The organism is Pseudomonas cremoricolorata, from assembly GCF_000759535.1.
GTDB lineage: Bacteria > Pseudomonadota > Gammaproteobacteria > Pseudomonadales > Pseudomonadaceae > Aquipseudomonas > Aquipseudomonas cremoricolorata_A.
In genome coordinates this window covers 3,202,918-3,308,187 of record NZ_CP009455.1, presented here as the reverse complement: position 1 = coordinate 3,308,187, position 105,270 = coordinate 3,202,918, and the positions used below count along the sequence as shown (strand labels likewise).

144 protein-coding genes, 3 tRNA genes and 1 pseudogene (2 of these 148 cut by a window edge) are annotated in these 105,270 nt (G+C 61.8%); 74 read left to right on the top strand and 74 right to left on the bottom strand.

What is annotated here, in order from left to right; genetic code table 11:
• The 8 genes from LK03_RS15075 to LK03_RS15040 all read right to left on the bottom strand — a co-directional run.
• Window positions 1-95: the beginning of a hypothetical protein gene (locus LK03_RS15075; protein WP_038413155.1), read on the bottom strand. The gene continues 154 nt to the left of window position 1, outside the view; only the first 95 of its 249 coding nucleotides appear in the window; its start codon is at window positions 93-95; its stop codon lies off the left edge, out of view.
• Complete coding sequence (locus LK03_RS15070; RefSeq protein ID WP_038413154.1) at window positions 92-1,390, bottom strand: tyrosine-type recombinase/integrase; 1,299 nt, start codon at window positions 1,388-1,390, stop codon at window positions 92-94. The genes LK03_RS15075 and LK03_RS15070 overlap by 4 nt, the downstream gene beginning before the upstream one ends.
• Window positions 1,387-1,812 (bottom strand): VRR-NUC domain-containing protein, encoded by a 426-nt coding sequence (locus LK03_RS15065; RefSeq protein ID WP_038413153.1) that lies wholly within the window; start codon window positions 1,810-1,812, stop codon window positions 1,387-1,389. Before LK03_RS15065 ends, LK03_RS15070 begins: the two co-directional genes overlap by 4 nt.
• Window positions 1,809-2,105: a DUF1364 domain-containing protein gene (locus LK03_RS15060; RefSeq protein WP_038413152.1), complete on the bottom strand. Its 297-nt coding sequence runs from the start codon at window positions 2,103-2,105 to the stop codon at window positions 1,809-1,811. The genes LK03_RS15065 and LK03_RS15060 overlap by 4 nt, the downstream gene beginning before the upstream one ends.
• A complete protein-coding gene (locus tag LK03_RS15055) occupies window positions 2,102-2,821 on the bottom strand; it encodes a hypothetical protein (protein WP_240478619.1) in 720 nt (239 codons plus the stop codon). Before LK03_RS15055 ends, LK03_RS15060 begins: the two co-directional genes overlap by 4 nt.
• Window positions 2,822-2,867: 46 nt before the next feature.
• Window positions 2,868-3,839, bottom strand: coding sequence for a hypothetical protein (locus LK03_RS15050; protein WP_038413150.1), 972 nt, complete (start codon window positions 3,837-3,839; stop codon window positions 2,868-2,870).
• 1 nt (window position 3,840) lies between these two features.
• On the bottom strand, window positions 3,841-4,521 hold the full coding sequence (locus tag LK03_RS15045; protein ID WP_038414744.1) for a phage antirepressor KilAC domain-containing protein: 681 nt from the start codon (window positions 4,519-4,521) through the stop codon (window positions 3,841-3,843).
• A 207-nt stretch (window positions 4,522-4,728) separates the two neighbouring features.
• Window positions 4,729-4,959, bottom strand: a complete 231-nt coding sequence (locus LK03_RS15040; protein ID WP_038413149.1) for a transcriptional regulator — start codon at window positions 4,957-4,959, stop codon at window positions 4,729-4,731.
• A gap of 30 nt (window positions 4,960-4,989) precedes the next feature.
• On the opposite strand from LK03_RS15040, the gene LK03_RS15035 reads away from it, so the two are divergent.
• The 13 genes from LK03_RS15035 to LK03_RS14975 all read left to right on the top strand — a co-directional run bounded on the left by LK03_RS15035 (window position 4,990) and on the right by LK03_RS14975 (window position 11,921).
• A complete protein-coding gene (locus LK03_RS15035; RefSeq protein WP_081951607.1) occupies window positions 4,990-5,721 on the top strand; it encodes a LexA family protein in 732 nt (243 codons plus the stop codon).
• Window positions 5,722-5,888: 167 nt separating this feature from the next.
• The gene (locus tag LK03_RS15030; protein WP_038413148.1) at window positions 5,889-6,140 is read left to right on the top strand and encodes a DUF1654 domain-containing protein; all 252 of its coding nucleotides are present in this window, start codon (window positions 5,889-5,891) and stop codon (window positions 6,138-6,140) included.
• A gap of 611 nt (window positions 6,141-6,751) precedes the next feature.
• A complete protein-coding gene (locus LK03_RS22325) occupies window positions 6,752-6,928 on the top strand; it encodes a hypothetical protein (protein WP_167334499.1) in 177 nt (58 codons plus the stop codon).
• 59 nt (window positions 6,929-6,987) lie between these two features.
• Window positions 6,988-7,167, top strand: a complete 180-nt coding sequence (csrA, locus tag LK03_RS15025) for a carbon storage regulator CsrA (protein ID WP_038413147.1) — start codon at window positions 6,988-6,990, stop codon at window positions 7,165-7,167.
• A gap of 67 nt (window positions 7,168-7,234) precedes the next feature.
• Window positions 7,235-7,456 (top strand): hypothetical protein, encoded by a 222-nt coding sequence (locus LK03_RS15020; RefSeq protein ID WP_038413146.1) that lies wholly within the window; start codon window positions 7,235-7,237, stop codon window positions 7,454-7,456.
• A gap of 63 nt (window positions 7,457-7,519) precedes the next feature.
• Window positions 7,520-7,831 carry a hypothetical protein gene (locus LK03_RS15015; RefSeq protein ID WP_038413145.1) on the top strand — a complete coding sequence of 104 codons (312 nt, stop codon included), beginning with the start codon at window positions 7,520-7,522 and terminating at the stop codon, window positions 7,829-7,831.
• Window positions 7,832-8,106: 275 nt separating this feature from the next.
• Entirely contained in the window at window positions 8,107-8,490 is a 384-nt protein-coding gene (locus tag LK03_RS15010) for a response regulator transcription factor (RefSeq protein ID WP_038413144.1), read from the top strand.
• A gap of 17 nt (window positions 8,491-8,507) precedes the next feature.
• Window positions 8,508-8,768, top strand: a complete 261-nt coding sequence (locus LK03_RS15005) for a hypothetical protein (RefSeq protein ID WP_038413143.1) — start codon at window positions 8,508-8,510, stop codon at window positions 8,766-8,768.
• Window positions 8,765-9,223: a hypothetical protein gene (locus tag LK03_RS15000; RefSeq protein WP_038413142.1), complete on the top strand. Its 459-nt coding sequence runs from the start codon at window positions 8,765-8,767 to the stop codon at window positions 9,221-9,223. Before LK03_RS15005 ends, LK03_RS15000 begins: the two co-directional genes overlap by 4 nt.
• A gap of 88 nt (window positions 9,224-9,311) precedes the next feature.
• Window positions 9,312-9,659, top strand: a complete 348-nt coding sequence (locus LK03_RS14995) for a hypothetical protein (protein ID WP_038413141.1) — start codon at window positions 9,312-9,314, stop codon at window positions 9,657-9,659.
• Window positions 9,660-9,689: 30 nt separating this feature from the next.
• Entirely contained in the window at window positions 9,690-10,505 is an 816-nt protein-coding gene (locus tag LK03_RS14990; RefSeq protein WP_038413140.1) for a DUF2303 family protein, read from the top strand.
• Window positions 10,506-10,802: 297 nt separating this feature from the next.
• Window positions 10,803-11,222, top strand: a complete 420-nt coding sequence (locus LK03_RS14985; RefSeq protein WP_038413139.1) for a hypothetical protein — start codon at window positions 10,803-10,805, stop codon at window positions 11,220-11,222.
• A 315-nt stretch (window positions 11,223-11,537) separates the two neighbouring features.
• A complete protein-coding gene (locus LK03_RS14975; protein WP_038413137.1) occupies window positions 11,538-11,921 on the top strand; it encodes a hypothetical protein in 384 nt (127 codons plus the stop codon).
• A 21-nt stretch (window positions 11,922-11,942) separates the two neighbouring features.
• Here LK03_RS14975 and LK03_RS22545 read toward each other — a convergent pair whose 3' ends face one another.
• Both LK03_RS22545 and LK03_RS22205 read right to left on the bottom strand, forming a co-directional pair.
• Window positions 11,943-12,140, bottom strand: a complete 198-nt coding sequence (locus LK03_RS22545; RefSeq protein ID WP_038413136.1) for a hypothetical protein — start codon at window positions 12,138-12,140, stop codon at window positions 11,943-11,945.
• Between the two features lie 293 nt (window positions 12,141-12,433).
• A complete protein-coding gene (locus tag LK03_RS22205) occupies window positions 12,434-13,306 on the bottom strand; it encodes a hypothetical protein (protein ID WP_167334498.1) in 873 nt (290 codons plus the stop codon).
• Window positions 13,307-13,383: 77 nt separating this feature from the next.
• Here LK03_RS22205 and LK03_RS14965 point away from each other — a divergent pair, with 77 nt between their 5' ends.
• The 9 genes from LK03_RS14965 to LK03_RS14915 all read left to right on the top strand — a co-directional run bounded on the left by LK03_RS14965 (window position 13,384) and on the right by LK03_RS14915 (window position 19,925).
• Window positions 13,384-14,871 carry a DNA cytosine methyltransferase gene (locus LK03_RS14965; protein WP_038413135.1) on the top strand — a complete coding sequence of 496 codons (1,488 nt, stop codon included), beginning with the start codon at window positions 13,384-13,386 and terminating at the stop codon, window positions 14,869-14,871.
• Between the two features lie 8 nt (window positions 14,872-14,879).
• Window positions 14,880-15,956 (top strand): DUF4406 domain-containing protein, encoded by a 1,077-nt coding sequence (locus tag LK03_RS22540; protein ID WP_240478618.1) that lies wholly within the window; start codon window positions 14,880-14,882, stop codon window positions 15,954-15,956.
• A 65-nt stretch (window positions 15,957-16,021) separates the two neighbouring features.
• Entirely contained in the window at window positions 16,022-16,669 is a 648-nt protein-coding gene (locus tag LK03_RS14950; protein WP_038412807.1) for a hypothetical protein, read from the top strand.
• A complete protein-coding gene (locus LK03_RS14945) occupies window positions 16,666-16,962 on the top strand; it encodes a hypothetical protein (RefSeq protein WP_038412806.1) in 297 nt (98 codons plus the stop codon). The genes LK03_RS14950 and LK03_RS14945 overlap by 4 nt, the downstream gene beginning before the upstream one ends.
• A 496-nt stretch (window positions 16,963-17,458) precedes the next feature.
• Window positions 17,459-17,857: a phage protein NinX family protein gene (locus LK03_RS14935; protein WP_038412804.1), complete on the top strand. Its 399-nt coding sequence runs from the start codon at window positions 17,459-17,461 to the stop codon at window positions 17,855-17,857.
• The gene (locus tag LK03_RS14930) at window positions 17,854-18,054 is read left to right on the top strand and encodes a hypothetical protein (RefSeq protein ID WP_038413134.1); all 201 of its coding nucleotides are present in this window, start codon (window positions 17,854-17,856) and stop codon (window positions 18,052-18,054) included. Before LK03_RS14935 ends, LK03_RS14930 begins: the two co-directional genes overlap by 4 nt.
• 51 nt (window positions 18,055-18,105) lie before the next feature.
• Window positions 18,106-18,603 carry a hypothetical protein gene (locus LK03_RS14925; RefSeq protein WP_038413133.1) on the top strand — a complete coding sequence of 166 codons (498 nt, stop codon included), beginning with the start codon at window positions 18,106-18,108 and terminating at the stop codon, window positions 18,601-18,603.
• A gap of 25 nt (window positions 18,604-18,628) precedes the next feature.
• Window positions 18,629-18,874, top strand: coding sequence for a DUF4224 domain-containing protein (locus tag LK03_RS14920; RefSeq protein ID WP_038413131.1), 246 nt, complete (start codon window positions 18,629-18,631; stop codon window positions 18,872-18,874).
• A gap of 1 nt (window position 18,875) precedes the next feature.
• Entirely contained in the window at window positions 18,876-19,925 is a 1,050-nt protein-coding gene (locus tag LK03_RS14915; protein ID WP_038413130.1) for a tyrosine-type recombinase/integrase, read from the top strand.
• A 399-nt stretch (window positions 19,926-20,324) separates the two neighbouring features.
• Here the strand turns inward: LK03_RS14915 and LK03_RS22535 are convergent, their stop codons facing one another.
• From LK03_RS22535 to LK03_RS14865, 10 genes are all read right to left on the bottom strand, one after another.
• Window positions 20,325-20,672: a hypothetical protein gene (locus LK03_RS22535; protein WP_240478617.1), complete on the bottom strand. Its 348-nt coding sequence runs from the start codon at window positions 20,670-20,672 to the stop codon at window positions 20,325-20,327.
• Window positions 20,669-20,965 carry a hypothetical protein gene (locus LK03_RS14905; protein ID WP_038413129.1) on the bottom strand — a complete coding sequence of 99 codons (297 nt, stop codon included), beginning with the start codon at window positions 20,963-20,965 and terminating at the stop codon, window positions 20,669-20,671. The genes LK03_RS22535 and LK03_RS14905 overlap by 4 nt, the downstream gene beginning before the upstream one ends.
• Window positions 20,966-21,025: 60 nt before the next feature.
• On the bottom strand, window positions 21,026-21,559 hold the full coding sequence (locus LK03_RS14900) for a DUF2514 family protein (RefSeq protein WP_240478609.1): 534 nt from the start codon (window positions 21,557-21,559) through the stop codon (window positions 21,026-21,028).
• A complete protein-coding gene (locus LK03_RS14895; protein WP_038413128.1) occupies window positions 21,556-22,095 on the bottom strand; it encodes a glycoside hydrolase family 24 protein in 540 nt (179 codons plus the stop codon). The genes LK03_RS14900 and LK03_RS14895 overlap by 4 nt, the downstream gene beginning before the upstream one ends.
• Window positions 22,096-22,199: 104 nt before the next feature.
• Window positions 22,200-22,940 (bottom strand): hypothetical protein, encoded by a 741-nt coding sequence (locus LK03_RS14890; RefSeq protein ID WP_038413127.1) that lies wholly within the window; start codon window positions 22,938-22,940, stop codon window positions 22,200-22,202.
• A gap of 10 nt (window positions 22,941-22,950) precedes the next feature.
• The gene (locus tag LK03_RS14885) at window positions 22,951-24,792 is read right to left on the bottom strand and encodes an SGNH/GDSL hydrolase family protein (RefSeq protein WP_038413126.1); all 1,842 of its coding nucleotides are present in this window, start codon (window positions 24,790-24,792) and stop codon (window positions 22,951-22,953) included.
• Between the two features lie 57 nt (window positions 24,793-24,849).
• Window positions 24,850-27,912 carry a host specificity factor TipJ family phage tail protein gene (locus LK03_RS14880; protein WP_038413125.1) on the bottom strand — a complete coding sequence of 1,021 codons (3,063 nt, stop codon included), beginning with the start codon at window positions 27,910-27,912 and terminating at the stop codon, window positions 24,850-24,852.
• Entirely contained in the window at window positions 27,887-28,285 is a 399-nt protein-coding gene (locus LK03_RS14875) for a hypothetical protein (RefSeq protein WP_038413124.1), read from the bottom strand. Before LK03_RS14875 ends, LK03_RS14880 begins: the two co-directional genes overlap by 26 nt.
• Before the next feature lie 2 nt (window positions 28,286-28,287).
• A complete protein-coding gene (locus LK03_RS14870) occupies window positions 28,288-28,782 on the bottom strand; it encodes a DUF1833 family protein (RefSeq protein WP_038413123.1) in 495 nt (164 codons plus the stop codon).
• The gene (locus LK03_RS14865; RefSeq protein WP_038413122.1) at window positions 28,779-29,249 is read right to left on the bottom strand and encodes a hypothetical protein; all 471 of its coding nucleotides are present in this window, start codon (window positions 29,247-29,249) and stop codon (window positions 28,779-28,781) included. The genes LK03_RS14870 and LK03_RS14865 overlap by 4 nt, the downstream gene beginning before the upstream one ends.
• Before the next feature lie 105 nt (window positions 29,250-29,354).
• Here LK03_RS14865 and LK03_RS14860 point away from each other — a divergent pair, with 105 nt between their 5' ends.
• A complete protein-coding gene (locus tag LK03_RS14860) occupies window positions 29,355-29,612 on the top strand; it encodes a hypothetical protein (protein WP_038413121.1) in 258 nt (85 codons plus the stop codon).
• Here LK03_RS14860 and LK03_RS14855 read toward each other — a convergent pair.
• From LK03_RS14855 to LK03_RS14700, 32 genes are all read right to left on the bottom strand, one after another.
• Complete coding sequence (locus tag LK03_RS14855) at window positions 29,609-29,788, bottom strand: hypothetical protein (RefSeq protein ID WP_038413120.1); 180 nt, start codon at window positions 29,786-29,788, stop codon at window positions 29,609-29,611. The genes LK03_RS14860 and LK03_RS14855 overlap by 4 nt on opposite strands.
• 96 nt (window positions 29,789-29,884) lie before the next feature.
• Complete coding sequence (locus tag LK03_RS14850; RefSeq protein WP_240478616.1) at window positions 29,885-33,073, bottom strand: phage tail length tape measure family protein; 3,189 nt, start codon at window positions 33,071-33,073, stop codon at window positions 29,885-29,887.
• 56 nt (window positions 33,074-33,129) lie between these two features.
• Window positions 33,130-33,450: a superinfection immunity protein gene (locus LK03_RS14845; protein ID WP_038413119.1), complete on the bottom strand. Its 321-nt coding sequence runs from the start codon at window positions 33,448-33,450 to the stop codon at window positions 33,130-33,132.
• 51 nt (window positions 33,451-33,501) lie between these two features.
• Window positions 33,502-33,789, bottom strand: a complete 288-nt coding sequence (locus LK03_RS14840; RefSeq protein ID WP_240478615.1) for a hypothetical protein — start codon at window positions 33,787-33,789, stop codon at window positions 33,502-33,504.
• Between the two features lie 77 nt (window positions 33,790-33,866).
• Window positions 33,867-34,310, bottom strand: a complete 444-nt coding sequence (locus tag LK03_RS14835) for a hypothetical protein (RefSeq protein WP_038413118.1) — start codon at window positions 34,308-34,310, stop codon at window positions 33,867-33,869.
• Window positions 34,311-34,368: 58 nt separating this feature from the next.
• Window positions 34,369-35,538 carry a phage tail tube protein gene (locus LK03_RS14830; protein ID WP_038413117.1) on the bottom strand — a complete coding sequence of 390 codons (1,170 nt, stop codon included), beginning with the start codon at window positions 35,536-35,538 and terminating at the stop codon, window positions 34,369-34,371.
• A 62-nt stretch (window positions 35,539-35,600) separates the two neighbouring features.
• A complete protein-coding gene (locus LK03_RS14825; RefSeq protein WP_038413116.1) occupies window positions 35,601-36,008 on the bottom strand; it encodes a phage tail terminator-like protein in 408 nt (135 codons plus the stop codon).
• Entirely contained in the window at window positions 36,005-36,565 is a 561-nt protein-coding gene (locus LK03_RS14820) for a hypothetical protein (protein ID WP_038413115.1), read from the bottom strand. The genes LK03_RS14825 and LK03_RS14820 overlap by 4 nt, the downstream gene beginning before the upstream one ends.
• A gap of 2 nt (window positions 36,566-36,567) precedes the next feature.
• Window positions 36,568-36,948, bottom strand: a complete 381-nt coding sequence (locus LK03_RS14815; protein ID WP_038413114.1) for a hypothetical protein — start codon at window positions 36,946-36,948, stop codon at window positions 36,568-36,570.
• A gap of 3 nt (window positions 36,949-36,951) precedes the next feature.
• On the bottom strand, window positions 36,952-37,344 hold the full coding sequence (locus LK03_RS14810; RefSeq protein ID WP_038413113.1) for a DnaT-like ssDNA-binding protein: 393 nt from the start codon (window positions 37,342-37,344) through the stop codon (window positions 36,952-36,954).
• A gap of 39 nt (window positions 37,345-37,383) precedes the next feature.
• Complete coding sequence (locus LK03_RS21595) at window positions 37,384-37,809, bottom strand: hypothetical protein (protein ID WP_049870497.1); 426 nt, start codon at window positions 37,807-37,809, stop codon at window positions 37,384-37,386.
• 24 nt (window positions 37,810-37,833) lie between these two features.
• On the bottom strand, window positions 37,834-38,865 hold the full coding sequence (locus LK03_RS14800) for a hypothetical protein (RefSeq protein ID WP_038413112.1): 1,032 nt from the start codon (window positions 38,863-38,865) through the stop codon (window positions 37,834-37,836).
• A 3-nt stretch (window positions 38,866-38,868) separates the two neighbouring features.
• Window positions 38,869-39,576 (bottom strand): hypothetical protein, encoded by a 708-nt coding sequence (locus LK03_RS14795; protein ID WP_038413111.1) that lies wholly within the window; start codon window positions 39,574-39,576, stop codon window positions 38,869-38,871.
• Window positions 39,577-39,644: 68 nt separating this feature from the next.
• On the bottom strand, window positions 39,645-40,688 hold the full coding sequence (locus tag LK03_RS14790) for a phage minor head protein (RefSeq protein ID WP_038413110.1): 1,044 nt from the start codon (window positions 40,686-40,688) through the stop codon (window positions 39,645-39,647).
• Window positions 40,678-42,129: a DUF4055 domain-containing protein gene (locus LK03_RS14785; protein ID WP_038413109.1), complete on the bottom strand. Its 1,452-nt coding sequence runs from the start codon at window positions 42,127-42,129 to the stop codon at window positions 40,678-40,680. Before LK03_RS14785 ends, LK03_RS14790 begins: the two co-directional genes overlap by 11 nt.
• A gap of 7 nt (window positions 42,130-42,136) precedes the next feature.
• The gene (locus tag LK03_RS14780) at window positions 42,137-43,624 is read right to left on the bottom strand and encodes a terminase (protein ID WP_038413108.1); all 1,488 of its coding nucleotides are present in this window, start codon (window positions 43,622-43,624) and stop codon (window positions 42,137-42,139) included.
• Window positions 43,625-43,626: 2 nt separating this feature from the next.
• A complete protein-coding gene (locus LK03_RS14775; RefSeq protein WP_038413107.1) occupies window positions 43,627-44,151 on the bottom strand; it encodes a hypothetical protein in 525 nt (174 codons plus the stop codon).
• Between the two features lie 46 nt (window positions 44,152-44,197).
• Complete coding sequence (locus tag LK03_RS14770) at window positions 44,198-44,569, bottom strand: phage holin family protein (protein WP_038413106.1); 372 nt, start codon at window positions 44,567-44,569, stop codon at window positions 44,198-44,200.
• A complete protein-coding gene (locus LK03_RS14765) occupies window positions 44,562-44,975 on the bottom strand; it encodes a putative holin (RefSeq protein WP_038413105.1) in 414 nt (137 codons plus the stop codon). The genes LK03_RS14770 and LK03_RS14765 overlap by 8 nt, the downstream gene beginning before the upstream one ends.
• A gap of 37 nt (window positions 44,976-45,012) precedes the next feature.
• Window positions 45,013-45,270: a hypothetical protein gene (locus tag LK03_RS14760; RefSeq protein ID WP_156109540.1), complete on the bottom strand. Its 258-nt coding sequence runs from the start codon at window positions 45,268-45,270 to the stop codon at window positions 45,013-45,015.
• A 131-nt stretch (window positions 45,271-45,401) separates the two neighbouring features.
• Window positions 45,402-45,992, bottom strand: a complete 591-nt coding sequence (locus LK03_RS14755) for a hypothetical protein (protein ID WP_038413103.1) — start codon at window positions 45,990-45,992, stop codon at window positions 45,402-45,404.
• The gene (locus LK03_RS14750; RefSeq protein ID WP_038413102.1) at window positions 45,989-46,588 is read right to left on the bottom strand and encodes a recombination protein NinG; all 600 of its coding nucleotides are present in this window, start codon (window positions 46,586-46,588) and stop codon (window positions 45,989-45,991) included. The genes LK03_RS14755 and LK03_RS14750 overlap by 4 nt, the downstream gene beginning before the upstream one ends.
• Before the next feature lie 202 nt (window positions 46,589-46,790).
• Window positions 46,791-47,090, bottom strand: coding sequence for a helix-turn-helix transcriptional regulator (locus LK03_RS14740; RefSeq protein ID WP_038413101.1), 300 nt, complete (start codon window positions 47,088-47,090; stop codon window positions 46,791-46,793).
• Window positions 47,087-47,557 (bottom strand): hypothetical protein, encoded by a 471-nt coding sequence (locus LK03_RS14735; RefSeq protein ID WP_038413100.1) that lies wholly within the window; start codon window positions 47,555-47,557, stop codon window positions 47,087-47,089. Before LK03_RS14735 ends, LK03_RS14740 begins: the two co-directional genes overlap by 4 nt.
• A complete protein-coding gene (locus LK03_RS14730) occupies window positions 47,550-47,837 on the bottom strand; it encodes an SIMPL domain-containing protein (RefSeq protein ID WP_038413099.1) in 288 nt (95 codons plus the stop codon). The genes LK03_RS14735 and LK03_RS14730 overlap by 8 nt, the downstream gene beginning before the upstream one ends.
• Window positions 47,834-47,965, bottom strand: a complete 132-nt coding sequence (locus tag LK03_RS22665) for a hypothetical protein (RefSeq protein WP_276203304.1) — start codon at window positions 47,963-47,965, stop codon at window positions 47,834-47,836. Before LK03_RS22665 ends, LK03_RS14730 begins: the two co-directional genes overlap by 4 nt.
• Complete coding sequence (locus LK03_RS14725) at window positions 47,962-48,219, bottom strand: hypothetical protein (protein ID WP_038413098.1); 258 nt, start codon at window positions 48,217-48,219, stop codon at window positions 47,962-47,964. The genes LK03_RS22665 and LK03_RS14725 overlap by 4 nt, the downstream gene beginning before the upstream one ends.
• On the bottom strand, window positions 48,219-48,413 hold the full coding sequence (locus tag LK03_RS14720) for a hypothetical protein (RefSeq protein WP_038413097.1): 195 nt from the start codon (window positions 48,411-48,413) through the stop codon (window positions 48,219-48,221). Before LK03_RS14720 ends, LK03_RS14725 begins: the two co-directional genes overlap by 1 nt.
• The gene (locus LK03_RS14715) at window positions 48,413-49,150 is read right to left on the bottom strand and encodes a replication protein P (RefSeq protein ID WP_038413096.1); all 738 of its coding nucleotides are present in this window, start codon (window positions 49,148-49,150) and stop codon (window positions 48,413-48,415) included. Before LK03_RS14715 ends, LK03_RS14720 begins: the two co-directional genes overlap by 1 nt.
• Window positions 49,147-49,878, bottom strand: a complete 732-nt coding sequence (locus LK03_RS14710) for a helix-turn-helix domain-containing protein (RefSeq protein ID WP_038413095.1) — start codon at window positions 49,876-49,878, stop codon at window positions 49,147-49,149. Before LK03_RS14710 ends, LK03_RS14715 begins: the two co-directional genes overlap by 4 nt.
• Window positions 49,875-50,054: a hypothetical protein gene (locus LK03_RS14705; RefSeq protein WP_038413094.1), complete on the bottom strand. Its 180-nt coding sequence runs from the start codon at window positions 50,052-50,054 to the stop codon at window positions 49,875-49,877. Before LK03_RS14705 ends, LK03_RS14710 begins: the two co-directional genes overlap by 4 nt.
• Window positions 50,051-50,866, bottom strand: coding sequence for a Rha family transcriptional regulator (locus LK03_RS14700; RefSeq protein ID WP_049870495.1), 816 nt, complete (start codon window positions 50,864-50,866; stop codon window positions 50,051-50,053). Before LK03_RS14700 ends, LK03_RS14705 begins: the two co-directional genes overlap by 4 nt.
• Window positions 50,867-51,023: 157 nt before the next feature.
• Between LK03_RS14700 and LK03_RS14695 the strand changes: the two genes are divergently transcribed.
• Window positions 51,024-51,221, top strand: a complete 198-nt coding sequence (locus LK03_RS14695) for a hypothetical protein (protein ID WP_038413093.1) — start codon at window positions 51,024-51,026, stop codon at window positions 51,219-51,221.
• Here LK03_RS14695 and LK03_RS22200 read toward each other — a convergent pair.
• The 3 genes from LK03_RS22200 to LK03_RS14680 form a co-directional block, all read right to left on the bottom strand.
• Entirely contained in the window at window positions 51,214-51,375 is a 162-nt protein-coding gene (locus LK03_RS22200) for a hypothetical protein (RefSeq protein WP_156109539.1), read from the bottom strand. The genes LK03_RS14695 and LK03_RS22200 overlap by 8 nt on opposite strands.
• A 232-nt stretch (window positions 51,376-51,607) precedes the next feature.
• Entirely contained in the window at window positions 51,608-51,811 is a 204-nt protein-coding gene (locus tag LK03_RS14685; protein ID WP_038413091.1) for a hypothetical protein, read from the bottom strand.
• Window positions 51,812-51,841: 30 nt separating this feature from the next.
• Window positions 51,842-52,039 (bottom strand): Cro/CI family transcriptional regulator, encoded by a 198-nt coding sequence (locus tag LK03_RS14680; protein WP_038413090.1) that lies wholly within the window; start codon window positions 52,037-52,039, stop codon window positions 51,842-51,844.
• Between the two features lie 114 nt (window positions 52,040-52,153).
• Between LK03_RS14680 and LK03_RS14675 the strand changes: the two genes are divergently transcribed.
• The 27 genes and pseudogenes from LK03_RS14675 to LK03_RS14555 all read left to right on the top strand — a co-directional run bounded on the left by LK03_RS14675 (window position 52,154) and on the right by LK03_RS14555 (window position 64,810).
• Window positions 52,154-52,957: a LexA family transcriptional regulator gene (locus LK03_RS14675; RefSeq protein ID WP_038413089.1), complete on the top strand. Its 804-nt coding sequence runs from the start codon at window positions 52,154-52,156 to the stop codon at window positions 52,955-52,957.
• 35 nt (window positions 52,958-52,992) lie between these two features.
• On the top strand, window positions 52,993-53,337 hold the full coding sequence (locus tag LK03_RS14670; protein ID WP_038413088.1) for a hypothetical protein: 345 nt from the start codon (window positions 52,993-52,995) through the stop codon (window positions 53,335-53,337).
• Window positions 53,312-53,866, top strand: coding sequence for a hypothetical protein (locus LK03_RS14665; RefSeq protein ID WP_156109538.1), 555 nt, complete (start codon window positions 53,312-53,314; stop codon window positions 53,864-53,866). Before LK03_RS14670 ends, LK03_RS14665 begins: the two co-directional genes overlap by 26 nt.
• Window positions 53,867-54,228: 362 nt before the next feature.
• A complete protein-coding gene (locus tag LK03_RS14660; protein WP_038413086.1) occupies window positions 54,229-54,420 on the top strand; it encodes a hypothetical protein in 192 nt (63 codons plus the stop codon).
• A 58-nt stretch (window positions 54,421-54,478) separates the two neighbouring features.
• Entirely contained in the window at window positions 54,479-54,712 is a 234-nt protein-coding gene (locus LK03_RS14655) for a hypothetical protein (RefSeq protein ID WP_038413085.1), read from the top strand.
• 568 nt (window positions 54,713-55,280) lie between these two features.
• The gene (locus LK03_RS14650) at window positions 55,281-55,541 is read left to right on the top strand and encodes a hypothetical protein (protein WP_156109537.1); all 261 of its coding nucleotides are present in this window, start codon (window positions 55,281-55,283) and stop codon (window positions 55,539-55,541) included.
• A complete protein-coding gene (locus LK03_RS14645) occupies window positions 55,538-55,759 on the top strand; it encodes a DUF551 domain-containing protein (protein WP_038413083.1) in 222 nt (73 codons plus the stop codon). Before LK03_RS14650 ends, LK03_RS14645 begins: the two co-directional genes overlap by 4 nt.
• Window positions 55,760-55,779: 20 nt before the next feature.
• Window positions 55,780-56,199, top strand: a complete 420-nt coding sequence (locus tag LK03_RS14640; RefSeq protein ID WP_038413082.1) for a hypothetical protein — start codon at window positions 55,780-55,782, stop codon at window positions 56,197-56,199.
• Window positions 56,196-56,390: a hypothetical protein gene (locus LK03_RS14635; RefSeq protein WP_038413081.1), complete on the top strand. Its 195-nt coding sequence runs from the start codon at window positions 56,196-56,198 to the stop codon at window positions 56,388-56,390. The genes LK03_RS14640 and LK03_RS14635 overlap by 4 nt, the downstream gene beginning before the upstream one ends.
• Window positions 56,387-56,755, top strand: a complete 369-nt coding sequence (locus LK03_RS14630) for a hypothetical protein (RefSeq protein ID WP_038413080.1) — start codon at window positions 56,387-56,389, stop codon at window positions 56,753-56,755. The genes LK03_RS14635 and LK03_RS14630 overlap by 4 nt, the downstream gene beginning before the upstream one ends.
• Window positions 56,752-56,928: a hypothetical protein gene (locus LK03_RS22320; RefSeq protein ID WP_038413079.1), complete on the top strand. Its 177-nt coding sequence runs from the start codon at window positions 56,752-56,754 to the stop codon at window positions 56,926-56,928. The genes LK03_RS14630 and LK03_RS22320 overlap by 4 nt, the downstream gene beginning before the upstream one ends.
• A gap of 159 nt (window positions 56,929-57,087) precedes the next feature.
• Window positions 57,088-57,819, top strand: coding sequence for a hypothetical protein (locus LK03_RS14620; RefSeq protein ID WP_038413078.1), 732 nt, complete (start codon window positions 57,088-57,090; stop codon window positions 57,817-57,819).
• Window positions 57,816-58,379, top strand: a complete 564-nt coding sequence (locus LK03_RS14615) for a siphovirus Gp157 family protein (RefSeq protein ID WP_038413077.1) — start codon at window positions 57,816-57,818, stop codon at window positions 58,377-58,379. The genes LK03_RS14620 and LK03_RS14615 overlap by 4 nt, the downstream gene beginning before the upstream one ends.
• Before the next feature lie 9 nt (window positions 58,380-58,388).
• Window positions 58,389-58,883, top strand: a complete 495-nt coding sequence (locus tag LK03_RS14610; RefSeq protein WP_038413076.1) for a single-stranded DNA-binding protein — start codon at window positions 58,389-58,391, stop codon at window positions 58,881-58,883.
• Window positions 58,884-58,891: 8 nt separating this feature from the next.
• Window positions 58,892-59,080, top strand: a complete 189-nt coding sequence (locus tag LK03_RS14605) for a hypothetical protein (RefSeq protein WP_038413075.1) — start codon at window positions 58,892-58,894, stop codon at window positions 59,078-59,080.
• Window positions 59,081-59,161: 81 nt separating this feature from the next.
• Complete coding sequence (locus LK03_RS14600) at window positions 59,162-59,527, top strand: hypothetical protein (protein WP_038413074.1); 366 nt, start codon at window positions 59,162-59,164, stop codon at window positions 59,525-59,527.
• Window positions 59,502-59,861, top strand: coding sequence for a hypothetical protein (locus tag LK03_RS14595; protein WP_038413073.1), 360 nt, complete (start codon window positions 59,502-59,504; stop codon window positions 59,859-59,861). The genes LK03_RS14600 and LK03_RS14595 overlap by 26 nt, the downstream gene beginning before the upstream one ends.
• Before the next feature lie 58 nt (window positions 59,862-59,919).
• Window positions 59,920-60,633: a hypothetical protein gene (locus tag LK03_RS14590; RefSeq protein ID WP_038413072.1), complete on the top strand. Its 714-nt coding sequence runs from the start codon at window positions 59,920-59,922 to the stop codon at window positions 60,631-60,633.
• A 187-nt stretch (window positions 60,634-60,820) separates the two neighbouring features.
• A pseudogene (locus LK03_RS21990) lies at window positions 60,821-61,300 on the top strand (DNA cytosine methyltransferase); the annotation flags it as partial.
• Window positions 61,301-61,308: 8 nt separating this feature from the next.
• Window positions 61,309-62,094 (top strand): hypothetical protein, encoded by a 786-nt coding sequence (locus LK03_RS14585; protein WP_038413071.1) that lies wholly within the window; start codon window positions 61,309-61,311, stop codon window positions 62,092-62,094.
• Between the two features lie 48 nt (window positions 62,095-62,142).
• On the top strand, window positions 62,143-62,943 hold the full coding sequence (locus tag LK03_RS14580) for a hypothetical protein (protein ID WP_038414734.1): 801 nt from the start codon (window positions 62,143-62,145) through the stop codon (window positions 62,941-62,943).
• Window positions 62,940-63,167: a hypothetical protein gene (locus LK03_RS14575; RefSeq protein ID WP_038413069.1), complete on the top strand. Its 228-nt coding sequence runs from the start codon at window positions 62,940-62,942 to the stop codon at window positions 63,165-63,167. The genes LK03_RS14580 and LK03_RS14575 overlap by 4 nt, the downstream gene beginning before the upstream one ends.
• Window positions 63,168-63,531: 364 nt before the next feature.
• Window positions 63,532-63,660, top strand: coding sequence for a hypothetical protein (locus LK03_RS22660; RefSeq protein ID WP_276203303.1), 129 nt, complete (start codon window positions 63,532-63,534; stop codon window positions 63,658-63,660).
• Window positions 63,657-64,049: a phage protein NinX family protein gene (locus LK03_RS14570; protein ID WP_038413067.1), complete on the top strand. Its 393-nt coding sequence runs from the start codon at window positions 63,657-63,659 to the stop codon at window positions 64,047-64,049. Before LK03_RS22660 ends, LK03_RS14570 begins: the two co-directional genes overlap by 4 nt.
• A complete protein-coding gene (locus tag LK03_RS14565; RefSeq protein ID WP_038413066.1) occupies window positions 64,046-64,246 on the top strand; it encodes a hypothetical protein in 201 nt (66 codons plus the stop codon). The genes LK03_RS14570 and LK03_RS14565 overlap by 4 nt, the downstream gene beginning before the upstream one ends.
• Before the next feature lie 51 nt (window positions 64,247-64,297).
• Window positions 64,298-64,525 carry a hypothetical protein gene (locus LK03_RS14560; RefSeq protein ID WP_038412802.1) on the top strand — a complete coding sequence of 76 codons (228 nt, stop codon included), beginning with the start codon at window positions 64,298-64,300 and terminating at the stop codon, window positions 64,523-64,525.
• Between the two features lie 39 nt (window positions 64,526-64,564).
• A complete protein-coding gene (locus tag LK03_RS14555; RefSeq protein WP_038413065.1) occupies window positions 64,565-64,810 on the top strand; it encodes a helix-turn-helix transcriptional regulator in 246 nt (81 codons plus the stop codon).
• Here the strand turns inward: LK03_RS14555 and LK03_RS14550 are convergent.
• From LK03_RS14550 to sohB, 3 genes are all read right to left on the bottom strand, one after another.
• A complete protein-coding gene (locus LK03_RS14550) occupies window positions 64,807-65,784 on the bottom strand; it encodes a tyrosine-type recombinase/integrase (RefSeq protein ID WP_038413064.1) in 978 nt (325 codons plus the stop codon). The two genes, LK03_RS14555 and LK03_RS14550, sit on opposite strands and share 4 nt — an antisense overlap.
• 137 nt (window positions 65,785-65,921) lie before the next feature.
• Window positions 65,922-65,995 (bottom strand) — tRNA-Cys (locus LK03_RS14545).
• 152 nt (window positions 65,996-66,147) lie between these two features.
• The gene (sohB, locus tag LK03_RS14540) at window positions 66,148-67,167 is read right to left on the bottom strand and encodes a protease SohB (protein WP_038413063.1); all 1,020 of its coding nucleotides are present in this window, start codon (window positions 67,165-67,167) and stop codon (window positions 66,148-66,150) included.
• Window positions 67,168-67,502: 335 nt separating this feature from the next.
• Here sohB and LK03_RS14535 point away from each other — a divergent pair, with 335 nt between their 5' ends.
• Window positions 67,503-69,128: a methyl-accepting chemotaxis protein gene (locus LK03_RS14535; RefSeq protein ID WP_038413062.1), complete on the top strand. Its 1,626-nt coding sequence runs from the start codon at window positions 67,503-67,505 to the stop codon at window positions 69,126-69,128.
• Window positions 69,129-69,197: 69 nt separating this feature from the next.
• Here LK03_RS14535 and LK03_RS14530 read toward each other — a convergent pair whose 3' ends face one another.
• Window positions 69,198-70,610: a purine-cytosine permease family protein gene (locus LK03_RS14530; RefSeq protein ID WP_038413061.1), complete on the bottom strand. Its 1,413-nt coding sequence runs from the start codon at window positions 70,608-70,610 to the stop codon at window positions 69,198-69,200.
• A 316-nt stretch (window positions 70,611-70,926) separates the two neighbouring features.
• Here LK03_RS14530 and LK03_RS14525 point away from each other — a divergent pair, with 316 nt between their 5' ends.
• From LK03_RS14525 to LK03_RS14480, 10 genes are all read left to right on the top strand, one after another.
• Window positions 70,927-71,412, top strand: a complete 486-nt coding sequence (locus LK03_RS14525; protein WP_038413060.1) for a flavin reductase family protein — start codon at window positions 70,927-70,929, stop codon at window positions 71,410-71,412.
• Between the two features lie 99 nt (window positions 71,413-71,511).
• The gene (locus tag LK03_RS14520) at window positions 71,512-72,555 is read left to right on the top strand and encodes an LLM class flavin-dependent oxidoreductase (RefSeq protein WP_038413059.1); all 1,044 of its coding nucleotides are present in this window, start codon (window positions 71,512-71,514) and stop codon (window positions 72,553-72,555) included.
• Window positions 72,556-72,792: 237 nt separating this feature from the next.
• On the top strand, window positions 72,793-73,389 hold the full coding sequence (locus LK03_RS14515) for an amino acid synthesis family protein (RefSeq protein WP_038413058.1): 597 nt from the start codon (window positions 72,793-72,795) through the stop codon (window positions 73,387-73,389).
• 57 nt (window positions 73,390-73,446) lie between these two features.
• Window positions 73,447-74,280: an alpha/beta fold hydrolase gene (locus tag LK03_RS14510; RefSeq protein ID WP_038413057.1), complete on the top strand. Its 834-nt coding sequence runs from the start codon at window positions 73,447-73,449 to the stop codon at window positions 74,278-74,280.
• Window positions 74,277-75,758, top strand: coding sequence for an aldehyde dehydrogenase (locus tag LK03_RS14505; RefSeq protein ID WP_038413055.1), 1,482 nt, complete (start codon window positions 74,277-74,279; stop codon window positions 75,756-75,758). The genes LK03_RS14510 and LK03_RS14505 overlap by 4 nt, the downstream gene beginning before the upstream one ends.
• 15 nt (window positions 75,759-75,773) lie before the next feature.
• Window positions 75,774-76,259 (top strand): flavin reductase family protein, encoded by a 486-nt coding sequence (locus LK03_RS14500; protein WP_038413054.1) that lies wholly within the window; start codon window positions 75,774-75,776, stop codon window positions 76,257-76,259.
• A gap of 106 nt (window positions 76,260-76,365) precedes the next feature.
• Window positions 76,366-76,755 (top strand): carboxymuconolactone decarboxylase family protein, encoded by a 390-nt coding sequence (locus LK03_RS14495; RefSeq protein ID WP_028696081.1) that lies wholly within the window; start codon window positions 76,366-76,368, stop codon window positions 76,753-76,755.
• A gap of 88 nt (window positions 76,756-76,843) precedes the next feature.
• Window positions 76,844-77,596 carry a GntR family transcriptional regulator gene (locus LK03_RS14490; protein WP_028696082.1) on the top strand — a complete coding sequence of 251 codons (753 nt, stop codon included), beginning with the start codon at window positions 76,844-76,846 and terminating at the stop codon, window positions 77,594-77,596.
• A 2-nt stretch (window positions 77,597-77,598) separates the two neighbouring features.
• Window positions 77,599-78,159 carry an NUDIX hydrolase gene (locus LK03_RS14485; protein WP_038413053.1) on the top strand — a complete coding sequence of 187 codons (561 nt, stop codon included), beginning with the start codon at window positions 77,599-77,601 and terminating at the stop codon, window positions 78,157-78,159.
• A 67-nt stretch (window positions 78,160-78,226) separates the two neighbouring features.
• Window positions 78,227-78,469: a DUF1654 domain-containing protein gene (locus LK03_RS14480; RefSeq protein ID WP_038413052.1), complete on the top strand. Its 243-nt coding sequence runs from the start codon at window positions 78,227-78,229 to the stop codon at window positions 78,467-78,469.
• Between the two features lie 10 nt (window positions 78,470-78,479).
• Here the strand turns inward: LK03_RS14480 and LK03_RS14475 are convergent, their stop codons facing one another.
• From LK03_RS14475 to LK03_RS14460, 4 genes are all read right to left on the bottom strand, one after another.
• On the bottom strand, window positions 78,480-78,905 hold the full coding sequence (locus tag LK03_RS14475; RefSeq protein WP_038413051.1) for an HD domain-containing protein: 426 nt from the start codon (window positions 78,903-78,905) through the stop codon (window positions 78,480-78,482).
• 113 nt (window positions 78,906-79,018) lie between these two features.
• On the bottom strand, window positions 79,019-79,588 hold the full coding sequence (locus LK03_RS14470) for an SPOR domain-containing protein (protein WP_038413050.1): 570 nt from the start codon (window positions 79,586-79,588) through the stop codon (window positions 79,019-79,021).
• A 236-nt stretch (window positions 79,589-79,824) separates the two neighbouring features.
• Window positions 79,825-79,901, bottom strand: a tRNA-Val gene (locus LK03_RS14465).
• A 171-nt stretch (window positions 79,902-80,072) separates the two neighbouring features.
• Window positions 80,073-80,149, bottom strand: a tRNA-Val gene (locus LK03_RS14460).
• Between the two features lie 204 nt (window positions 80,150-80,353).
• Between LK03_RS14460 and LK03_RS14455 the strand changes: the two genes are divergently transcribed.
• Window positions 80,354-81,637 (top strand): NAD(P)/FAD-dependent oxidoreductase, encoded by a 1,284-nt coding sequence (locus LK03_RS14455; protein WP_038413049.1) that lies wholly within the window; start codon window positions 80,354-80,356, stop codon window positions 81,635-81,637.
• 42 nt (window positions 81,638-81,679) lie between these two features.
• On the opposite strand, the gene LK03_RS14450 is transcribed toward LK03_RS14455, so the two are convergent.
• The gene (locus tag LK03_RS14450; RefSeq protein ID WP_038413048.1) at window positions 81,680-82,360 is read right to left on the bottom strand and encodes a peptidase C39 family protein; all 681 of its coding nucleotides are present in this window, start codon (window positions 82,358-82,360) and stop codon (window positions 81,680-81,682) included.
• A gap of 208 nt (window positions 82,361-82,568) precedes the next feature.
• Here LK03_RS14450 and LK03_RS22195 point away from each other — a divergent pair, with 208 nt between their 5' ends.
• On the top strand, window positions 82,569-82,730 hold the full coding sequence (locus LK03_RS22195) for a hypothetical protein (RefSeq protein ID WP_156109536.1): 162 nt from the start codon (window positions 82,569-82,571) through the stop codon (window positions 82,728-82,730).
• 93 nt (window positions 82,731-82,823) lie between these two features.
• Here the strand turns inward: LK03_RS22195 and LK03_RS14445 are convergent, their stop codons facing one another.
• Window positions 82,824-83,576: a TerC family protein gene (locus tag LK03_RS14445; RefSeq protein WP_038413047.1), complete on the bottom strand. Its 753-nt coding sequence runs from the start codon at window positions 83,574-83,576 to the stop codon at window positions 82,824-82,826.
• Window positions 83,577-83,711: 135 nt separating this feature from the next.
• Between LK03_RS14445 and nhaR the strand changes: the two genes are divergently transcribed.
• From nhaR to LK03_RS14430, 3 genes are all read left to right on the top strand, one after another.
• Complete coding sequence (nhaR, locus tag LK03_RS14440; protein WP_038413046.1) at window positions 83,712-84,605, top strand: transcriptional activator NhaR; 894 nt, start codon at window positions 83,712-83,714, stop codon at window positions 84,603-84,605.
• 77 nt (window positions 84,606-84,682) lie between these two features.
• Complete coding sequence (gene sstT / locus LK03_RS14435) at window positions 84,683-85,894, top strand: serine/threonine transporter SstT (protein WP_038413045.1); 1,212 nt, start codon at window positions 84,683-84,685, stop codon at window positions 85,892-85,894.
• An 82-nt stretch (window positions 85,895-85,976) separates the two neighbouring features.
• Window positions 85,977-86,624 carry a YceH family protein gene (locus tag LK03_RS14430; protein WP_038413044.1) on the top strand — a complete coding sequence of 216 codons (648 nt, stop codon included), beginning with the start codon at window positions 85,977-85,979 and terminating at the stop codon, window positions 86,622-86,624.
• Window positions 86,625-86,632: 8 nt separating this feature from the next.
• On the opposite strand, the gene LK03_RS14425 is transcribed toward LK03_RS14430, so the two are convergent.
• The 4 genes from LK03_RS14425 to LK03_RS14410 form a co-directional block, all read right to left on the bottom strand.
• The gene (locus tag LK03_RS14425) at window positions 86,633-88,429 is read right to left on the bottom strand and encodes a glycoside hydrolase family 15 protein (protein WP_038413043.1); all 1,797 of its coding nucleotides are present in this window, start codon (window positions 88,427-88,429) and stop codon (window positions 86,633-86,635) included.
• 190 nt (window positions 88,430-88,619) lie between these two features.
• Window positions 88,620-90,113 (bottom strand): glucose-6-phosphate dehydrogenase, encoded by a 1,494-nt coding sequence (gene zwf / locus LK03_RS14420; RefSeq protein ID WP_038413042.1) that lies wholly within the window; start codon window positions 90,111-90,113, stop codon window positions 88,620-88,622.
• Complete coding sequence (gnd, locus tag LK03_RS14415) at window positions 90,113-91,132, bottom strand: phosphogluconate dehydrogenase (NAD(+)-dependent, decarboxylating) (protein ID WP_430962047.1); 1,020 nt, start codon at window positions 91,130-91,132, stop codon at window positions 90,113-90,115. Before gnd ends, zwf begins: the two co-directional genes overlap by 1 nt.
• A gap of 85 nt (window positions 91,133-91,217) precedes the next feature.
• The gene (locus LK03_RS14410) at window positions 91,218-92,564 is read right to left on the bottom strand and encodes a PLP-dependent aminotransferase family protein (protein ID WP_038413040.1); all 1,347 of its coding nucleotides are present in this window, start codon (window positions 92,562-92,564) and stop codon (window positions 91,218-91,220) included.
• A 170-nt stretch (window positions 92,565-92,734) separates the two neighbouring features.
• On the opposite strand from LK03_RS14410, the gene LK03_RS14405 reads away from it, so the two are divergent.
• From LK03_RS14405 to LK03_RS22190, 7 genes are all read left to right on the top strand, one after another.
• Entirely contained in the window at window positions 92,735-93,445 is a 711-nt protein-coding gene (locus tag LK03_RS14405; RefSeq protein ID WP_038413039.1) for a serine O-acetyltransferase, read from the top strand.
• A complete protein-coding gene (locus LK03_RS14400; RefSeq protein ID WP_038413038.1) occupies window positions 93,442-94,233 on the top strand; it encodes an alanyl-tRNA editing protein in 792 nt (263 codons plus the stop codon). The genes LK03_RS14405 and LK03_RS14400 overlap by 4 nt, the downstream gene beginning before the upstream one ends.
• Window positions 94,230-95,441: an MFS transporter gene (locus LK03_RS14395; RefSeq protein ID WP_049870494.1), complete on the top strand. Its 1,212-nt coding sequence runs from the start codon at window positions 94,230-94,232 to the stop codon at window positions 95,439-95,441. The genes LK03_RS14400 and LK03_RS14395 overlap by 4 nt, the downstream gene beginning before the upstream one ends.
• Window positions 95,438-96,361 carry a pyridoxal-phosphate dependent enzyme gene (locus LK03_RS14390; protein WP_038413037.1) on the top strand — a complete coding sequence of 308 codons (924 nt, stop codon included), beginning with the start codon at window positions 95,438-95,440 and terminating at the stop codon, window positions 96,359-96,361. Before LK03_RS14395 ends, LK03_RS14390 begins: the two co-directional genes overlap by 4 nt.
• Before the next feature lie 397 nt (window positions 96,362-96,758).
• A complete protein-coding gene (locus LK03_RS14385; protein ID WP_167334519.1) occupies window positions 96,759-97,931 on the top strand; it encodes an acyl-CoA dehydrogenase family protein in 1,173 nt (390 codons plus the stop codon).
• Between the two features lie 9 nt (window positions 97,932-97,940).
• On the top strand, window positions 97,941-99,041 hold the full coding sequence (locus LK03_RS14380; RefSeq protein ID WP_038413035.1) for a sigma-54 interaction domain-containing protein: 1,101 nt from the start codon (window positions 97,941-97,943) through the stop codon (window positions 99,039-99,041).
• 182 nt (window positions 99,042-99,223) lie between these two features.
• Complete coding sequence (locus LK03_RS22190) at window positions 99,224-99,376, top strand: hypothetical protein (protein ID WP_156109535.1); 153 nt, start codon at window positions 99,224-99,226, stop codon at window positions 99,374-99,376.
• Between the two features lie 49 nt (window positions 99,377-99,425).
• On the opposite strand, the gene LK03_RS14375 is transcribed toward LK03_RS22190, so the two are convergent.
• From LK03_RS14375 to LK03_RS14355, 5 genes are all read right to left on the bottom strand, one after another.
• Window positions 99,426-100,637, bottom strand: a complete 1,212-nt coding sequence (locus LK03_RS14375; protein WP_038413034.1) for an acyl-CoA dehydrogenase family protein — start codon at window positions 100,635-100,637, stop codon at window positions 99,426-99,428.
• Between the two features lie 70 nt (window positions 100,638-100,707).
• Window positions 100,708-102,420 (bottom strand): dipeptide ABC transporter ATP-binding protein, encoded by a 1,713-nt coding sequence (locus LK03_RS14370; RefSeq protein WP_038413033.1) that lies wholly within the window; start codon window positions 102,418-102,420, stop codon window positions 100,708-100,710.
• Window positions 102,417-103,280, bottom strand: coding sequence for an ABC transporter permease (locus tag LK03_RS14365; RefSeq protein ID WP_038413032.1), 864 nt, complete (start codon window positions 103,278-103,280; stop codon window positions 102,417-102,419). The genes LK03_RS14370 and LK03_RS14365 overlap by 4 nt, the downstream gene beginning before the upstream one ends.
• The gene (locus LK03_RS14360; RefSeq protein ID WP_038413031.1) at window positions 103,277-104,263 is read right to left on the bottom strand and encodes an ABC transporter permease; all 987 of its coding nucleotides are present in this window, start codon (window positions 104,261-104,263) and stop codon (window positions 103,277-103,279) included. Before LK03_RS14360 ends, LK03_RS14365 begins: the two co-directional genes overlap by 4 nt.
• Window positions 104,260-105,270 carry the 3' portion of an ABC transporter substrate-binding protein gene (locus tag LK03_RS14355; RefSeq protein WP_156109534.1) on the bottom strand. The gene runs 624 nt beyond the window's last position, so only the last 1,011 of its 1,635 coding nucleotides appear in the window; its start codon lies beyond the right edge, outside the window; the stop codon is at window positions 104,260-104,262. The genes LK03_RS14360 and LK03_RS14355 overlap by 4 nt, the downstream gene beginning before the upstream one ends.

The following is a 105,270-nucleotide window of genomic DNA, read 5'->3' as shown; positions in this document are numbered from 1 at the left end:
TCTACGCCGAACCACTCATCAATGATCAACTGGCCGGTGATCCGACCCTCCAGTCCATAGAGAAAGGCGACGGCCCCGTGCTCGGAAATATTCATTTCGAATCCTCGCTAATTACAAATTCGCTAAGGCCATCGCAGCCCACGTATTCCGCTGGCTGCGCCGGATTCTGCGAAATCTCGGATAAGGTCTCTGTAAGGCCGTGAATCGCCGAAAAGCCGATCCCGTCTAACCAGCCGTGCCACTTCTCCAGCGCTGCGCGGCGCTGCTCCATGGCCTGGGTGTGGATGTAGGTGCTGGCGATCTTGCCCAGCGTGTGGTTCAACAGCATCTCGCCGATGTGCCCGTCGATGCCGAGGTCGGTCCAGGTGGTGCGTGACACCTTGCGCAGGTCGTGGCTGGTCCAGGCGCCCTGCCCCAGTCGCGTGAACACCATGCTGGCCTGGCTCTCGCTCAAGCACAGGCCGCGGCGGTTGGGGAACAGGTACACGCCTTGGTAGCCCTCGGCCTGCTGGCCGGCCCGGTAGCGGATCAGCAACGCCTTGATCTGCTCGGTCAGCGGCAAGCGGTGCTCGGTGCGGGTCTTTGTGTTGGCTGCGGGGATGAACCACTCGGCGGCGGCTAGCGAGATGTCGTCCCAGCGCGCCATGCGTGTCTCACCGATGCGCGTGCCGTGGGCCAGCATCATCACCGCCAGCGTGACGTCGCCCGGGGCGGCCTCGAAGGCCTGGGCCAGCTGCTGCACCAGGTCGGCCAGTTGCACGCCGCGCAGGCGCGCTGCCTTGGGCAGGATCTTGGCCTTGGTGAAGTCACTGAAGCGCATGCCGGCCATGGGGTTGCTGTCGATCAGCCCCAGCTTGAGCGCCTGGCGCATGGCGGTCAGCAGCAGCGCGAACATCTGGCGCAGGTAGGACACCGACACCTTCGCCTGGCACGGCCACATCAGGTGCTTGTCGAGCGCGTCGGCGCTGACCTCGGCCAGCGGCAGGTCACGCAGGCACGGCAGCAGGTGCTGGGTGATCGCCGACCGGGCGCCGGCCTTGCGCTTGGCCGACAGCGATCGGTCGCGCGCCATGCGGTCGCCGTACCACTCCAGCAGCTGGCCCACGGTGGCCATGCCCGAGGCGATCGGCGCCGTCGCCGGGTCGCGCATCAGCCGCTGGCGGATCGCGGGCAGCTCGGCCAGCACCGCCGACACGCCGAGCTCCGGCCAGCGGGCGACCGGAACCCAGCGCTTGCCCCGCACCAAGTGCCAGGTGGCGCGGCCTCGATCGGACCAGAAGCGCAGGTACAGGCCGGGGTGGCGCGGGTCGCGTAGGTCACGCACGGAACGGTCGGCCGACTGACGGCGCACCTCGGCCTCGGTGAACCTGACTTCGCGGGTCGCGCTCATGCGGCCACCGTGGCGGGAAGCAGCAGGTAGGCCCGCAGCTGCTCCATGGCGTCGAAGTGCCCGCGGCACACAATGGCCAGATAGCCCTGCTCGTTCAGCCGCTTGAGGCAGGCGCGCTGGCTGGACGAGACAGGTGCAGGCTCGACGGTCGCCTTGAATTCGACGTACAGCCCGAAGAAGCCACCGCGAGCCATGGGTAGTACCAGATCAGGAATACCTGCCTTCACCCCCTGGGCCTTGAGCTTCGCAGCAACGGCCTTTACTCGGTGGCCGCCATTTGGCACGTGATACATCAGCTCGAACACATCGGGGTAGCGCAGCTCGATCTCGCGCATCAGCGCGGCCTGCTCTTGGCCTTCACGATCCACGGGCTTGGCGCGAGGCTGGCGCGGCTTGAAGGGGCGAATTGTGAGCGTGGTCATGGGCGCAGCGCCCCCTCACTGATCAGCTGGGCCTGGGTGCGCATCACGCCCTCGGCGTGGTACTGCCGAGCGGTGGCCCGATCAAGTGTCTTGCTGCGCCCATCGCAGGCATCGTGACAAGCGCTGCACGCCCAGGCGCCCTGCAGGTCGTTCGGCTTGTTGCCCACGCCGCAGGTGCCGGCCATGCGGTAATGCGCCAGCACGGTGGTCTCTGGATTGCCGTTGCACACGCCCGGAATCCTTACCTGGCATTCACGGCCCCGTGCGGCTTTGGTCAGTTTCGACTGTCTCAAGGCATCATCCTCAGTTGAGCAATGGCGGCGCGGGCACGGCGCTTGCGCAGGTAGGTGTCGACACGCTTGCGCTGCAGCTCTTTCGCGCGCTGGCGCTCTTTGCGCAAATTCGAAGCGACCAAGCTTGCGCGAACCTCGTCTAACTTTTCGCGGACATGGGCGCTGACGTGGGTTCGCTTTGTCCCGGTGAGCAGCCCGGCGATGGCCTGGCCGTCTTCGGTAACGGGCGTAATTCGAAGGTCGGCCAGGTACTTGGTGCCACGCTCATGGCTGATCAGCTGTGCGCGAACGGCCGACTCAATGGCGGTAACGCGGCGTGCAGCATCAAAGCCCAGGGACACTTCCCACGCCGCTGGCCGATCCTCGGCTCGTGCGAAGCTGACCAGCCGCTCGTAGGCGCTCATGAACGCCATGCGCGCACCGACCTTGTCGTTCGCCTCCAGGATGGGCGTCGAGGCAATCATGGCTTGGCGTATCTCTGTAGTGAGCACGACCGTCTCATGCTCATCGCTGGCGGCCAGGGCGATCGACCAGGCCTCGTCCTTGCCTGGGCGTCCATCGGCAGCGTGAATGTGCTTGAGCACCATCCCCAGCGACAGGCGCCCGGCAGGCTCGCGGCGGCAGGCACGCAGCGCGCCGATGATCACGGCCGGCTCATGAGCCGACAGATCCTCGGCAATCAGCTTTGCACCTGCGGCGCTGATGGTTTGGCCCATCGCCTCCGCAGTCGCGCACACGGCGGTGGCCAGCTCGGCAATCTGCTCACAGGAAAGCATTGCGCTTGCCCTCCTGACCGTTTCGAATGGAGTCAGCAGCCTCATGCGCGGCGTTGATGTTCGCTTGGGTTTGCTCCTGCTGGCGCGCCGTGGTGGCGTTCATTTGGCGATTGGTCGCCCACTGGGTGTGATACGCCTCGCACTTGGCCAGCAGGTCCCCGAGGTTGTGGCAGCCGTTGATGATCCTGGCGTCGTTGATCCTCAGGAAGTAGGCCGCGACGTGGTGAGCGCTGTCGGCGCCGAGACGATCGACAAGCTGCCCCAGCAGACCGCCAGCCTTGGCGTTCCAAACGGGCCAGGTCTTGTAGCGATTCCGATAGGCCATCGCGTAGTTCGCCCAGGCCTTGAACGTTTTGCACTCAGGGTCTTTGGGGCCGGGCATGTCTTCGGGAATTTCACACCGCGGTCCACCGGCCTGAACCAGCGCCAGCACAGCGGGTTGCGACGGCGCAGCCGGGGCGTCCTGCGAACTGTGACTGGTGTCCTGATTGGTATCTTGATTACTGGTATCTTGATTTGTCGGAGATTTTTCCGACCCTAGATCGGATTTTTCTCCGACCATGCTCGGATTTTTTTCCGAGGTAGATCGGATTTTTTTCCGACCATCCTTACCCGCTTTTAGGGTCGGATATTTTTCCGACCCGTCCTCTTTCTTGTTCCACTGCGCGGCCTTGTCGGTAAGGCGGAAAAGCGTGACATTGGACGTACTCGACAGCTCGATCAGGCCCACGTCCTGCAGCGCTTTCAACATGCGATAAGCCGTATCCGGCTTGTCGGTCAGCAGCGGCAGTTCCTCGATGATCTTGGCCTTGCTCAGCACGAAGAAGACGCCATTTTCTGTTGTGGTCGCTTTGGCCCAGCTCGGGCAGCCGTAGACGAACGCGAACAGCAGCGCCTGTTGTGAGTTGAGCCCCCACTCCAAGGCCTTGACCTGGTTGATGGTCAGGGTGAATTGCATGTCAGGTGCGCTCCAGTGGGCCTTGGCCCCCGATGTGCTTCTCGGCCAAGTAGGTAAGGCCTTTGGTAGTCACCAGCACGCTGAACGCCGCGCGGTCGCTGCCTGACTCGCGGTCTGGGTCCAATGAGGTCACCTTGTGCCCGAGCAGGCCTGCGGTGATTCGCGGCTGGAAGGCAATCCAGCGCTTCGAGCCGTGCCGGCGGTAGATCCATCGGTTCTGCTCTAACCAGGCGAACAGCTTCGCCGGTGGCAGTTGCAGCTGCTTGGCCGCGTCGGTGATACAAATCGCTCCGCCGGCGCCGGCCAATCGGTTGATGGCCGCGACCTTTGGGGCCTGCCGGGCCAAAGCATCCTGCAAGCGCTGATTTTCCTCGGCCTTGTCGGCAGCCAGGCGCAGAGCCTCGGCAAAGTTCGTCGGGATCTGCACCTGCCCAACCACCCGCGCTTCCAGGTCCTGCCAGCGATCGATGATCTTGGCGCGCAGCTCGACGCTGTAGCCCGACACCACCACCAGGGTGTCCCGGTAGGTGAGCAGGAACTCGCTGTATTGCTGGCCGTTCTGCTGATGGATGTAAGGGGTCTCGTTTGATGAAACGACACCTCTCTTGACCAGTTGGCGCACCGTCTTCAGGACGTTATCGTGCGTGCTGCCAGTGAGCTGCGCGATCTCGCGCGAAGACATCACCTGGTCGACGGCATGCGAGGGAAAACCAACCGCGCCGGGCTGGGTGTTGCGTGCATCGATTGCTCTGGGCATAATCGACCTCGAAAGTTGTTGAAGAGACCGCCCGGCCAGGCGGTTTTTTTTCGTCTGCGATTTGGGCACTGGATGGAATGCCAGTTGTGTTAGGCATCTGGCGGCAGTGGTTTCAATGCCCGAGAATGGGCGTCAAGACGCAGCCTTCTCCTCGGGTGGGTAGAGGTCCGGCCTCAATTGATGTCGGGTGACTTGACCCTCGACGGCCTTTTCCAGCGGGATCACAAGGTCTGCGGGAACCTTCTGGTTGCGATGGACGCATTGCCAGATTCGAGGCTGACTCGTATTGCAACGCCTCGCGAGCTCGGCCTGGCCTCCGGCTAAGCGCACCACCTCGTCGATAGGTCTTTCAGTATTCGGCATGTCTGCGTGCCTCAATGGATCGTGCCAGGAATGATAACTCAAGTTATAGGCGAGTCAAACACATGTTATTTGAAGGGCGATAACGCGTGTTTTACCCTTCAGCACATGACGAAAACCACGGAAGCACTGAAGGACCGAGTCCTTTCCAAGCGGATTGAACTGGGACTCAGCCAGCAACAGCTCGCAGACCGGGCCCGCGTTAGCCAGGTGACCATTCAGCATCTGGAGAGCGGTCGAAATTCGTCCTCCAAGAAGCTGTACGAGATCGCGAGTGCACTGGGCGTGACTGCCGAATGGCTTGCATCCGGCAAAACCGATAACAGGCAGCCCGCCAATGTCTCGGCGTCTCGCCAGCCTGATATGTCATTCCGCTACCCCGTTATCAGCTGGGTAGCTGCCGGAGCTTGGGCAGAGGCAGTGGAGCCTTTCCCTCCGGGGTTCTCAGACCGATATGAGATGTCCGAGTACGACTCCAAGGGGCCTGCGTTCTGGCTCGAGGTCAAAGGCGATTCGATGACTTCTGCTAGCGGGCAGAGCATTGCCGAGGGCACGCTGATCCTCGTTGACACCGAGGCCGACGTTCAGCACGGGAAGCTCGTTATCGCGAAGCTTGCAGACAGCAATGAGGCGACTTTCAAGAAGCTGGTAGAGGACGGGGGGCGTAGATTCTTAAAACCGCTGAATCCTGCCTACCCCGTGGAGGTATGCGCGGGCGACTGCAGAATTGTCGGTGTTGTGGTCAGGGCGCTGATGAAGCTGTGACCCCAGCAGGCCACGATCCATGCCCGCCTAGCGCGGGCTTTCTTTTGCATATGACTCTCAAAAGGTAGCGCCTAGCCCCTCAGCAGCAGTGACTTTCCTACAAGGGAGTTGCGAAAATCCTAGCACCTGAATACTGTACACACATACAGTAATAAGGAGGATTTACGATGTCAGATTCCGCTGAATCCGGGCAAGGTCGCCTGCGCAGTTACGAGCAGATCGGCTATCGCATACAACGCCTAGTCAACGAACCCAACGCCCAGAAGACTCGCGCACTAACTGTCTCCCGGCTGCCCGATGAAGACCCAGTCCAATGGCGACACATCATTGATGATATGGCGGGCACCGTAGGCGTCAGAGTGATTGAGGTCGAAGACGGCACTGTGCGAATTGGATGGGGCGAATACATAGATAGCTGAGATAGGCCCGCCAAGCGCGGGCATTTTTTTGCCCATATTCATAACAAAGGTTATTGACAGCCTAAAAACTTTGGTTATTATTTTGAGCATAACTTGGGTTATCGCCCCGGTACCGCTCTTTACACAACCAGACGTGACCACCTCGACGCACCCAGGCCATCACCTGGGTCGGGACAAGCTAAGTCGTCGACCACGCAGCCTCTGGACAGCTGCCGTGCCTGCCCATGCAAGCACGCGATACCGCGCAAAACTGGCAATGCATCGAACACGAAATGTGCGGCGCCGGTGAGAGACGACTCGCCCCATGCGTGGTTGAGAACAAACACCCACAGGAGGAAACAACCGATGAAGTAGCAAGCCCAGCCGGAACCCGGACCGGCAACCCACGACGAGCTGCCCTACCCAGTAGGCCGCCGAGCTGCAGCTGGCAGTCGTGTAGCGAACATCTGACCCCATGACCACCGTGCCGAGGCCGATCGACGCGCAGTGACCAGGGAAGCTCAAGGCCAATGACAGGACAAGCGGAGCCATCGGTGGCGAAGCGAGCAATCGGTTTCACTGGCTGGCCTGCTCACGCGGGCCAGACAGGAAACCAACCACGGAGCACCACAATGACCCGAAACGAATACGACGACACCGAAGCGATCGCCATCGCGGCAATGATCGGCCTGCTTTCCGGTACCGGCTGCAACCCGCCGGACGAGATCGCCAAGCAATCGTTCGACTACGCCGAGGCAATGATGCGTGAGCGTGATGTGCGCCTGGGCGCCAAGCCTGGCTTCGATTGATTTCACCGGTTGGCCTTCCCACCGAAGGCCAGACGGGAAACCAACCAAGGAGTAGGACCATGCTCATTCTGACCCGCAAGGCAGGCGAAACCATCGTGATCAACGACAACATCCGCGTGACGGTGCTGCAGACGAAGTGCGGCCAGGTGCGGATCGGCGTCGAGGCGCCGGGCGACGTGCCTGTGCACCGCAGCGAGATTCACGAACGGATCAAGGCCCAGGCCGAGACCGCAGCCTGACCCGATTTCACTGGTTGGCCTTGGAGACAGGGCCAGACAGGAAATCAACCGCCCGGAGGGCAACGCGATGTTCAACATGGCAATCATGGCGGCTGATGAATGCCGCGCGGACGCTGAAGAGCGCACCTACTATCGCTGGATCGACAAAGCATCCCGACTGCTCGGCCACCAGGTCGCACTAGGCTCGCAGGAAGAAAGCGACCTGCATGATTTCTACGCCGATGGCTGCACGCCGGCCGAAGCTGTCACCGAGCTGCTGGCGCAGGCTCAACTTGCTAGAGCTGCCTGACAGACGATTACTTGGTGCGCCTCAAGCGGGGCGCATCAGAGGGAATCCACTGGAGACGACACCGTGAACAAAGAAGAGATTTACGACGAGCAGATCAGCCCGCTGATGCAGCAGGTCATCACCATCTGCAGGGAAAAGGGCATAGCAATGCAAGCCAGCTTCGATATCGCTCACGACGGCGAAGGCCCGAACGGCGAGGACTGCTCGTCGCTCACCTGCACTACTCATCTGCCCGACGGTGAAGGCAAGTTCAACGAGCGGTTCACCCGGGCAAATCAAATCATTCGCCAAGGACATCGCTCGCACAGCGCTCCAGTGGTGCACCTCACCACTTTGAACGCCGATGGCTCAAAGACCCTGACCGCGATTATTTGAACAACCAGCGCCACGACAGCCTGTCGTTAACTGCCCGATGCCCTGCTCACCCATCGCAGGCCGCATCGGTGGACCAACTGGTCGAGGACCACCCGGCCGCTCATGCCCATGGCGAAGCCGGTCGAGCTATGAAGCCAGTTGCTCCACCGATGCGGCCCTCTGCATCACCCTCCCCACTAACTCCAGACTGCATTGGCAGGCGCCAGGCCACCTTTCACGGTGGGTCTGGTCACCCGCGCCTGGCGCCTGACCAATGCGGTCCCCCGAGATACTTCATGGAAAAGATCACCTGCGGTACATGGACAGGCCAGCTCGGCAAGCTGCTGGCGCCACGCGAACTGGAGGCCCTGCTGTGGGTCGCCCAGGGCCTCACCACCAAAGAAATCGCCCGGCGCATGGGCATCAGCCCAGGCACTGCGGCAAACCGTATCGAGACGGTGCTCTACAAGCTCGAAGTCGGGCGCCGCATCGAGGCCGTCACCAAGGCCATGAGCCGCCAGATCATCAGCCCGCTCTGCGTGTTCTTCATCTGCCTGCTCACCGCGCAGGCCGCGCTCAACGATGGCGACCCGATGCGCCGCGACCGGCGCGTGCCTGAACGCCGCACTGCTCAACTTCGAATCGTTCGCAAGGCCGAGGCCTTCGAGCACCACGCCTGACCCTTCGAGGATCACCCATGCAAACCATCATGCATCCTGCTTTCCGGGAGAAGCTGGCCGTGCTCGAAGCCCTGCTCGAGCGCAGTCGTACGCTGCGGGCCGAGACCCGCGCCAAGATCGGCGCGCCTCGCTACCAGGTGTTCGGCCACGGCCAGGCCTGGGATGTGGTCGACCTGACCACTGATGCAGTGCAAGGCTTCGCGTTCAGCTACCGAGCCGCGATGGTCTTCGCCTCGGCCATGGAAGCTGGGGCCGCCACCAAGTGCCTGACGCAATGAGCAAGCGCAAGCCGCATAACATGCGGGCACGCCTGGAGCGAACCAGCCGGGCGCTGGTCTCGGCCAATCATGCAGCGGTGGTGAACATCGATCCCAGCGGGCAGCAGGTGCTCATCAACCGCAGCAACCTCAAGCAGATCTGCATTCGCCAGATCGTCGACGCGGTGTGCGATATCCCCCATAGCTGGACCATCTACCTCAGCGTTCTTTGCCGGAATGAGTTCGGCGAGCGGTACCACAAGTCGATCGAGGTAGTACCGCAGGGCAGCTATCGCGCCGAGCACCTGACCGACGTGATCGAGGCGACTTACACCGACCTGCGGTCCACGGCCAACCCGAATCACCTAGTGGCATCCGGCTGGATCGCCATCCCTACCGACACAACGCTCGACGAAGCAGAGGCCGCCAAGATCTTTGCGATGGTCGGCGCCTGGAATCAGCAGAAGGCAGCGTGAAACGAATCCACAACCGCGCCCGGCACGGCCGGCGCCAGCAGCACATCAACTTGCCGCCCAGCGGCATCGTCCATCAGGAGACGCAGCAATGTCCAAGCCCACCGACACAACCGAGTTCCTGCAAGAGCTCAACGGCGGCGCCTTCGCCAGCCAGATCGGCCACGCCCTCTCGGAAGTAGCCGCCGGCGTGGTCGATCACGGCAAGGCCGGCAGGATCACCATCACCCTGGACTTCACCCAGATCGGCGATTCCCACCAAGTGAAGATCAAGCACAAGCTCGCCTACAAGGTGCCGACCAAGCGCGGGGACCGCAGCGAAAATACCTGCCTCGACACCCCGATGTACGTAGGCACCGGCGGCAACATCTCGCTGTTCCCCGAAAAGCACGACCAGCTCTTCACCCGCGACGAAGCGCCGGTCCATCCCCGCAAGTAACACCATTCCATCCGCACAAGGAACCACCGCATGTCCCTCACCAAAGAAGCGCTCGAGCTCATCCAAGAAACGACGATTGCCGCCGCCGGGCGCGACCTGCCCGCCCTGGGTCCGGTTGTTGTAGTACCGCAGCATTTCAACGTGGTTGATCTGGAGCGATACCAAGAAGGCCGTAATCGTTTCCGGGGCACCTACTCCACGCACTCACTGGCCGACTTCGGCGCCTATGTGGTCGAGCGCGCAGCGCCAGACGCCCGCGGCTTCATCGATCAGGACGTCATGAGCTGTGTGGTGCTGTTCAACCTGGGCACGCCAAACCATCCTGGCCACGCTGATGACCGTGCTGTGCTGCGCCTGAAGGCTTCCGCTGCATTCGCGGCTGTCCAGGCTGTGTGTGGCCAGGCCCTTGCGCAGAAGGCCATGAGCGACTGGATCGAAGACTGGCACCAGCACCTGACCGCCACTGACGAAAACGGCGCCGGAATGTCGATCGCCAAGGCCATCGCCGCCGTACGCACCATCACCGTCAAAGCGTCGTCCGAGAGCGATCACGCCGTCAGCGAGACACGCGCCAGCCGCAGCGCCATGGACTCGATCGAGGCCAGCAGCAAGGAAACCCTGCCAGCCTGGCTCGACTTTAAAGTCATCCCGTTCGAAGGCCTGAGCGAGCAAGTCATCCGCTTGCGCGTGTCCGTCATCACCAGCGGATCGCAACCGGTGCTGAAGCTGCGCTGGCTGGGCGAAGAAGCGCAGCGCGAGGCGATCGCTCAGGAGTTCAAGCAGGTGCTGGAGAGTAAGGTAGGCAACGCGGCCAAGCTGGTGCTGGGTAGCTTCGACTCGAAGTGAACTGTAGTCGGGGTGTCGGCAACGGCACCTCGGCGCGAACACATTACCGGCATGATCGTTGGCGCCAAGTTGCACCAGATACATGAGAGCTGCATCGCAAGCAAGACGACAATCTGAATTCGCTTCATCTCGATTCTCCTGGGAGTGTTTGGTGTCCCCCAAGCTACTGAGCCTCCGAACTTCACCGATACAACATGCTGCGGTTCATCGGTTATCCACAGCATGACTTCACCAGCGCCTTCCGATCTTCAACGATAACGCCTGCCCGGCGAGGGCGGCGCCTGCATGGAGAAAGCCATGAACCACATTCCACCGCGTCCAACTGCCACCAGGGAAATGATCCTTGAATGCTGCAAGCCCATCGCCGACAAGCTTGAGGCCGACGCCGAGACCGTGGCGCAGCACTACAGTCGCCACATGGATGGCTTCGATCTCTGCATGGAGCTGGCGAAGTGGGCTGGTTGGGATATGCAGCGCGACGACATCGACACCCTCGACGAACTTGGCCACCTGGTGGACGAGGCGGAGCGCAAGGCAGTGAAGACCTGGTTTGAAGAGAGCAACCCCCAACCTCCGTTCGCCATCGGTGACAGCATCAAGCAAGGCCTGATCACCGGTCTCAGCTCCTACTCGCTGGCCTGCTTCGAAGTAAAGGTTGAGGGCCAGCCAGAAACCTCTCGGCTGATCGTCAAGTTCGAAGACGCGAAAGCCGTCTGACCCCGCGCTGCCCTCCAGCGCCTCAACGCCTACCGCCGATAAATGGCGGCAATGACGTGACAAACCAGTAGATGCCCGCTCCAAGCAATAAGCCCCACCGGCTTCCCGGATTGAGAAACATAGCGGCCACCGCCATGGCGATCAGCGTCAAGCCAGCCCACCGCCTGCGCTTCGGGTTGAACCACAGTCGGAACGCCTGAAGCCTCCTACCGAAATGCATCGTCGCTCTCCCTTTGGCAAGCGTCGAAGCATATCACCCCTATTCAACGATAACGCCTGCCTGGCGAGGGCGGCGCCGAACGCATGGAGAAAGCCATGAGCAACTACAACTGCGACCACGTACGCCGCAACTACGACGTGCCGGCCGAAATAGGCCGCCGGGTGATCGCCAACGGCGCACCCGGCGTCATCATGGCCGACCGCGGCCACTACATCGGAGTCATCCTCGACAGCGACCCGAAGAAGCGCATCCGTAACTACCACCCTACCTGGGAAATGCAGTACGGCGAGATGGTTGAGAAGCTGCCCCTTAAGCGCTACCAGGTGCTGGTCGCTGGCTGGGACTGGTGGGACATCACCAATCGAACCATCGTCGATGTGTTCGCCAGCACGCCGTCGCAGGCCAAGTACAAGGCCTACGAGCGCTGCGAATACCACGACATCGAGTGCATGTTCGGCTTCAAGGTTCGCCGGGCCTGACTCGCACTGCCCTCCAGCGTGTCAGCCTTTCCGGTGCACTTCTGGTGACCAGGCGCTGGTGAAGACGATGATCCCGAAGATCAGCAGGTACAGCCAGTAATGGCTCGGGTACGAGAAAGAGCCTACCTGGGCGACCACAAAAGCGGCGCCACCCACAACCAGGCGCTGCCGGCGGGTGAACTTCTGCCTCAACGCTACCAGCTTTCTCTTCCATCCCATTACCACTCTCCTTGTTTGGTAAACGCAGAAGCGTATCACTCGGCGCTTCCCTCCAGCGCCTTCCCCTATTCAACGATAACGCCTCCCCGGCGAGGGCGGCGCCTGTGCGCATGCAGGAGCACTGAGAAATCCAGAAGCCGCCAGCCTGTCAGAATGTAACCAATGACTGTTGAGTCGTTGGCGGACTTTGTTGTCCGCCTTCACTGCCATCGTAACGGTTGGGATGTTGACTGGCGCCGCAGTGCATTTTGTTAACTCATCGTCCAACTGAGGTCAACAGGCTCCGGCTATCCTCATGAGTATCGAGATCTTTTCACCACACCTAAATCAGCACCGAAAGCTACAGATATGGCCTCCAAACTCTCCGCACTAATACGCTCTAAGGAGTCAATCCTAAGAATTCTCGTGCCTTCACCTACCTCGAAGACAGCCTTAATAACACCAGGCATGGCGTTAACCCAATCCAAAATTGCCTTATAGTATGACTTGTCAACCGTGATCTCCACCCATGTTCGATATGGAACACTATTCCTTGATCTATCATTAAGAGCTTCCCGAGACTTTATTTCGCTAATGAACGACTCAATGTAGTCAAGTTTCTTTATTAGAAAAGACTGTGCATCGTCGGGCTCAGTAGATTCTCGGAGGACTCTACTCTGTGTCACACGGTATACTGGGTTATCTGGCTCCTCTAGCGCCATCGCTGCAGAAATAGCAGTCTCAAGTCTGGGTATCAAATCAACCACACCAGTCATATCATTTTGAAAGAAAACAGTCCTTTCGTCAGATATATCGAAAGGCAGCCTGGTGCCATTTTCGGCAAGCACAACTATAGGCAAACCCACGCAGTGCCTTATGGCAAGCTCGTACATTACGTTTGGATTAAGCTCACTTAGGTTTGCTACAACTAATTCGTCGTATAAAACATGTTCTACGACCTGGCGAGTGATTGATCCCGGACTCGCTATCTCATGCGCAACGTAGGTTTCGAACCCCAACTTGCCTAGTGCCGGCCTAAGTACAGCATTAATAAGCCCGTCAGCAGCACGTCGCGTAGCACTATTGTCCGCCCCTATGGGCGTAACTATAAATGCTCTCTTAGTATTACCGCTCGACTGGCCGCTGACCGAATCAAGGGTAGCATCCTGCACCTTTTGCTTGCTCATTCAAACATCCCTAGCTAGTCGTCTTTCTTTAGCCATCGATGATGATTCAACGACCCATTACATATCAAGAGGCCAGCATGAATCTTACATACGGAAGTGTCTGCAGCGGCATCGAGGCTGCGACCGTGGCGTGGCACCCGCTTGGCTGGCACGCCGACTGGTATGCGGAGATCGAACCGTATCCCTGCGCGGTGCTGGCCTATCGGTACCCGAAGACGCCGAACCACGGTGACATGACCCGGCTGGCAGCCATGGTGCTGTCCGGCAAGATCCAGGCGCCCGATGTCTTGGTCGGCGGCACACCCTGCCAAGCCTTCAGCGTGGCCGGCATGCGCGAAGGCCTGGCCGATCCCCGAGGTGCACTCACCATCAAATACGTGGAGCTGCTAGATGCAATTGACCATGTTCGAACCCTCAACGGCCAGGCCGAGGCCGTCTGCACCTGGGAAAATGTCCCCGGCGTCCTCTCCGACAAAGGTAACGCGTTCGGCTGCTTCCTCGGGGCCCTGGTGGGCGAATCCGAAGAACTCCAGCCGCCAGGGGGCAAATGGAAGGACGCTGGTTGTGTGTATGGACCCAGGCGAACAGTCGCATGGCGGGTTCTGGATGCCCAATATTTCGGCCTGGCCCAACGACGCCGCCGTGTGTTCGTTGTCGCAAGTGCTCGAGCAGGGTTTGATCCACTCGAAGTACTTTTTGAGCGCGAAGGCCTGCGCCGGGATACTCCGCCGCGCCGAGGCCAGGGGCAAGACGTTGCCGGAACAGTTACAGCAAGCACTGGAGGCGTCGACGAAAACGACGCAGTAGATGGGCGGCTGGCGGTGTACGGCGGGAACAACACTGCTGGTCCCATTGATATAGCGCCAGCACGGAATGCTTGCGCAAGCGCCAGCGGCAGGATGGATTTCGAGAGCGAGGCTTTCGTCGTGCACGGCACGCAAGACCCTTGCATCCTTACCGACCAGGCATTCGCACTCGGGAGGAACAGCGGCCAGGAGAATGCAGTGCTCGCATTCGCCGAGAACAGCCGTAGCGAGGTCCGCTTGGAGGGCGGTGATGGCCAAGTAGTGGGCACGCTTTCAACAGGTGGCGGCAAGCCTGGCCAGGGCCTCCCCTGCATTGCCTTCAGCTGCAAGGACCACTGCGCCGACGCCGGAGAACTGGCGCCCACTCTTCGCGCCATGGGCCACGGCGCGAGCCATCCCAACGCAGGCGGGCAGATAGCTGTTTGCCTGCCGCACGCAATCCAGGCCGGAGCGCTGCGCGAGAATCCAAACAGCGGGCCGGATGGAATCGGGGTGCAGCTTGATCATGCCTACACGCTCGAGGCCAGAGCAGAAGTGCAAGCGGTTCACTCTGGCTCGCAGGTGCGCCGCCTCACACCGCGCGAGTGCGAGCGCCTGCAAGGTTTCCCTGACTACTACACGCTGATTCCCTATCGCGGACGAGTAGCAGGCCTCTGCCCTGACGGTCCGCGCTACAAGGCTATCGGCAACAGCAAGGCCGTACCCGTCGTCCGCTGGATCGGTCAACGCCTCCAACAACAACTCGAACGCTCAGCTTGAGGTATCCCATGCCCACAGAAAACCGATCCAGCGCAGAAGCGCGCGCCATACAGCTCACCCAAGACCGCGAGTTGCGCGTCTACATCGCCGGGCCCATGACCGGCTTGCCCGACTTCAACTTCCCCGCCTTCAACGCTGCCGCTGATCTAATGCGCTCTGCTGGCTGGCATGTTGAGAACCCCGCCGAGCACGGGGTGGTGCCAGGGGCTGAGTGGGCCGACTACCTGAGATACGACATTGCCAGGCTGGCGACCTGCGAGATGATCATGCTTCTTCCAGGCTGGTCAAAGTCGAAGGGAGCTAACCTCGAAGTGGCGATCGCCCAGCAACTGGGGATGCCGATCAAGCTGGCAGAAGGTGCTGAGACAATCCAGCAACACCAGGGTGAGCCGGTCGAGTATTACACCGCCACGCGTCTCAAGCGCCCAGGTGTCGACGCCATCAGCAGCGTCAGTGCGCCTTGGACTGTTGTTCTGGCATCGCAGTATGACGACCATATTAATCGACTCCAGGCTCTGCTCACTCGTTTGAGCGCGGCGCTCCAGTTTTATGCCGACCGCGAGCACTTCCACTTCGAAAGCAGCAATTGGGACACGGTGAGCGGTGAGCCGCTGAACATTCTCTGGTGCGGCGACGAGCCAGATTTCATCGAGGATGGCACTGTCGCGCGAAACGCCCTATCCGCCAGCGCAGAGCCGAGCTCGGCGGTCTGGTTCCAGTCCCGCGTCCAGCCCTGGCTCATGGAATGCTTCGGCGAGATGATCGCCGGCGACCGGGAAGAGCGAAATCACCGATTCCTTGAGGAAGCGCTGGAACTGGTCCAGGCGCTAGGCGCCACCGCTGACGAGGCTCATCAGCTGGTCGACTACGTGTTCGGGCGCGCGGTCGGCGAGCCGGCCCAGGAGGTTGGTGGCGTGATGGTCACGCTGGCTGCTCTCTGCCTGGCGAATGGCTTGGACATGCATCAGCTCGCCGAAACTGAACTGGCACGCATTTGGACGAAGGTAGAACAGATCAGGGCCAAGCAGACCAGCAAGCCGCAGTTCGGGCCGCTGCCAGGCGTGTATCCAGATCGCAAGCCGTAACCCCACCCCGCTGTAACCCCTCTCCCCTCTATTCACTGCCGCGATATGGCGGCAAAGGCGAAGCTATGTCTCAAGCAAAGGAACGCCCGATCCTGTTCAGCGCGCCGATGGTGCGTGCCATCCTGGACGGCCGCAAAACGGTAACACGACGTCCGGCGAGGATTCAGCCCCGCTCAAAGGGCGACATCGGCAGCTATGGCGTCGGCCAGCCATTCATACGCCACCCCGACCCGGCCAAGCGCAACCCCGAATGCCCATATGGCCGACCTGGCGACCGCCTGTGGGTGCGTGAGGCGTGGGCGGCCGATGCTCAGGTCGACTCGATCACGCCGCGCGATCTGAGCCACGGCGAGCCGATCGCCTACCCAGCAGATGGCAGCGTACGACAGACCGGCTGCGCCATGATCTCTCAAGGTCGCGGCCGTCCATCGATCCACATGCCGCGCTGGGCCAGCCGTATCCTGCTGGAGATCACCGACGTGCGTGTCGAGCGATTGCAGCACATCACCGAAGATCAGGCCAAGGCCGAGGGAGTTCGCCTTTACACCGATCATGCCGAGCTTGGCGACTGGTGGCACGTCGAGGGCATCGAGACCTACAGCTCAGATCCCCGCAAGTCGTTCGAGCTGCTTTGGACCGGCATCAACGGCGCCGAATCATGGGAAGTGAACCCTTGGGTCTGGGTCGTCGAGTTCAAGAGGATCCAGCCATGACCCGCCTCGCCCTCTGCCTCCTGCTACTGGCCACCGGCGCCTGCGCAACCGAGAACGTCATCGATGTGCAGCACGACAGCCAGCGCGGTGTCACCTGCTACATCCTCAACCACGTCGGCATCAGCTGCATCCCCGACAGCCAGCTCAAGGCGCCCACCTGTGGCCGAGGCACCGACTGGCCTTGCGATGGCAGTGCGCATGACGAGCGCCAGCTCTCCCCGCACGAACAACAACCCGAACCTACACCCGCACTGGCGCCTGGGCGCTGGATTGATGAGAGGTATGAGCTGTGAGTCGAACATCGACTGCACTGGTACCAGACGCCGGCGCCGGAATGCTGGGACCTCATGAGAAATGGCGCAGGGCATGGGAGATATATCCCTGCCCTGATCACCGCCAAGGTGACTGCGGAATGTGCGGCGGCAGCGGGTTTCGCAAGGCTTGCAACCTGACAACCTGCCATGAGCATGGCTGCCAGGGTATCGCCTGCGAAGCCAATGCCGACGAGTACGCGCGGCAACAGAAACTTCACCGAGAGGTATGAGCTGTGAGCGAGCTTACATACAAAGTCAGCGAGAGACTCCCGGCCCTGGCTGTTGGCGATGAGGTCGAGTGCCTGGATCGAAACTTCAATAGCATGGGCATCCAGAAAATCAGCAAGGTCGCTAAACGCTACGTGCAGACCGAGTGCGGCCGGCAGTGGACCCCCGATTATGGCGAGTGGATCGCTTGCTTCCACGGAAACAAACCCGAGTCATACCCCTTCCCATCGATCCGCAAGGTGCAGCCATGACCGACACAATCAGCGTCAGGGCATCCAACCTCACCGGTGCAGCGCTGGATTGGGCGGTGGCCATGGCCGAGGGCTACACCCAGGACAGCGAGGATCACACCTGCATCATCAGCCCCCAGGGTGAGCCGAGCAGTTGCACCGCCCGCGGCGCCGCCTTGGGCTATGGCTACCGGCCCTCTACCAGCTGGGTACATGGCGGACCACTGATCGACAAGCACCGCGGCGGCTGCCAGTGGAACGCCTACATGGGCGGCACCGACACCTGCTACTGGGCCGGGCCTGGCAACACGGTGCGCTGGCACTATGGGCCGACGGCGCTGGTCGCGTTCTGCCGTTCGCTGGTGGAGAGCAAGCTGGGCAGCCATGTCCAGGTGCCGAAGGAGCTGATGCCGTGAGCAACCACCAGTACCAACCGTTCTCTGCTCGGGGCTTCGGTAGCTGGCACACCTGCAGCGTCTGCGGAGCATCGAAGCACAGCGGCCACTACTGGCTCGGTGGCTACAAAAGCAGGATCGAGCCGCCCTGTATCGCCTGGAAGATCGACCAAGAGTGGAAGGCCCAGGCCATCCCCGCGCCAATCACCGAAGCTTAACCCCTTCCCCTACTACTCAAGCCCGCCGATGCGCGCGGGCGAGGATTTCCTATGTCCGCAATAAACCGATTCCATGAAGTCGCCAACGATGCGCTGGTGACAATCAGCGAGCACCTCCCGCAGACGGCGAAGCTGTCGCTGATCATCTACGTGCCTGACGAGCCAGAGCAGGACATCCTGCTGAAAGGCCCGGGCGTCGAAGCTGACGAGGTCGTGAACACGCTGCGGCGGCGCGGCGGTCTCAGCCTGGATGGCGACAACAGCTACAAGCGCGGGGTCTGCGATGTGGCTGTCGGCGCGATGGTGGGCGGCAAGCAGAACGGCACCCCGCCGCCCGAAGGCCATTGGTGCCAGCGCTTCTGGGACATTGGCCGGGCTGAGGGCGAGCTGCAGGAGGAACTGGTGCAGGCGCTGCGCCTGGCACGCAAAGAGCTTGATGCCTGCCAGCGCGTCATCCACTACGCCGGTGGCTTCGACCCGGCCTATGTCGACTGTGCCCAGGCAGTGCTCAGGGTTGCAGATGCAGCACTTGCAAAAATCCCAGCCTGACCACTAGCCACATGGAGAATTACCCATGGAAACCGAAACCCTATCGGATGACGAGCTGGTTGAGATCACCGGCTACAAGCCCCGTGCTTATCAGCGCCGCTGGTTGAGCTCTCACGGTTGGCATTTCGTTGAGAGCCGCGGTGGTCGACCTCTTGTAGGCCGGCAGTACGCACGCCTCAAGCTGAGCGGCGCCGTCGTCGAGCTGATGACTGTGACCCCGCACTCACCGCCCAAGCCCACCTGGACACCAGACTTCTCACGAGTGAAGTGAAATGCGCCCCAGAAGTACAGAGAACCGCGATCTGCCGCCGGGTATGTACCGGCGAAAGCGAGTCAGAAAAAGCGGCAAAGTGTGGGTCGGGTATTACTACCGCGACCAAGTGGGCAAGGAAATCCCTCTCGGCACCGACCTGCCCAAAGCCAAGCTCAAGTGGGCTGAATTGGAAGCAAAGTCTGCTCCGGTCGAGCTGACGACCATGAAAGGAATTTTCGACCAGTACGAAAAGCACATCATCCCGAAGAAGGCCCCCAGAACCCAGAAAGACAACGTCTACGAGCTCAAGCAGCTTCGGACGGTGTTCGACCTTGCGCCCATCGATGCAATCACCCCATCGATGATCGCTCACTACCGCGACTCCCGCTCAGCCAAGACCCGTGCGAATCGGGAAATAGCCCTGCTCTCGCACGTGTTCAACACGGCCAGGGAATGGGGACTGACGGTGAAAGAAAATCCTTGCCTAGGCATCAAAAAGAACAAAGAGAAGCCGCGCGACTTTTATGCCAATGAGACCGTTTGGCTCGCAGTGTATGAGGAGGCTCCGGAGGAGCTGAGGGATGCGATGGACTTGGCGTATCTGACTGGCCAGCGGCCCTCGGACGTACTGTCAATGCGCAAGGATGATGTGGAAGGAAGCTATCTGCTGGTAAGCCAAGGCAAGACTGGCAAACGGCTCAGGATCATCCTGGAATTGAACGGTGTGAACAACAGCCTCGGCACGCTGCTGGAACGCATCAAGCTGCGCACGCAGCAGCATGCTTCGTCATTCTTCATCCTGAACGAACACGGGAAACGGATGAGCTGGGGCATGCTGCGAAATCGATGGAGCGAGGCACGAGAGGCCGCACGGCTAAAAGCTATCGGCTCAAAGAACTCTGAGCTGGCAGCGCGCATAGCCCAGTTCCAATTCAGGGACATCCGCCCCAAAGCCGCTTCTGAAATCAACGATGTGGCCGAGGCCAGCCTGCTGCTGGGTCATTCCAAGGAAGGAATCACAGAGCGGGTCTACCGCCGCGTGGGGGCGATCGCCAGCCCCACAAAGTGACGGAGTTTCGGAACTCCCGCCCAAAAGTTTCGGAACTGCTGGTTTTTTCTACGCAAAAGAAAAACCCCGCAGACCTGAATCTGCGGGGCTTTCAAATATGGAGGCCGAGGTCGGAATCGAACCGGCGTAGACGGATTTGCAATCCGGTCTGGGCCTCAATGTTTTCGGGGTTATTTGCCGCAAGCCCCCGAATTGACTGGATTTTGCCTAAAAATGCTGACTCTTGATTCACCGATGTTTGGGACATTCGGTGTCCCAGTTTTGTCCCAGCGCCTTAATCCTTCGCATGATCCCTCACGCTATACCTGACCACACCCCAGACTTCGAAGTCGTCGCATTCGGCCAGGTGCCGGACTCGGTATTCTGGATTGTGCGCATAGCGAGCGTGACAAAGAGCGATCACCCTATGTCGAAGACATTGCCCACCACTGGAATATCCAAGTCTCGCCACCCGCCCGAGACTCGTACAGGCTCGCCGCGCTCCGTCCTGGAAAGCGGTACACCCCACCCGTCTTGTTGCTCAGCACCAGCAGGCATCGGAAAAACTGTTTCCAAGTCCTCCATCGCCCATAGCCTGCCCGCCTCTGCCAGCTCCAGCATGTCGGCAAGAACGCAGGCATCGATGCGGCCGGCCCGGTGCGCCGCAAGCGCCATTTCGCTGAGCACTGCTTCGCGGCCCTCAGGGTCGATCAGGAAGGCACCTTCGTCATCCAGTTCGTGCATCCACGCCGTAGGGATTCGGTTCATGAGTCCACCCTGCACCACCACGACTGGGCGTACAGCACCCCGTCGATTTCCTCAACGCCGCTGATGTTCATGCCCTGCTGGGCCATGCCGGTGATCTTCGCATCGTGCAGCCGAGGTATCACGTCGGCGCCAGGCGCTGGACTGAAGACCCAGGCCTGTGTCGACACGCGGCCCAGCAGTTCGCTCTGATGCTCTCCGATGTGGACGTCAGCGCGAATGGGGGTTTGCTGGCGCAATTGCTCAGAGGACAGTGCCGCGCCGTGAGAGCGACGGCGCACGACAAAGAAATACATAGGGCACCAAATACTGTATATGCGAACAGTATCCTAGCCAGTATTTCGGCCACCCGACAATTACCGCTCAGCGGCAGGCCGAATTCCATCGATCACACGTTCACAGGCCATGCCTGCTACTCGGCTTCGCTCAAGCGCTGCCGCGAGGCTTCCCGCCATTCGGTCAGCTTCTTCAAGCAGTCCCCCGAGCACCACGACGGCAGAGGTTTCTGCCTGGCGCTGCTGGGCAGCGATGGCACCGCAGGTTGCGCTTCGCCCGGCGCGCAGTCGGGCGATTTCCCCGCGCAGGCCGTCAGCAGCAGACTCAGCAGTAGCGGCGCGGCCGGCAACCGCCTCCAGTTTCTGACGTGCATTCTCACCCTCCCGATCAGCCACCTGCTGGCGGCGCTGCTCTTCTGTTCTGGCCTGGGCCGCGGCGTGCTGATCGCGCTCGGCAACCAGCAGTCGGTAGTCGGCCAAGTCGGCACGCGCCGCGCCGGCGTCACGCTGCGCCAGCACCAGCCGGTATTGCTGCCCGCCGGCGACCAGCAGCAGGACGGCCAGCCACCAGACCCAGGCAGGAACAGCCCTTGGAATCAGCGGCGCGCCGATCACGCTACGGCCTCGCCACCGCACGCGGCGTACATCGACAGAAGGTCACCAGCCGGCTTGGCATCGGCGGCACGCTCGCTTTCGTAGATCCCCAGCAGCGCCGCCAGCTTGTGCTCGCGCTGGCCGTATCCGGCGCCAGGCAGGCTGGCCCAGATCGGCGCAGCCCTGGCGATCGCGTCACTGATCCGCCCGGCCTTGATCAGCGGCAGCGCGCCACATTCGGTCAGCAGCTTGATCGCGGCCAGGTCTTGGGCTTCTGGGATGAAGCGGCCCTTGAAACCGTAGTTCTTGACGATGGCATCCCAGGTGGGGGCCAGGAACTGGTAGCGACCGGCAGCCGTCGACTTGATGCCGTAGCGCGGCAGCGGTACCAGCACGCGCGGGTGCTGGCTGTAGTCGGTGAACAGCGTGCCGCCCACCAGGACGTTGTAGCCGTCGTCGCTGGCCTTGATGGTTGAGGTGCCTTCCGACCAGGCGAGCATGTCGAGGAAAGCGAGCACGTTGATGCCGCCGGCGTCGGCAGCAGAGATTCGTGGCATGGGTTTCTCCAGGCGTGAAAAAGCCCGCGCTGGGCGGGCTATTCGGATTGCAGGCACAAAAAAACCGCTCGAGGCGGCCGGGAACTTGCGCGTTCAGCGTCGACTTAGACGATCACGCCAAGCCGCGCCATCCTTTTACGCATGGCGGCAGCAACGACCGTGATCTCATCGTCGCTCAGTGCCACGGAATATACCGCCACGTGACTTACGTCCGACTCTCCGCCGAATGTCGAGGCATAGGTGCCGCCGATCCGCAAAGGGACTGAGGCAAGGAGTCGCTTCGTGGCCAGTTGCTGATTACCCCTCACGCCTGTGGTCAGGTTCCAGGTCTGGTTGCCCCCTGACCCCGAAGATCGAAGACAACGAATCCCCCAGTTAGCGGCCACATCCGAGATTTGCGATTGCGCGCTGGTCGAACCATCACCCGTTGAATTGAGACGGTTCGCCTGCCCAGTGAGCGTCGTGTCGCTGATGTGGTAGAGCTGCAATCCGCCCGCCAATCCAGGCGATGCCCCTGCATAGTTGCCCACGTAAGGTACCGCCGTGGCGGTACCTGTACCACCGAGAGGCCCGGCTGACTTGCCGACTACGATCACCGTGAATTCTTCAGTTTCCGCGATAGCCGTTTCAAGGAAGTTGACCCCACCCTTGAACCTGGCATGCGTGCTGAATACTGATGGAACCCCCACCAGCCTCGCATTGGCCTTGCCAGAAGCACGGTTGTAGCCGATTCGATCCAGAGAAGTGTCGAAGCAGAACCAACCCTCAAGGCCCCGGGATACTGGTGGAATTACCTTCGTGTACCAAGGCGCCAGTGCGCCCGGTGAAACCAACTTGATGCCCATGCGATTTTCCTTAAATTAATCCCAAGTTTGACGCGCTGATGTAAGGGGCGATGCTGTTAAAGAGTCTCTGTCGGTTGGCTTGGCCAGGATGTGTGTAGTCAGAAAGCTGGACAACAGCGAATCCGGTTACTGGATCTACAGTGCCTGCTGCGGTTTGGTAGCCGACTTCTGGATCTGAGAAAGCCCATGAAGGCACGATGACGGTATTGGGGTTAGCCAGTCCCTTGTGAAGCGCCATGATTGATCGGATCAGCGGGATGTACTTGTTCGTCCAGTCTGCGTTACGAACAGTTTGATAGGGCAGGCCTGGTAGAAAGCGAATGATTTTTGCGTTTGGCCAGGCAGCTCTCATGCGGGCAAACATCAACCCCTCATTGTCATTCACATAGTTCTGGATTGCGCTGGTTCCGGACAACTTGCCAAAGTCGTTCATGCCAAGACCGTAGACAATCACATCAGGCGGTTGAAGGTTGAACCTGGACTGGTAAAAAGCGAAGTCAAGAACATAGCCATTGCGCACAATGGCAGGGTCGTCGTTCGATGTTGCTGGACGGATGAAGGGATTCCGGTTGCGTCTTTCTATTTTTGAGAGAGCCAAATACTCGGATTCCCCGCCAGCGGGCACTGGAATTGTTATTTCGGTAATGGAGGCGTAGGTGAAGTTGGCAGTCTCGTAAGCTTCACGGGCTTCGCCAAGGGGACCAGACTCGTTGTAGGCCTGGTTTTCGACCCCTGACCCGCCTATGGTGCCTATCCAGTTCGAGTCCCGGCCATTGCGCTGGATGGCAGCCTTCATGATCTGGGCGCCCTGTCGATTACTGATACTGTCGCCGATCAGCAGCACATTGGGCACTTTTCCAGCACTTGAAGCCACTGGCAAATCAATCATCTGAAGATCCAGCAAGTGCTCGTATGTCCCGTTCATGGGGTCGCGCAGCTTGAGCCTTGCAGCTGCTCCATAATCAGAACATTGGATAACCAGATCCGAATTGGACGTCGTCGAAGCGGCTGTGGTGGTGCTCCAGATTGAGGCCACCAACCCAGCTGCGAGATCACGATTTGATATCAGGCTTGGGACATTGATATGCAATGGCGATCCTGCAGCAGTCACCAACTTCGGAGCGAAATACGCACCATCAGCCAGAGGAAATCCTGGCGTTGCTTGAGATACTGGAGCTTCCCCCGGATAGGTCAGATCCTGAAGAATGCTCCCTTCGGCGTCGACGACATAGATTCCAGGCAGCGAAGTCAGGCCGATCGTCAGCGGACCAATGGAAATTTCTTCAGCGCCGGCGTGAAGAACCGCGCCACCTTCAGCGTCATAAATCCCCGACTCGACTGCGTGACTGACCGCATCCAGCGCCGGAGTCCGCGTACGCTTTGCCGTAATGGAAAGAAACTCTCCCCCTTCTTGATCGACAGCCACTATCGCTGCTTCGTCATCAGCAATTGGGATAGATGACGGGTCTTGAACAACCTCTGCGATTTGGCCGATGGCGGCAGTCGCTGAGTCGACTTGCTGCTTCACCGCCTTCACCGCCTTGGAATTTGGGTAGGTATCGACGAGAGCAGCGCTGCCATTGTTGTTCCGGTACAGGTCGATGTAGTCAGCGTCCGATGCCGACACCACGCTGAAATATCCATCCGCCCGCGTGGCCTGGAGGCCCAGCGCTACGGTGGTGTAGATCTGCGCCCCAGCCATCTGCGTGGCCAGGTCAGCGATGATCTTGGCGTTGGTTGGCTTTTGCGATCCGCTCGGCAAAGTGACCATCTTTGCCTCTGGCGAAAGCGCCAGCTCATTGAACGCAGCAACGGTCTGGTCGAGCTGATTGAGGGTGTCTTGGCCGCTCATTCCGGTTTCCTTAAATGAAAAAGCCCGCACATGGCGGGCTCTTGAACGGGCGCCGAATCACTCCGGCGGGAACTGGTCGTCGTAGGTGTAGACGCGGTCGTCGTAGGGCATGGCTTTAAGCGCGACGTTGCCGTTGGCGGGGTCGGAGCTGGTGATCAGCACCGGATATGCCCAGCGGGTCGCCGGCCCGAACAGCAGGTGCGGCGGCTCGTACGGCGTGTCCACGTCCGGTGTGAAGTCGATCGCGTCGACGCGGGCCACGTAGTCGCCCTGGCGGGTGGCCGTGTAAGGGCCAGACAGCGTGCCGTCAGGCCGACGAATGCCGATCCTGTGCTCGCCGCCGGCGCCCCAGTCCAGCGGCGCCGACGAGGTCAGCAGCACACCAGATGGGGTGGCCTGGAAATCCAGAAGAATCGCGCTCTGGCATCCCTTCGGCAGATCGTCCGCTACCGCCGCGAAGGTCAGGTAGCCGCTGTTCCTGCCATCCAGCTCGGTTTCCCAGCTATAGGTGTCGGTGCGGAACTTCTGGTGACCTCGGCGGCGCATGCCGAAGCGCCAGGCCCGGGCCTTGTCGCCCACACCAGGCAGCTTGATCTTCTCGACCTTCAACCCTTGATCGCCTGGCCACCGACACTTGACCGTCTCCCACGCCCAGGTCTTCGTCGAGAAGTACTCAACGTCGACGCCGTCGAAGTCATTGATCGACGGCATCGGGCCGGTGATCTTGAGCATCCGCGTCATGTTCTGCGGGGAGTAGGTCTGCGTCTTCGGGCCGTACTCGACGGTGAAGACTTCGCGCTTCTCGTCCCGCACCGGCCTGAGCAGGCCGCGATACGTGACCAGTTCGCCGAAACTGCACGCCAGCGCATTGTTGACCATGTCCTTGACGGTCATTGGCGAGTCAATGGTCTCGTCGTAGGTGTCGCCTCTGGCCACCGCCTTGGCGTGGAAGGCGGACCACTCTGGAAGATCCAACTGATCGACCGTGTAGCCCCGACCCAAGAGCTTGGCCAAGCACCACGGCACGATATCCCGTGTAGGCCCTTTGGGCAGGAACTGACCGTTCTCGAAGCGCGGCAGGATGCTGACCGACTCAAAGCTGATGCGGCTCTCGGATTGGGCGGACAGCCGGTCGCCGCCGCGAATGTCCACGGTGATGACGGTCAGGCCCGGGTAGCTGGTGGGCGAGTTTTGCAACTGGCCGCGCAAGTCGGTCCAGGTGACGTCGTCGCGCGCCTCATCGTTCACCCTTCCGCCGCGATCTACGAACAGCTTGCGGATGCGCGCCTCGGCCCGCATTGGGTAAGGGCTGTCCTGCTGGAACGAGAACCCCTGTGCATCCAGAGATCCACCCACGCACTCCTTCTCGATCACCGTCCAGTCGCCTGCGATGTCCATGTCGCGGTATTCCAGCGCGTGATACGCCGGGATCTCGTAGAACTGGCCCTCCCGGCCAATGCCGAGAAGGCCGTTCTGGTAGGTGACCGACCACTCGATCTTGGTGATCTTCTCGCCTTCCGGGCACAGGGCAAAAGGCCCACGGTAGCCGCCCTGCAGGTTCGATGGGTCCAGCGTGAGCGAGGCGTTCACCGACTCCATGTTGTTGAAGCCAGGCCAGTTTCCGTCCGTGCTGCCCGATGAGGTCAGTCGCTCGAGCTGTAACAGCGAAGTGCTGGCCGCCGTGATGCGATAGCGCAGACCCTTCGGGCCGATGGATGCCTGGCCCTGGCCGAGCGTCAGGCCGGTGACCGGCGCACCGCCCTCGTAGTCCAGCGTAATCTGTGCTGGCTGCTCAGGAACTGCGTCGGTAGTGGCCGTGCCGGTGGTGGCCACCGGTGCCGCGCCAAGGATGACATCAGCATTGCTCGAGCCGATTGCCTGCCCGGAGAATGGCGCCTGCTCAATGAAGCGCAGACGACCGCCAGCCTGATCAGCCCGAACTGGTGTGCTGCCGAGCTGGTTGTTCAGCTCAGTGACCAGGCCGGCCAGGTCGTTGGTCTGGGTGTTGAGGGTGACCGAATAGCTCGACGCGCCCCGCGAGAGCGTGAACGTCAGCGGGCTGGTGCTGAAGTCGTAGCGGCTTGGTGCTGACGAACCGGTGAGCGTCGAGGCGGTGCCGGCGTTGGCCGGCGTTCCAGGCGAGTATGGCGTCCAACTGTGGATGACGTAGTACCCGGCGTTCGCACCAGCCACCTCGATGGACATCCCGACGTAGGGGTTCAGCATCTCCAGCGGCCCGCGCACGATATCTCGGCCGTCGCCACCATCAACCACGGTGTAGGTGTACGGCGCCACGACCCGCACGATGATGCTGTCGGTCCAGTCCTCCGGGAACTGGCCGGCGTTGGCCGGCACGCCGATGGTGTTGCCGTTGAACTGGTAGGCAGATGCCTGGGCGGATCGAGTCAGGTCGACCGCGACAGTCAGGTCAAGGCCGCCCGCGCCGCTTGAACTTGCGCCCACTTCCGGCGCGTTGTACCAGAGCAGGTGGGCCGGGTCGGCGGACAGGTCTTCGCCTGGCTGATAGATTTTGTAGACGACGTCGCTGCCCAGGGAGAGCAGGAAGGTCTCGCCCACACGGCCATTGGAGAGCTGGTGCTCACCCTCGGCCAGATAGAGCAGCATCTGCACACGCTGGTCGCGTGGGCTGACATACCGGCGCCGAGGCTGAGCCAGGTAGGACGGGTAGGTGCGCTGGTATCCGGCGATCTGCCGGACTGTCTCGCCCAGCTTGACCTTGTTGCCCTTGGCGCTGGCTTCATTGATTGGGTCGCCCTGCTCTGACCCTGCATTGCTCGGCAGGCCTGGCATGGGCGGCATGAGTGCCTTGAGCGCCAGCTTGGCGGCGCCGAACAGCGCCAGATTGAGCGAGAACGGGTCTGTGCCTTTAGGCTCCCGGTATATCTGCACTAGGTCGGAGGGCTTGAAGCTGACCTTGTGCCAGTCGGCGTGATCGATGATTTCGTCGTTAAGGATGACGCTGTGCGGCGGGCTTTCGCGGCGTTCGTAAGACGGCGCCTGACTTTTCAGCCAGTCCTCGATCGTCATGCGCCGGTCGGTCTTCCACACACCTATCGGTGCGGTGTCGCTGATCTTATTCGGGAAGAATTCGACGGTCACGGTAGTACACCACCTTCGGGTGAGCGGCTTCGAATTCGCCGGTTGTCCGCAGGCAGGCGCCTCCGGGGTTTGTGTCGAGCACCTTCAGACGCCCATCGCTCTCGACGACCACACCGACGTGCAGGCAGAGCTCGCCCCGGAAAACCGCCGCAATCGCGGCAGGCTCCGGCGCGCACTCTTCCATCCCGCCGCGCAGGTCGTGATAGGCCTCGGTATTGGCCTTGATTCTGTTCTTGCCCACGGCGCCGAGGCTGGGCATCGGCGCCAAGCCGAACACCTGGTGGCGAACAGCGATGCACAGACCCCAGCAATCGAAGGCAATAGGCCCCCGTGCACCCTCGCGATACGGGGCGCGCATGAATTTCTCGATCATGGTTAGGTGTACCTGAGGCCTGGGGCGTCTTCGGCGGTGAGAATGCGGCGGTTGCCAGTGGTGTTGAGCAGGTCGAAGAATCCGAAGGTGAGCTTGGCGACCTGGCTGTCAGGCTCGTAGTCGCGGCTCAGCAACTGCATGCGGAAGCGCTCTTGCGGAAACGACAGATCGCCAGCCAGGTAACGGCGCAGAGTGCCCCACACCTTGTTTCCTGACCGCCTGGCTGCCTCAACGGCCAGTTGCGGCTCGCCGGTGGTGTTGTCCAGGCCGATGATGATGCTTTGGAAGCCGCTGTTGTCGTTCTTCGGCCAGCCCAGCTCCATGGCCAGCGCAGTGAACGTCAGCGTCCTGCCGTCTTCGGTGGTGCACACCCTGTCGCTGTATCCAGAGGCATAAAGGTGCCGGAAGCTGCTGCCCTCCTCCCACACCTCAATGGTGTCCACCAGCATCATGTCCGGTCCGCCACTAGAGGCGTAGCACACTTCGATTGGATTCATCCGAAGTACCCCGTATGCCATTTCTCCAGGATGTTCTGGAACTCAGTGGTGAATTGGTCGAGCGGCATGTCGATGATTGCGCCCAGGTATTCTTCCTCGGTATAGATCGGGCGCTCGCGCAGCTCGATCACAGCCGAATATCGCCAGCGGGTGATCTGTGTCAGCTCACCGCCTTGAGGAATGCCCTTGAAGTGCGCCCTGCATTTCTTCATGCCCAACGGCGTCTGCAGGTCCATCTCGAACCATTCGATGCCGTTTTTCAGCTCGTAGACATACCATCCCTCGAAGAGCGCCGCCTCCTTCTGGCTGAAGTTGAAGTTGAATCGCGCCTCGGTCGGGACATAGTCGTGAACAACACGATACCGGGTCCGTCCGGTTACCAATCGCGTTGCCATCATAGGATCAACAGTGCTGAGCCCATATCCCTCCTGAAGTGGGAGTGGCAATTGCGCCGGGTACTGAATCATTGCCGCTCCTGTGTGATGGCTGATCGTCACTGCTCTGTCTATCCTCCTGAATCCCCAAGGTGTAGGAGCCGGCGGGGATTCAAACCAAACCAACAGGGATAGACGATGAGCTACGACAACCCATCAGATTTCGAAATTGATGCCCGAAAGATGCTCGAGCGGATGGACAAAGAGATCGCCTCGCTCACATGCCTGGTGTCCGGGCTTTGCCAACAAGTCAGGGCGGCGGGAGGTGAGGAAGCGGTAGCAGTCGCTGTTGAGGCGGCGATAACCGAAGCCAGATCGATGATACTGACCGGAGGAATCGAGTCGGACATAGCCTTGATAAAGGCAGTGGCCGAGGGAAAATCAATCAAGCGCTAGGTCAGCGGCTTCAGCCCTATCTGATCTTCGATGCGGGCAAGCCTGCGCTCCAGCAGCTCGGCTTGCCTTACATGTTCTTGCCGCGACTGCTCAATTTTTTCCCAGTCAATAGGCCTCAGCCTCGTCTTAGGAGCGGAACCTTGATGCGAACCCAGCTCTTCGTGATGCTTTTCCATGTGAATCCCTCTTGAGGCTGATGATCTCTAGTTATGAGCCAGGGCGTTTCAGGTTGTGGCCGCTTCAAGCGCCTGAGCCCGCTCGCCCGCTTCTCGTTATTCGCCAGGACGGCGCCACTTGTATGCACCTACGCCGGCATCAACTACCGGCCCATATCCGTTGGATAGCTGGCCGGCAACTTCATCCACCGACCGCTTCACGGCCTCTTGGATGATCACCTCAACATCGCCATTCGGCATCCTGCGCGCCTCAACTTGAGCGCCGGTGTGCTGATTGATGATGTTGATGTTTTGATTGATGCCGTAAGCGCTAGGGCCGCCAGATGCCTGGGCCGAGCTTGTCGTTCTCGACATGCCAGCCGGTGAGATGCGCTCGTTTGAGTTGATGGCCTCCAAGAGCGCTCGATTCCTTTTGGTAGCCGATGCGTTCACCACAAACTCACCATCACTTAGGCGGGCCATGATGCTGTCCGAAGTGCCAGTTCCCGCCCCAGACACAAGGCCGCCCGTGGCGAATCCAGGTATCACAGCCAGCGTGCTTGCAAGTGCAGTCGTTGAGGTCAGCGCGGCGGCGGCAGGCACGGAGTTGGTGCCAAGGGTTGCCAGGGAGGCCATTGCAGCAGCTGGCGCCCAGGCAGCCGCTGTGGTGCCTGCAAGAACAATGTTCTCGCCTGCCGCAGCCGCGCCAAGAGTCGCGTTCAGGGCAGCGTTCACCGCCATCTGAACTCCGATTTTTACAAACCCGGAGATGATGTCCCGCGCCACGTTTCGAGCGATGTTGCCGAGGGTGCTGAACGAAAGCTGCCCGTTCATGATCGCGTCGGTCACATCGGTCGAAATCGTATTGAACGCGCTCGAGAAGATTGACTGGGTTTGCCCTGCGATATCACGAGCCTGGTTGCCGAAGTTTTGGACTGCCGCAGTCCACCCGTTGATAGGGTTGAGCATGGCCTGATCCATCTGCGCCCAGCCGGCCTGCATTGCTGCAACTTGCTGGGGCAGGAACTCGTTGATCGCATTGATCTGGCCCTGCAGCGCCTGCCTCTGCTTTTCGTCAGAAGCAGTTGCCAGCTCCGTCTGTAGTTGCAGCAGACGGTCATTCGTCTGCATCTCCAGATTGAGGCGTTGCTGCATGCGCGAGGCTTGCAAGTCGCCCATCCCAACACTTGCGGCATCCAACTGGTACTGGGTCTGCTCGTTGACCAGCTGACGCTGCAGTTGGGCGCGGTATTGCTCGACTGCTGTCAAGCCTTGGGCGCCCTTGATCGCGGCGGCATAGTTGGTCGAGGCCTGCGCCAGCGCCTTGCCATACTCCTCCTGCGTGATCCTGCCTTTGCTCAAAGCCAGATCGAGCTGACCCTGCTCTTTGGCGAGATCTCTTGCCGCTTGAGCAGCCGGATCATACTGGCCATAGAGACGGGAGAAGGTGTTTTCTGCTTCGGATACGCCGCGGTTGTCTTCCCGTGGCGTCTTGGGTTTTTTAGGCTTTCGCTTGTCAGCGTACTTTTCTTCGATAGCAGAAATGCGCTTGGCTATTTCTTCTTCGCTTCGGCCGGCCTTGAGCCCCAACTCTCTAGCATCGGCAATCTCCTTTCTTTTCTTAGACTGCTTGTCCAGATATTCGAGCTGTGAGCTTTCCCAGCGACCCTCTGCATCTATTCTTTCCTGGTTTGCTCTTGTTTCTGCTGCCGCTTCTTGTGCTGCCTTTGCATACTGCTCCCTGCCTTCAGTGAGAAGCTTAACCTTAGATTTTAGGGCCTGATTTGTATTGTCTCCAAAGCTGAATAGATTGGATAGAGCACCTATGAACCCACCGTTTTTCCGTCTATCAAGAATTCGCTGAGCGATTTCTATTTCTTTGTTCTGGTCAGGAAATAGCTCTGCCTTTACTTTCGTATAGGCATTGCTTATGGCTGTACCTATGGAATTCCAATCCTTCTCAACCTCAGAAAGAGATTGTCGGTACTGACGTAGCCTTGCCTGTGCATTAGAGTTTAGAGACTCGCTGAGCTTATCATTTGCCTCCTCAGTCCTGCCCTGCTCCTCAAGCGACCGGATTAATTCATATTGTTCGGCGGCTATCAGACCGTATTGCTGACTAATCTTCTGAGCAGCCTTAGTCGCGCTATCTCCTAATGAGCCGAATGATTTTGCAACTTCAGCCGCGCTTTGTCCGGTGAATTGGCCTACAGCTGCAGCTGCCTGGGCTAGATTCTTGAATTGAATCTCTCCTGATTTACCTGAGGCGGCAAGCGCCATAACAGCATCTCTGGCTTCAGAAATGCTGCCAGTAAGCTCTGCCACAGAGAGGGCGATCCTGGCCATCCCCTCAACCGTCTGGCCAGAGTTTGCCGCCCCAGAATACAAAGATTTGTTGAAGGCGCCGATGGTTTTTTCGGCGTCATAGAAGACTATCGCTAACGTCGCTGCGGCTGCCGCAGCCAATGTGAATGGATTTATTAAGCCGAGTATGTATCCGCCCATGGCGCGCGCTGCGGGACCGATGCCTCCGAACATATCCTTGAGCTGCCCACCCTGCTGAAGGAAAACTGTCAGTGGCGCTTGCCCGGCTTGAAGGCTTACTGCTATGTCTGTGAACTGCGCCGGCAGTCCGCGCAGTGCGGCGTTATAAGCTCGCGCGGACATTCCTGCTCTGTTCATCCCTTCGGCAGTTTCACCCACGGCCTCGCGCATGGTTTCAATGCGCTGAGTGTACTCACGATAGGTGTCCCTATCGATCAGCCCGGTATCTCGATACCGTCGCAAGCGATCCTGCATGGTATCCAGGCGGTCGAGCGCGGCAACTGTTGGGTTGATCTGGCCTATAAGCCGCGCCAGTTCTTGACGTTGCTGATCGACGGACTGCTCCGCTGCGCGAGAGCTGCGCGCCAGTCCGTCCATGGACGTTTCTGCCTGCCGAGACCCGCTGGCGCATTGCTCAAGCGAAGATGCGAGCCTTGTCAGTTGGGCATTGATTGAAGACTGGGTTGCAGAGAACGCCCCGAACCCACTCGACAGCCGTCCCACCTGCGTAGTCAGTGCGGCAATCTGCTGATCAGTCGAGGCCGAGGATTTTTCAATCTGGCTGAGTGCGCGGCTAGCTGCCGAGGCCATCTTCCCTAGGCTAGACCCAAGGGTGACAGATACTTGGCTGAGGTGCTGAGCAGAAGATGCCGCATCGTCACCGGTCTGCTCTACCCTTTCCAGTGCCTGGCTGAGATCGTCAGCATTCTTCTTGGCGGGCCTCGAGTCGATGGTTATCGATAGGCGTGATTCCTGCGACATCGCTTTTCTCCGGGCATTAAAAAACCCGCTTGAAGCGGGTTTGATTTTTTGTTCCTTTAGCCCCCTAGGAGCTTCTTTTTCTCTATTTCGAACTCATCATCTGTGATATGTCCGCGCTCTTTCATAGATACCAGCCTATCTAGATCCTTATATTTACTCGATCCAGGCATTTGCTTCACATCTTTGTTTATTGATGAGGCGGACCAGACTACAGCTGCAACCCATCCGATAAGGGTCCAGCCGAGAAACAGATTGAGGGCAAAGATGCTTCCTCGATTTGGATGCTTCCTGCTTTTCGCATTGATAGTTGGCAAAAAGTAGATAACAAAACCCATAATCCCGAGCATCAAAGCGCCGGCTGTACCGGTATCAAGCATTGGCTAATCTCCGTGTTAGGAATCCCAATTTATCATTGGATGCCTAGGGAGTCATCGCCTGCCGGCTATTGATCGCGAAATCCCGTCGCCCTTTCTTTCCTTCTCCTGCTGCTCATCCCACTGCCTACGGAACTCGTCATCGATGGCGAAGATCCCTGCCTCGAACTCCTCGCGGCATATCGCTGAAGGGTAGCGGTCCAGATAGTCGCCAATCGACATCGGAGATATTGGCGCCGGAGCACCTGCCATGCCCACGTACTGACGTGTTCGACTGATCCAGCCATAGGCTTCCAGTATCTGGGCGACCACGCCGTCTATCTCTGGCGCTTCTGGCACCATGCCTACCAGTCGCTCATGCTGATGGCGTTTCTTCTCGGCGCCAGGACCAGTCCACTCCCGCCCCCAGCGATATGCCGCTAGGGCTTTTCCGCGGTGGCCACCGCCTGCTGCTCTACCCGCTTGGCGATGTCCACAGCAGTGCGCAGAGCCAGGAAGTAAACTTCAGGCATCTGCTCGATCAGTGCACGGCAACGTTCGGGGGTGTACGGCGCGGGGACGCCCGGGTTGGCCTCCTCGTCGATGCCCTTCCAGTCCTTGATCAGGTGGCGCGAGGCCAGATCGATGAACAGATCGTCGTCGGTCTCGCTGGCGGCTTCAGGCAGCGCGGCGATTGTGAACTCGTCGGTGCCGATGCCCGCCTGCTGGTTGATCGCGGCCAAGTGCCGGCGCACCAGCGCCTGGTGCGACTTGTAGATGGGGTTGGCGATCGAGCCGACCAGAATCTCGGCGCCCGGTGCGATCTGCACCCAACGCTCGCCGTTCACGTCAAGCTCGGGTTTCTTGGCAATGGTAATGCCCATGGTATTCCTCTGCGGTAAATGGCCCAGCACGCACCGCAGGGCGCGCCAGGCGAAGGGGTTAGGCGGTGACGGTCACTGCACTGGTGTCGGTCTTGGTGCCGTCGGCAACACTGGTGGCGGTGATGGTTGCAGTGCCGACCTTCACGCCAGTGACCAGGCCGGTTTCGCTCACCGTGGCAACCGTTGCGTCGGAGGTAGTCCAGCGCACGGCTTGGCTGGCGCCCGTCGGGGTCACGACCACTTCCAGGTCCGCGGTAGCGCCCACCTTGACCGACAACGTCTCTGGGGTGATGGTCACGGTGCCAATGGCTACCGGCGCCGGCAGACGAGTGATGGTCGGCGGTACGCGGCGGGCGGTGAAGTTGAGCTCGACCTGGATGATGTCGGTCGCGCCACCGTCCGGCCAGTCGCCGGTCACTTCCAGTTCAGGGATCACGAAGTCATAGCCGCCATCGGCGTTGGCAACGGTGAACTCGAGCCTGATCGCATCGCCGTTTTGCTGGGCCCGCCAGAGGTTGTAAGCCATCTTCGACCAGGCAATCGTGATCGAGCCGGACGGCGTGAACCGGGTTGGGATGATGTTGCCGGGGTAAGGGCTGCCGTTGCCGATGCAGCGCTGGGTCTGCACCTCGTTGTCGAACTGCAGGTTGAAGCTGTCGACGCAGGCGTTGTCTTCGCCCACCTGTACTCCGTTGATCTTCAGGCCGCTGATGTCCTTGAAGGTGTAGCGGCGCTGGCTCTGCTCGGTCTGGGCATTGACGATATAAGACGTGTTGTCGCCCTTGTCATCCCATCCTCGCGCCGCCAGGGTCGTGGTGACGGTGATCTCATTGTCACCGGGGAAATCGAAAGCCATGGTTGAGACTTGCGCGCCGCGAGCAACGCCGGCAACGCCGATATCTGTCGCGTAGGACGCCACAGAGAACGTGATGCGCTTGTCGCCCATGGTCAGGGTGTCGTTGACCCATTCGCTACCGAAGCAGGATGCCAGCAGATCGTCGAGGACGCCGTAGCGCCATTTGGTCTCAACATCGCCGCCTACGTCGACGGTGGTCTGGGTGGTGCCCTGCGCCATGCGCGTGAAGCCGATTTCGTTGTTCTCTTCGGTGTTGTAGGTGGGCATCAACCCGAAGCTGATACGGGTGAGCACGCTCCATGGGCCTGGCGGGGTGACGCCCGGCGTGATCTCACGGATGAATGCTGTTTGGACCTTGGCGCCGCTGCTCATCGGGCGTTTCTCCTATCGACAGGCGAAAAAAAACCGCCAGGCGGCGGTGAATGTTGCGAGCCTCAATAGGCTCGGTAGGGGATCGAAACGTTGACCTGCCACCAGCCATTGCCCTCGTTACCGATCACGGCTGCCGAGGCCTCGAAGCACTCGAATTGGGCGTCAGGCGCGGTGTAGAACTGGAAGTGGCTGACCAGTGTGTCAGCGGCTCGGGTGATGGCGAGGTCGCCAGTGTCGAGCGGCACAAAAAGCTGGACGATTATCAGGCCGGTGCGCCGTACAACTGGCCCCGCGCCGATCTCAGGCGAGCTCGGAAGGCCTGGCACATGATTAAATCTGGCCCAGAGTGCGCGGCCCTTCGCATCGAATGGTCCATCTCGGTCGTTGGGGTAGGTTATGTCTTTCCGGGGCAGGCCAATCCATTCGCTCATCCTGACGATGATGATGTCCCGAATCTGTTCGAGGGTCATGTGCTGTAGGCCTGTGCAACGCCATTGAATGAGACCGCGTAGATGCCGCCTGGCGCCTGGGTTGAGTGGCCATCCTCCAGTTTCTCTGCGTATGGCAGATTGTTCTGGATGTAGACCAGGGTGTAAGCCTGAAGCCCTTGCAGTGCAGCCTCGCCATTCGCGATGGTTGCGCTGCCGACCTTGTCGATGACGTCGAGCTGGGCGTCACTCGGTGCGCCAACCGTGACGAAGTTGTTGCCCCGGAAGCGGCCGCCGATGTAGCCCTTACCGGCTGCCAAATCGTTGACGAAATAGTTCTGGTCCCGCTCCTTCTTGGTCAGCTTTTTACGTCCAGCAGCAAGCGCGCGGGCGTCGTAGGCATCGGCCAAGGCCAGGTTCTTCGACTTCTGGGCGCGGTTCGCCTGCCACAGATCAGGATTGCCGACCGGTGAGCGAGTCACGATCTCGCGGAGAAGGGCCATTGCGATGACGCGCGATCGAGTGGCGACCGCTTCGTCTACCTCCTCGCGGAATAGCGTCGGCGGCGTAGTCCATCCCCTGCCCTTGGGCTTGGCCATGACTACCTCCTCAGCTGGATCTCATAGTGGGCTTTGGCCGGGTCAATTCCGGGTTTGACCACCTCGTAGGTGACTGGCTCGCCTGTGATCAGGTCGGCAGCGGTGATCCGGTGCCCTATGGCCGGGAGGTCGGTCACCTCGTTGGCCAGGCAGATCAGCAGCACATCGCCGGACATGATGTTGATGCCGTCGATGCGCCGGCTGTCGTACTCGTCGAGCACGCCGCGCCCGGTGTAGGTGACCTGCTGGCGCGTGCTGATCTCGGTCAGCGGGTCGGTCTCGCCTGGGCCGAGGTAATGTCCAGTGAACGCTACGACAGCGTCTGCCAGGTCTTCGTCGAAGGCAGCAGCCAGATCGACCTGGATGTCATTGCGCAGGCCCACGGCTCACCCCCTGTTCACGGCGAAGCTGAATGCATTGCCGCGCCAGGGCGTCAGGAGGACCAAGGCGAACTGGATCGCCTCGGGCTGCGCGCTGGCGCTGGTGCGGTCGAGTGATGCGTAGGTGCGACTGGTCGATACCGATCCAGCCTTGACGGTCTTGGCCTCCAGCGAGCCTTCGGTGTGCTGCTGGTAGAGCGTGCCGGCGGCAGCGGCCTGGGCAAGCTGCGCGCCGGCCATCTTCACCTCTTCCGGAATGGCATCCATGTCGATGCCCACCAGACTGAGCGAGGTGAGGTATGCGTTGGCCTGCATGACCGCCAGCGCCTTCTTTTCCTCGGGCGACCAGGCGCTGCCAAGGAGGGCGTCAACGTCCGCCACGGTGATGTACGTAGCCATCAGGCCTCCGCTTGAATGAGTGGGGCCGAAGCCCCGGCGTTACTTCGGCAGGTCGTCTACCAGCTTCTGCAGCGACTCTTTCGACGCGTTGGCGCGGTAGCTGACGTTGGCGGCGTCGAGCTTGGCCTTCAGCTCGTCGATTTCCTTCTCGGCCGCCAGCCGGTCCTGCTCTTCCTTGTCGCGTGCCTGCCGCTCTTGGTCTGCTTGCTGGAGGGACTGCAGCTGCTTCTGCAGATCTTCCCTCTCGGCCGCCAGCTGGGCATTGGCGCGCTGGAGCTGTTCAACCTGCTCTGCGCCGCCGCCGTTCCCATGAGCCCCTGGGTTGTCCGGTTCGGTGCGGACATGGTCTACACCGCCTGTTTCACCAACGGTTTCTGGGCCCACGATGATTTTTCCAGCCGTACCACCGAAGCCCCAGCGAGCTTTACTTTCCGGGTCGATGTAGTTGTCCTTTGCAAGTGCCATGGTGATCTCCTCGAAAGGGCTCTGTTACGAGCCCAGGGTGGAAGTGATGAACGCCAGCGGCACCTGCTTACGCGCCCACTTGCGCTGCCAGTTGGTAGCCAGGGCCAGGTCGGACCAGTTGGCCGATACCGGACGGGTGGTGCCTGGGGTTCCGGTGATGGTCGCCGACAGGAACGAGTAGCCCAGCGGGTGCACAACGAAGTTGCGACGGGTCCACAGGGTTTCAGCACCGCCACCGTTGCCGCGGGCCTCTTCGCGGTCGTAGGCGATGTCGTTCTCGTCCTGCTCTTCCGCGTAACCGATGGCGCCTGGCCCGAAGATGATCGACAGGTACTTGGCGTCTGCACCAGTGCCAATGACCGGCATGCCATCGTCAATCACCACCAGCATGTTCTGGTAGCGGCCGAACTCAGGAACCTGGTCGGCGATAGGGGTGAAGTCGATCAGGTTCAGGATCGACAGTTCTGCATAGACCGCCGAATGCATCACGATCGAACTAAGTGCCTTGGTACCGTTCGGGGTGACGATCTGCGGGGTGTAGTCGCCCATGGTTGCCCGAGCACGGATCACCGAAGCTGCTGTGATCGGGCCGCCAGCGTCCACCACCATGTCACCGTCGTTGCCGGCAACGTTGCCGTTGTAGATACCGACAACCGTGGCAATGGTCCGGCGCTGGGCTACGCGCTGCCAGTAGCTGGTCAGGCGGCTGGCCACGAAGTCCAGCGGATCTTGGTTGGTGATGTTCTTCACCAGGTTCATCGCAGCCCAGCCTTCGTTCAGGTAGGCGGCGCGGGCCTGCATTTCGGCGCTGGTCACCGCCAGCGGAACCGCGATGTCGGTGTAAACGTCGTTCGAGTAGTTCGACTCGATGGACGCATCCAGGTCGACCCACCACGGGATGGTGAAGGTGTTGGACGGGCTGGCCAGCAGCTGCGACATATCGCTGTTGCTTACCAGGATGCCGGACTGGAAGAACGCGGTCTTCTCGACGGTGTTGACGCGCATGTAGTCGCGCAGCTCGTCGCGGAATACCACGTCCGATAGGATGGTTGGCATTGGTTACTTTCCTTTTTTCGAGGCCTTTTCATGCGCTTCCTTCAGGCGCGCATGCTCGGCAGGGTTATTTCGGCGGAGCTCTACACGCTCCATGCCGCTCAGTTCTTCCCACTTCGGGGCGGCCCCGCCACCCGGCGAACCAGCGGCCCCGCCGCCACCCGCCTGAGATCCGCGCACCAGGGATGCGTAGCGCGGCTCTTCCTGAAACTCTTTGCCCAACTGCTCCAGCGTCGAAACCGTGAGGTTGCCGCTGGAGTCGGTGACACGTACCTGGCCATCGACAATGCGCAGCCGGCGCTCGAGGAACTCGGCCAGGATCTCGGCGTTCGGTCCGTCAGCGATCTGGGCCGCGACCTTGGAGGCCGCACCGCTCAGGTCGCGCTTCTCGATGCCGGCCTGCAGGTCTGCCAGCTTCTGGCGCTCGGCGGCCAGGGCTTGCTCGCTGCTGGCGTAGAGCGACTCGTAATCGCCCTTTGCCTTCGCAGCCTCCACGGCTTGCTGCTCTCGCTGCTGCTCAGCATCCCGGGCGCGCTGTTTGGCCGCCTTCGCTTCGTCGAGCAGGGTCTGGTTCTGGCGCTTGAGGCCTTCCAAGTCCTCGTTCTGCGGCAAGCCCTCTACCGTCAGCACGTAGTTATCGCCTTGGGCCTTGTACAGCGCTTGCAGGGCTGGCTCGAGTGCATCGAATGCTGCTTTGTCGATCAGGTATTTCATGTCATCCCCCGGATGATTTGCCGTTGGCTCAGCCGCGGGCGTAAAAAAACCGGCTCATGGCCGGCTGTTCAAATTCCTGCACGCTCGAAGGCGCGCGGTTCAAGCTGCCTTAGCTCGTCCAGCGTGATCTGGTGGCCGCTGTCGTCGACGAACCGGTCCAGGGTGAGCTGGCCCTTGCTGAACAGCTTGTAGCGGGCCGGGCCCAGGACATCGATCTGGAACGCGGCAGGCTGGCGGGCGAGCCATTGCTGGTAGGTGGTCTTGCTCGACACCTGCTCAGCACCATCCGGGCCTACTGCCGGCCTGCCCGAGCCGGGAATCTCCCGCTCGAACAAAGGTTTGAGGACTGGTATCTCTGAAGTCCGGCAGTTCCAGTGGAAAGGCGGCGATGGCGCGCTGAACGGCACCACCGTGTTGTCGATCGAGCGGCAGAACGGCGATGTGCGACCGTCCAGCGTGGCGATGCGGCGCTTGCCGGCCAGGATGTCGTCGTTGGCCTTGAACGTCTCAGCCCTTGCCGTGCTTGCCACATGGTTCGTCATGGTGCGCACCAATGCTGACGCCTGGTCCCGCTGGAGCTGGTGCACGCTGGTTAAGCGCTGACTGATCTGCTGCGTTGTTTCGCCGAGCGCCGACCCGATCTGGATCTCTCCCACGATCTGCGCGGACTTAGCTGTGCCGAATTGGTCCAGCGCGCCGGCGATGCTGATGCGCTGCACCCCCGCCCTTGCTTCGAGCAGCATCGGGTCTGCGAGAGCGGCAGCAGCGACAAGATCGGCTGATGGCACATGTGTCTGTACCAGCGCGGTGACGACCTGGCCAAGCATTCGAGCGCTGAAAGAGGCCTCGTAGCCGGCGAACTCGCCAAGGTCCAGCATGGCTTGGTTCTTCATGTCGCTGTAGATGCCCTGCAGGTCTCGCTGGAGCGCTCCAAGCTGGCTGTTGAACCGTTGGGTGCCATATTCGCTCAGCCCGCCGCGTAGCGCCTCCCTTGCCCTGCTGATGGCCTTGGTGATGAACTTGGCTACCCGCTTGATGTTTCCCCCAGCGTATCGCTGCACGTACACCTGGTGCCGGGTGGTCGCGTCGGCCAGATAGCCTTCACTGCTCATCATCTTCACCTGGTGGCAGGTCGTTGCCCGTATCGCTGCCGCTCACCGGCGGCTGGGCCTCGATGTCTTCGTCGATATCCTCGTCGGTGCGGTCCGATTCGATCGCCCCTGCCTGGCGCAGGTTGGTGCGCAGGTCGGCCTTGGCGATGATGCCCTGCTGCCACAGCTGGACTTGAGCCAGGATCATCTGCGCGTCCATCTGGTCGTCGAAGAACTCCTGGTTGAGCCAGAAGACCGTGCCGTCCATGTTGGCCTGGCCGATCATGAACAGCTCGGCATCCAGGATGGCCAGCTTCAGTGCCTCGGACACGTTGCCGGCGATGGTGCCCAGCACGCTGTTGTCGGAGCTGTAGCGGATGCGCACGGCCTCTGCCGTCTCAGCGCCACCCGCCTGCTGGACAATGCGCGCGCCGATCATCTGCATCTGCGTCTCTTTGTCCTTCATCAGCTCGCGGGCCAACTGGGTTTCCCTAGCCTGGAGGAGCGTGGCCGTGCCGGTCTTGCCAAGATTGATACCGCATTGGGAGCCTACGTGTATCCCGTTGGGGTTAAATTTCTTGAAGTCCTCAGGAGTGATATCTGTGGTGATGAACAAAGTGGGCTGAGAAACGATGAACCCGGCCTCCTCCACTGTGGCGCTGTTGCCGTAGTGCAGGATGTTCACGTCGGCGATGTCTTCGAGCGGACCCTTATCGATGGCTGCGTCGTTGTTCTCGGCGCCGTAGAAGTGGAACGGGATGTGGTCGAGCGTGTTGCCGTTGTGGTCGGTCGGGACGCTTTCCTCGCCATCAGGCTGGTCTTCACGGTACACGCGCTGCTTGTAGACGCCACCCTCCAGCACCAGGGCGCGATACTGGTCGACAAGCTTGAACTCGAAGCCATCAGCGGTCGGCTCGTTCAGCACCTCATGCAGCACGACCAGCGCCAGGCGCTTGCGGCCCTGGATCACGTCCTCTCGCCAGTTGATGATGCTCAGCGCCGGGTAATGGTGAACCCAGGCCTGCATGCCGCCAGAATCCGCCTTAGTGCGCGGGCGCCCGTCGCTCTCGATCTTGGGGTAATCGGTGAGGAAACCACCGCGACCTGTATCCAGGCACTCGCCCACAGCATCCTTGGACAGTTGCTCAAGGCTGGTACCGTCGCCGCTGGCGTTCTCAAGCAGGTACTGGACCTGAGACGGCAGGTCGACTTCGGCCGTCTTGCGGAACACGGCGCCCAGCAGTCCAGTGCGCGTCCGGCCCGTGATGTTGAGGAACATCGCGCGCTTCTTCAGCTGCTGATAGCGCTCCAGGTTCTCGTCCGACCGATTCGTAGGGTCCGGCATGGGCAGGTATTCGTCCCACTTGCGGACCTCCCTGGCGCCGGCCACGCATCGCTTGACCAGGCGCCAGCTCGGAAGAGCATCGCTGTACTCCTTCCGGGTTGCGCTGTAATTCGGCATGCTGGCCTCAGAATGTGAACGTGACGGGTATGTGCTCGACCCGCGAGCGTTTGGTCTTGGCTACGGCGAAGTAGCGGAAGGCGTCGGCTGGGTGGGATGACCAATCATGGAGCGGCTTGTCTTTCCAGCAGCCGCGCTTGTCGTCCCACTCCTTGCGGTAGCTCTCCAGGGCAGTGATGCCTTCCTCGCACTTGGCCTCGTCGAAGGCGCAGCGGGGTAGGATCTCGCGAGCCTGCTCGATGCCTTCGTCGATGCTGAGCTTGGGCACCACTTGGAAGGTCAGCGAATAGCGCTGTCCGTCGATCTCGTAGCCCTCACGCGCGATTTCGCGCCTGGTCTTGCCGTCGCTACCAAACTCGCGGTTATCGATGTCGTGCGGGCCCCAGTGCTCGCCGTAGGTGTATCCACGATCCTTCAGCACCTTCATGTAGTGCCGCAGGCCTTCGCCGCTGTTCTGGTAGAAGTCGATGACGTGGAACTCCTCGCCCACGATCCGCACGAACCAGATCGCCGTCGAGTCGCCCACGCCGATGTCCCAGAAGGTGTGCACGGGCTGATGGCTGTTGTCTGGCAGCTTGCCGATCCGCTGGGCGGCGTAGAGCTTGGTGAACTGTTTGGCGTAGTACGCGCCTTCGATGGTCTGCTGGAATGCTTCGGCAGGGATCGACGGGTACTCGCGCTTCATGTCGTCGCCGAGGGTCTTTTCCTTGGCGCTGTACCAGGCGCGTTGGCCTGGATTGGTGACGATGCCGTGCTTGGCGGTCAGGTCGTCGAAATACTTGGTCAGGCGGTCGGGGATGACCACGCCGTTCGGGTCCAACCAGTACAGCGCGTTGCGCCACCAGCTGAAGAAGAAGAACTTCCAGTCGAGCAGCCCCAGGGATACGCCAGCCAACTGCTGCTTCTCGGCAGACTGGCTGTAGTCGAAGAAGTACCCAGCCCGTCCCTCTGCCGTCGACTCGATCGTAACAAAGCACTCAGCGGCCACAGCCTCGAACGCACCGGTGACGATCTCTCGCGCCTTGTGCGGGAACTTAGCGCAGATCTTCCCGAACTCGGAAACGTGCAGGTAGCGCAGCGTGCCGCCCCGGAAGGAGGTGGACACGTAGAGCGAGCCGCCCTTACTGAACACCAGTTCGCCAGCGGCATCGTTACGCGCCGGGTTGGCCGCCTTGATCTCCTTGGGCAGGTGGTCGTAGGCGTACTTGATCTTCTCGCGGAACAGGCGCTTGGCGTCGCTCAGGGTGTGGGCGATCAAGGCGCACTTGGCAGCCTCGAAGAGAGCGGCGTCGAGCTGGACGATGCAGACCAGGGTGGTGAACCCCAACTGCCGCGCCTTGAGGATGATGTTCCGGGTGTGCATCCCCTGGAAGTAGTCGATCTGCTCCTGCGTCATCCGGAAGCGGACCTTCTTGCCCTGCTTGTCCGTGATGAAATACAGGTTGTTCAGCCGCCAGAACCGATCCCGGAGCAGTTTCAGGTGCTCGGGCTTCATGGTCAGGCTTCCTTCGATAGTTCATCCATCAGGCTGGCCAGGGTGTCGACCGTCTTGTCGCCTTCCTCGGCATCGAGGCCGTATGCCTGGCGCTCGCCCTTAATGACCTTGAGCTGGGCATCGACGCCCGCGTTCAGCGCTCGGGAGAAGTCGCCCAAGTTGTCTTCGTTGACATCGATCTCAGCCAGGGCCACGGACAGCTTGTCGGCAATGGAGCGCCAGTTCGCCAGGCCAGTGCGGTGAGCCAGAACGACAGAGGCGGCCTCGGTAGCAGCTTCCTCTACGATCTCATCGTCAGTTCGCGGTTCGCAGTGCGAACCTCCCGCGCGAACCTCGGTGCGAACCAGCTTGGCCTTGGCGGCTTGGCGGACCTGGTCAGTGAGGTCACGCGCCCACCCGTTCTTCCTCGCCTTGGCGCGAATCGCGGTGTCGCTGATGCTGTTCCGCTCAGCGATGGTGCGGATGGAAAGCGAACCGGCCCGGTAGGCACGTTCAATCGCCTCCCAGTCGGGTTGCTTGGTTGTCATGGGATACCTCGCGCCACAAAACGGCGCATGTCGATTTTGTGGCGCGCTACCTCAGCATGTCGCTCAGGCGTGGAGGCAGGAGGCGAGCCATGTTGCCTCGGGCATACAGCACAAAGAACAGGATGCAGAGCATGATGATCGTCAGCGGTGGCTGAACGACGCTTGAGAACTCGTTGAACTTGTAAATCACCCGAATCGACTCTGTGAAGTTCGCGCCAGCGAATGCGAAGGCGATGCCACCAATAACGCGCCTATGCTTACCAGTAGCCTTCCTATATCCAGCTACGGCCAAGAAAATCAGGAAATGACAGCTACCACGGATTGTGAGTAGCGCGTCGGGGATCACGCCATCAAGCCACATGGCAAAAGCATGGAAGTAAACCCCAGCCATGGTCAGTGCGTAGGAGATGTTATCCATCTTCGCGCTTCCCTCTCTTGAAGAAAGGCGGGATGAGCCCTCCCAAGAGATCGCGGCCCCAATCCAGCCATTCGGGTTTCGGCCCGCCGTCTCGCCAGTCCTTGAGGGATCCGAGCATGAAGGAGGCGATGGAGGAGACCACAAGCGCTACGCCTGCGGTCACGCCGTTGTAGTCTGTGAAGTTCATGGCGATTACGCCAGCGATGTAGCCGGCGACGAAGGAAAAGACACCGTAAAGGAATCTGCTACCCAGAGGAATCTTGGCGGAAGCAGCCAGGAATCCACAGCAACCACCGGCCGCGCCAAGAAGAAGCCCGTAATCCAGTGGAATCTGCGTGGCAACCGCCATGCCCGCGCCATTCGCCAGTCCCATCGTGAGTGCGCCGGCTGTGCCTTCTGCGCTCATGCTCGCTCCAGACCGAGCGATCTCGGTGTTATGCGGCCTACCATGAGGCCGGGTGTTGCCACTCGAAGCCCATCAGGCGAGCCAAGACGCCAAAGGTCAGCAGCGCTGATCCTGCGCAAAATACGAAGTTGATCAGCTTGCGCGATATCACTGCGACTTCTGCAGAAGGGCTAATGACGGCCTGGATGAAGATGAACGCAGCAAAGAAAATGTTGCTGCTGATGTCGCGGTGCATGACGAAGTTGAGCATCGCCAGGCCAAGGGCCAGTAGGCTCCAGCAGGTGGATCGGGTCACTGAGCCTCCGGGGACTCTTGAGGGCCTCTCGGGGCAATAAAAAACCCGGCGCGAGGGCCGGGTCATGTGATGCGTTTGCCAAAGGCAAAATTGTCAGAATGGCGAAATAGTGTCACCAGCCGGACATTTCGTCAAGCGGCCATTTTCATCTCTTTCAAAACCCGGGAAATGGGCACCAGCGCGTCACGGTCCAGGTCGCTGCATGCGGCGAAACAAGCGTCGATGAACCCCTCCCACTCCCTTCCCCACTGCTCGGATGAAAGCTCAAGCCCATGGATGGCCAGCAGCCAGGCGCGGAACACCTCAGGCGTTGGGCATGGGTCGATACCTTCGCTCTGCCCTCCCTGGTGCAGTCGGCGGTACCGGTGCAGCACCCCGGCAGCGACCGTGCGAGCCTTCTCGAACTTCTTGGCATACATCTTCGGACCTGCGTTGTACGCGACGAGAAACACCATCTCCTCGGCCTGCTCGCGGTCGTCGTGGTTCTCGACCGGGTTGTACATCCAGCTTCCAAACGCCCGAAGCGGATCAGGCAGCGTGCTGATCGCCTGCTGTATGCAGCCGGCCAGGGCCTGGTGCATGGCGTGGCTCGCCTTCCGCTGCTTCTCGGTGGTCTGGACCATGGCCCCGAGCAGTCCCAGGTTTTCGATGAATGCCCCCTGGCTGTCCCAGGCCGAGTAGTAGCAGTCGTGCCAGGCCTGACGTGCACTGTTCAATTTCATGCTGCGGCCCTCTTCAGGTCACGGAGTTTCTGGCGGTAGGTGGCCTTGATGGCCTGAAGGTCTTCGATGGTGTAGCGGCGCGGTGCCTGGTCGGCCTCGAGCGCTTCAACGGCGGCCAGGCCAATGCGCTGGATCAGGCCCAGGCGGTACTCGGCCACGTTGCCGGACAGGTAGCGGTTATCGTGCTTCGACTGGGCGTGGCAGTTGTTTTCGTCGAAGCGCAGGTGCGGGGCGGCGCCGGTGCTGCGGTAATGGCCGGCGTCGACCGCATTGCCGTTCCAGTCCAGTGGTCGGCCGCTGGAGATGCACGCATACCCCGCCAGACGGTCCCGCTCGCGGATGTAAGCGTTGAACGCGGCTTGGGCCTCTCGTAGGTGCTCACCCTTCGTCTTGAGCTTCTCGCGGCGCTCCTGCAGGTCTTGGCGCTTCTGCTTGGTGATGGCCTTGGCCGCAACCTTCTGCAGCTTTGGGTCTTTGGCAATTGCGCGAGCACAGGCAATGCTGCACACCTTCTGAGTGCTCATGGTTGGATGGAAGGGCTTGCCGCAGCCTGGGGCGCGGCATTTCTTCGGCTTTGATGGCTTGAGGAGGCTCATTGGTACACGCTCCCTGGCTGGCCTGGCTCATTGCTGCCGGTGCACGCCAGGTCGTGATCACTCGCACGGGGGCAGCGCTTGCAGCCACACACCGGGCACAGAATCATCTTGGTGGACGACAACGGCACCCAGCCGAATGGACCTTCCATGCCTAACCGGTGCTCTTCGATGCAGCGGTGACATTCGCATTGGTGAGGCATGACTACGCGCATGGCTCGGCCTCCTTGGGCATGATCACGCCGCGCGCCATGGCCTTGGCCACCAGTTCCGCGCGAGTCTTGGCGCCGAGATGAAACCGAGCATCGCTTAGCCGCTGGTTGACCGACTCATGACTCATGCAAAAGCGCTGAGCGATGGTCTTCGAGTTCAGCCCGGCGGCCACCAGCACCAGGAACTGAGTAGCCCTGCGCGTGACGCCGCGTCCATAGCAGCCGATCCAGCCATCGCTCTCCCAGGTGCCTGTATCGTTGTTGCGAGGAAGGTTCTTCTCCTGTGCCTTCATGCCGCCACCTCGCCCACCAGGTCGCCGAAGAAAACACCCTTGGGCGTGAACTCGGCCAGGATGCGGTCGGTGTACGCCACGCCCTGGGCGCGGTTGAACAGACTGGTCACCGGGAACCCGTCCGGGCCGAAGAGCTTGCACTCCCCCATCATCGCCAGCTTCTCCTCGTATGGCAGGTGGCGCATGACCCGGTACCAGGCCTGCTGGAACTCGACGTCTTCGTTGAGCAGGATCTGCACGCCGATGTGCAGCTTGCAGTAGCGTCGGGCATCTGCGGCGTCGCCGATCTGGGTCATCTCCGCGATGCGCTTGTAGAACGCGAACCACAGCGCGTTCTGGTCAAGGGTGCGGTCTCTGCCCGGGCGCAGGCTGACTACCACGAACTTCTTGTCGCGGAACATGCTGGTCAGCTTGCTGATGGCTTCGGATAGCTTGGTGGTGCTGTTGACACTGATGCGGTCAGTCATGGCTCACCGCCTTGGCCATGGCCTCAGCCTTTTGATCGGCCCGCATCACATGCTTGGCGCGTGAGCACTCCAGATTGCCGTAGCCGCTGACGCTGTAGCCGATCAACTGCATGAGCTGCGACCGATCATCTTTTTCATAATCGCGCGCGGCGATCTCATTCAGGTCGAGGCCATGCTTCCGGCAAACTTCAAGCATGTCGCTGACGATCTGATTTGCCTTGAAGCGGATAACGCCGTCGGCCGCCACCACTACAGGCTGCATTGGGTGTCTTTTGCTCATGCCAGCACCTCACACTCAGGCCAGATCAACTGCGCCTCACGCAGAGCCCCGGCGTGATCCAGGGCCTGCTCCAACAGCACCATCGAGAACCGGCGGGTGCCTACGGTTATGGTCCAGGTGCGCTTCATGACTTCACCTTCAGGCCTTGGGCCTCGATTGCTTCGCCACAGGCGCGAACACCCTGATTCCAGCCAGGCGCAAGCAGAGTGCCGGTCGCCGGAAGTTGCACCACTACGGCCTCGCGTGAGGCCTGCCAGCCATCCCAGGCGCCATTCGCGTATGGGCTTTCGTAGAACTCGGGGTGCGTGGACGACCGAGTGAAATCCATTCCCCTGAACTTCGGGCTGGCCTCAAACTCTGCGCGCATCTTGTTGGTGTCCATCAGTGCTGCTCCCAAGGCAGGAAAATGGCTGAAATCAACTCGGGGATCTCCCGGAAATCTCGACGGTTTTGCCAAAGGATCGCGACAGAGAAAATGATCGGAGTGAACGGCAGCAGTGCCAGCAGGTACAGACGAGCCAGCCATGGGCGGCGGATCATCCACGAATTCAGGCCGTGAGCTTTGAACTTGCGCATCACTTGCACTCCTTGCCGGCCACAGGCCCGCGCTTGAACTTGGCCAGCAACTGCGCTCGGGCAGCGGCTGCGGTGGTTGGGATCCCCTGGATCTCCAGCAGGCGCACCTGGCGCTGGGCGGCGTGCTCCTCTGCGAGCTGGGCCAGGCTCTTCTGGCTGTCGTGGCCGATGCCGGTGGCGATCTTGCCGTCGAGGGGTTTGCCCTCCTGGGCGCGTCGCACGATGATCTCGTAGGCCCGGTCGAAGCGACTGCGCAGGCTCTTGTCGTCCTGGCGGGCGGCGCGCAGGTCGAAGACGCCGGTCTCGATGGCGGCCAGGCGCACGGCTTCGTGGCTGTACTTGGCCATCAGCGCCTGCATCCAGGCGTCCTCGGCCTCTGGCAGGCCCAACTGCTCTGGCGTCGGCTTGCACCAGGCGATGAACTGGCCAACGCTCGGGGCGAACGGCGATCCGCTGCGGCGGCATTGCAGGATGGCGTAGCGCACCTGCTCGATGCTGCTGATACCGGCGTCCACCAGGGCTGCGGTCCAGTTGCGCCGAGCAGTGTTCAGCGCGCGGTCATCAGGCCAGGCCTGCTTGTAGGCCGGGAAAATCCCCTGCAGCTGGCGGAAGATCTTCTCCACCACCTCGCCGGTCTGGTCGTCGACAACGCCCAACGGCTGGGAAGCGACCGGCACCTGGCCAGTGGTACGCAGCGCCCGCGCAGCGGCAGGCACCAGTTGAGTGACGTTTTTCATAGGTCATCGCTCGTGTCGTGACGCCAGCTGGTGTCGTTGAAGTCGGGGCCGTTGCGGCGCTGGCCCGGCTGGGCACCCGGCAGCACCTTCTCTGGGAACAGGCCGGTCCAGCCGTTGCTGATCGACTGGTTGATCACGGCGTCAGGCGAGTGGTGGCCGGCCAGGGTCTTGGCTTGGCGCTCGCAGGTGGTCTTGGTCAGGCGCTTGCCGATCTCGCGGCGGTGCTGGCACCAGTCGGCCCAGGTCTGTTCGCTGACGTTGATCGGCTTGCAGGTGAGCGGGTCGAACTTGGGGGCCTTCTTCTTCGCCAAGGGAGCGGCAGCGACCGCCTGCTCTACTAGTTCAGTGACTGGTTCAAAAGAGTGACTGGTTCTGGTGCTTTCTGGGCCTACACCCCCTGTAGGCTGTGGGCCTACACCTGTGCTTTCTGGGCCTACAGGGGTGCTGTTTGGGCCTACAGGTCGGCACAGGGTGATGCGGTAGAGGTTCGAGCTATTCCCCTTCGGCCCTTCGCGGTTCTCGATGCGCACCAGGCCCTGCATTTCCAGCTGCTTGATATGCTTGCGAACGGTGCTGCGGTCGATCTCACACTGGTCCGCAATGTGCTGGTAGGACGGCCAGCACTCGCCTTGGTCGCTCGCATTGTCGGCCAGCTTGATCAGCACCAGCTTGCGCAGGGGATTGCCGACCTTGGTCTTCATGGCCTTGACCATCAGTTCCATGCTCATGCTGATACCCCCAACTGCAGGGCCAAGCCGATCACTACGAGCCATCCGGTCAACGCGAGCGCTCGGAAAATCCGCGCATCGCTTTCAGCCTTGTGCGCACGAATCAGATTCGTCATGGCTTGCGCGCGCTGATCGTCAAAGAGCTGCTGTATCCGAGCGCGGTCTTCAGGGCTCATGCTGCACCCCGCACGGCCTTGTCGTGGGTGTGCAGGCCGTCCCAGTTCTTCTTCATGGGCAGGTCGCCAGACAGGTACAGCTCGTACAGTCGAGTCGCGCCTTTGCGCAGCAGGATCGGCGTGTAGCTGATGAAGGCGTCCTTGCCGTGCGGGGTCACTTCGTGCTGGTGCTCGGTCATGTACTTGTCGCGGGCGTAGGCAGCAACGCGGTAGCGCGTGCCAGAGCGGCCTTCGGCGTAGAGCCAATTCCGCGCCTTGAGGAAGGCGTTCACCTGCATGACGTTGACCCCATTGAGGCCCTTGCAGAACTGGGTGGCGGTCATGCCTTCCTTGAACAGGTTTTCGAGGTGCTCGATCTTGGTGGCCTGGGCCTGGACTTCGACTGTCAGTAGCAAGCGTGCCTGCTCGGCGGCCTGCTTCTGCTCGACCTGATCCGCCCAGGCGCGCGCGGCGGCGGCCGGGTTGGTGAAGTCGGGCAGTGCCAGGGCGACTTGCGATTCCAGCTCGCGCCAGCGCTTGATGACGGCCATGCGCATCGCTGCGCTGTAGCCGGTGAGCAGGCAGTCGGTATGCTCGCGGTCCAGGCAGTACTCGCGCTGAGCCCGGTTTTGCGAGTCGAAATAGATCTGTCCAAATTTGGACGCATCTTCTTTCAGGTCGCCGAGCATCTTTTCGATGTCGCGCTTGACGTGCTGATGCTGCTTGCCAGTCAGTTCGGCGATTTCGCGCGATGACATCGTGCGCGCCACGAAATCGTGGTTCGCATTTTGTGGCGCGGGCCGGATTAGGGCCTGTACACTTGGGGTCTGCATATGCATAATTCCTCTACAGAGTTTTGTGTTGCAGATAGCCGGGCCGTAATCCCGGCTTTTTTGTGCCTGCGTTTCGGTGATGCGGTGCCGCATTGGGTGTCCGGCGCATCCGTGGTAGCTTTTTGCTTCCACACGAAAAGGCCATCGGAGGCCGGACATGACTGACGTTGTAAATCTGAACAAAACTTCTGCTACTGCTGCTCTTCAGGTTGTCGTTGAGCTGATCAGAGCAGGCCATCTGAAGGCTGGAATTCCAGGTCGAGAAGCCGAGATGATCATCGCTACCCACAAACAGCTCTCTGCATACTTCGAGACGTCAAAGGGGGAGCCTTTGAGCAGCACTGACCTCAGCTAACCTCTTGACTTAGCTTTTCAAAGGCTGCCTTGACGGCGATCGCGCTACGCACGGCGATTTCTGTCAGGCAGTCCGCCTGCGTGTTCGGAAGCGAAGCCACTAAAACCTCCTTCAAGGTTTCGATCTCGGCTTTGCTTGGCTCTCTGGTTTTCATGCCCTTCTCCTGCTCTTTTGAGGCCCTATTGGGGCTATCGACGGAACGGAACAACCGGTCCGCGTGGCGCGCGTGGCGCGGTTCTCTTCTTCAGCTCTTTCTGGATCAGCTCTGCGGCCAGCTCGCCAGGGTCAAACCCTTTGCGTCTCGCCAACTCCCTGAGCAACCCGTCGAACTCTTCGTCCAGCGGGACGGTAGTAATTCGTTCAGGCATAGAGCCTCCTCGGGCTCTTCAGGCCGCTGTGCCATGTTCGGTATCTTCTTCGCCCAGTTCGGAAAGCATGCTTCGAAGGCTCGCCTCCAGAAGCTCACGGGCCAGTACGGCCTTTTGGGTGCGGTGGAACTTGGCAAGGCAACGAAGAAGGTCGTCGGTGTCTTGATCCAAGCGAACTCGCGTTATCTGGTCATGCAGATGACTGCGGTCCTGGTAGGCCATACGGGTACTGCTCCTTGCTGGGTTGGTGGGTTAGGCGGCGGATTTGCGGGCAGGAATCGGTCGCACTTCGCTGGCCTGGATCTGCCCGTCGTCATGGATCGTGATTCGAATGTCGCGCTTGGCGCGGAGCATCTGGGAGACGGCGCTTTGTTGAATCCCGAGCGCCTTGGCCAGGTCGTTCTGGGTTCCATGCCCCGCCAGGTATTGCTCAAGGGAAAGAGTGGTCATGACTCATGCCTCACATGGTTTGGCTTGATATTAGCACTGCTGTTTTACATAATTCAAGCGAATCAGTAGCAGTGCTGTTTGCTTATAAATCAGCTCTGCTACTAAATCACGCGCATGAAAAAACCGATCAGAACACCGCTATCTGCCGAGCAGCTTGAGGACGCCAAGCGGCTGAATGACATCTATCTGAAGCGCAAGAAGGAATCCCGTGAAGATCCCAATCAGGATTTGCTTAACCAAGCCGAGGTTGGCGAGCGTTGCGGTTGGAAATCTGCCCAGAGCATCGTCAGTCAGTACATGACCGGAAAGGTTGCACTGAATTTGGAGGCACTGCTGAAGCTGGCCGAGGCGCTCGACTTCGAGCCTGTCGATGTGAGCCCGTCGCTTGCCGCCGGCATACGCCGCTTCGATCCTTCCGCCTCAGCACTTGCGGGTCAGGAAGCTGCCAACTGCCCGATCCCTGAATCAGAAGACTTGCCTGATGCCAGCGATGAGTTCTACGCCTTCATTCCGCAGTACGACGCAAAGGCAGCCGCAGGCCTGGGCAGCGAGAACCCGCACGTTGAGATTCAGTCGACCCTGGCATTCAAACGCAACTGGCTGCGCTCGAAGGGGGCGAAGCCCGAGCACCTGATCGTAATGTACGCCGACGGCCAGAGCATGCAGCCCACCATCAACCACAAAGACGTGCTGCTTGTAGATCGGTCCAAAATTGAGCCTGTCGATAGCAGCGTCTTCGTGCTGACCAGTGCCGATGGCGCGATCGTGAAGCGGCTTGTTCAGGCTCCGCTGGGCCAATGGATTCTGCGGAGCGACAACAGCGACAAGCATACCCATGGCGACCGCATGTATGGCGCCAGCCAAGGCAATGAGCACCGCATTATCGGCCAGGTGATCTGGCGCGGTGGGGACCTGTAGCGTGCAGATTTCCTATGCTTTAAGAGGAAATTCCAATGACGGAATTAGCTACAAAAGATGAGCTACAGACGGTTATAAATGGACTTAACGAACGACTTGCAAGGCAACATGTCATCAACAGGACGCTTGCAATGATTCTCACTGAGGTGATGCTCACATCTACTGCTGCGTCGATGGTCTTAGGGACGATCACTCCGATGGTGACAGCATCAGATGGGCTAGAAGAAGATCTTGAAGATAGCGTTAGGATCTCTCAGGGTTACCTAGGGGACAAGGCTGATAGGCAGGAACAGTTATGCGCACTGTTGATCCAAGCCCTGAGCGAAGACCATCAAGGGATTGAGGAGAAGCTACGTGAAACCTTCAGCCGCAAGTCTTGATGATTATTCTTTCGACGCCCGACGATACTTTGATCGCCTAATGATTGCGCCTGCACCCAGGGTTGGCGGACCAATGGATCGTGACAAAGACGTACGGGAAGACGATACTCGCTTGATGAGCGATATCACACGTGAAGAGTTGGACGCAAAGCTGGAAGCCACCCAAGCCAAGATTGATGCACGTTTGGCCGGCTTCGAAGGCGCCGTGCGCGATACGCTTTCTGCAGTCCGCCAGGATTCTGCTGAAATGCGCGGTGAGCTCAAGCTGATTCAGTCCCAGCTAGGTGAAATCAAAGACGTTAAGCGCAGTGTATGGGGTGCCGCCGCAGCTACGGTTCTCGGCGTCTCCGGCATCATAGGTACGATCATTGGCCTTTCTGTTGCAAGTTTCGATTCAGGCCGCGAAACGTCACAGCTTGTAGAGTCAGCGAAGATCCAGTCCCAAGCCACTCAAAAGCTTTTGGAGAGAATTCAGGTTCAGCAACAATTGCAGGAATCCCCTAAAGTGGATCCAGCCCCGTCCCGATAGCTATCCGGCATCCAGCACTTAGCCCGCCACTGCGCGGGCTTTTTTGTGGGCGGTGAAAAAATATTAGCACTGCTGTTGACTCATCAATAGCAGCAGTGCTACTTTTTGTTCACCGAGACGGTTCAGCCCCTCGGGAGGCCCTCAAGCCTCAAACCATCTGGACACGCCAGATAGCAGACGACAGCGAAGTGTCGATCCAGGCCCCGCAAGGCGAAAGCATCAAGCGGACCCGACCTGAGCAAGCTCTTTGACAGAACGATTGAAGCCAGCGACCGACGCCAGTAGCGGGTCGCGGCGCACCACGAGATTCACTGATGCCGCTTCGATGAGGCGGTATTGGGAATCCACTGGAGGGAAACCAGATGATCTACCGCAACGAGAAAGGCCAGTTCATCACCGAGAAACAAGCCATCGCCGGCGATCTCGCCTTCTTCATTTCTGAGTGGAAGCGCTGGGCGCTGGAAGCGTTTCGCAAGGGTGACCATGAAGACGGTCGTCGCTGCCTCGCAGAGATGCGCGACTGCCGCCAGAAGCTGAACGCTCTGACCGCCTGACGATTCACTGAAGCACCTGGGCGACCGGGTGCTTTGGGAATCCACTGGAGGAATGAGCATGGCGAGACTGATTGCGGTACTGGGTTTGGAGGTCAGCGAATGGCCAGAAGGAATCGATCACTTCTTCTGTGATCCGGATGGCGAGGTTCGTGGGTCTTCGCATAGTCGCGCTGATTTCTATCCGAAGAATCTGGTTGACGACATCGATCGAGGAAAAGACTTCGGTGACGAGACCATTCATGTGACGGAGGCTGACTGGAAAGAATTCAGGCTCGCCTCAGGCATTAAGTGATTTCACTGGCTGGCCTTGGCGACAGGGCCAGACGGGAAGCCAACCACCATGGAGGGCAATGCGATGCGTGTCGGAGATCGCGTGAAAACTCCAGACGGACAAGGAGTTATCGCAGCCACAGAATTCTATTCACGGATTGGCGGCGGAATTTTCCGCTACGGAGTAAAGCTGGACATTCAAAGGTATTTTTACCCAATCGCCTATTACTGGCATGAAGAGTTGGGCAGATCTTAGTTCCCTGACAGCCGGAAAGACGGCCCGATGCCCTGCTCCCCATCGCAGGGTGCATCGGGATGCGATCTGAATGCGCAGGCTGATGCGCCAGTGGATTTACAGCGTGGCCGGTAATGGTGCCGGACCTACTGGGGGTGTGGCTAAAAGCCCCGGAGTTATTGACTAAACCCAAGCCGGAGATCAGTACCGGTCAGATCGCATCACCGATACACCCCGCACCCCCTTCCCTTCACATACGACCGCATCGACAGGTGCCGGGCTTGGCTTTTCACGCCCAGCTTGGTCCCTGGTGCCCGGCGCCTGATCAATGCGGTTGACTACCGAGGTTCAAGTGATGAGCAAAGACACAGGCGGACCAGCGTTCCCCACCATCGGCTACGACAGTGGCGCAGCAGCAAACGGAATCGGTTTGAGCGTGACTGATGATCCGGGCATGACCCTGCGCGACTACTTAGCGGCCAAGGCGCTACAGGGGATGCTCCCGTACCCCGGCAACGAAATGTGGGGCTCTTTTGCCGAGATGACCCCGAAGCAGGCCGCTGAATCTGCTTACGGATACGCCGACGCCATGCTCGCCGCCCGGGTGAAGCCATGAGCGGCTGGATCAAGTGCTCTGAGCAAATGCCCGAGCTGCCCAAGGGTGGCGGTAAGGCCTGGGTCATCGTCTACACCCCGGCACGGAAAGCGCAAAGCGCCTTCAACGGCGCCCGGTTCCTCTACTGGAACGGCATTGACTGGCGATACGGGGATGGCTCGCGCTTCGAGCACCGCGTGACGCACTGGCAGCCACACCTCACCCCACCCACCGAGTAACCCACCACCTGGAGGCGACCATGCGCGCACTTCAAGCAGCACAATGGCAGTACGACAACCAGTTGCCTCCACCGGTGAGCGAATCGGCAGAGGAAGAAGCTGAACGCTGCTGGATCGAGGAAGGCATCGACCAGCTGATGCGCGGCGCGGACTACGTGTTCAAGCGCCGCATGCGGCCGCAACAGGGTGTGACGCAGGAGCGATTCGCTGTCGCGGTCGAGGAGTTCGCCATGGACCGACTTTGCCAAGGCACCGGCAACACGTTGCTGGGCCGGCTGATCCTCAGCGCCCACGCCAAGCACGGCGGCGACTCGCAGGAAGCTGCGCACAACCTGCTGGCCGTGCCTGACCCTGACGAAGCTTTGCGGCAGATCGCCCACGACCTGCTCATGCCATTCGCTGAACAAGGAGTTCTGGCCCAGGCCGAGGAGGCAGAGTGAAAAGTCCTCATGTGCTGATCGACAACGAGCTCGATGCGATGGCCGATCCCGCAACACCGCCAGAGTGGCAGGCCATGGTGCTCAGGCTGCTCACCGAGATGCTGGCCGACCAACGCCTCACCATCGAAGAATTCAACCACTACTGCGAGCGCCTCAACAGGATCGTTGATGGGCGCAAGGAGGCTGCATGAGCGAAGCTGACTGGGAAGGCTATCTTCCTCCAGATGGTACGCCCTGTGAGGGCTACATCTACGCCGAAACTGCCAACCAAGGACGCCCGCTAAACGAGTGGGTGCCCGGTGTATTCATTGGTAAAGCCTATGCGGCCAATGGCGGCGCGATGGGACTTCTGAAAACTGAAGATGGGCGCGTTCATGCAATAGGAGATTTCTCCTTCTTCCGCCCCATGCGCACGCCAGAACAGATTGAAGCGGAAGAGCGTGAAAAGGCGGTTACAGAAATCTTCCAGGTAACAGGTCTGCGGGCCAGAGATGGCGGAAGGATAGTTGCCGAAGCAATCTATGACGCAGGCTACCGAAGGCAGGAGGCGCAATGACGACTCCAATCGTGAAATCGCTCATCGACGAGCAGGTCGAGGAAGCGCACGCCGCCCAGGTGCGCGGCACTCTCCGTTTCCCGGTAGGCATGCGCGTGGCAGACCTGCCCTACCCGATCAAGGCGGACTGGCTGAAACGCCGGCCAATCGCTAGGCCGAGGCCATGCCCATGACTCGCCACCAGCGCGCCCGCCGCCTGGTCATCTGGCGCGGCTCCTTCTCTGCCCTCTTCGCGTGTACCGCCCTCATGCTGGCCAGCGCTCTGGCTGGCTCAATCACTCAGTAACCGAACACATCAGCGCCCCTACGCAAGGATGGCGCGGGAGATTCGCATGTCCACGAACAACCTTCGCATCTGGGACCAGGTGCAGACCACCGACACCCGCTTCACCAAAGAGGCCAAGGTCGGCGGTCAGCAGATCACCAGCCTGAACGGCACCGCGATGATCATGAAAGCCACCGAGGTATTCGGCCCGGCCGGAATCGGCTTCGGCTGGAATGTGGCGGAAGAGCGCTTCGACAAGGGCGCCGAGATGTTCAGCGGCGAGGGTGAAAAACGCGTGAGCCTGGGCTTCGAGCTGAACCACACCATCAAGATCAAGTTCTGGTTCGTGCTCGACGGCCAGCGTGGCGAGATCGAGCAGTACGGCTGCACCCAGTACTTGTACAAGTCGAAGTACGGCACTACCACTGATGGCGAAGCCCCGAAAAAATCGCTGACAGATGCCATCAAGAAGGCGCTGTCGATGCTGGGCTTCAGCGCCGACGTGTTCCTGGGCATGTTCGACGACGTGAACTACCGGCAGCAGCTGGAAGCCGAGCAGGCCATCGAACAGGCCGAAGACCGCCAGGCCGAGATCGACCGGCAGCAGCAGGAGCGGCTCGACTTCATCCGCGACACCATCACGACCATGCAGAAGGCAGTAACGCCGCATGAGCGCAAGAAAATCCACGACCACGCCGTGCGCAAGCTTATCGGCCGCAAGGACGAGAAAGGCGCCGCGCGTATCTCGCTTGAGCTGAAAAACCTCGAAGCAGGCAAGACACAGGAGGCTGCAGCATGACCCAGCTATACGCGCTCACCGGTCAGATGGCCGACCTGGCAGCCATGTGCGACACGGACGATGAAGGCCTCAAGCAGGCCATTCAAGACACCATGTCTGGCATACAAGGCGAGTTCGAGGTCAAGGCCGACAGCATCGTCATGCTGCGTCGCAACATCGAGGGCGACATCCTTGCGATCGACGCGGAGATCGAGCGCCTCGTCGAGCTCAAGCGCATCAAGGCGAACAGCGTGACGGCCATCACCGACTACCTGCGCCGGAATATGGACGCTGCCAACATCAAGTCGATCAAGCGGCCGCTCTTCACCATCAGCCTGGTTACCGGCAAAGAGCGGGTGATCGTCGACAACGAGCAGGCGGTGCCTGACGACCTGACCTCGGTGGTGACCAAGATCGCCCCGGATAAAAACGCCATCGCCGCCAAGCTCAAGGCTGACCGCGAGCACAACGACGCTGTGCGCAAGCGCATGGACGCCGGCGAGGACTGCGAACACGAACTGATCGCTGAACCGACCTGGGCTCACCTGGAGCGCGGCGAGAGCGCGATCCGCATCAAGTAAGGAGGCCCCATGGCCCGTGGAGTAAACAAAGTCATCCTGGTAGGCACCTGCGGCCAGGATCCCCAGACCCGCTACCTGCCCAACGGCAACGCGGTAACCAACCTGAGTCTTGCCACCAGCGAGGCTTGGACCGATAAGCAGACCGGCCAGAAGGTTGAGAAAACCGAATGGCACCGGGTCGTGCTGTTCGGCAAGGTCGCCGAGATCGCCGGCGAGTACATGCGCAAAGGCTCGCAGTGCTACATCGAGGGCAAGCTCAAGACCCGCGAGTGGGAGAAGGACGGCATCAAGCGATACAGCACCGAGGTGCATGTCGACATCAACGGCACGATGCAACTGCTGGGAGGCCGGCCGGAAAATCAGGGCGGCGGGCAGCAGCAACAGCGCCAGCCACAGCAGCACCACCAGAGCAATCGGCAGGGCCAGCAGGCGCAGCAGCAACGCCAACAGCCGCAACAGCAGGCCCAAGACTTCGACAGCTTCGAAGATGATATTCCGTTCTAGGGGGAGCCATGACCATCACCAAAGCCATGGCGCTCATCAGCCGACGCCAGGAACTGCAGCGCCACCTCGCCCTGCTCTTCTACCGTAGCAGCCAGTGGAGCAGCGCCCAGCGCAAACGCGGCGCCGCAACCATCGAAAACCTCACTCAGCAGGTAGTGGAGATCTACGACCAACTGGCCTCGGCGCGCGCCGCATGAAGCGCATCAGCACCTTGGTCCGCCAGCGCCGGCGGCAAGAGCAGTTCCACTTGCCGCGCAGCGGCCTTACAGAGCACCCACATGAAAAAAGCACCTTCCGGAGTGGTAACCCTGCCGGGCTGGCTGAATCGCCCGGTGAAGAAGCTGTACAACACGCGCAGCGGCGGCCAGTACCGGCCCGATGACGTTGCCATGGCCTTTGCTCTGAGCGTCCGCATCCACGACAGCGCCGACCACCTGCGCAGGCTGGCCCGGCGCCTGGTCGACAAGGTGTGCCTGGAGCATCAGCCCAACATGAAGCGCTTGGCTCGCGAGCCGGACGACGCCAAGGTCTTTGACGCCGCGCTCAAGATCATCAATCGAGTGTGTGACCTGCAGGGATACGCGCCCGGCTCCACGTTCGTGCGCAATGGAGGCGATGATGGCTCTGACGCAGCAGCAGCGTGACGAGAAGCGCAGAGCCAAGGCCGAGCGCTTGCAGGAAGAAGACCTGCGATTGAAGGTGCGCCCCGGCACCCGCCAGGCTCTTGATGAGATCAAAGCCTGGGCCAGCGTCGAGGAAAACGGAGAGGCTATGACCCTGCTGATCCACCGCATCCATGAATTAGGGCCTGAAGCGGCCCGGCATTTCCTCAGCGCGCCGCGCCACGAAATCGTGGTGTCGGATTTTGTGGCGCGCCGGCTCGACCAGTTCCGCATCGGGCGCGAGCTGCGAGCGCCCGACCTGATGCTGGGCGACGACCCCGACGACACCGGCCTTTTGCTGCTCGGCAACGGCTGAATCTCACCAAATCAAGCCGCATCCGGCCACGGAGGGCGGCGCATGCATGGAGAAAGCCATGAAAGAGCAAGAGCGATCAGAACTCGCCGCCCGCGTCGCTGAAGACCTGGCCCAGCACCAATACACCCAGCTGGTGAATGAGAACGGCGTCGAGGTTTGGCGCTGCCAGCAACCCGGCACACGGGTCTACCACTTTGATATCTGCGTCACCGCCTACGGTATGTCGATGTTCGGCGATATCGACGGACTGCTGTGGCATGTCGGTGCCGACTACGGAATCAACTTCCTGCGCCACCAAAGCGACGGGTATCTGCACGAAAAGCTGGAGAGTACCTGCAAGCGCGAGGTCATCGACTTCGACAGCATTCGCGATACGGTTTGCAGTTGCATCGTTGGCCGCATTGATGAGGAGTTCGATGCCGATCAGATACCGGCATTGATAGCTGGAATTCCCGATCAAGGAGCCACGCTGGAACAGGCTGAGGAACTGGTCGAGTGGTTGCGCGAGCGCGCTGCTGAAGACGATGAGCGCCTGCCATTCAGCGACCTAGCTGATGTCGTTGAAGAGGTCGAAACCTTCGCAGAGGGCCGCGATACCGAATTGGTCCTTGCCTACGACTTCTTAATGAACAACGAGTCGTTGCTCGGCGGCAGCGACCTATGGGAGACGAAGATCAGTAAGCCATGCCCGAACCTGATGGCCCGCCTGTTCTACGCGCGCCACGCTGCCAACGCCATCATGGCGATCAAAGAGCGGGCCGCTGCCGCCTGACCCCGCGCTGCCCTCCAGCGCCTTCCGGAATTTAACGATAACGCCTGCCCGGCGAGGGCGGCGCGGTTTCAGTCGGGCACTCGATTTACCGTCTTATACAGCGCTCCGGCCAATGCGGTAAGTGCAGCAAGCAATGCAGTTCCAATGCCCGTCAGCATCCATTTCTGCTGATCGTAGATACGACCAAGCATTCGCACTCGGGAGAAACAGCGGCCAGGAGAATGCAGTTCTCGCATTCGCCGAGAACAGCCGTAGCGAGGTCCGCTTGGAGGGCGGTGACGGGCAAGTGGCGGGCACATTATCAACTGGTGGCGGCAAGCCTGGCCAGGGCCTCCCCTGCATTGCTTTCCAGGAGCGAGGCCGAGAAGGCGGTAGGTCTTTGGAGGTCGGAGGAGACATCGCCTACGCGCTGACCGCACCTGGCGACGGAGGTCGCTCTCAAGAGCGCAACGTGCTTGCAGGTTCAGCCGTTCGTAGGCTGACCCCGCGCGAGTGCGAACGACTTCAGGGCTTCCCTGACGACTACACGCTGATCCCCTATCGCGGTCGAGTCGCAGGCTTGTGCCCTGACGGCCCCCGCTACAAGGCAATCGGTAACAGCAAGGCCGTACCCGTCGTCCGCTGGATCGGCCAACGCCTCCAACAACAACTCGAACGCTCAGCTTGAGGTATCCCATGGCCACAGAGAACCGATCCAGCAATACAGAGAACGTACGCTGCCCATTCTGCGGCGGCAAAGTCGATCCAGAGGGATGGCTGAATGGCGCAGGCCAGCGCGGGCCAGAGTGCGAAGGTTGCGGCGCAACAGCGCCGAGTCTGGCGCTTTGGAACGCCGCGCAGTCGGCCAAGCAGCACCAGGTTCAGCCGATAGCGGTCGTAGACGAGGGCGATGACGGCTTGTTTGTCGAGCTGATCTATGGCGATGACGGCAATCCACTGCGGCGGGGCGACAAGCTCTACAACCACCCTGCGCCAGCAGTTCAGGGCGATCCGGTGGCGTGGCGTGGCATCAACGAATTGGGAGAAGTCGTCACTGAATGGATTGACGGCGTGCCACCCTCAAGCATGACGGACCTGTGTGGAAACCCGGCCAGCTTTGCCAGGATCGAGCGGGCCTACACCCACGCCGACCCTGCCGAGGTTGAGCGGCTGCGCGCCAAGATCGGTCAACTGCGTACCGCCCTCCGTGGGCGCCAAGAGCAGTGGTCGAAGCTGGAGATTGCATTGCTGGCCCAGCTGGCCGAGGCGCATGCGCTGCTGGCCGATCTTGGCGTTGAGCCGGAAGAAGTATCCGACATCTACAAGAGCGTCCTTAAAGATGCAGAGCGCTACCGCCTTTTGCGCGATCGCATGACGGTCGAAGACTTCCCGGCTGAGCATCCCGATTGCTCAACGCCCTCGGAAAGTGAAAGCTTGCGCATTGACCAGCTGTGCGACTCCGCGCTTTCACCAAAGCTGTAACCCCTCTCCCCTCTATTCACTGCCGCGATATGGCGGCGAGGCATGCCCATGACCGAAAAGACACCGATCAAGACGGAGGCCGAGTTGTGCGAGATTTTCATCCGCGACATGAATGCTCAGCCTGGCTGGACCTGCTATCCCGAAACCGGCGGCTTCGACATCCTCGTAGTCCATGAAGAAGGCCGTCAGATCGGCGTCGAGGCGAAACTGGCCCTGAACGCCAAGGTTGCTGACCAGATCATGCCGAACCCCTGGCAGTACCGGTACGGACTTAAAGGCCCCGACCACCGCTTGGTGATCGTCAGCAAAATCAGTGATGCGAGCGCGGGCATTGCCAAGCTGCTCGGCTTCATGGGCGTTCCAGTCCTGATTCCTCGACACGGAACCGTGAGAATTCCGGCCGGCCTCATCGAGCGAGTGCACTTTGAAGACTACAAGCTGCGCGAGCTTCTGGCCGGAACCGGCTATTTCAACGACCACGACCTGTTCGACTGGAACCCAGAGGAGCGCTGCCAAGTGCCTATGGTGGTGCCGCAGGTGGCAGCCGGCGTTCCATCACCTACACGCCTCACACCGTGGAAGGAAAAGGCGCTGCGCGCCCTGGCCCTGATGCGAAGCCAAGGCTTTATCACAAGCCGGCAGCTCAAAGAACTCGGTATGAGCCCCACCACCTGGACCCAGCACACCAGCACCCAAGCATGGCTGGATAAAGGGCCGGCGGCTGGTCAGTGGGTTGAAACAGTGCGCACCCCGGCATTCGACAAACAGCACCCCGAAGCCTACGCCGTAGCAGTAGCAGTAGCCAGCCTAGCGCCAAAGGACGGCACTCAACTGGAGCTCACCGCATGACCCGCCTCGCCCTCTGCCTCCTGCTGCTGGCCACCCTGGCCGGCTGCAATGGCGAGCTGTGCTTCGACGCATCCGGCAAGAACTGCGCCCAGGCCCGCGCCAGCACCTGCGAGTGGCAGGCCCGCACCGACGCAGCCTGGCCACCCTCCCCGCACGAACAACAACCCGAACCTACACCCGCACTGGCGCCTGGGCGCTGGATTGATGAGAGGTATGAGCTGTGAGTCGAACATCGACTGCATTGGTGCCAGACACCGGCGCCGGAATGCTGGGGCCGCATGAAAAATGGCGCAGGGCATGGGAGGTATATCCCTGCCCTGATCACCGCCAAGGTGACTGCGGAATGTGCGGCGGCAGCGGGTTTCGCAAGGCTTGCAACCTGACGACCTGCCACGAGCACGGCTGCCAGGGTACTGCCTGCGGGGCCAGTGCTGACGAGTACACGCAGCAACAGAAACTTCATCGGGGGTATGACCTGTGAGGAATATAAAAACTCGAGAGGGATATGACCTCTGGGACAAAGCGCACCAGCTGCCCAGGTTCAATTTCTGGCGGGGCGGGGAAGATGAGAAAGGCAGTGTGATCCGCGTGCCGACGGAGCATGGCAACTGGGTCAACTTCGATGACCTGGCCAAGCTGGCCGATGAATATCAGGACGAAATCAACTCGCTGCGCGATCGGCTGGCACGGTTGGAGCCCAAGGCGGCGCAGCCATGACCGACACAATCAGCGTCAGGGCATCCAACCTCACCGGCGCCGCGCTGGACTGGGCGGTGGCCCAAGCGGAAAACGTGGAAACAAGCTGGCGATACGGTCGCGAGCTGGTGAAAGTTCACGATCGTCACGGGATCGAGCTGATCGAAAGCATCCGCTCCGTCTACGCGCCGTCCACGAACTGGGCCCAAGGAGGCCCGCTGATCGACAAGCACCGCGGCGGCTTCCAGTGGAACGCCAACATGGGCGGCAGCGACACCTGCTACTGGGCTGGCCCTGGTAACACGACGCGCTGGCACTACGGGCCGACGGCGCTGGTCGCGTTCTGCCGTTCGCTGGTGGAGAGCAAGCTGGGAAGCCATGTGCAGGTGCCGAAGGAGCTGATGCCGTGAGAAAGATAATCTATCGGATCAATCGCTGGCTTCCCTTCGGCGGCCTGCCGATAGCTCGGGTTCAGCATGGCCGAAACACCTGCACCCTCTACCGCAACGGTTGGGTGGTGATAAGCGATGGCAAGAGCACCGACGCACTCCCGGTCAATTTCACCAGTCAGGCCTTAGTCGAAGCATCCGCCGCCGAACTCGCCTAACCCCTTCCCCTACTACTCAAGCCCGCCGATGCGCGCGGGCGTGGAGCTCGCATGCCCGTAATTACCGTCACCACCACTGTCACAACGCGGTACGACATCCCAGAAGGCGTTGGCATCGACCAGATTCGCCATCTGGCCCTTCCAGTTCTGTCAGAAGACGACGAAGGCACCGACGCCGTCGGCAGCCTGCAAGGCGCTGCGCTCGACCTGGTTTTCATGGGTGCAGCAGAAGTGCGCTCGATGGGCGTTGAGCATCGGATCACGGAAGGCAACGACTGACCACCAACCTGCCGCCGCCGGCGGCGCGGAGACCACCTCATGGAACAAGAAATCATCCACATTCCTGAGCTGGCCAAGATGCTTGGCCGTTCGGAATCGGCAATTCGCAGTGCGCGGCAGGCTGGGGCATCCTGGCTGCCGCCGTTCTTCAAGCAGGGTACGCGGGTGTGCTGGCGCGTCAGCACCGTGCGCAAGTTCCTGCAGGAGTTCGAGCAGGGCATGCACGCACCGGCCAAGCCGGGGCGAAAGCGCCAGGCCCCGCCGACGCTCGCCAGCATCCGCTAGCCCAGCTTGTCGGCCAAGGTATCGGGGCACAGATGGGTGTAGCGCTTTAGCATGCTCATCGTCTTGTGCCCCGTGATTGCACTCACCTCCATCATCGACAGCCCTTTCTCGAACAGCCTCGACGTGCCCTCATGGCGCAGGTCGTGGAAATGCAGGTCAGTGACTCCGGCGGCTTTACAGGCTCGATGGAAATACTGGCTGACCGAGTGCGGAGCCAGCGAGAAGACGCGGCCGTCCAGGCGCGCGGGCAGCCCGTCCAGCAGCGCCCTGGCCTTCGAAGAAAGCGGAACCAGCCGGCGCGTGCCGTTCTTGGTGTCCTCAAGCAGCGCATGCTTCGCCTTCACGTTCTCCCGGCGCAGGCCGATGAGTTCGCTGCGGCGCATCGCAGTCTCGACCGCCAGCTGGATGATCGCCGGCATCTCTGCGTGAATTTCTCCCGCCTTCTCGATCACACCGGCCAGCTCGAACGCCTTGGGCCGGCGATCCCTCTCCTTTGCCCCCTTCGGCATCCGCAGCTTCATCACCGGGTTGCTCAGCCCCTCAATACCCCAGTCCTTGATTGCCACCGTGAACAGGTGGCTGATCAGCGCCAGGTCGAGCCTGACTGTGGCCGTGGACTTTCCCGCCTTGAGCTCTTCGTCCCTGTACGCAGCAAAGTCGCTTGACCGCAGCGCCGCCAGCCCTTTTCCGGCCAGCGCGTGCATCTTCCACTTGTTCGCCCGGGTGTTCTCCTGCTTGGCGCCCTTCTTCGACGCGCTGATCTCGCGCACGTACCGGTCGAGCGCTTCGGCCAGCGTCGTGCGTTCAGCTTCGCGCATGTCCACGAACCGCGCGCGCGACATGTCGCCCTCGATCTCGGCTGCCCAGCGTTGGGCCTCTGCCTTGGTGTCGAAGGTCGCCGACAGCGACGGGTATCCTTTGCGGCGGATCTTTGCCCGCCATGCGCCGCCTGGGCGCTGTTCGTAAGTAGCCATGCACCGGATTTTGCCGGGGACATTGGGGACACGCAATTTCCATCGGTGTCCCAGATTTGTCCCTAACCAAGCGGGGGGACAAAATCCGCAGGCATTAAAAAACCCCGCAACCTCAATGGCTGCGGGGCTTTCGAATATGGAGGCCGAGGTCGGAATCGAACCGGCGTAGACGGATTTGCAATCCGGAGCATAACCACTTTGCTACTCGGCCTCAAAGTTTGGATCAAGCCATAACTGCTTGGCTATCTCCTTGAAAGCAAACGACTTTTTAAAGCTGCCTGCGTTTCAATGGTCGCCATTATGTCTGCATTCAAATCACCTTGCAAGCCCATGGTTGAAAAAATTTCCATGGCACTCAAGGTGTTAGCGAAGCCTGCCAAGTTTGCTCCACAGCGATACCAGGCCGCTCTCCACTGCGCCGCTGGCGCTCATGCCGATGCGCTGGGGCAGGCTCTTGTGTTCGGCGTAGTGCAGGTGGAACAGGTTGGCTTCGCGGGCGCAGGTGCTGAGGTATTCGTCGCTGGTTCCCAGCTCGTCGACCAACTGCCGGTTCAGCGCTGCGACGCCGAGCCAGACTTCGCCGGTGGCGACTTCGTCGATGTGCAGCTGGGGGCGGTAGCGGCCGACGAAATCCTTGAACAACTGGTGGGTGACGTCGAGATCTTCCTGGAACTTCTCGCGGCCCTTTTCGGTGTTCTCGCCGAACACGGTGAGGGTGCGCTTGTATTCGCCGGCAGTGAGCACTTCGACATCGATGTCGTGCTTCTTCAACAGCCGGTTGACGTTAGGCAATTGCGCCACCACGCCAATCGAACCGATCACCGCAAAAGGCGCGCTGACGATCTTCTCGGCGATGCAGGCCATCATGTAGCCGCCACTGGCGGCGACCTTGTCGATGCACACCGTCAGTGGAATACCGGCCTGGCGAATGCGCGCCAGTTGCGAGGAGGCCAGGCCATAGCTGTGCACCAGCCCACCGCCGCTTTCCAGACGCAGCACCACTTCATCCTGAGGGGTGGCAAGGGTCAGCAGTGCGGTAATTTCATGACGCAGGTTGTCGGTGGCCGAGGCTTTGATATCGCCATCGAAGTCCAGCACGAACACCCGGCGCTTGTCCGAAGGCTTGGCCTTCTTCGACTTCTTGTCGGCCTTGGCCTGTTGCTTGCGCAGCAGCTTGAGCTGCGCCTTTTCCAGAAGGCCCGAATCCAGCCGCTCGCGCAGCTCTTTATAGAAATCGTTCAGGCGCGTGACCTGCAATTGCCCGCCTGCCTTGCGTCGGCCTTTGCCGCGCAGACCGGCGAACGCCGACAACACGACCAGAACGGCGATAACCAGCGTGGCGGTTTTGGCGAGAAAGCTCGCGTACTCGGCAAGAAACTCCACAGTGCCCTCTACATTCGAAAATAAAGATTCATCGTACCTAAGGGATCGTTCATTGGGTACGGCTTAGTGGCCCGGCTAGTCTGTGTGCCACCGGCAAGCACAGTCGCGGCATGAACTTCTGTAACTGTACGGTCATCACGCGACGCTCAAGCGAGTACGAGTGGTTACATTGAATGGCTGGTCAATAATGATGGCCATGTGTAATCATTTTGCCGGAGTTTTCCAGAGGTGAGGACCACCTCGCACCCCACGCAGCGCTGCTGGAGCCAGATACCAGGGGTGGCGCGTCCACTCCAGGCTTTGGCGTGCTGCAGGCCAACGTTCAGGAGCAACCCATGCAGTTTCGCAACATGAAGATCGGTAGACGGGCCGCGAGCGTATTCGCCCTACTTGGGGCACTGGTGCTGATGATGGGGCTTGTCGCGCTCTATGAAACTCAGCAGATGGACAAAGCCACCGACGAAATTCGCCTGACCTGGACCCCCGCAGTGCTGGCGCTGAGCGGTGTGGGTACCGACATCGGACGCGTCCGCGCCCTCACCTTGCGCGCCATGCTCGATGACGATGCCAGTGAACGCAGCCGCAACCTGGCCGAGACCGAGCGGGTCAACACCGAGCTGGTTGGGCAGATTCAGCGTTACGCCCAGACCCTTGACGAAGCCGACGAAAAAGCCCTGTTCACGACCTTTGAAGATGCCTGGCAGCGCTATAGCACGCTGCAGACGCAAGTGCAGCAGTTGATCGCCAGCACTCAGGATACACAGGCCAAGGCGCTGATTACCGGCCCACTGGCAGCGGACGCCGATGCCATGATGAGCGCCTTGCAGGCACTGATCGCCTTCAACGGCAAAGGCGCCCAGGATGCCTCGCAATATTCGAGTGACGTGGCCGATGAAGCCTTCACTGCAATCATCGCGGCGCTGGTGCTGATCATGCTGGCCCTGGCCGCTATCGCCACCCTCCTCACCCGCAGCATCGTTGTGCCCCTGGCCGATGCAGTTGCGGTCGCCGAGCGTGTGGCCACCGGCGACCTGACCCAGGACATTCACGTGCACGGTCGCGACGAACCGGCTTTGCTGTTGCGCGCCTTGAGCGGCATGCAACACAGCTTGCGCGAGACCTTGCGGCAGATCGCCGCCTCTTCTGATCAGTTGGCCTCGGCCTCGGAAGAGCTGCACACCGTTACCGAAGACACCAGCCGCGGCCTGCATCAACAAAGCGCGGAAATCGACCAGGCCGCCACCGCGGTCAATCAGATGACGGCAGCGGTCGAGGAAGTCGCCAGCAATGCCGTCAGCACGGCCGATGCCTCCAAAGGCGCCGACCAGAACACCCGCGACGGCCGCGACCAGGTCAATCAGGCGCTGGCCTCGATCGAGCATCTGGTCAGTGATGTGGCCGGCACCGCTCGAGAGATCGAGCAACTGGCCGGCCACGCCAACGAAATCAGTCGGGTGCTCGACGTCATCGGCGCGATTGCCGGGCAGACCAACCTGCTGGCGTTGAATGCCGCCATCGAGGCCGCCCGCGCCGGTGAAGCCGGACGCGGGTTTGCAGTGGTGGCTGACGAAGTGCGCGCGTTGGCCCACCGCACCCAGGAATCGACCGAGGAAATAGAAGCGATGATCGCTGGCATCCAGACTGGCACCGGGCGCGCGGTCAGTGCCATGCACAGCAGCCAGGGGCGCGCCAACGGCACCCTGGAGGTCGCGCAAGGCGCGGGGCAGGCGCTGGAGGTGATCGCCGAGGCCATCACCTCGATCAACCAGCGCAACCTGGTCATTGCCAGCGCCTCGGAGGAGCAGGCGCAGGTGGCACGCGAAGTCGACCGTAACCTGGTGAACATCCGTGACCTGGCGATGCAGACCTCTGCCGGCGCCAACCAGACCAGCGCCGCCGCCCAGGACCTCTCGCGTCTGGCAGTAGACCTCAATGGCCTGGTCGCCAAGTTCAAGGTCTGACCTTCGCCACGCACCTGCAATGAAAAGGGCCGCGCAATGCGGCCCTTCCCTTGTTCACCGATGCGCCGATCAGTGGCCGACGGTTACCGGTTTGGGCGCCTTGGCCGCCTGGGTTGCCTTGGCGCGGGTAGCCAGACAGTAGTACAGCGGCGCGGTCACCAGCAGACCGAATAGCCAGGACAGGTCTGCGCCTTCGATCAAGTTCGAATAAGGACCGACGTACAACGCGGTGTTGGCGAACGGCAGCTGCACCAGAATGCCGCAGGCGTAAGCGATGATCGCGTGATGGTTGAAGCGGCCGTAGATACCGCCGTCGGCGCTGAAGATCGACGCGATGTCGTACTCGCCCTTCTTGATCAGGTAGAAGTCGATCAGGTTGATCGCAGCCCAAGGCACCAACACCACCAGCAGCGCCAGGATCAGGCCGATGAACTGGCTGATGAAGTTGGCCGAGGCATTCAGCGCGACCGCACCGCAGGCCAGCAGAATCACCGCTGCGAGCACGACACGCACTTTGACGCTGGGGGTCCAGCTGGCGAAGAAGGTCTGGATCGCAGTAACGATCGACAGCACGGCGCCATACAGGTTGAGGGCGTTGTGGCTGATGATGTTGAGCAGGAACAGCACCATCAGGATCGGGCCCAGCCAGCCGGTGGCCTGCTTCACTGCATCCATGGCCTCGACCCCTTCCGGAACGCTCAGCACTGCGATGGCACCGAAGCTGAAGCACAGAATGGTGCCCAGCGTAGCGCCGAAGTAGGTAGCCCAGAACGGTTTGGCGATGCCGATTTCACGCGGCAGGTAGCGCGAGTAGTCCGAGGTGTAGGGCGAGAAGCTGATCTGCCAGATGGTGCCCAGCGACACCGTGGCGATGAAGCCCGACAGGTTGAAGGCGCCACGGCTGAAGAAGTCGGCCGGCAGCTCCTGGGTGAACATCATGATGAAGCCTGCCAGCAGCGCCGAACCCATCACCCACGTACCGATCCGGTTGAGGCTATGGATGAAGCGGTAGCCGATCACGCCGATGGCCGTGGCACTGAGGGCGCCCACCACGATCGCGGTCGGCATCGGCACGCTGGGGGCGATGCCATGAATCGACTTGCCCGCCAGCACGATGTTGGAAATGAAGAAGCCGACATAGATGAGCGCGGTGAAGAACACGATCAGCAAGGCACCGTAGCGACCGAACTGGCCGCGGCTCTGCACCATCTGCGGAATGCCCAGTTGCGGCCCCTGGGCCGAGGCAAGCGCGAGCACTGCACCGCCCAGCAGATGACCCAGGGCGATAGCGATCAGGCCCCAAAGCAGATTGAGGTGGAACACCTGAACCACCATCGCCCCGGTGACGATGGGCAGTGGTGCGATGTTGGTACTGAACCAGAGAGTGAACAGGTCACGCGCCTTCCCATGGCGCTCGGCAGGTGGAACGTAATCGACCGTGTGATTCTCGACAAACTGCTTTTGCGAAGACGGCTGGGACATAGGATTTGAGCTCGGAGATCATTTTTATCGTTGTAGGAAACCGCATCGGGGCGGCCTCTCTGCTGAAGACCATATTATGGTATTCCAAGCTTTTGACAACACTGATCCGCATCTGAAATGCGTCTCTGATCCGCTTGTCGAGTGAGCTGTATCAGGTGAAGAAACGCTTCAGCACCCCGTATTCATTGGGTTTTTACCGCTCATCATGTCGAATGTGGCAAAGAAATTTCCACTTGCAAATTGGGTATTACGGTATACCATCAGACACATCAACGATAAAAAGCGGCCTACCGCTCTCCCCTGCGAGGACCCCGTCATGATCGACGCAACTGTCTATAAGCACGTCCTGGGCTCGTTCCCCTCCGGCGTCACGGTCATCACTACTCTGGATGACGACGGCGCAATCGTCGGCCTGACCGCCAGTGCTTTCTCCTCCCTGTCGATGGACCCGCCGCTGGTGCTGTTCTGCCCCAATTACAGCTCCGAATCCTATCCTGTGCTGATTCAGAAAAAGCGCTTCGCCATTCACCTCTTGTCGGGTGAACAGCAGGCCGAGGCCTACGCCTTCGCCCGCAAAGGCAAGGACAAGGCAGCCGGTATCCAATGGAGCCTGAGCGAGCTGGGCAATCCGATTCTGGCAGGCGCCACGGCGGTCATCGAGTGCGAGCTGTGGCGCGAATACGAAGGTGGCGACCACGCCATCATGGTCGGCAAGGTGCAGAACCTGATCGTTCCCGCGCAAGCCCCGCAACCGCTGGTGTACTGCCACGGCAAGATGGCCAGCCTGCCCGCCCTGGCCTGAATTTCCCTTAATTAGTACGACGGTTGCCGACGGCGTCCGTCCTTCGATCTGCCGCTGGCCCAGCCAGCCGACACCTTTCACGCGTCGAGGAAATGCCCCATGAAATTTTCGCTGTTCGTGCACATGGAACGTTGGGATGACCAGGTCAGCCACCGCCAGTTGTTCGAAGACCTCACCGAACTGACCCTGATGGCCGAAGCAGGCGGGTTCAGCACGGTGTGGATCGGCGAGCACCACGCCATGGAATACACCATTTCGCCCAGCCCGATGCCGCTGCTGGCCTATCTGGCCGCCCGCACCGAGACCATCCACCTGGGTGCCGGCACCATCATTGCGCCTTTCTGGAACCCGATCCGGGTTGCCGGTGAATGCGCCCTGCTCGACGTGATCAGCAATGGCCGCATGGAAGTGGGTCTGGCCCGTGGCGCCTACCAGTTCGAGTTCGACCGCATGGCTAACGGCATGCCGGCCACCGACGGTGGCAAGGCCCTGCGGGAAATGGTGCCCGTGGTACGTAAACTGTGGGAAGGCGACTACGCCTTCGAAGGCGAGGTGTACAAATTCCCCACCTCCACCAGCGTACCCAAGCCCGTGCAAGCCGGCATGCCACCGATGTGGATCGCCGCCCGCGACCCTGACTCGCACAATTTCGCAGTGAAGAACGGCTGCAACGTGATGGTCACGCCGCTGATGAAGGGCGATGAAGAAGTGCTCGACCTGAAGAACAAGTTCCAGGCCGCTCTGGACAACAACCCCGAAGTGCCGCGCCCGCAATTGATGGTGCTGCGTCACACCCACGTGCACAGCGCCGATGAGCCCGATGGCTGGAAGATCGGCGCCCAGGCGATCTCGCGCTTCTACCGCACCTTCGATGCCTGGTTCGGCAACAAGACCACCCCAGTCAACGGCTTCCTCGAGCCAAGCCCGGAATCGAAATTCGCCGAAGTGCCGGCGTTCGACCTGGACAACATCCGCAAGAACACCATGATCGGCACCCCCGAAGAGGTGATCGCGCGGATCAAGTACTACCAGGAACTGGGCGTCGACGAGTTCAGCTTCTGGTGCGACAACAGTTTGCCCCACGCCGAGAAGAAAAAATCCCTTGAGCTGTTCATCAAGGAAGTGGTGCCTGCGTTCGCCTGAATTCCCATTGCCTGAATGATTGCGGGATCGGCCCGCTTGCGGTGGCCCGCATGGGCCTTGCAAGCGGGCTTTTTTTATATCGAAGGGGTGCACAGCCAGTACAGCTGGCCCGCAAATCAGTGGAGCAGCGGACCCTTCGTCTCCCGCCGTGGGGATTTTTGCAGGCAGCGCTTGCAGAACAAATATTATGGTATACCATCAGACAACAAGACCCAGTAACCTCCCAAGGAGCCGCTCATGAGTTTCGAAATCCGCAAGATCGTCACCTACTCCGAAGAGACCCGCATCGAAGGTTTCAAAGCCACTGACAAGCCCGTGACCATGGTCGGCCTGGCCGTGGTGATCAAGAACCCATGGGCGGGCCGCGGGTTCGTTGACGATCTGAAGCCGGAAATCCGCGCCAACTGCTCCGAGCTTGGCGAGCTGATGGTCGAGCGTCTGGTGGCTGCCATCGGCGGCGCCGACAAGATCGAAGCCTACGGTAAAGCCGCTGTGGTCGGCGCCGATGGCGAGATCGAGCACGCCTCGGCAGTGATCCACACCCTGCGCTTCGGCAACCACTACCGCGAAGCGGTACAGGCCAAGAGCTACCTGAGCTTCACCAACAAGCGTGGTGGCCCAGGCACCTCGATCCAGATCCCGATGATGCAGAAAGACGACGAAGGCCAGCGCTCGCACTACATCACCCTGGAAATGCAGATCGAAGACGCGCCGCGCGCCGACGAGATCGTCGTGGTCCTGGGCGCTGCCGACGGTGGCCGTCTGCACCCGCGTATCGGCAACCGCTACATCGATCTGGAAGAACTGGCTGCTGAAAAAGCCAACGCTCAATAACAACAACCAGATGGGAAGGAGCGCCGCGCGCGCTCCATCCCGCAAGGAGCGTCATCCATGATTCAGCCTGTCGCTGAACGTACTCCGGCCGGGACCAGCTATTTCAGCCAAGGCCAGGGGCAACCTGTGGTGCTGATCCACGGCGTGGGTCTGAACAAGGAAATGTGGGGTGGCCAGGTGGTCGGTCTTGCGGCCGATTATCGGGTCATCTGCTACGACATGCTCGGCCATGGCCAGAGCCGCGTGCCGGCCGCCGACACGCCCCTGCAAGGCTACGCCGACCAGCTCGCCGAATTGCTCGACCACCTGCAGATCCCGCAGGCCACGGTCATCGGCTTCTCCATGGGCGGCCTGGTTGCCCGCGCCTTCGCCCTCGCCTACGCGCAGCGCGTCTCGGCGCTGGTCGTGCTCAACAGCGTGTTCAACCGCTCGCCCGAGCAGAGCGCCGGGGTCATCGCCCGCGCCGCCCAGGCCGCCGAACTGGGCCCCGACGCCAACGTCGATGCCGCCCTCGAGCGCTGGTTCAGCCGTGAATACAAAGCCGCCAACCCGGCGCAGGTCGCGGCCCTCCGCCAGGTGCTGGCCAACAACGACCCGCAGGGTTATCACACCACCTATTCGCTGTTCGCCACCCAGGACATGTACCGCGCCGATGACCTCGGCCGCATCCAGGTGCCGACCCTGATCGCCACTGGCGAGCTCGACGCCGGTTCGACCCCGGCCATGGCCCGCCAACTGGCCGCGCGCATCCCCAATGCGCAATGCGCAGTGCTTGCCGAACAACGCCACATGATGCCCGTGGAAGCGCCGCGTGAAGTCAACAAGATGCTGCTGGACTTCCTCCGGCAAGCCCGTACTCTCACCGAATCTGCCAAGGGAATAGTTGCATGACCCTCGTACGTTTCCAGATGTGCATCGACGGCCAATGGGTCGACGCCCAGAATGGCAAGACCTTCGACAGTCTCAATCCGGCCACAGCCCAGGCCTGGTCGCAGCTGCCCGACGCCGATGAAGCGGACGTCGAACTGGCCGTGCAGGCGGCCCAGCGCGCCTTCGAAAGCAGTGCCTGGCGTGGCCTCACCGCCACCGCCCGCGGCAAGCTGCTGCGCCGTCTTGGCGAGTTGATCGCGGAAAACAAAGAACACCTCGCGCAGTTGGAAAGCCGAGACAACGGCAAGCTGATTCGCGAAACCCGCGGCCAGGTCGGTTACCTGCCCGAGTTCTTCCATTACACCGCAGGCCTGGCCGACAAGCTCGAAGGCGGCACGCTGCCGCTGGATAAACCCGACCTGTTCGCCTACACCGTGCACGAGCCGATCGGCGTGGTGGCTGGCATCATTCCGTGGAACAGCCCGCTGTACCTGACCGCGATCAAGCTGGCCCCAGCCCTGGCCGCCGGCAACACCATCGTGCTCAAGCCGTCCGAGCATGCCTCGGCGACCATTCTCGAACTGGCCCGCCTGGCCCTGGAAGCCGGCTTCCCGGCCGGTGTGGTGAACGTCGTCACCGGCTACGGCCCAAGCGCTGGCGCCGCCCTCACCCGTCACCCGCTGGTACGCAAGATCGCCTTCACCGGCGGCGCCGCCACTGCACGTCACGTGGTGCGCAGCAGCGCCGAGAACTTCGCCAAGCTGTCGCTGGAACTGGGCGGCAAGTCGCCCAACATCATCTTCGCCGACGCCGACCTGGACAGCGCCATCAACGGTGCGGTTGCCGGTATCTATGCCGCCTCCGGGCAAAGCTGCGTGGCCGGTTCGCGGCTGCTGGTGCAGGATGACATCTTCGATGAGTTCGTCAGCCGCCTGATCGAGCGCGCCAAGCGTATTCGCATCGGCAACCCGGCCGACGACGCCAGCGAAATGGGCCCGATGGCCACCGCGCAGCAACTGGCGGTGGTCGAAGGCCTGGTCGCTGCGGCCAAGGCCGAAGGCGCCAAGCTGCATTTGGGCGGCAAGCGCGCCGAGGTCGAGGGTGATGGCTGGTTCTACGAGCCGACCCTGTTCGAATGCGACAGCAATTCGATGACCATCATGCAGGAAGAGGTGTTCGGTCCGGTCGCTGCGGTCATCCGCTTCAAGACCGAGCAAGAGGCCCTGGCGATGGCCAACGACTCGCAGTTCGGCCTCGCTGCCGGCATCTGGACCCGCGACCTGGGCCGCGCCCACCGCTTGGCGCGCGACGTGCGTTCAGGGATCATCTGGGTCAATACCTATCGCGCCGTCTCGGCCATGGCGCCGATCGGTGGTTTCAAGAACAGCGGCTACGGCCGCGAGAGCGGCATCGATTCGGTGCTTGCCTATACCGAGCTGAAGACCGTGTGGATCAACCTGTCCACCGCGCCGATGCCCGATCCATTCGTGATGCGCTGAAGAGGTAACGCCAAGATGATCGAACCTGGCATCTATAAAGAAGTGATGGGCTCGTTCCCGTCAGGTGTCACGGTGGTGACTACCCTGGACGCCGATGGCGCCCTCGTCGGCATCACCGCCAGCGCCTTCAGCGCGCTGTCGATCGACCCGGCACTGGTATTGTTCTGCCCCAACTATGCCTCGGACACCTACCCGATCCTGCGCGACAGCAAGCGCTTTGCGATCCATCTGCTGTCAGCCGGGCAAACCGCCGAGGCTTATGCCTTCGCCGGCAAAGGCAAAGACAAGGCGCAAGGCATCGAGTGGCACCTGAGCGAGCTGGGCAACCCGCTGCTGAGCAATGCTACCGCGATCATCGAGTGCGAGCTGTGGCGCGAGTACGACGGTGGCGACCACGCCATCATCGTCGGCGCCGTGAAAAACCTGGTGCTGCCGGCAGAGCCCGTGGCGCCGATGGTCTATCATCGCGGCAAGCTGGGCGCCCTGCCGGCGCTAGGCTGATCCGTCCTTTGCCGACCTGGCCTGCGCCAGGTCTGGCAGAGCCTTTTTTGGGGGCCGCGCCCACTCACCCTCGGTTGTGGCCCCCGTTTTCATTCGGAGCATGCAGATGAGCAACGAGAAGTACGAAAAAGGCCTGGCGATCCGCACGCAAGTGCTGGGCGAGGCTTACGTCAATCGCTCGATCGAGAACGCCGACGATTTCAACAAGCCGTTGCAGGATCTGGTCACCGAGTACTGCTGGGGCCATGTCTGGGGCCGTGACGGCTTGTCGCTCAAAGAGCGCAGCATGATAAACTTGGCCATGATTTCCGCCCTCAACCGGCCGCACGAACTCAAGTTGCACATCCGCGGCGCACTGCGCAACGGCCTGAGCCGTGAACAGATTCGCGAGATCCTTCTGCAGGTCGGCATCTATTGCGGCGTACCCGCGGCGGTGGACAGTTTCCGCCTGGCCCGCGAAGCGTTCGCCGAGGCCGACGCAGAGTCAACCCGATAACAACGGGCTGTTCGAACCACTGCAGGAAGCACCTCGGTTCGCGGTGCTTCCCTGATATGGGCGCACAGCCTCTATTAGAGCGCACCCAATGAAACGCCAGCCCCTCGACGACAGCTTCAAGGTCAACCGCAACCCCGTCACCCTGCGCGAGATCGTGCTAGACAAGCTGCGCAGCGCGATCATGAATTTCCACCTGCTGCCAGGCGACCGCCTGGTCGAGCGCGACCTGTGCGATCGTCTCGGGGTCAGCCGCACTTCGGTGCGCGAGGCGCTGCGTCACCTGGAGTCCGAAGGGCTGGTGGAGTTCGCCGACGCCAAGGGGCCGAGGGTCGCCATCATCACCCTGGAAGATGCCCGCGACATCTACGAGCTGCGTTGCGTGCTCGAAGGGCTGATCGTTCAACTCTTCACCCTCAATGCCAAGAGCAAGGACATCCGTGCCCTGGAACGGGCGCTGGAAGAAAACCGCGAGTCGCTCGAGCAGGGCGAGCTGCAACAAGTGCTCGAATCGGTGCAAGGCTTCTATGACGTGCTGCTCGAAGGCTCAGGCAACCGCGTCGCCGCCCAGCAGCTGCGCCAGTTGCAGGCGCGCATCAGCTACCTGCGAGCCACCTCGGTGTCGCAGCACAATCGCCGCGGCGCCAGTAACCGGGAAATGGAGAAAATGGTCGAAGCGATCAAGAGCGGCGACCCGCACGCTGCTCACCAGGCCTCGGTAGACCATGTTCGTGCCGCCGCTGCCGTTGCCCTCGAGTACCTGCGCCAGAAGCAGGAAGACGACACCCCGGTGCGCCCGATCGCCGAGCCATTGACCCAGAAAGACCCGCGCATAGGTCGCTGATCATGGCCATCGCCCCGCGCTACTGCCCACATTGCACCCAGGCACTCGTTCGGGGCATCCCCAGCGGCGACACCCATGAACGCCTGTTCTGCGCGTGTGGCTACATTCACTACATAAACCCCAAGATCATCGCCGGCTGCATCATCGAGCGCGAGGGCCGCTACCTGCTGTGCCAGCGCGCCATCCCGCCCAAGCCCGGTACCTGGACCTTGCCCGCAGGCTTCATGGAAGCCGGGGAAACCACCGAGGACGCTGCCCTGCGCGAGGTCTGGGAAGAAACCGGAGTGCGCGCCGACATCGTCTCGCCCTACTCGATCTTCAGCGTGCCGAAGATCAGCGAGGTGTACATCATCTTCCGCGCCCTGGCTGTGGAAGAAACCGGCGAGCACGGCCCTGAGACCCTCACCTACCGCTTCTTCGACCCCGACGACATCCCCTGGGACGAGATCTACTACCCCGCGATCCGGCAGATCCTCGAACGCTACATCCTAGAACGCAAGGCCGGGGTGTACGGCATGTACATGGGCAACGACGATACGGGCAAAGTGCACTTCATGCGCTGAGCCGCAGTTGCGCAAAGGCTGGCGTTGAAATACTGTACGCACATACAGCCACCTAGGAAGCCGATCCATGGCCAGCACCGCCGCCACGACCCCAAGCAGCTACACGCAGTTGGGCGTCCGCATCCAGAAAATCATCAACGGCACCGCCGCGCAGCGCAGCAAGACAGCGCTGATCTTCCGTCTTGAGCACGAAACCGTTGATGACTGGGAAACGCTGCTCGAAGAGATCGCCGAAAACGACAACGTCACCCTCGCCCACCGCGACGATGGCGGCGTGCAGATTTTCTGGACGGTGCCGAAGGAGGATTGAGGGGCCAGGCTCAGGCCAACGCTTGCAGGTAGGCGCTGGCCTGGCGATAACGGCTGAGGCGTTGCAAGTCGGCGGGGCCAGGGGTGGGAATGCGCGTCATGTCGCTGTTGTCGGCCAGATCGGCCAGCTTGACTGCGCGCGCCAGCGGATCGCTGCCCAGGCGCTGGACGAACGATTCATAAGGCTCGTCGCCGCGCCGGCTCAGCGCCAGCAGGGCCGCCAGAACCTTCAGGTTGAAGCCTTCTCGGGCCAGGTCCGAGACCGTCAGCGCGGTGTCTTCCAGTACATCGTGCAGCACCGCGACGATGCGCTCTTCCTGGGTATGCATTCGCCGCATCACCCGCAGTGGGTGCAGAATGTACGGCGAGCCACCTTTGTCGAACTGCCCATCGTGGGCAATGGCGGCGATGATGATGGCCTTTTCCAACGTAGACATGAGGCCTCCCCGCTTCAGCGTCTGCCCATCCAAGCATAGTCGTCAACGCGCCCGAGGGCAGGCGCATCAGGCTTGAACTCGGGCTTCCTTGCCCATTGGAGTACCACGGCCGCTCAGCGTTCCACACCGTGCTGAATGACCACTGAGTCAGTGCCCAAACGTGCCATCACGTCGGCCTTGCGCGCATCGGCTTCAGCCTTGCTGGGGAACGGCCCCATCAGTACCACCGGCTTGCCGGCGCGATATTCGACCCAGGAAGGGATGCCTTTCTCGATGAGCCGGGCGGTCATGTCGCTCAGCGCGCCCATGTTGGCGCCTTGAATCACCTCGACGTCCCAGCCATCGGGCGCCGGCTGGTCAGCCAGGGCATCGGCCCGGCGCTGCAGATCGGCACCGCCGCACAACTCTCGGATCGGCAGGTTGTTGCCGGTGTCGTCCACGAGAATCTGGTACTGGCCATCACGCTTCACGGCGACATAGCTGCGATAGGCTTCGAACTGACCGTTGTCGTCCTTGCCGCGGACCTGGCCGCACACCATGCCTTGGGTGTCGATTCGCACGTTGGCGAATTTGGCGGTCTTGGGGTTGTGCAGGTGCTCGGCAACTTGCTTGTGGATGCCTTCGACCTCGTTCTCACAGCCAGCCAAGGCCAGCACTGCCATTACCACTGCCAGTTTGCGCACGCGTGTACCTCCTGTTTCGAAGGGGCGGATTCTAGCACGCCAAGTGGTACGAACCGGGCCGCCGTGGCCGCGCCGCTCGGCTGTAAGCGAGCGATTGAACGGCTTTGCAAGCGCAGCGCGACACAACGCCGCAGCGCTGTGCAGGCTGCGCGGCCGACGACCTGACGAAACACGCAAACGAAAAAGGGCGACCCTTTCGGATCGCCCTTTCACTGCCTGGAAACCAGGACTTTATATGGTAGGCACAATTGGACTCGAACCAACGACCCCCACCATGTCAAGGTGGTGCTCTAACCAACTGAGCTATGTGCCTGTCGTGTGGGGCGCATATTAGAGAGCAAAGCGTTCCCTGTAAAGCGCTTTTTCTTCAAAGTAATCAAAAATTTGCGTAAGCCCGTGGCCACAGGTTGGAACGCGGAAATGCCCCGACCGGAAACCAAAATGCAAAAAAGGCGACCCTCGCGGATCGCCTTTTTAGCGTGTTTGGTAGGCACAATTGGACTCGAACCAACGACCCCCACCATGTCAAGGTGGTGCTCTAACCAACTGAGCTATGTGCCTGTCGTGTGGGGCGCATTCTACGCAGAATAATCACCCTGTCAACACTTATTTAACGGGTAAGCCACTGAATCCTAATCAATTTCTCTTTGAGTAGCGGCAATGACCTGCCGTCCGGGTTTTTTTCCGCATGACTGGCAGGTGTTCATTATTGTTGATAGCATCGGCGCATCCGTTAAAAATATAAAACACGAGGTTTTCCCCGCCATGGCTGACACCCGCTACCCCCAGTCCTACTACGCCGCCTCGGCCAACCCGGTGCCAGCACGTCCAGCGCTGCAAGGGCAGGTGGAAACCGATGTGTGCATCATCGGCGCCGGCTATACCGGCCTTTCAAGCGCACTGTTCCTGCTGGAGAACGGTTTCAAGGTCACTGTGCTGGAGGCCGCCAAGGTCGGCTTCGGCGCCTCCGGGCGCAACGGCGGGCAGATCGTCAACAGTTATAGCCGCGACATCGATGTCATCGAGCGCACGGTTGGCGCGCGTCAGGCCCAACTGCTCGGGGAGATGGCGTTCGAGGGCGGTCGGATCATCCGCGAGCGCATCGCCACCTACGGCATCGACTGCGACCTCAAAGATGGCGGCGTCTTCGCGGCGCTCACCCCCAAGCAAATGGCCCATCTGGAAGCGCAAAAACGCCTGTGGGAGCGCTATGGCCACACTCAGCTGGAACTGATGGACCAGTCGCGTATTCGCCAAGTGGTCGCCTGTGACAATTACCTGGGCGGCATGCTCGACATGAGCGGTGGGCACATCCACCCGCTCAACCTGGCCCTCGGCGAAGCCGCCGCGGTGGAGTCGCTGGGCGGCGTCATCTACGAGCAAAGCCCGGCGATTCGTATCGAGCGCGGCGCAAGCCCTGTGGTGCATACCCCGCAAGGCAGCATTCGCAGCAAGTTCATCATCGTCGCCGGCAACGCCTACCTGGGCAATCTGGTGCCAGAGCTGGCGGCCAAGTCGATGCCGTGTGGCACGCAGGTCATCACCACCGAACCGCTGGGTGAAGAACTGGCGCGCAGCCTGCTGCCGCAGGACTACTGCGTGGAAGACTGCAACTACCTGCTCGACTACTACCGTCTGACCCAGGACAAGCGACTGATCTTCGGCGGCGGTGTGGTGTATGGCGCGCGTGACCCGCAGAACATCGAAGCCATCATCCGGCCGAAGATGCTCAAGGCCTTCCCGCAACTGAAGAACGTCAAGATCGACTACGCCTGGACCGGCAACTTCCTGCTGACGCTGTCGCGCCTGCCTCAGGTTGGCCGGATTGGCGACAACATCTACTACTCCCAGGGCTGCTCGGGCCATGGCGTGACCTACACCCACCTGGCGGGCAAGGTGCTGGCCGAGGCCCTGCGCGGCCAGGCCGAACGTTTCGACGCCTTCGCCGGCCTGCCGCACTACCCGTTCCCCGGTGGGCAATTGCTGCGCGTGCCTTTCAGCGCCCTGGGCGCCTGGTACTACAGCCTGCGCGACCGCCTCGGCTTCTGACACCTTCTGGCCGGGGCAACGACTGCCCCGGCACTTTCCCCATCATTCCTGCAGGCGGCGCACGGCTTGCCGTGCAGCGACTTCCTGACCCTCATGGGCCAGGTCTTCTGCGCCTTTGAGCCAGCGCTCGCGGTCGACATTGGCCGGCAACTGCCGCGGCGGTTGCAGCAACACCGCCCAACTGCCCTCCTGGCGCCAGGCCTTGTCGAAATCGGCGAAGTCGACCAGGCGCCTGCGGTCCATGCCTGCGCGCAGCAGCACGCGCTTCTTGTAACGGTCATAGCCGACCAGCACCGCATAGCGCGGCTCGGACCAGAAGCTCGAACCTTCCTGATAACGCAGCAGCACCGGGTTGCCCGCGGCCACTTGCACCAGCAAGGCTTCCAGGCGTTTGTCCAGCGGATACACGACTAGGCCGTATTCACGGGCCACGCGGGGAATGGCGGTTTGCAAATGATCGATCTGCTCCGGCAGGCCGAGGGGTTTGTCCAAAAGGCCCGGGGTGACATTCACCCCTTGCTGGGACAGCAGGGTCGCCAGGGCCAAGGCGCCGCCGTGGTAGGCGTTGCCGCGGAAGAACGGCACGCCGCTGATCTCGACGCGCTGCGCCAGATCCTTGGGCAGCGCCGGTGGTGCGCTGGAGCAGCCCGCCAGGGTGGTGGCCAGCAAGGCCGCCGCCAGGCCAAGGCGCAGGTGGCGGGCGATGGATGAATGCTGCGGCATGGTTTCTCGCTTGTCTCAACGCCTGGCCAATGGTGCTCAGGCTCGGCCCACGATCATAGGCGGCGCAGGCGCCACGGTATACCCCGGAGCGCACGCGCAACGAGGCGTCGGCGTCACAGGACCATCGGTCAATTGAACGTCATCAACGGCAGGCTAGACTTCACCTGTATCAGCGCTGCCCCCAGGCAGCGACGCCGAGGAGCCGACCATGAGTCTGACGATGGCAATCATCCTGCTGATAGGCATGTGGACCAGCGTTGCACTGGCGATGCTATGGGGCGTACTGCGCATCCTGCGCCGCCACGCCCCCGCTCGTCCTGCAGCCCTCCCCCACACACCACGCGTGCGCTTGAAGAAAGCTGGGGTGTAGGTTCGAACCCGAGAGGTCTACACCGGCCTTTCGCGGCTAAAACCGCCCCCGCAAAGGCCGCGTAGCAGCGGCTTTAGCCGCGATATGTCTTGCTCAACCTTCGCTGGCTTCGCGCTTGAGGCGGGCGCGTCGGGCCAGGATATTGAGCACTTCGATCAGCGTCGAGAAGGCCATGGCCGCATACACGTAGCCTTTAGGCACATGGGCGCCAAAGCCCTCGGCGATCAGCGTCATGCCGATCATGATCAAAAAGCCCAGAGCCAGCATCACCACGGTCGGGTTGTCGTTGATGAACTTGGCCAGCGGATCGGCGGCGACCAGCATCACGATCACCGCGCTGATCACCGCGATGATCATGATCGGCAGGTGCTGGGTCATGCCCACGGCGGTGATGATGCTGTCGATGGAGAAGACGATGTCGAGCAGCAGAATCTGGAAGATCGCCGCACCGAAGCCCAGGGTGATCGTCGAGCCGACTTTGTCTTCTTCCTTGGCGCCGTGCGGGTCGACGTTCTCGTGAATCTCCTTGGTCGCCTTCCACAACAGGAACAGACCACCAGCGATGAGGATCATGTCTTTCCAGGAAAACGCGTTGCCCAGCACCTCGAACACCGGCTCGGTCAGTTGCACGATCCACGCCACGGTGCTGAGCAGCGCCAGACGCATGACCAACGCCATGCTGATCCCCACCCGCCGCGCCTTGGAACGGTAGGCCTCGGGCAATTTGTTGGTGAGAATGGAGATGAAGATCAGGTTGTCGATACCCAGGACGATTTCCATCGCCACCAGTGTGGCGAGGGCAACCCAGGCAGTAGGGCTTGAAGCCAGTTCCAGCAAGTATTCCATTGATCGTATCTCGCAAAAGGGGTCGGGCGCCCTGGCAGGCGCGTGATCACCGGCCATCCTAGCCTGACAAAAACATCAGGAAAATTCGTTTTTTCAGCGGCTATACTTCGCTTTTTACGAACTGTTACATCGACCATGCTCAATTATCGACAACTGCACTACTTCTGGGTGGTCGCCAAGACCGGCAGCATCGCGCGCGCCAGCGAGCAACTGAACCTCACGCCACAGACCATCAGCGGGCAGATCAGCCTGTTCGAGCAGGCCTATAACATCGAGCTGTTTCAGCGCGTGGGACGCCAGCTGGAACTGACTGAAAGCGGTCGACAAACCCTGAGCTACGCCGAGCAGATGTTCCAGATCGCCAGCGAACTGGAAACCGTGCTGCGCGCGCAACCGGAAGAACAGCAGATCGTCTTTCGCGTGGGCGTCGCAGATATGGTGCCCAAGTCCATCGTCTATCGCCTGCTGGCGCCGGCCATGGCCCTGGACGGTGTGCTGCGCATCAGCTGTCGGGAGGACAAACTCGAACGCCTGCTGGGCGATCTTGCGATCCAGCGCCTCGACCTCGTGATCTCCGACAGCCCGATGCCCAACCATCTGGATATCAAGGGCTTCAGCCAGAAGCTGGGCGAATGTGGCCTGAGCTTCTTCGCCGACCCCGCCCTCGCCGCGCGCCTGAGTGCCGGCTTCCCGGCGTGCCTGCACAACGCCCCACTGCTGATTCCGGGGCAGGACACCATGTTGCGCAGCCGCCTGCTGCGCTGGCTGGCCGAGCAGCACTTGCAGCCACGCATCATCGGTGAGTTCGACGACAGCGCCCTGATGCAAGCCTTCGGCCAGTCGGGCAGCGGTCTGTTCGTCGCCCCTAGCGTGATCGCCGAGGAAGTCTGCCAGCGCTGCGCAGTGCAACTGATTGGACAGACCGATGCGGTCACCGAGGCCTTCTATGCGATTTCGGTCGAACGCAAGGTCAAGCACCCCGGCATCGTCGCCATCACCGAGAGCGCGCGACACCAGCTGTTCCAATAGAAGTACGGGTCAGTCACACGGTGAACCCTGTGATAGAGTCCGCCGCTTATTTCCGAGGCCTCGAGGCACCGCTGCACATGTCTGCTGTATTTCGCCTGCTGAACCGCACAAGCCTGGTCACCCAGATCGTCATCGGCCTGGTCGCCGGCATCCTCCTGGCCGTGCTGGCGCCCAGCGTCGCGGTCAACCTGACGCTGCCCGGCAGCGTGTTCATCTCGGCGCTCAAGGCGGTGGCGCCGATTCTGGTGTTCGTCCTGGTGATCGCCTCGATCGCCAACCACCAGCAGGGTCAGCAGACGCACATTCGTCCAATTCTCTGGCTGTACCTGATCGGTACCTTTTCCGCAGCCCTGGTGGCGGTGGTAGCGAGCATGCACTTTCCCTCGACGCTGGTGCTCAACGCTGGCGAAGCCGGCCTGAGCGCCCCGGGCGGCATCAACGAGGTGCTGCAGGGCCTGCTGATGAGCGCGGTAGACAACCCGGTCAGTGCGCTGGTCAACGCCAACTTCATCGGCATCCTGACCTGGGCGATCGGCCTGGGCGTGCTGCTGCGCAAGGCCGGCAAGGCCACCCGCGGCGTCGCCGATGACCTGTCCAGGGCCATCACCGACATCGTGCGGGTGGTGATTCGCTTCGCCCCGCTGGGCATCTTCGGCCTGGTCAGCTCGACCCTGGCCCAGGCCGGTTTGCAGGCGCTGCTGGGCTACCTGCACCTGCTCGGGGTACTGCTGGGCTGCATGCTGTTCGTGGCACTGGTGGTCAACCCGCTGATCACCTGGTGCATGATTCGCCGCAATCCGTACCCACTGGTGCTGCTGTGCCTGCGCGAAAGCGGCATCACCGCGTTCTTCACCCGCAGCTCGGCGGCCAACATTCCCGTGAACCTGGCGCTGTCGGAAAAGCTCGGCCTGCATGAAGACACCTACGCCGTGTCGATCCCGCTGGGTGCGACCATCAACATGGCCGGGGCCGCCATCACCATCACCGTGCTGACCCTCGCGGCGGTGCACACCTTGGGCATCGCGGTCGATCTGCCAACCGCCGTGCTGCTCAGCGTGGTGGCATCGATCTGCGCCTGTGGCGCCTCAGGCGTCGCCGGCGGCTCGCTGCTGTTGATTCCTCTGGCTTGCGGGCTGTTCGGTATTCCCAACGAAGTGGCCATGCAGGTGGTGGCGGTCGGCTTCATCATCGGCGTGGTGCAGGATTCGGCGGAAACCGCGCTGAACTCTTCGACCGACGTGGTATTCACCGCCGCCGCCTGCGAAGCCATGGCCCGCCGCGGCGCCTGAATCAGCCCCGCCCGCGCTCGGCATTTGCCTGGGCGCGCGGCGCGCCCTACCCTAATGGCCTTTTCATTGCAGAGAACGCGCCATGACCGATCAGCCCGTCACCGACGCCGCCCGCTTCACCGACATCGAAATCCGCGTACTCGGCGCCTTGATCGAGAAGCAGGCGAGCAGCCCGGAAAGCTACCCACTGACGCTCAATGCCTTGGTGCTGGCCTGTAACCAGAAGACCAGCCGGGAGCCGGTGATGAATCTGACGCCCGGCCAGGTCGGCCAGGCCCTGCGCGCCCTGGAAGCGCAAGACATGACCCGCTTGCAGATGGGCAGCCGCGCAGATCGCTGGGAACATCGCCTCGACAAAGGCCTGGAGCTGGTGCCGGCGCAGCTGACGCTGATGGGGCTGATGTTCCTGCGCGGGCCGCAGACCCTCAACGAACTGCTCAGCCGCAGCAGCCGCCTGCACGCCTTCGAAGACCTCGATCAGGTGCAGCATCAGCTCGAGCGCCTGGTCACCCGCGAGCTGGCCCTGCACCTGCCACGCCAGGCCGGCCAGCGCGAAGACCGCTATACCCATGCGCTGGGCGACCCGGCGCAGATCGACGCGATCATCGCCGCGCGCCAGCATGGCGCGGGGGAAAGCCGCAGCGCTTCAGGCGTGTCCGAGGATCGCCTGGAAGCGCTGGAGGCGCGTATCGCTGCGCTGGAGGAGCGTCTGGCCCTGCTGGAAGGCTAAGACGCTGCTCATTCGCTGCGACTGGCGCGATCACGCACCGGGCAGCGTGCCTGAAGTTTGAGCGCGGTGTTGATGATGCCGATATGGCTGAACGCCTGGGGGAAGTTGCCGAGCATGCGTTTGGCTTTCGGGTCGTACTGTTCGGCCAGCAGGCCGACATCGTTGCACAAGCCCAGAAGGCGCTCGTACAGGGCCTGGGCCTCGTCGCGCCGCCCCAGCAGCACGTAGACATCGCACAGCCAGAACGTGCAGACGAGGAAGGTGCCCTCGCCCGCAGTCAGTCCGTCGGCGCCGCTGTCGGTGTCATAGCGCATCACCAGGCCTTGGTGCAGCAGGCGCTGTTCGATCTGCTCGAGGGTGCGCAAGAAGCGTGGGTCATCGGCCGGCAAGAAACCGGTCAAGGCGATCTGCAACAGGCTGGCGTCCATTTCTTTGGAGTCATACGCCTGGACGAAGAACTGCCCGGTCGGGTCCAGACCGCGCTCGCAGACCTCGCGGCGAATCTCTTCGGCCACGTTGCGGTAATGCTGACTCTGCTCGGTGTCCTGATCGGCACTTTCCGCCAGCAGCGCGGCGCGGTCGAAGGCGACCCAGGCCATGACCTTGGAATGCACGAAGTGTTGCTGGCCGCCGCGCACTTCCCAGATGCCTTCATCCGGATCACGCCAGATGGTTTCCAGGTACGGCAGGATCAGCCGCGAAATCGCCGCACTGCGCGGGTGTCGCGGCAGGCCGGCCTTGATCGCCTGGGCCATGGCGTCGGCCACTTCCCCGTAGATGTCGAGTTGGTGCTGATTGGCCGCAGCATTGCCGACCCGCACCGGCTGCGAATGCTCGTAACCGGCCAGCCACGGCAGCGTGTATTCCTGCAGGTCGCGCTCACCGGCCAGGCCATACATGATCTGCATCTGCTCAGGATTGCCGGCCACCGAGCGCAGCAGCCATTCACGCCAGGCTTGGGCCTCTTCGATGTAACCCAGGTTCATGAAGGCGAACAGCGTCATGGTCGCGTCGCGCAGCCAGCAATAGCGGTAGTCCCAATTGCGTTCACCGCCGAGACGCTCAGGCAGCGAGGTGGTCACCGCCGCGACGATGCCGCCGGTGGGCGCGTAGGTCATGGCCTTGAGGGTGATCAGCGAACGCCGCACCTGGGCGCTGTAGGGGCCTACCTCCGGGCAGCGACTGGCGAAGGTCTGCCACTGGTCGATGGTTTCTTTCAGCGCCGCCTCAACGTTGCAGTCTGGCTCGATGGGCAGGTGCGAACGCTGATGGCGCAGGCTGAACGTTTCCCGCTGGCCGGCACTGACGCGAAAGCGCGCCACGGTGTGGTGGTCGGCGGCATGCGGCGCCACGCTGCTGCACAGGATCACCCGGTCAGGCCCGGCCACCGCGCTCAGGGTGTGTGGGTCGAGCATCTCGACCCACGGCACGCTGCGGCCATAGTCGAAGCGCAGCACCAGGTCCATCTCGAAGTGGACATCGCCGCTTATCCCCTCGACGATACGTACCACCGAGTTGGTTTCGGTGAGCGGCATCAGATCGAGTACCCGCGCCGTACCACTGGCTGTCACGTAGGTGGTCTCCAGCACCAGCGTATCGTCCAGGTAGCGCCGCTCGCTGTGCGAGACCGAATCGCACGGGGCGATTCGCCAACGGCCGTTCTCTTCGTTGCCAAGCAGGCTAGCGAACACCGCCGGGGCGTCGAAACGCGGCAGTGATAACCAGTCCAGCGAACCGTTGCGATTGACCAGGGCAGCGCTACGGCAGTTGCCCAGCAGGGCATAGTCTTCGATCAAAGCGGGCATCTCATGTCCTTGGTAGCGGTCAATTGGGAATCGCGGTTGTTCCAGCCACACATTCGGTATTCACCCGTAATGCTTTCAACAGCACGGGTTGGGACTGCTTCGCGGTCCATGGCGGCTAAAGCCGCTCACACAAGAGTTGCTAAACCTGTAGCGATGGAGCGCCCAGCCGCCCCGATTGCCTGAGCGGTGCTCAACCGAGCGTGTGCCACTCTCGGTGATCGCGGCCGAGCAGGTCGTTGCCAGCCTCCGGTCCATCCTCCCCGGCCGGGTACTCGTGAACCTCGCCGCCATTGACCCAGGCATCGAGGAACGGCTGCACCGCGCGCCAGCCGTTTTCGATGTTGTCGGCGCGCTGGAACAGAGTTTGGTCACCGGTCAGGCAGTCGTAGATCAGCGTCTCGTAGCCAGTGGCCGGGCTCATCTTGAAAAAATCCTTGTAGGCAAAGCCCAGTTCGACGTTCTCCATCACCAGTTCAGGTCCCGGACGCTTGGCTTGCAGGTCGAACCACATGCCTTCGTTCGGCTGGATCTGGATCTTCAAATAGTTGGGTTTGGGCTGGGCCAGTTCCATGTCGCGGAACTGCGCGTACGGCGCCGGCTTGAAGCAGATGGCGATTTCCGTGTCACGTACGCTCATGCGCTTGCCGGTGCGCAGGTAGAACGGCACCCCGGCCCAGCGCCAGTTGTCGATCATCACCTTGAGCGCCACATAGGTTTCGGTCTGGCTTTTGGGGTCGACATTGGCCTCGTCACGATAACCCCGCATGCGTTTGCCGGCGGCGTACTGCCCACGCACCGAATTTTTCAGCGCCAACTTGGGCGACCACGGTCGAATCGCCCCCACCACCTTGGCTTTCTCGCCGCGCACGGCATCGGCACCGAAGGCCGCAGGCGGTTCCATGGCCACCATCGCCAGCAACTGGAACAGGTGATTGGGAACCATGTCGCGCAAAGCGCCGGTGCTGTCGTAGAACGCGCCGCGGGTTTCCACACCGACGGTTTCCGCCGCGGTGATCTGCACGTGGTCGATGTAGTGGTTGTTCCAGAACGATTCGAACAGCCCGTTGGAGAACCGGCTGACGAGTATGTTCTGCACCGTTTCCTTACCCAGGTAATGGTCGATGCGGTAGATCTGCCGCTCGTCCATGACCTTCAGCAGGCGGGCGTTGAGCGCCTGGGCGCTGGCCAGATCGGTGCCGAACGGTTTTTCCACCACCACCCGGCGAAAACCGCCGGATGACTCATCGAGCAACCCCGCCTCGCCCAGACGCTGGGCCACTTCGGGAAAGAAGCGCGGTGAGGTGGCGAGGTAGAAGATGGCATTGCCGTGGGAGGTCTTGGCGATGCGCTGGGCGATCGCCTGGTAGGTGGCCGGGTCGAGAAAATCGCCGGTCTGGTAGTCAAGACGCCTGGCAAGCTTGGCCCACAGGGCTTCGTCGAGGGTCTTGGGCGCGCCCTCACCGCCCTTGTCGCGCTCGGTGAGGAAATCGTGCAGACGCTCGGCAAAACCCTCGGCGGTGACCTCGTTGTGATCGACGCCGACGATGCGCAGGTTGCGGTCGAGCAAGCCATCGCGGCTCAGGTTGTACAGCGCGGGCATCAACAGGCGTTTGACCAGGTCACCGTTGGCACCGAACAAGAACAGCGTGCAGGGCGGAGCAGCAGGCGTCTTGGTTTTTTTCATCAGCTTTTCTTCTCGACATGACCACCGAAGCCCAGGCGCATGGCCGACAGCACCTTGTCGCCGTAAGTACCTTGCTGCTGACGCGAGCGGAAGCGGGCGAACAAGGCGCTGGAGAGCACCGGTACCGGGGTCGCCTGCTCGACGGCGGCATCGACCGTCCAACGCCCTTCACCGCTGTCCGACACCGAACCACTGAACTGCGACAGCTGCGGATCGGCCGCCATGGCATCGGCGGTGAGGTCGAGCAACCACGAGGTGATGACACTGCCGCGGCGCCAGACCTCGGCGATTTCCGGCAGGTTGAGGTCGAAGCGCTGCGCCTCTGGCAGTTCATCGCTGCCCTTGCTGCGCAGCAGGTCGAAGCCCTCGGCGTAAGCCTGCATCAAGCCGTACTCGATCCCGTTGTGGACCATCTTCACGTAGTGCCCGGCGCCGGGTGGGCCGGCGTGGATGTAGCCGTGTTCGGCGCGCTGGTGCTCGCCTTGCAGGCCATGGGTACGTGGAATGTCGCCGACGCCTGGGGCCAGCGCTGCGAACAACGGCTCGAGACGCTCGAACACATCACGCTCGCCGCCGATCATCATGCAGTAGCCACGCTCCAGCCCCCACACGCCGCCGGAAGTGCCGACGTCCAGGTAATGCAGACCACGCTTGGCCAGCTCGGCGGCGCGGCGCATGTCGTCTTTATAGAAGGTATTGCCACCGTCGATGATCGAGTCACCCGGCTCGAGCAGATCGGCCAGTTGCGCGATGGTCTGCTCGGTCGGCTCACCGGCCGGCAGCATCACCCATACCGCGCGCGGCGCCTGTAACTGCTGCACCACGGCGGCAAGATCGGCGGCGCTGAGCGCACCTTCGCCGGCCAGGGTGTTGACTGCGTTGTGGTCGCGATCGTGTGCGACCACTTGGTGCCCAGCGCGCATAAGCCGTCTTGCGATGTTGCCGCCCATGCGGCCCAAGCCGACGATTCCTAATTGCATGTGCTGGTTGCTCCTACGTGATTTGAATGACAAGACCATGAAACCTTTGCAGATTAGTCCAGCGCGCTGGCCGAGGGTTCAGCAGGCGCCGATGTTTGCGTGATGAATAATGATACGAGTGAGATCAGGATGACTTGACCGTGAAGTGCTGAGCCACCGCCTGGGAAAAGTGCGTGCAGTTGATGCGCGCATAGCGCTGGTAGTCACGCCCCACGGCGAACGCCGAGCCGGGCATCAGCAGAATCTTCTGCTGTTCGAGGCGCGCGATCAGCGCCTGCAGGTTGGCAAGCTCGGGGTGATAGGCCCAGATGAACATGCCGCCCTGGGGCTCGATGTCGAAGCGCCAGCCGCGTTCGAGCAATAGCTTCTGGGTCTGTACCTGCTGGCTGATCAGGCGCTGCTGCACATCCTTCATGTGCCGGGCGTAGGTGCCATCGGACAGAATCGTGTTGACGAAGCGTTCGCAGAACGCCGGCACCGCCACGCAGGTGAGCAGTTTCAGGCGCGTCAGCGGCTCGATCAGCTCTTGGGCGCAGGCGATGTAGCCAACCCTTAGCGAGGCCGACAGGCATTTGGAAAAACTGCCGATGTAGATCACCCGCTCCAGGTTATCCAACTCGGCGAAGGTTTGCCGCACGCCGGGGCTGAAATCGCCGTAGACATCGTCCTCGACCACATAGAACTCATGCTCGATGGCCAGGCGCAGCACCTTGAAGGCGTTGTGCGGGCTGATGTTGCCGCCGGTGGGGTTGTGGAAGGTGCTGTTGCAGAAGAACGCCTTGATCCTGTGCGTGGCCAGGTGCGCCTGCATGGCTTCGATATCAGGCCCGTCCTGGGTGCGCGGAATGCCGATGACCTGGCCGCCAGCCAATTGAATCAGGCGAATCAGGTTGCCATTGCCCGGCTCGTCGACGAACACCTGATCACCGGGCTTGAGCAGCAAGCGGGCGATGAGGTCCAGCGCCTGGGTGGCGCCCAGGGTGGTGATGACCTGACTGGGCCGGGCATCGACGCGGGTTTGACGCTTCATGTGTACGCACAGCTGCTTGCGCATCGGCAAGTGACCAAGGATATCGCCGTACTCGGCCAGCGAGCTCTGCTCGAGCCGCGCGGTGCGGCGAATCGCCTTGGCCAGCGAGTCGGTGTCGCGCCACTCCGGCGGGAGCCAGCCACAACCGAGCTTGGTGTAGTGCTGGCCGCCCTGCAGCAGCTTGAACAGCGGATCGCCATCCATGCTCTGCGGGTCATGGCTGACGGCGATCTGCGCGGCGCGGCTGGTGACGAAGTAACCGCGTCCGGCGAAGGCGGTCAGTTCGCCTTCACTGACCAGCCGCGCATAGGCGGAAACGGCATCGTGATAACTGTGCCCGGCGGCGGCCAGCTTGCGGATCGACGGCATGCGCTGCCCGGCCAGCCACTCGCCATCGGCCAGACGCTGCTTGAGGGAATCGTAGAGGGCGTTGGTGCTCATGCCAGGGTCCGCCAGCCGTTAGGAAATAGAGCCTAACAGTTACCTGGAAACGATGTCGACTGTTCGTTTTCATCCGTAGGAATAGTGCCATTATTCCTTTCGTACTGAACGCCAAGTTCAACAACTTCCGCGCACCACGCCAAACAACCAGACCACTGGAAATCGACATTATGGCCCATATGGACATACAGACTTCTGCGACCGTTCGACTTCCAGTTCATTATGAACAAGAGTCGTTCAAACTCGTCAGAAACTTGCTCACTGCGGCACTTCTGGAATGTTGTTCGCCGCAGGAATATTCCTTGATTAGCGATACTGACATGCTTGAAATGGTTGCCGACCAGTGCCACGACGATTTGCTCGCCTTTGCCGCGAAAGATCCGGCAGCCGGTTTCGATCCGGTGTTCATCGCCCGCACTTACACCTCTTATGCCGCCGTGTTGCATTACCGCCTGGCGCATCAGATCGCCCAGACCTGCGGCAATTTGGCGGCCTACGAACGCAGCCTGGCGGCGATTGTCTCGCGACGCGGCAAGATGCTCTCGGGCGCTGAAATCCACTGCCATGCCCGCATCGGCGCACGCTTCATCATCGACCACGGAGTGGGCACGGTGATCGGCGAAACCTCAGTCATCGGCGATGACTGCTACATCCTCGGCGGCGTCACCCTGGGCGCCCGCGGCATCAGTCAGAACCCCTGCGGTGCCCGACATCCGCGCATCGGCGACCGTGTTCAGATCGGCGCCTTCAGCAGTGTCCTGGGCCCGGTACACGTTGGCAACGATGCGTTCATCGGTCCCGGTTGCATCATCAGCAAAGATGTACCGGCACGCGCCAAAGTTCACGTTAAAACCGCCTTACAGATGGTATTAGAACAATGAACGATTTACTCACCCATGAAGTACTGCGCACCACCGAGAAACTCTATTATCAGGATCAATACCTGACTGCCGCTGACACTCAGGTGGCCCGCGTACATGCCGACGCACTGGAACTCGATAGTACCGTCGCCTATCCCGAAGGCGGTGGCCAGGAGGCGGACTTCGGCACCATCGAATTGCCGATCGGTACGTTGCGTTTTATCTGGGCGAAGAAACTCTACGGCACACCGATTCGCCTTGAAGGTTTCAAAGGCGGAAAGTTGGGCGGGATCATTCTGCATATGATTCACCCGGAAGATCTGCATTTGCTCGAACAGGTCACTGCCGGGATGCCGGCACGGGTGTGCATCGATGCCGAGCGCCGTGATCGCCTGACGGTCTCGCACAGCGCCAGCCACTTCCTGTATGCCGCGGCCATTGCCGTGCGCCAGGAACTGGAACAGTGGACCATCGGTTGCCACATCAAGGAAGACGGCGCGCGCTTCGATTTCCTCGTCGAAGAACCCTTCAGCGCCGAGGACGTGCGCGAAATCGAGCGCCGCGCCAATGAGCTGATCGCCTGGCAGGACGCCATCGAGAACACCGCCGTGCAAGGCTTCGAAGACGCTCGGCTGTGGTCGTACCGTGGCATCGAGATTCCCTGCGGAGGCACCCACCTCGACTCGCCGCAGCGCATCGGCCGCCTGCACGTGCGGCGCAAACGCCTGGGCAAGAGCAAGGAACGCCTGATGTGCGAATTCCCAGACGCCGCGATTGATCTGTCGGCCTACCGGGAGCACCGCGCATGAGCCAGACATTGCCCCGCCGCACCTACCTGTATTTCACCGCGCAGTCGATCAACCTCACCACGGCGGTCATGTCGGTGACCATGGCGGCGATCGTCGGCTCGGCGCTGGCACCTGCTGCGCAGTGGTCCACCCTGCCCTACGGTGTGCAGTTCCTCTGCGTCATGCTCGCCACCTACCCTGCGGCGAAGCTGATGAGCCGCATTGGCCGCAGGCCCGCATTCATCCTCGGCGCCCTGCCGCTGATCGTCTCTGGGGTGAGCGGCTTCTTCGCCGTCGAACACCAGCAATTCGCCCTGCTGGTGCTCAGCCACGCGGCGCTTGGGGTGTACATCGCCTTCGCCAACTTCAACCGTTTCGCCGCCACCGACAACCTGCCCGCGCTGCTCAAGCCCAAGGCGCTGTCGCTGGTGGTCGCCGGCGGGGTGGTCGCAGCGGTGGTCGGCCCGACGCTCACCGAACTGCTGCGCGAGGTCGCGGGTTACTCGCTGTTTTCCCTGTGCTACGCCGCTTTCGTCGGGCTGGCCATGCTGTCGCTGTTGATCGCCCTGTGCCTGCCTGACAGCGCCCCGAGCGAGCAGGCCGCACAGCCCTCGGCGAACGCCACGCCGGTTGCAGCACCGGCGCTCAACCCTACATTGCTCACGGCAATGGCCGTGGCGGCGGTGGGCTACGGGGTGATGAACCTGCTGATGATCCAGGCCTCGATGCACATGCAGCACATGCATGAAGATTTTTCTGACGTGCGCCTGGCGATCCAGTGGCATGTGATCGCGATGTTCGCGCCGTCGTTCTTCACCGGGGCGATCATCGAGCGGCTGGGGTTGCGCACGACCATTTGCAGTGGCCTGGCCATGCTGATCGGCTGCGCGCTGTTGAACATGACCAGCCAGGGCTATGCCGCCATGACCGTATCGCTGGTGATTCTTGGCCTGGGCTGGAACCTGACCTACGTCGGCGGTGGCGCGCTGCTGGCCCAAGCCCTGCAGAACGCACCGGGTGCCATGCAGATGCAAGGCAAGAACGACTTGGCCATCGCCATCTTCGCCACCCTCGGTGCCTTCAGCCCGGCGCTGTTGCTCAGCAGCATCGGTTGGGTCGGCACCAACGTCCTGTGCCTGGTGCTCTGCGCGCTACTGCTGATCGCCGCGGTGCTGGTGCTGCAAACCAGGCCACACCCCCATTACGCCTCGATGAGCAGCGGCAAATGAGCAAGCTGATCCGCACCCGTGAACGCCTGTTGACCAAGCTGGAACTGCATAACCCTGGCGGCAGCCACAAGTACCGTGCCGCCCGCCACATCATCGACAGCGCAGTGCGCAACGGCGATATCGTGCCGGGCCAGACTACGGTGATCGAGAAGACCGGCGGCAACTTCGGCTTCGGCCTGATCGCTGCCTGTCACCGCTACGACATCGCCGTGGAACTGGCGGTCGGCCTTGGCTTCAGCAAGACCAAGCGTGACCTGCTGGAATGCTTCGGCGCCACCCTGATCGGCAAGGACATGCTGCTCGAGGGCGCCTCACCCAAGGAAGTGGTGCAGCACCATCTGCAGCATCAGGACGCCCATGGCAAGTCGTACTTCTACACCGATCAGTTCAACAACCCCGTGGGCGTCGATGCCCATCGCCACCAGACCGCCACAGAGCTTGCCTGCCAGCTGATCAAGGCCCAGGCCGGCAAGGAGATCCTGTTCGTCGGGTGTGCCGGCACCGGCGCCAGCTTCACCGGCGTCACCCTCGGCCTGCGCGACCACGGTTTCGACGTGGAAACGGCACTGGTCGACCCTGCAGGCAGCGATTCCAAGGCTGGAACCTTCACCGATCACCGTTTCGAGGGCATGGCGGTCGGCGTCAGCCCACCGTTTCTGGAGTGGTCGTTGGTCGATCAGCACTGCACCGTGCAGCACGGGGAAATGCTCTTGGCCCAGCGTCAGTTCTACATGCAAAGCGGCGTGTACGTCGGCAATACCGCGGCGGCCTGCCTGGCCGCGGCGCATCGCCTGATGCAGCAACCGCAGTATGCCGACACCACCGTGGTGACCCTCGCCTACGACGCCGGACTGTGGTACCAGGATTTGCAACAGTCAGTGGCTGAGGGTGTCGGCCCATCCGACCCCTGCGGTAACTGAGCGGCCAGAATGCGTGAAGGACCACGCACCAAAATCATAAAAAGAAATAACAATATGAATTCTTATTCTTTTTTTGATGACACCAGCTTGGTTATAACTCCTCTGACTGACAGCCAACACGCTGCCTGCTGTCTACAGCGCAACACTCGATCAACAGGTGTCGCTCACGCAGCACTCGCGCTTGTCGGCACAGGCTGCCAAGCCGTTGATATTCAGGAACATTGCACAACGGCACGACGATTGCTCCAGCAAAGTCCCCTGCTCGATAGACCGGAGACTTGCCCATGAGCCCCCTGCTGAACCCTGCCGCCCAATCCCCAGGCATAAGTCACGCTCACCTTGTCCGCTTGGCTCGCCCAGCCTCTACCTGCCTGGGGAGCTGCCAATGACTGCACCGTTGAATGCCACGCGTCCGGCCCTTGTGCTGGCGCAGGAACTGGCTGCGCAGTTCGCCCAGACCGCCGTGGAGCGTGACGAGCGCGGCGGCACGCCGAAACTCGAACGCGACGCACTGCGCGCCAGCGGCTTGCTGTCGCTGGCCATTCCCCGGGCCTTCGGTGGCCAGGGCGCCAATTGGCAGGAAACCTTCGAGGTGGTGCGCGAACTGGCCCGGGTCGACAGCTCCATCGCCCATGTGTTCGGGTTTCATCATCTGATGCTTGCCACCGTGCGGCTGTTCTCCCGCCCCGAGCAGTGGCAACCCTGGTTCGAACAGACCGCGCGCAAGCAGTGGTTCTGGGGCAACGCACTCAATCCGCTGGACACCCGCACGGTGGTGCGCCACCACGACGGCTGGTACGAGTTTTCCGGGAAGAAGAGCTTCTGCTCGGGCGCCACCGACTCGGAAATGCTCATCGCCTCGGCGGTCGACGAACGCGCCGGCGGCAAGCTATTGATCGCGGCCATCCCCAGCGGGCGCAGCGGCATCAGCCTGCACGATGACTGGCACAACATCGGCCAGCGCCAGACCGACAGCGGCAGCGCCACGTTCGAGCGGGTGCGCGTCGAGCACAACGAACTGCTGCTCGACCCCGGCCCCTTGAGCACGCCATTCGCAGCATTGCGCCCGCTGATCGCGCAGTTGCATTTCGCCAACCTGTTTCTCGGCATCGCCGAAGGGGCGTTCGCCGAGGCCCGCCAGTACAGCCTCAAGGAGAGCCGCCCGTGGTTCCGCTCCCAGGCCAGCCAGAGCGCCGATGACCCTTACCTGCTGCGCCATTACGGCGAGTTCTGGGTCGGCCTGGAAGGTACCCGCGCCCTCATCGAACGCGCCGCGCAGCGTCTGGATCAGGCCTGGGCCAAAGAACAGGCGCTGAGTGCCGAAGAGCGCGGGGATCTCGCCGTGGCGGTCGGCACGGCCAAGGTCGCCGCCACCCGGCATGGCCTGGACCTGTGCAGCCGGCTGTTCGAAGTCACTGGCGCGCGCGCCACCCATGCCTCACTGCGCTTCGACCGTCACTGGCGCAACCTGAGGACACAAACCCTGCACGACCCGGTTGACTACCGCATCCACGAGCTCGGCGAGTGGGCCCTGGCCAACAGGCGCCCCACCCCGTCCTTCTATTCCTGAGGAATGCCCATGCAACTGCTCACCTTGCCCCCCTCGCCGTCGCTGGCGACCTCGATCAGGGCCACCGCCCAGGTGTTCGAAGACCCGCGCTCACAGGCCTTGCTGGCGCACTTGCAACAGGTCGCACCGAGCGAAGCCAGCGTGCTGGTGATCGGCGAGACCGGCACCGGCAAGGAACTGGTCGCCCGTCACATCCACAACCTCAGCGGCCGGCGCAATGGCCCGTTCATCGCGGTCAACTGCGGCGCGTTTTCCGAGTCGCTGGTAGAGGCCGAGCTGTTCGGCCACGAAAAAGGCGCCTTCACCGGCGCGCTGGCGGCCAAGGCCGGCTGGTTCGAAGAAGCCAACGGCGGCACGCTGTTTCTCGATGAAATCGGCGATCTGCCGTTGCCGATCCAGGTCAAGCTGCTGCGCGTGCTGCAGGAGCGCGAGGTGGTGCGCCTCGGCTCGCGCAAGAGCATCAAGATCAATGTGCGGGTGCTGGCCGCCACCAACGTACTGCTGGAAAAGGCCATCAACGCCGGGCACTTTCGCGAAGACCTCTACTACCGTCTGAACGTCGTGACCTTGCAGCTGCACCCGCTGCGCGACCGTCCCGGCGACATCCTGCCCCTGGCCAGGCACTTCATTCGCAGTTACAGCGAGCGTCTGGGCTATGGCCCGGTGGAGTTGAGTCAAGGCGCTCAGGCCAAGCTGGTGGACTACAGCTGGCCGGGCAATATTCGCGAGCTGGAAAACGTCATTCACCACAGCCTGCTGACCTGCGGCGAAGGCCAGGTGCAGGCTGAGGATTTGCGGCTGTCGCACCTGCGCCTGGAGCGCCAGGAACAAACGCTGGCGCCACAGGGCGCCGAAGCCCTGCTGCAACAGGCCTTTAGCCGGCTCTATGAAGAGCAGCCCGGGGCGCTGTACGAAACGGTGGAGAACGCCCTGCTGCGCTCGGCCTACCATTTCTGCCATTACAACCAGGTGCACACCGCGCAACTGCTGGGGCTGTCGCGCAACGTCACCCGCACGCGGCTGATCGCCATTGGCGAACTGTTGGTGAACAAGCGTCGCGGGCCGCTGCCGCAAGTGGTCGATGAGCGCGTGGTGCGTCTGTCGATCTGAGCCACACTGCCGCGCTCAGGCATGCAAACGGCGAAACACCGCCCCCGACAGCGCGCACAGGCACGCGCAGGCGAGCATCACCACGACCACATCCGCCACCGACGTTTCGCTGCGCCCGTGCCACTGCGCCAGGCTCGCCAGCAGTACCGAAACTGCGCAGGCGCAACAACGACAGCGCCAGCATGTACAGCGACACCACCCAGTTCATGCGCAGGCTGGGTTCGGCAAAGTCGGCAGCCATCTGCGGCAGTGCGGTGAGCACCGCGGTGCCGTCGCGCAGCTCCATGAACAGCGCGGCGCCGATGATCAGCGGCACGGTTCGTGGATGGCGTTGAGCGTGTCGATGCACCTGGGCTGAGGTTGGCACTGGCGCTGGCAGACCGCTCAAAACAGCCCCGAGACAGGGGGCGGTGTGCCCTTGAGGTGCCAGGCGCCGACCACTGCCGCCTTCCATTGCCGCGGGTTGTGGTTGGCCACCGTGCGCGCGTTGCGCCAGTGCCGGTCGAGGTTGTGCTGGCGGCCGGTGGTCGAGGCCCCGCCGACCTCGAACAGGGTTTCTGCGGCCTTGAGCGCAAGCTCGGCGGCCAGGTACTGGGCCTGGGCCACTTCGAGGGCGGCGTGCTCCACGGTCTCCCCCGCCAGGCCGCTGGCCCAGGCCCGGTCGATGGCTGCGGCGGCCTTGAGCACCAACGCCTCGGCGGCATAGGCGCGGGCGGCGATATCGCCCACCGCCAGTTCCACGTAAGGGTCATCCACCGAGCGGCTGGCGCTGCTGTGTTTGATCGGTCGCGCATGCTCACGGGCAAAGGCGCTGGCATCGCTCAGGGCATTGCGGGCGATACCCGCCAGCACGGTGCCGAGGAACAGTTGCAGAAACGGTGTGACCACAGTGCGCGAACCTTCCTCGACGGTGCGCGGGCGAATTTCGTCGGCCTCGACCCGAACATTGTGCAAATGCGTGGTGCCGCTGGCGGTCAGGCGCTGGCCCATGGCGTCGAAATCATCCAGCAGTTCCAGGCCCTCGCGCCCCCGCGGCAGGATGAACGACACCGGCCGCTCGTGCTCATCCAGCGCCACCGCACTGACGTAGTCGGCGAACAGCGCGCCGGTGCTGTAGAACTTGCTGCCGCTGGCGCGAAAGTGCTCGCCCTCGCGCACCAGCCGCGCGGCGATGGCGCCATTGGCGCCACCCAGCTCCCAGCCGGCATTGCCGATCACCGCGCCTTCGAGCAGGCGGGCGAACCAGCGCTCGCGCTCGGCCGCGGCGTTGACGTCGGTGGACGCCAGCAGGCCCTCGACGAAGGCCAGCCCCGGGCGCAGGGCCTGGGCGACGTTGGAATCGACCGCGGCGATACTCAGCAGCACTTCGATGACATCGCTGACGCTACCGCCTGGACCGCCATGGCGAACCGGAATGCGCACCGTGTAGACCCCGGCCGCAGCCAGTTGGGCAATCGCCCCGTGGGGCAACTGGCGTTCACGTTCACGTTGCGCGGCGCCAGCGCCAATGGCCGGCAACAGTGCGCCGATACGGGCCTTCAGCGTGGTGACATCGGCAGCCGGTGGCTGGCTGGGAAAGCGTTGAAACGTGCTCATGCTTCAGTCCTTTGTTCAGGGTATTCAGGGCGCCGCCAACACGCCTGTACGGTGCGGCCGCCCGGGGTATTCAGATGGCGATCTTCCACAGCCGCGACTCGTCGAACAGGTCGAACGCCTCATGCTCCAGGTCCAGCGGCGGCACCACCAATTCGCTGCCGCTGCCCGGTAGATGCGGCACGGCACCGAGCAGGCGCTGCGTGTATTCGTGGGCCGGGTGGGCGAACAGTTGCTCGACTGGCGCGTGCTCCACTACCCGCCCATGGCGCATCACCAGCACTTGGTCGCTGACATGGCGAATCACCCCCAGGTCGTGGGAAATGAACAGGTAGGCCAGGCCCAGTTGCTCTTGCAGATCGGCGAGCAGGTCGAGCACCTGCGCCTGCACCGACACGTCAAGCGCCGACACCGGCTCGTCACAGATGATCAGCTTCGGCTCGCTGGCAATCGCCCGGGCAATCGCCACGCGCTGGCGCTGGCCGCCCGAAAGCTGCAACGGCCGGCGCTGGGCGAGCGTGGCGGGCAGCCGCACCTGCTCCAGCAGCACGGCGATACGTGCCGGCCGCGCAGCGGCTTCCAGACCGGCCACGTGCAAGGCGTCGTCGAGAATCTGCGCCACGCTCCAGCGCGGGTCGAACGATCCCAGTGGGTCTTGGTAGATGACGCTGATCTCGCCGCGCAGCGGGCGGCGCTGGGCTTCGCTGACCGCATCGCCGGGGCCGTTCCAGGGTTTTCCGCGGTAGCGCACCTCGCCCTGGTCGGGCGCTAGCAAACCCAGGGCAATGCGCGCCACGGTGGTCTTGCCCGAGCCTGACTCACCGACGATACCCAGGGTCTGCCCGGCGCGCAGGGTGAAGTCGACATCCTCCAGCACCTGCCGCAACTGGCCATCCGGGCCGAGGTAGCGTTTGCCCAGGCCACGCCCGGCAAGCAGCACCTCGCCGGGGCTGCGGGGCGCCGCAATGGCAGGCTCGACGGCGCGTTCAGGTGACAAGCGCTGCCCGCGCGGGTGCGCCGAGGGCACTGCCGCCAGCAGCGCCTGGGTGTAGGCATGCCGGGGCTGGCGCAGCACCTGCTGCATCGGCCCCTGCTCGACCACCTCGCCAAGGCGCAGCACCACCACCTCATCGGCCAGTTGTGCCACCACCGCCAGGTCGTGGCTGATGATCAGCAGCGCCGCGCCACGCGCCTTGATCTCGCGAAACACTGCCAGAATCTGCGCCTGCACGGTGGCATCCAGCGCCGTAGTCGGCTCGTCGGCAATCACCAACGCAGGGTCCAGGGCCAGGGCGCTGGCGATCAGTGCCCGCTGGCGCAGACCACCGGACAACTGCCCCGGACGCTGCCGCGCGCGCAGCGCCACATCGGGCACGCCGACCCGTTCGAGCAATTCATGCACGCGCGCGCTGCGGCTGTGACGGTCGCCGTAGCCGTGGGTCTGCAACACCTCAAGAATCTCCTTGCCCACTGGGCGCAGCGGGTCGAGCGAAACCAAGGCATCCTGCAGCACGAAGCCGATGTCCTTGCCGCGCACTTCACGCCACTGGCGCTCACTGAGGCTGAGCAAATCCTGCCCGGCAAAACTCAGGCGCCGCGCGCTGACCTGCGCACTACTTCCGGCCAGGCCCACCAGGCTGCGCGCGCTGACGCTCTTGCCCGAGCCGGATTCACCCACCAGCGCCACACAGCGGCCTGGGCTCAAGGTGAACGACAGGTCGCGCACCACATCGACGCCGGCGAAGGCCACCTGCAGGCCTTCGACGATCAAGGTCTTGTCGCTCATGGCCGGCGGCCCTCCAGACGGTGTTGGATATAGCGCCCGGTCACCGTGGTGGACAGGGTGGTGAGGACGATGAACAGGCCAGGGAAGAAGGTCAGCCACCAGGCGCTGGCGATGAAGTCGCGGCCCATCGACAGCATGGTCCCCCACTCCGGCGCCGGCGGCCGTGCGCCGAGGCCCAGAAAGCTCAGCGCCGAGGCCCAGACGATGGCCTGGCCCACGCCCATGGTCAGGGTCACCACCAGCGGGCGCATGGCGTTGGGCAGCAATTGGCGCAGAATGATGCGCGAGGTCGGATGGCCCAGCGCGCGCGCCGCTTCGATATAGCCGGCGTTACGCACCGCCAGCACCTGGCCACGGACCATGCGCGCATAGCCTGGCGCACCACCCAGACCGGTGGCGATGATCAGCGGCCCCACGCCACTGCCGAATACCGCGACGAACAGCAGCGCCAGTACCAGGCTGGGGAAGGCGAACAGCACCTCCAGCAGCCAGCCCACGCCACGGTCCAGGCGCGCGCCGCCAAGCCCGCCGAGCAGGCCCAGGGCAATGGCGATGGTCATCGACAAGGCGGTCGCCGCCACGCCGATCGACAGGCTCTGCCGCGCGCCATGAATGATTCGCGCGAAGATGTCGCGCCCCGACTGGTCGGTGCCCAGCCAGTGCGCCCAGCTCGGTGGCTGGAAGGCCTCACGCGGGACGATGGCCAGCGGATCGGTGGCGGTGAACAGAGCCGGCGCCAGCGCTGCCAGCAGCAACGCGGCAAGAAAGCCGATGGCCAGGGTCGCGCCCAGCGGTGGCAGGTTGAAGCTGCGCTGGCGGCGCAGCGCGGCGTGGCTGCGTTGCAGAATCAGATCGCTCATGCTGTGACTTCCTGTTGCCGAGGGTCGATCCACTGGTACAGCAGGTCGACCAGAATGTTGGCCAGCACGTAGCTGGCGGCCACCACCAGGCTGATGCCGATCACCAGCGGCATGTCCTGGGTCTGCACCGCCTGGTACAGCTGGCGTCCCACGCCCTTGCGGGAAAAGATCACCTCGCACACCACCGCGCCGCTGATCAGCGCGCCAATCGCCCATCCCGACAGCGACACCCCGGGCAACAGGGCGTGGCGCAGCACATGGCGAAAGCGCACCGCAAGATCACTCAGGCCACGGGTGCGGGCAGTGAGCACGAAGGGTTGCTCCAGGGTCAGCTCCAGCGATTCGCGGGTGACCTGGGCGATGAACCCGGCCAGCGGAATGGCCAGGGCGAACGCTGGTAGCACCAGGCTGGCCAGGCCATCGCTGCCGGCCGGCGGGAACCAGCGCAGGCCGAAGGCGAACACCGCCAGCAACATCACGCCGAGCCAGAAGTGCGGCAACGAGGCGCTGAGGGTTTCGGCCAGCGACGCCAGCCCGCCGACCAGTCGTCCGCGTCCGGCGGTGACCACGGTCAGCAGCAGCACCAGCAGCCAGGCCAACAGCAGCGCGGCCAAGGTCAGTTGCAAGGTGGCCCCGCCCTGCTCGGCCAGCACCCGCGTCACTGGCAGGTGCTGGGCGTAGGACACCCCCAGGTCGCCGTGCAGCAGGCGCCACAGGTACAGCAGGTATTGCACCGCCAGTGGCTTGTCCAGGCCATATTCGATGCGCGCGGCTTCGATCGCCTCAGGGGTGGGGTTACTGCTCGGGCCACCGAGAATCGCCAGTACCGGATCACCGGGCATCAGGCGCAGGGCGAAAAAGGTCAGCGTCGCCACCGCCCACAGCACCAGAGCGCCGCCGCCGAGGCGCACAGCGGCGCGCCGGCCAAGGGCTGCCCAGCGCTCGCGGCGTGGGTCGTTCACAGCACGGGAAGTCGGTTTCATTTGTTCACCCAGGCATCGTAGAGGTAGGTGACCGCCAGCGAAGCTTCCACGGCCACGCCATGGGCGGTCTTGTACAGGCCCAGGCGCGTGCTTTGCGGGTAGGTGGTCAGTTGCAGGTACTGCGCGGCGGCCTGTTGCTGCGCCTGGTGGTAGATTTGCCGGCGCTGTTCGGCGTCCTGGGTGGCCAGGCCGCTGTCGAGCAGCGCGTCGTAGGCCGGGTCGGCATAGCCGGAGGAGTTCTGGTGATAGCCGCCGACCCCGGCCGGCTGCACGAAGGCGCTGGTGAAGATGATGCGCAGCACGTCCGGGGTGTTGGTGTTCCAGTAGCCCAGGCGAATATCGTAGTCCCACGCAGCCTGGCGTGCGGTGGCCTGGGCATCGCTCATCTGTTCGAGCACCAGTTCCAGCCCGACCTGGCGGGTGGTGGCCTGGACCTGCTCCCACAGGGTCAGCTCCGAAGGCGTGGTACGCGCGCCAATCAGCACCACGGCACGCAGGCGCTGGCCGTTCTTGCTGCGGTAGCCGTCAGCGTCGCGGGCAGTCCAGCCGGCTTCGTCGAGCAGCCTGGCTGCGCGTGCCGGGTCGTAGTCCTGGCTGCGTTGGAAGTCGGCACTGTAGAACGGCGTGGCGCTGCTCAGCGGCCCGCCGGCGCGGCTGAACTCGCCGAAATACACGCTTTTCAGCGCACCTTCGACATCAGCGCTGCGCACGAAGGCCTCGCGCACGCGAATGTCATCGAACGGCGCGCGGCGCAGGTTGAAGGTGCCGTTGGTGGGGTTGCCGGGCCGCTGGGCGATGATCAGGTCGACATCGGGGTTACGCCGCGCCGCTTCGTGCGACTCGGGCGGCAAGGCTTCGATCACATCGACCTCGCCGGCCTGCAGCGAGGCGAAGCGCACCGACGGTTCCTGGATGAACTTCCAGATGACTCGCTCGAGATACGCTGGCCCCTGATGCCGGGCGGTCGGCGGCGCCCAGTTGTAGTCCGGGTTGCGCACCAGTTCGAC

Bases quoted from the DNA above. Each gene is read 5' to 3' on its own strand.
- LK03_RS15070 (WP_038413154.1), bottom strand. From the start codon at position 1,390: ATGAGCGCGACCCGCGAAGTCAGGTTCACCGAGGCCGAGGTGCGCCGT.
- LK03_RS15065 (WP_038413153.1), bottom strand. From the start codon at position 1,812: ATGACCACGCTCACAATTCGCCCCTTCAAGCCGCGCCAGCCTCGCGCC.
- LK03_RS15055 (WP_240478619.1), bottom strand. From the start codon at position 2,821: ATGGGCCAAACCATCAGCGCCGCAGGTGCAAAGCTGATTGCCGAGGAT.
- LK03_RS15050 (WP_038413150.1), bottom strand. From the start codon at position 3,839: ATGCAATTCACCCTGACCATCAACCAGGTCAAGGCCTTGGAGTGGGGG.
- LK03_RS15045 (WP_038414744.1), bottom strand. From the start codon at position 4,521: ATGTCTTCGCGCGAGATCGCGCAGCTCACTGGCAGCACGCACGATAAC.
- LK03_RS15040 (WP_038413149.1), bottom strand. From the start codon at position 4,959: ATGCCGAATACTGAAAGACCTATCGACGAGGTGGTGCGCTTAGCCGGA.
- LK03_RS15035 (WP_081951607.1), top strand. From the start codon at position 4,990: ATGATAACTCAAGTTATAGGCGAGTCAAACACATGTTATTTGAAGGGC.
- LK03_RS15030 (WP_038413148.1), top strand. From the start codon at position 5,889: ATGTCAGATTCCGCTGAATCCGGGCAAGGTCGCCTGCGCAGTTACGAG.
- LK03_RS22325 (WP_167334499.1), top strand. From the start codon at position 6,752: ATGACCCGAAACGAATACGACGACACCGAAGCGATCGCCATCGCGGCA.
- csrA (WP_038413147.1), top strand. From the start codon at position 6,988: ATGCTCATTCTGACCCGCAAGGCAGGCGAAACCATCGTGATCAACGAC.
- LK03_RS15020 (WP_038413146.1), top strand. From the start codon at position 7,235: ATGTTCAACATGGCAATCATGGCGGCTGATGAATGCCGCGCGGACGCT.
- LK03_RS15010 (WP_038413144.1), top strand. From the start codon at position 8,107: ATGGAAAAGATCACCTGCGGTACATGGACAGGCCAGCTCGGCAAGCTG.
- LK03_RS15005 (WP_038413143.1), top strand. From the start codon at position 8,508: ATGCAAACCATCATGCATCCTGCTTTCCGGGAGAAGCTGGCCGTGCTC.
- LK03_RS15000 (WP_038413142.1), top strand. From the start codon at position 8,765: ATGAGCAAGCGCAAGCCGCATAACATGCGGGCACGCCTGGAGCGAACC.
- LK03_RS14995 (WP_038413141.1), top strand. From the start codon at position 9,312: ATGTCCAAGCCCACCGACACAACCGAGTTCCTGCAAGAGCTCAACGGC.
- LK03_RS14990 (WP_038413140.1), top strand. From the start codon at position 9,690: ATGTCCCTCACCAAAGAAGCGCTCGAGCTCATCCAAGAAACGACGATT.
- LK03_RS14985 (WP_038413139.1), top strand. From the start codon at position 10,803: ATGAACCACATTCCACCGCGTCCAACTGCCACCAGGGAAATGATCCTT.
- LK03_RS14975 (WP_038413137.1), top strand. From the start codon at position 11,538: ATGAGCAACTACAACTGCGACCACGTACGCCGCAACTACGACGTGCCG.
- LK03_RS22545 (WP_038413136.1), bottom strand. From the start codon at position 12,140: ATGGGATGGAAGAGAAAGCTGGTAGCGTTGAGGCAGAAGTTCACCCGC.
- LK03_RS22205 (WP_167334498.1), bottom strand. From the start codon at position 13,306: ATGAGCAAGCAAAAGGTGCAGGATGCTACCCTTGATTCGGTCAGCGGC.
- LK03_RS14965 (WP_038413135.1), top strand. From the start codon at position 13,384: ATGAATCTTACATACGGAAGTGTCTGCAGCGGCATCGAGGCTGCGACC.
- LK03_RS22540 (WP_240478618.1), top strand. From the start codon at position 14,880: ATGCCCACAGAAAACCGATCCAGCGCAGAAGCGCGCGCCATACAGCTC.
- LK03_RS14950 (WP_038412807.1), top strand. From the start codon at position 16,022: ATGTCTCAAGCAAAGGAACGCCCGATCCTGTTCAGCGCGCCGATGGTG.
- LK03_RS14945 (WP_038412806.1), top strand. From the start codon at position 16,666: ATGACCCGCCTCGCCCTCTGCCTCCTGCTACTGGCCACCGGCGCCTGC.
- LK03_RS14935 (WP_038412804.1), top strand. From the start codon at position 17,459: ATGACCGACACAATCAGCGTCAGGGCATCCAACCTCACCGGTGCAGCG.
- LK03_RS14925 (WP_038413133.1), top strand. From the start codon at position 18,106: ATGTCCGCAATAAACCGATTCCATGAAGTCGCCAACGATGCGCTGGTG.
- LK03_RS14920 (WP_038413131.1), top strand. From the start codon at position 18,629: ATGGAAACCGAAACCCTATCGGATGACGAGCTGGTTGAGATCACCGGC.
- LK03_RS14915 (WP_038413130.1), top strand. From the start codon at position 18,876: ATGCGCCCCAGAAGTACAGAGAACCGCGATCTGCCGCCGGGTATGTAC.
- LK03_RS22535 (WP_240478617.1), bottom strand. From the start codon at position 20,672: ATGAACCGAATCCCTACGGCGTGGATGCACGAACTGGATGACGAAGGT.
- LK03_RS14905 (WP_038413129.1), bottom strand. From the start codon at position 20,965: ATGTATTTCTTTGTCGTGCGCCGTCGCTCTCACGGCGCGGCACTGTCC.
- LK03_RS14895 (WP_038413128.1), bottom strand. From the start codon at position 22,095: ATGCCACGAATCTCTGCTGCCGACGCCGGCGGCATCAACGTGCTCGCT.
- LK03_RS14890 (WP_038413127.1), bottom strand. From the start codon at position 22,940: ATGGGCATCAAGTTGGTTTCACCGGGCGCACTGGCGCCTTGGTACACG.
- LK03_RS14885 (WP_038413126.1), bottom strand. From the start codon at position 24,792: ATGAGCGGCCAAGACACCCTCAATCAGCTCGACCAGACCGTTGCTGCG.
- LK03_RS14875 (WP_038413124.1), bottom strand. From the start codon at position 28,285: ATGATCGAGAAATTCATGCGCGCCCCGTATCGCGAGGGTGCACGGGGG.
- LK03_RS14870 (WP_038413123.1), bottom strand. From the start codon at position 28,782: ATGAATCCAATCGAAGTGTGCTACGCCTCTAGTGGCGGACCGGACATG.
- LK03_RS14865 (WP_038413122.1), bottom strand. From the start codon at position 29,249: ATGATTCAGTACCCGGCGCAATTGCCACTCCCACTTCAGGAGGGATAT.
- LK03_RS14860 (WP_038413121.1), top strand. From the start codon at position 29,355: ATGAGCTACGACAACCCATCAGATTTCGAAATTGATGCCCGAAAGATG.
- LK03_RS14855 (WP_038413120.1), bottom strand. From the start codon at position 29,788: ATGGAAAAGCATCACGAAGAGCTGGGTTCGCATCAAGGTTCCGCTCCT.
- LK03_RS14850 (WP_240478616.1), bottom strand. From the start codon at position 33,073: ATGTCGCAGGAATCACGCCTATCGATAACCATCGACTCGAGGCCCGCC.
- LK03_RS14845 (WP_038413119.1), bottom strand. From the start codon at position 33,450: ATGCTTGATACCGGTACAGCCGGCGCTTTGATGCTCGGGATTATGGGT.
- LK03_RS14840 (WP_240478615.1), bottom strand. From the start codon at position 33,789: ATGGTGCCAGAAGCGCCAGAGATAGACGGCGTGGTCGCCCAGATACTG.
- LK03_RS14835 (WP_038413118.1), bottom strand. From the start codon at position 34,310: ATGGGCATTACCATTGCCAAGAAACCCGAGCTTGACGTGAACGGCGAG.
- LK03_RS14830 (WP_038413117.1), bottom strand. From the start codon at position 35,538: ATGAGCAGCGGCGCCAAGGTCCAAACAGCATTCATCCGTGAGATCACG.
- LK03_RS14825 (WP_038413116.1), bottom strand. From the start codon at position 36,008: ATGACCCTCGAACAGATTCGGGACATCATCATCGTCAGGATGAGCGAA.
- LK03_RS14820 (WP_038413115.1), bottom strand. From the start codon at position 36,565: ATGGCCAAGCCCAAGGGCAGGGGATGGACTACGCCGCCGACGCTATTC.
- LK03_RS14810 (WP_038413113.1), bottom strand. From the start codon at position 37,344: ATGGCTACGTACATCACCGTGGCGGACGTTGACGCCCTCCTTGGCAGC.
- LK03_RS21595 (WP_049870497.1), bottom strand. From the start codon at position 37,809: ATGGCACTTGCAAAGGACAACTACATCGACCCGGAAAGTAAAGCTCGC.
- LK03_RS14800 (WP_038413112.1), bottom strand. From the start codon at position 38,865: ATGCCAACCATCCTATCGGACGTGGTATTCCGCGACGAGCTGCGCGAC.
- LK03_RS14795 (WP_038413111.1), bottom strand. From the start codon at position 39,576: ATGAAATACCTGATCGACAAAGCAGCATTCGATGCACTCGAGCCAGCC.
- LK03_RS14790 (WP_038413110.1), bottom strand. From the start codon at position 40,688: ATGAGCAGTGAAGGCTATCTGGCCGACGCGACCACCCGGCACCAGGTG.
- LK03_RS14785 (WP_038413109.1), bottom strand. From the start codon at position 42,129: ATGCCGAATTACAGCGCAACCCGGAAGGAGTACAGCGATGCTCTTCCG.
- LK03_RS14780 (WP_038413108.1), bottom strand. From the start codon at position 43,624: ATGAAGCCCGAGCACCTGAAACTGCTCCGGGATCGGTTCTGGCGGCTG.
- LK03_RS14775 (WP_038413107.1), bottom strand. From the start codon at position 44,151: ATGACAACCAAGCAACCCGACTGGGAGGCGATTGAACGTGCCTACCGG.
- LK03_RS14770 (WP_038413106.1), bottom strand. From the start codon at position 44,569: ATGGATAACATCTCCTACGCACTGACCATGGCTGGGGTTTACTTCCAT.
- LK03_RS14765 (WP_038413105.1), bottom strand. From the start codon at position 44,975: ATGAGCGCAGAAGGCACAGCCGGCGCACTCACGATGGGACTGGCGAAT.
- LK03_RS14755 (WP_038413103.1), bottom strand. From the start codon at position 45,992: ATGAAATTGAACAGTGCACGTCAGGCCTGGCACGACTGCTACTACTCG.
- LK03_RS14750 (WP_038413102.1), bottom strand. From the start codon at position 46,588: ATGAGCCTCCTCAAGCCATCAAAGCCGAAGAAATGCCGCGCCCCAGGC.
- LK03_RS14740 (WP_038413101.1), bottom strand. From the start codon at position 47,090: ATGAAGGCACAGGAGAAGAACCTTCCTCGCAACAACGATACAGGCACC.
- LK03_RS14735 (WP_038413100.1), bottom strand. From the start codon at position 47,557: ATGACTGACCGCATCAGTGTCAACAGCACCACCAAGCTATCCGAAGCC.
- LK03_RS14730 (WP_038413099.1), bottom strand. From the start codon at position 47,837: ATGAGCAAAAGACACCCAATGCAGCCTGTAGTGGTGGCGGCCGACGGC.
- LK03_RS22665 (WP_276203304.1), bottom strand. From the start codon at position 47,965: ATGAAGCGCACCTGGACCATAACCGTAGGCACCCGCCGGTTCTCGATG.
- LK03_RS14725 (WP_038413098.1), bottom strand. From the start codon at position 48,219: ATGGACACCAACAAGATGCGCGCAGAGTTTGAGGCCAGCCCGAAGTTC.
- LK03_RS14720 (WP_038413097.1), bottom strand. From the start codon at position 48,413: ATGCGCAAGTTCAAAGCTCACGGCCTGAATTCGTGGATGATCCGCCGC.
- LK03_RS14715 (WP_038413096.1), bottom strand. From the start codon at position 49,150: ATGAAAAACGTCACTCAACTGGTGCCTGCCGCTGCGCGGGCGCTGCGT.
- LK03_RS14710 (WP_038413095.1), bottom strand. From the start codon at position 49,878: ATGAGCATGGAACTGATGGTCAAGGCCATGAAGACCAAGGTCGGCAAT.
- LK03_RS14705 (WP_038413094.1), bottom strand. From the start codon at position 50,054: ATGAGCCCTGAAGACCGCGCTCGGATACAGCAGCTCTTTGACGATCAG.
- LK03_RS14700 (WP_049870495.1), bottom strand. From the start codon at position 50,866: ATGCAGACCCCAAGTGTACAGGCCCTAATCCGGCCCGCGCCACAAAAT.
- LK03_RS14695 (WP_038413093.1), top strand. From the start codon at position 51,024: ATGACTGACGTTGTAAATCTGAACAAAACTTCTGCTACTGCTGCTCTT.
- LK03_RS22200 (WP_156109539.1), bottom strand. From the start codon at position 51,375: ATGAAAACCAGAGAGCCAAGCAAAGCCGAGATCGAAACCTTGAAGGAG.
- LK03_RS14685 (WP_038413091.1), bottom strand. From the start codon at position 51,811: ATGGCCTACCAGGACCGCAGTCATCTGCATGACCAGATAACGCGAGTT.
- LK03_RS14680 (WP_038413090.1), bottom strand. From the start codon at position 52,039: ATGACCACTCTTTCCCTTGAGCAATACCTGGCGGGGCATGGAACCCAG.
- LK03_RS14675 (WP_038413089.1), top strand. From the start codon at position 52,154: ATGAAAAAACCGATCAGAACACCGCTATCTGCCGAGCAGCTTGAGGAC.
- LK03_RS14670 (WP_038413088.1), top strand. From the start codon at position 52,993: ATGACGGAATTAGCTACAAAAGATGAGCTACAGACGGTTATAAATGGA.
- LK03_RS14660 (WP_038413086.1), top strand. From the start codon at position 54,229: ATGATCTACCGCAACGAGAAAGGCCAGTTCATCACCGAGAAACAAGCC.
- LK03_RS14655 (WP_038413085.1), top strand. From the start codon at position 54,479: ATGGCGAGACTGATTGCGGTACTGGGTTTGGAGGTCAGCGAATGGCCA.
- LK03_RS14650 (WP_156109537.1), top strand. From the start codon at position 55,281: ATGAGCAAAGACACAGGCGGACCAGCGTTCCCCACCATCGGCTACGAC.
- LK03_RS14645 (WP_038413083.1), top strand. From the start codon at position 55,538: ATGAGCGGCTGGATCAAGTGCTCTGAGCAAATGCCCGAGCTGCCCAAG.
- LK03_RS14640 (WP_038413082.1), top strand. From the start codon at position 55,780: ATGCGCGCACTTCAAGCAGCACAATGGCAGTACGACAACCAGTTGCCT.
- LK03_RS14630 (WP_038413080.1), top strand. From the start codon at position 56,387: ATGAGCGAAGCTGACTGGGAAGGCTATCTTCCTCCAGATGGTACGCCC.
- LK03_RS22320 (WP_038413079.1), top strand. From the start codon at position 56,752: ATGACGACTCCAATCGTGAAATCGCTCATCGACGAGCAGGTCGAGGAA.
- LK03_RS14620 (WP_038413078.1), top strand. From the start codon at position 57,088: ATGTCCACGAACAACCTTCGCATCTGGGACCAGGTGCAGACCACCGAC.
- LK03_RS14615 (WP_038413077.1), top strand. From the start codon at position 57,816: ATGACCCAGCTATACGCGCTCACCGGTCAGATGGCCGACCTGGCAGCC.
- LK03_RS14610 (WP_038413076.1), top strand. From the start codon at position 58,389: ATGGCCCGTGGAGTAAACAAAGTCATCCTGGTAGGCACCTGCGGCCAG.
- LK03_RS14605 (WP_038413075.1), top strand. From the start codon at position 58,892: ATGACCATCACCAAAGCCATGGCGCTCATCAGCCGACGCCAGGAACTG.
- LK03_RS14600 (WP_038413074.1), top strand. From the start codon at position 59,162: ATGAAAAAAGCACCTTCCGGAGTGGTAACCCTGCCGGGCTGGCTGAAT.
- LK03_RS14595 (WP_038413073.1), top strand. From the start codon at position 59,502: ATGGCTCTGACGCAGCAGCAGCGTGACGAGAAGCGCAGAGCCAAGGCC.
- LK03_RS14590 (WP_038413072.1), top strand. From the start codon at position 59,920: ATGAAAGAGCAAGAGCGATCAGAACTCGCCGCCCGCGTCGCTGAAGAC.
- LK03_RS14585 (WP_038413071.1), top strand. From the start codon at position 61,309: ATGGCCACAGAGAACCGATCCAGCAATACAGAGAACGTACGCTGCCCA.
- LK03_RS14580 (WP_038414734.1), top strand. From the start codon at position 62,143: ATGACCGAAAAGACACCGATCAAGACGGAGGCCGAGTTGTGCGAGATT.
- LK03_RS14575 (WP_038413069.1), top strand. From the start codon at position 62,940: ATGACCCGCCTCGCCCTCTGCCTCCTGCTGCTGGCCACCCTGGCCGGC.
- LK03_RS14570 (WP_038413067.1), top strand. From the start codon at position 63,657: ATGACCGACACAATCAGCGTCAGGGCATCCAACCTCACCGGCGCCGCG.
- LK03_RS14560 (WP_038412802.1), top strand. From the start codon at position 64,298: ATGCCCGTAATTACCGTCACCACCACTGTCACAACGCGGTACGACATC.
- LK03_RS14555 (WP_038413065.1), top strand. From the start codon at position 64,565: ATGGAACAAGAAATCATCCACATTCCTGAGCTGGCCAAGATGCTTGGC.
- LK03_RS14550 (WP_038413064.1), bottom strand. From the start codon at position 65,784: ATGGCTACTTACGAACAGCGCCCAGGCGGCGCATGGCGGGCAAAGATC.
- LK03_RS14535 (WP_038413062.1), top strand. From the start codon at position 67,503: ATGCAGTTTCGCAACATGAAGATCGGTAGACGGGCCGCGAGCGTATTC.
- LK03_RS14530 (WP_038413061.1), bottom strand. From the start codon at position 70,610: ATGTCCCAGCCGTCTTCGCAAAAGCAGTTTGTCGAGAATCACACGGTC.
- LK03_RS14525 (WP_038413060.1), top strand. From the start codon at position 70,927: ATGATCGACGCAACTGTCTATAAGCACGTCCTGGGCTCGTTCCCCTCC.
- LK03_RS14520 (WP_038413059.1), top strand. From the start codon at position 71,512: ATGAAATTTTCGCTGTTCGTGCACATGGAACGTTGGGATGACCAGGTC.
- LK03_RS14515 (WP_038413058.1), top strand. From the start codon at position 72,793: ATGAGTTTCGAAATCCGCAAGATCGTCACCTACTCCGAAGAGACCCGC.
- LK03_RS14510 (WP_038413057.1), top strand. From the start codon at position 73,447: ATGATTCAGCCTGTCGCTGAACGTACTCCGGCCGGGACCAGCTATTTC.
- LK03_RS14505 (WP_038413055.1), top strand. From the start codon at position 74,277: ATGACCCTCGTACGTTTCCAGATGTGCATCGACGGCCAATGGGTCGAC.
- LK03_RS14500 (WP_038413054.1), top strand. From the start codon at position 75,774: ATGATCGAACCTGGCATCTATAAAGAAGTGATGGGCTCGTTCCCGTCA.
- LK03_RS14495 (WP_028696081.1), top strand. From the start codon at position 76,366: ATGAGCAACGAGAAGTACGAAAAAGGCCTGGCGATCCGCACGCAAGTG.
- LK03_RS14490 (WP_028696082.1), top strand. From the start codon at position 76,844: ATGAAACGCCAGCCCCTCGACGACAGCTTCAAGGTCAACCGCAACCCC.
- LK03_RS14485 (WP_038413053.1), top strand. From the start codon at position 77,599: ATGGCCATCGCCCCGCGCTACTGCCCACATTGCACCCAGGCACTCGTT.
- LK03_RS14480 (WP_038413052.1), top strand. From the start codon at position 78,227: ATGGCCAGCACCGCCGCCACGACCCCAAGCAGCTACACGCAGTTGGGC.
- LK03_RS14475 (WP_038413051.1), bottom strand. From the start codon at position 78,905: ATGTCTACGTTGGAAAAGGCCATCATCATCGCCGCCATTGCCCACGAT.
- LK03_RS14455 (WP_038413049.1), top strand. From the start codon at position 80,354: ATGGCTGACACCCGCTACCCCCAGTCCTACTACGCCGCCTCGGCCAAC.
- LK03_RS14450 (WP_038413048.1), bottom strand. From the start codon at position 82,360: ATGCCGCAGCATTCATCCATCGCCCGCCACCTGCGCCTTGGCCTGGCG.
- LK03_RS22195 (WP_156109536.1), top strand. From the start codon at position 82,569: ATGAGTCTGACGATGGCAATCATCCTGCTGATAGGCATGTGGACCAGC.
- LK03_RS14445 (WP_038413047.1), bottom strand. From the start codon at position 83,576: ATGGAATACTTGCTGGAACTGGCTTCAAGCCCTACTGCCTGGGTTGCC.
- nhaR (WP_038413046.1), top strand. From the start codon at position 83,712: ATGCTCAATTATCGACAACTGCACTACTTCTGGGTGGTCGCCAAGACC.
- sstT (WP_038413045.1), top strand. From the start codon at position 84,683: ATGTCTGCTGTATTTCGCCTGCTGAACCGCACAAGCCTGGTCACCCAG.
- LK03_RS14430 (WP_038413044.1), top strand. From the start codon at position 85,977: ATGACCGATCAGCCCGTCACCGACGCCGCCCGCTTCACCGACATCGAA.
- LK03_RS14425 (WP_038413043.1), bottom strand. From the start codon at position 88,429: ATGCCCGCTTTGATCGAAGACTATGCCCTGCTGGGCAACTGCCGTAGC.
- zwf (WP_038413042.1), bottom strand. From the start codon at position 90,113: ATGAAAAAAACCAAGACGCCTGCTGCTCCGCCCTGCACGCTGTTCTTG.
- gnd (WP_430962047.1), bottom strand. From the start codon at position 91,132: ATGGTCTTGTCATTCAAATCACGTAGGAGCAACCAGCACATGCAATTA.
- LK03_RS14410 (WP_038413040.1), bottom strand. From the start codon at position 92,564: ATGAGCACCAACGCCCTCTACGATTCCCTCAAGCAGCGTCTGGCCGAT.
- LK03_RS14405 (WP_038413039.1), top strand. From the start codon at position 92,735: ATGGCCCATATGGACATACAGACTTCTGCGACCGTTCGACTTCCAGTT.
- LK03_RS14400 (WP_038413038.1), top strand. From the start codon at position 93,442: ATGAACGATTTACTCACCCATGAAGTACTGCGCACCACCGAGAAACTC.
- LK03_RS14395 (WP_049870494.1), top strand. From the start codon at position 94,230: ATGAGCCAGACATTGCCCCGCCGCACCTACCTGTATTTCACCGCGCAG.
- LK03_RS14390 (WP_038413037.1), top strand. From the start codon at position 95,438: ATGAGCAAGCTGATCCGCACCCGTGAACGCCTGTTGACCAAGCTGGAA.
- LK03_RS14380 (WP_038413035.1), top strand. From the start codon at position 97,941: ATGCAACTGCTCACCTTGCCCCCCTCGCCGTCGCTGGCGACCTCGATC.
- LK03_RS22190 (WP_156109535.1), top strand. From the start codon at position 99,224: ATGTACAGCGACACCACCCAGTTCATGCGCAGGCTGGGTTCGGCAAAG.
- LK03_RS14375 (WP_038413034.1), bottom strand. From the start codon at position 100,637: ATGAGCACGTTTCAACGCTTTCCCAGCCAGCCACCGGCTGCCGATGTC.
- LK03_RS14370 (WP_038413033.1), bottom strand. From the start codon at position 102,420: ATGAGCGACAAGACCTTGATCGTCGAAGGCCTGCAGGTGGCCTTCGCC.
- LK03_RS14365 (WP_038413032.1), bottom strand. From the start codon at position 103,280: ATGAGCGATCTGATTCTGCAACGCAGCCACGCCGCGCTGCGCCGCCAG.
- LK03_RS14360 (WP_038413031.1), bottom strand. From the start codon at position 104,263: ATGAAACCGACTTCCCGTGCTGTGAACGACCCACGCCGCGAGCGCTGG.